This window comes from Allobrachymonas chironomi DSM 19884 (genome assembly GCF_000374625.1).
Lineage (GTDB): Bacteria > Pseudomonadota > Gammaproteobacteria > Burkholderiales > Burkholderiaceae_C > Brachymonas > Brachymonas chironomi.
Map to the genome: position 1 here is coordinate 1 of NZ_KB894772.1, position 108549 is coordinate 108549.

Annotated in this window: 111 protein-coding genes, 3 tRNA genes and 1 pseudogene; 31 read left to right on the forward strand and 84 right to left on the reverse strand. The window is 63.9% G+C overall.

Features of this window, described 5'->3' with window-relative positions:
* The 3 genes and pseudogenes from C513_RS0108885 to C513_RS0108895 form a co-directional block, all read right to left on the reverse strand.
* Window positions 1-233, reverse strand: a 233-nt coding sequence (locus tag C513_RS0108885; protein ID WP_018716275.1) for a transposase, incomplete at its 3' end; no start/stop codon positions are given.
* 51 nt (window positions 234-284) lie between these two features.
* A pseudogene (locus tag C513_RS13920) lies at window positions 285-422 on the reverse strand (IS3 family transposase); the annotation flags it as partial.
* 70 nt (window positions 423-492) lie between these two features.
* Window positions 493-1008, reverse strand: a complete 516-nt coding sequence (locus tag C513_RS0108895; RefSeq protein WP_156816086.1) for a hypothetical protein — start codon at window positions 1006-1008, stop codon at window positions 493-495.
* A gap of 434 nt (window positions 1009-1442) precedes the next feature.
* On the opposite strand from C513_RS0108895, the gene C513_RS0108900 reads away from it, so the two are divergent.
* The 8 genes from C513_RS0108900 to htpX all read left to right on the forward strand — a co-directional run bounded on the left by C513_RS0108900 (window position 1443) and on the right by htpX (window position 9565).
* Window positions 1443-3260, forward strand: a complete 1818-nt coding sequence (locus C513_RS0108900) for an ABCB family ABC transporter ATP-binding protein/permease (protein WP_026320707.1) — start codon at window positions 1443-1445, stop codon at window positions 3258-3260.
* Between the two features lie 101 nt (window positions 3261-3361).
* Complete coding sequence (locus C513_RS0108905; RefSeq protein ID WP_018715705.1) at window positions 3362-4321, forward strand: amino acid ABC transporter substrate-binding protein; 960 nt, start codon at window positions 3362-3364, stop codon at window positions 4319-4321.
* 190 nt (window positions 4322-4511) lie between these two features.
* Complete coding sequence (locus tag C513_RS0108910) at window positions 4512-5270, forward strand: amino acid ABC transporter permease (protein WP_018715706.1); 759 nt, start codon at window positions 4512-4514, stop codon at window positions 5268-5270.
* Between the two features lie 2 nt (window positions 5271-5272).
* On the forward strand, window positions 5273-5938 hold the full coding sequence (locus C513_RS0108915) for an amino acid ABC transporter permease (protein WP_018715707.1): 666 nt from the start codon (window positions 5273-5275) through the stop codon (window positions 5936-5938).
* Window positions 5939-5966: 28 nt separating this feature from the next.
* Window positions 5967-6704 (forward strand): amino acid ABC transporter ATP-binding protein, encoded by a 738-nt coding sequence (locus C513_RS0108920; protein WP_026320710.1) that lies wholly within the window; start codon window positions 5967-5969, stop codon window positions 6702-6704.
* A 46-nt stretch (window positions 6705-6750) separates the two neighbouring features.
* Complete coding sequence (pyrC, locus tag C513_RS0108925) at window positions 6751-7788, forward strand: dihydroorotase (RefSeq protein ID WP_026320711.1); 1038 nt, start codon at window positions 6751-6753, stop codon at window positions 7786-7788.
* 5 nt (window positions 7789-7793) lie between these two features.
* Entirely contained in the window at window positions 7794-8567 is a 774-nt protein-coding gene (locus C513_RS0108930) for a DUF3025 domain-containing protein (RefSeq protein ID WP_018715710.1), read from the forward strand.
* Between the two features lie 125 nt (window positions 8568-8692).
* Window positions 8693-9565 carry a protease HtpX gene (gene htpX / locus C513_RS0108935; RefSeq protein ID WP_018715711.1) on the forward strand — a complete coding sequence of 291 codons (873 nt, stop codon included), beginning with the start codon at window positions 8693-8695 and terminating at the stop codon, window positions 9563-9565.
* Window positions 9566-9669: 104 nt separating this feature from the next.
* On the opposite strand, the gene cysK is transcribed toward htpX, so the two are convergent.
* The gene (gene cysK, locus C513_RS0108940; protein WP_018715712.1) at window positions 9670-10587 is read right to left on the reverse strand and encodes a cysteine synthase A; all 918 of its coding nucleotides are present in this window, start codon (window positions 10585-10587) and stop codon (window positions 9670-9672) included.
* A 160-nt stretch (window positions 10588-10747) separates the two neighbouring features.
* Here cysK and C513_RS13140 point away from each other — a divergent pair, with 160 nt between their 5' ends.
* Window positions 10748-12094 (forward strand): DUF445 domain-containing protein, encoded by a 1347-nt coding sequence (locus C513_RS13140; RefSeq protein ID WP_083927388.1) that lies wholly within the window; start codon window positions 10748-10750, stop codon window positions 12092-12094.
* A 9-nt stretch (window positions 12095-12103) separates the two neighbouring features.
* Here C513_RS13140 and C513_RS0108950 read toward each other — a convergent pair whose 3' ends face one another.
* Genes C513_RS0108950 through apaG form a run of 4 tightly spaced genes read right to left on the reverse strand, consistent with a single transcriptional unit; the run spans window position 12104 to window position 16242 of the window.
* Window positions 12104-12664: a phosphatidylglycerophosphatase A family protein gene (locus C513_RS0108950; protein WP_018715714.1), complete on the reverse strand. Its 561-nt coding sequence runs from the start codon at window positions 12662-12664 to the stop codon at window positions 12104-12106.
* Between the two features lie 9 nt (window positions 12665-12673).
* Entirely contained in the window at window positions 12674-13684 is a 1011-nt protein-coding gene (thiL, locus tag C513_RS0108955; RefSeq protein ID WP_018715715.1) for a thiamine-phosphate kinase, read from the reverse strand.
* Window positions 13685-13692: 8 nt separating this feature from the next.
* Window positions 13693-15801: a site-specific recombinase gene (locus C513_RS0108960; protein ID WP_018715716.1), complete on the reverse strand. Its 2109-nt coding sequence runs from the start codon at window positions 15799-15801 to the stop codon at window positions 13693-13695.
* Window positions 15802-15813: 12 nt separating this feature from the next.
* Window positions 15814-16242 (reverse strand): Co2+/Mg2+ efflux protein ApaG, encoded by a 429-nt coding sequence (gene apaG / locus C513_RS0108965; RefSeq protein ID WP_018715717.1) that lies wholly within the window; start codon window positions 16240-16242, stop codon window positions 15814-15816.
* 64 nt (window positions 16243-16306) lie between these two features.
* Here apaG and rpe point away from each other — a divergent pair, with 64 nt between their 5' ends.
* From rpe to C513_RS0108985, 4 genes are all read left to right on the forward strand, one after another.
* Window positions 16307-16987: a ribulose-phosphate 3-epimerase gene (gene rpe / locus C513_RS0108970; RefSeq protein ID WP_018715718.1), complete on the forward strand. Its 681-nt coding sequence runs from the start codon at window positions 16307-16309 to the stop codon at window positions 16985-16987.
* Entirely contained in the window at window positions 16984-17700 is a 717-nt protein-coding gene (gene gph, locus C513_RS0108975; RefSeq protein ID WP_018715719.1) for a phosphoglycolate phosphatase, read from the forward strand. The genes rpe and gph overlap by 4 nt, the downstream gene beginning before the upstream one ends.
* A gap of 227 nt (window positions 17701-17927) precedes the next feature.
* The gene (gene trpE, locus C513_RS0108980; protein ID WP_018715720.1) at window positions 17928-19427 is read left to right on the forward strand and encodes an anthranilate synthase component I; all 1500 of its coding nucleotides are present in this window, start codon (window positions 17928-17930) and stop codon (window positions 19425-19427) included.
* A gap of 191 nt (window positions 19428-19618) precedes the next feature.
* Window positions 19619-20899 (forward strand): tyrosine-type recombinase/integrase, encoded by a 1281-nt coding sequence (locus tag C513_RS0108985; RefSeq protein WP_003060765.1) that lies wholly within the window; start codon window positions 19619-19621, stop codon window positions 20897-20899.
* Window positions 20900-20982: 83 nt separating this feature from the next.
* Here the strand turns inward: C513_RS0108985 and C513_RS0108990 are convergent, their stop codons facing one another.
* On the reverse strand, window positions 20983-21630 hold the full coding sequence (locus tag C513_RS0108990) for a substrate-binding domain-containing protein (RefSeq protein ID WP_020307796.1): 648 nt from the start codon (window positions 21628-21630) through the stop codon (window positions 20983-20985).
* 106 nt (window positions 21631-21736) lie between these two features.
* On the opposite strand from C513_RS0108990, the gene C513_RS0108995 reads away from it, so the two are divergent.
* Entirely contained in the window at window positions 21737-22030 is a 294-nt protein-coding gene (locus C513_RS0108995; protein ID WP_003050003.1) for a helix-turn-helix domain-containing protein, read from the forward strand.
* An 18-nt stretch (window positions 22031-22048) separates the two neighbouring features.
* Here C513_RS0108995 and C513_RS0109000 read toward each other — a convergent pair whose 3' ends face one another.
* The 19 genes from C513_RS0109000 to C513_RS0109090 form a co-directional block, all read right to left on the reverse strand.
* The gene (locus C513_RS0109000; protein ID WP_003050005.1) at window positions 22049-22939 is read right to left on the reverse strand and encodes a LysR family transcriptional regulator; all 891 of its coding nucleotides are present in this window, start codon (window positions 22937-22939) and stop codon (window positions 22049-22051) included.
* Between the two features lie 187 nt (window positions 22940-23126).
* Window positions 23127-24644, reverse strand: coding sequence for a thymidine phosphorylase family protein (locus C513_RS0109005; protein ID WP_020307800.1), 1518 nt, complete (start codon window positions 24642-24644; stop codon window positions 23127-23129).
* On the reverse strand, window positions 24641-25999 hold the full coding sequence (locus C513_RS0109010) for an MBL fold metallo-hydrolase RNA specificity domain-containing protein (RefSeq protein ID WP_026320714.1): 1359 nt from the start codon (window positions 25997-25999) through the stop codon (window positions 24641-24643). Before C513_RS0109010 ends, C513_RS0109005 begins: the two co-directional genes overlap by 4 nt.
* Window positions 26000-26034: 35 nt before the next feature.
* Window positions 26035-28413, reverse strand: a complete 2379-nt coding sequence (locus C513_RS0109015; protein ID WP_003296537.1) for a phosphoketolase family protein — start codon at window positions 28411-28413, stop codon at window positions 26035-26037.
* A 38-nt stretch (window positions 28414-28451) separates the two neighbouring features.
* Window positions 28452-29348: a ribose-phosphate pyrophosphokinase gene (locus C513_RS0109020; protein ID WP_003050021.1), complete on the reverse strand. Its 897-nt coding sequence runs from the start codon at window positions 29346-29348 to the stop codon at window positions 28452-28454.
* Between the two features lie 203 nt (window positions 29349-29551).
* Window positions 29552-30625: a lipid A deacylase LpxR family protein gene (locus C513_RS0109025; RefSeq protein ID WP_018715726.1), complete on the reverse strand. Its 1074-nt coding sequence runs from the start codon at window positions 30623-30625 to the stop codon at window positions 29552-29554.
* On the reverse strand, window positions 30622-31116 hold the full coding sequence (locus tag C513_RS0109030; protein ID WP_018715727.1) for a universal stress protein: 495 nt from the start codon (window positions 31114-31116) through the stop codon (window positions 30622-30624). Before C513_RS0109030 ends, C513_RS0109025 begins: the two co-directional genes overlap by 4 nt.
* Window positions 31117-31203: 87 nt before the next feature.
* A complete protein-coding gene (locus C513_RS0109035; RefSeq protein WP_020307805.1) occupies window positions 31204-32955 on the reverse strand; it encodes a PHA/PHB synthase family protein in 1752 nt (583 codons plus the stop codon).
* A gap of 143 nt (window positions 32956-33098) precedes the next feature.
* On the reverse strand, window positions 33099-34304 hold the full coding sequence (gene gltS, locus C513_RS0109040) for a sodium/glutamate symporter (protein ID WP_003050035.1): 1206 nt from the start codon (window positions 34302-34304) through the stop codon (window positions 33099-33101).
* The gene (locus tag C513_RS0109045) at window positions 34301-35539 is read right to left on the reverse strand and encodes an acetate/propionate family kinase (RefSeq protein ID WP_051084431.1); all 1239 of its coding nucleotides are present in this window, start codon (window positions 35537-35539) and stop codon (window positions 34301-34303) included. The genes gltS and C513_RS0109045 overlap by 4 nt, the downstream gene beginning before the upstream one ends.
* Window positions 35540-35618: 79 nt before the next feature.
* On the reverse strand, window positions 35619-36371 hold the full coding sequence (locus C513_RS0109050) for an SDR family NAD(P)-dependent oxidoreductase (RefSeq protein WP_018715730.1): 753 nt from the start codon (window positions 36369-36371) through the stop codon (window positions 35619-35621).
* Between the two features lie 43 nt (window positions 36372-36414).
* The gene (locus C513_RS0109055) at window positions 36415-37836 is read right to left on the reverse strand and encodes a bifunctional enoyl-CoA hydratase/phosphate acetyltransferase (RefSeq protein ID WP_018715731.1); all 1422 of its coding nucleotides are present in this window, start codon (window positions 37834-37836) and stop codon (window positions 36415-36417) included.
* Complete coding sequence (locus tag C513_RS0109060) at window positions 37833-40199, reverse strand: DUF3141 domain-containing protein (RefSeq protein WP_026320717.1); 2367 nt, start codon at window positions 40197-40199, stop codon at window positions 37833-37835. The genes C513_RS0109055 and C513_RS0109060 overlap by 4 nt, the downstream gene beginning before the upstream one ends.
* An 85-nt stretch (window positions 40200-40284) precedes the next feature.
* Window positions 40285-41031 (reverse strand): acetoacetyl-CoA reductase, encoded by a 747-nt coding sequence (gene phbB / locus C513_RS0109065; RefSeq protein ID WP_018715733.1) that lies wholly within the window; start codon window positions 41029-41031, stop codon window positions 40285-40287.
* A complete protein-coding gene (locus C513_RS0109070) occupies window positions 41021-41482 on the reverse strand; it encodes a phasin family protein (RefSeq protein ID WP_018715734.1) in 462 nt (153 codons plus the stop codon). Before C513_RS0109070 ends, phbB begins: the two co-directional genes overlap by 11 nt.
* A gap of 47 nt (window positions 41483-41529) precedes the next feature.
* Window positions 41530-42660 carry an ABC transporter permease gene (locus C513_RS0109075; protein WP_018715735.1) on the reverse strand — a complete coding sequence of 377 codons (1131 nt, stop codon included), beginning with the start codon at window positions 42658-42660 and terminating at the stop codon, window positions 41530-41532.
* 1 nt (window position 42661) lies between these two features.
* Window positions 42662-45424, reverse strand: a complete 2763-nt coding sequence (rbbA, locus tag C513_RS0109080) for a ribosome-associated ATPase/putative transporter RbbA (protein WP_018715736.1) — start codon at window positions 45422-45424, stop codon at window positions 42662-42664.
* A gap of 3 nt (window positions 45425-45427) precedes the next feature.
* Window positions 45428-46507, reverse strand: coding sequence for an HlyD family secretion protein (locus tag C513_RS0109085; RefSeq protein ID WP_018715737.1), 1080 nt, complete (start codon window positions 46505-46507; stop codon window positions 45428-45430).
* A 14-nt stretch (window positions 46508-46521) separates the two neighbouring features.
* On the reverse strand, window positions 46522-48009 hold the full coding sequence (locus C513_RS0109090) for an efflux transporter outer membrane subunit (protein ID WP_003050056.1): 1488 nt from the start codon (window positions 48007-48009) through the stop codon (window positions 46522-46524).
* A 451-nt stretch (window positions 48010-48460) separates the two neighbouring features.
* Between C513_RS0109090 and C513_RS0109095 the strand changes: the two genes are divergently transcribed.
* Genes C513_RS0109095 through C513_RS13570 form a run of 6 tightly spaced genes read left to right on the forward strand, consistent with a single transcriptional unit; the run spans window position 48461 to window position 53137 of the window.
* Entirely contained in the window at window positions 48461-49099 is a 639-nt protein-coding gene (locus C513_RS0109095; RefSeq protein WP_018715739.1) for a TetR/AcrR family transcriptional regulator, read from the forward strand.
* Window positions 49096-50142: an Lnb N-terminal periplasmic domain-containing protein gene (locus C513_RS0109100; RefSeq protein ID WP_033395007.1), complete on the forward strand. Its 1047-nt coding sequence runs from the start codon at window positions 49096-49098 to the stop codon at window positions 50140-50142. Before C513_RS0109095 ends, C513_RS0109100 begins: the two co-directional genes overlap by 4 nt.
* Complete coding sequence (locus C513_RS0109105; RefSeq protein WP_018715741.1) at window positions 50139-52079, forward strand: esterase/lipase family protein; 1941 nt, start codon at window positions 50139-50141, stop codon at window positions 52077-52079. The genes C513_RS0109100 and C513_RS0109105 overlap by 4 nt, the downstream gene beginning before the upstream one ends.
* A 46-nt stretch (window positions 52080-52125) precedes the next feature.
* Window positions 52126-52341 carry an IS66 family transposase gene (locus tag C513_RS14305; RefSeq protein ID WP_003050067.1) on the forward strand — a complete coding sequence of 72 codons (216 nt, stop codon included), beginning with the start codon at window positions 52126-52128 and terminating at the stop codon, window positions 52339-52341.
* Window positions 52342-52367: 26 nt separating this feature from the next.
* Window positions 52368-52607: a hypothetical protein gene (locus tag C513_RS0109115; RefSeq protein WP_202626418.1), complete on the forward strand. Its 240-nt coding sequence runs from the start codon at window positions 52368-52370 to the stop codon at window positions 52605-52607.
* Window positions 52608-52654: 47 nt separating this feature from the next.
* Entirely contained in the window at window positions 52655-53137 is a 483-nt protein-coding gene (locus C513_RS13570) for an AAA family ATPase (protein ID WP_051084430.1), read from the forward strand.
* A 50-nt stretch (window positions 53138-53187) separates the two neighbouring features.
* Here C513_RS13570 and mobH read toward each other — a convergent pair whose 3' ends face one another.
* Window positions 53188-55050, reverse strand: a complete 1863-nt coding sequence (gene mobH, locus C513_RS0109125; protein ID WP_026320719.1) for a MobH family relaxase — start codon at window positions 55048-55050, stop codon at window positions 53188-53190.
* A 315-nt stretch (window positions 55051-55365) separates the two neighbouring features.
* On the opposite strand from mobH, the gene C513_RS0109130 reads away from it, so the two are divergent.
* From C513_RS0109130 to C513_RS0109140, 3 genes are all read left to right on the forward strand, one after another.
* On the forward strand, window positions 55366-55992 hold the full coding sequence (locus tag C513_RS0109130) for a hypothetical protein (protein ID WP_003050085.1): 627 nt from the start codon (window positions 55366-55368) through the stop codon (window positions 55990-55992).
* Window positions 55993-56004: 12 nt separating this feature from the next.
* Window positions 56005-56637 carry an RES family NAD+ phosphorylase gene (locus C513_RS0109135; protein WP_003050087.1) on the forward strand — a complete coding sequence of 211 codons (633 nt, stop codon included), beginning with the start codon at window positions 56005-56007 and terminating at the stop codon, window positions 56635-56637.
* Between the two features lie 84 nt (window positions 56638-56721).
* Window positions 56722-57081, forward strand: a complete 360-nt coding sequence (locus C513_RS0109140) for a DUF3742 family protein (RefSeq protein WP_003050090.1) — start codon at window positions 56722-56724, stop codon at window positions 57079-57081.
* A 6-nt stretch (window positions 57082-57087) separates the two neighbouring features.
* On the opposite strand, the gene C513_RS0109145 is transcribed toward C513_RS0109140, so the two are convergent.
* The 55 genes from C513_RS0109145 to C513_RS14310 form a co-directional block, all read right to left on the reverse strand.
* Complete coding sequence (locus tag C513_RS0109145) at window positions 57088-58611, reverse strand: conjugal transfer protein TraG N-terminal domain-containing protein (RefSeq protein ID WP_003050092.1); 1524 nt, start codon at window positions 58609-58611, stop codon at window positions 57088-57090.
* 15 nt (window positions 58612-58626) lie between these two features.
* Entirely contained in the window at window positions 58627-58974 is a 348-nt protein-coding gene (locus tag C513_RS0109150; protein WP_003050094.1) for a hypothetical protein, read from the reverse strand.
* Window positions 58971-60365, reverse strand: a complete 1395-nt coding sequence (locus C513_RS0109155; protein ID WP_003050095.1) for an integrating conjugative element protein — start codon at window positions 60363-60365, stop codon at window positions 58971-58973. The genes C513_RS0109150 and C513_RS0109155 overlap by 4 nt, the downstream gene beginning before the upstream one ends.
* Window positions 60366-60375: 10 nt before the next feature.
* Window positions 60376-61323: a TIGR03756 family integrating conjugative element protein gene (locus tag C513_RS0109160; protein WP_018715746.1), complete on the reverse strand. Its 948-nt coding sequence runs from the start codon at window positions 61321-61323 to the stop codon at window positions 60376-60378.
* Complete coding sequence (locus tag C513_RS0109165; protein ID WP_013520787.1) at window positions 61320-61766, reverse strand: TIGR03757 family integrating conjugative element protein; 447 nt, start codon at window positions 61764-61766, stop codon at window positions 61320-61322. Before C513_RS0109165 ends, C513_RS0109160 begins: the two co-directional genes overlap by 4 nt.
* A gap of 163 nt (window positions 61767-61929) precedes the next feature.
* Entirely contained in the window at window positions 61930-62424 is a 495-nt protein-coding gene (locus C513_RS0109170; RefSeq protein ID WP_003050103.1) for a JAB domain-containing protein, read from the reverse strand.
* A 176-nt stretch (window positions 62425-62600) separates the two neighbouring features.
* The gene (locus tag C513_RS0109175) at window positions 62601-63365 is read right to left on the reverse strand and encodes a DsbA family protein (RefSeq protein ID WP_003050104.1); all 765 of its coding nucleotides are present in this window, start codon (window positions 63363-63365) and stop codon (window positions 62601-62603) included.
* Between the two features lie 24 nt (window positions 63366-63389).
* Window positions 63390-66272, reverse strand: coding sequence for a conjugative transfer ATPase (locus C513_RS0109180; protein WP_003050106.1), 2883 nt, complete (start codon window positions 66270-66272; stop codon window positions 63390-63392).
* Window positions 66272-66721: a TIGR03751 family conjugal transfer lipoprotein gene (locus C513_RS0109185; protein ID WP_003050109.1), complete on the reverse strand. Its 450-nt coding sequence runs from the start codon at window positions 66719-66721 to the stop codon at window positions 66272-66274. The genes C513_RS0109180 and C513_RS0109185 overlap by 1 nt, the downstream gene beginning before the upstream one ends.
* Window positions 66702-68120: a TIGR03752 family integrating conjugative element protein gene (locus tag C513_RS0109190; protein ID WP_018715750.1), complete on the reverse strand. Its 1419-nt coding sequence runs from the start codon at window positions 68118-68120 to the stop codon at window positions 66702-66704. The genes C513_RS0109185 and C513_RS0109190 overlap by 20 nt, the downstream gene beginning before the upstream one ends.
* The gene (locus C513_RS0109195; RefSeq protein ID WP_013520785.1) at window positions 68110-69024 is read right to left on the reverse strand and encodes a TIGR03749 family integrating conjugative element protein; all 915 of its coding nucleotides are present in this window, start codon (window positions 69022-69024) and stop codon (window positions 68110-68112) included. The genes C513_RS0109190 and C513_RS0109195 overlap by 11 nt, the downstream gene beginning before the upstream one ends.
* Window positions 69021-69713, reverse strand: a complete 693-nt coding sequence (locus C513_RS0109200; RefSeq protein ID WP_013520784.1) for a PFL_4703 family integrating conjugative element protein — start codon at window positions 69711-69713, stop codon at window positions 69021-69023. The genes C513_RS0109195 and C513_RS0109200 overlap by 4 nt, the downstream gene beginning before the upstream one ends.
* The gene (locus tag C513_RS0109205; RefSeq protein ID WP_013520783.1) at window positions 69710-70120 is read right to left on the reverse strand and encodes a TIGR03750 family conjugal transfer protein; all 411 of its coding nucleotides are present in this window, start codon (window positions 70118-70120) and stop codon (window positions 69710-69712) included. Before C513_RS0109205 ends, C513_RS0109200 begins: the two co-directional genes overlap by 4 nt.
* 11 nt (window positions 70121-70131) lie before the next feature.
* Window positions 70132-70491, reverse strand: a complete 360-nt coding sequence (locus tag C513_RS0109210) for a TIGR03745 family integrating conjugative element membrane protein (protein WP_013520782.1) — start codon at window positions 70489-70491, stop codon at window positions 70132-70134.
* A gap of 16 nt (window positions 70492-70507) precedes the next feature.
* Complete coding sequence (locus C513_RS0109215; protein ID WP_013520781.1) at window positions 70508-70741, reverse strand: TIGR03758 family integrating conjugative element protein; 234 nt, start codon at window positions 70739-70741, stop codon at window positions 70508-70510.
* The gene (locus tag C513_RS0109220) at window positions 70738-71121 is read right to left on the reverse strand and encodes an integrative conjugative element protein, RAQPRD family (RefSeq protein WP_018715752.1); all 384 of its coding nucleotides are present in this window, start codon (window positions 71119-71121) and stop codon (window positions 70738-70740) included. The genes C513_RS0109215 and C513_RS0109220 overlap by 4 nt, the downstream gene beginning before the upstream one ends.
* 98 nt (window positions 71122-71219) lie before the next feature.
* Window positions 71220-71981, reverse strand: coding sequence for a TIGR03747 family integrating conjugative element membrane protein (locus tag C513_RS0109225; protein ID WP_013520779.1), 762 nt, complete (start codon window positions 71979-71981; stop codon window positions 71220-71222).
* Window positions 71978-74170, reverse strand: coding sequence for a type IV conjugative transfer system coupling protein TraD (traD, locus tag C513_RS0109230; protein ID WP_013520778.1), 2193 nt, complete (start codon window positions 74168-74170; stop codon window positions 71978-71980). Before traD ends, C513_RS0109225 begins: the two co-directional genes overlap by 4 nt.
* A gap of 4 nt (window positions 74171-74174) precedes the next feature.
* Entirely contained in the window at window positions 74175-74723 is a 549-nt protein-coding gene (locus tag C513_RS0109235) for an integrating conjugative element protein (protein ID WP_013520777.1), read from the reverse strand.
* A complete protein-coding gene (locus C513_RS0109240) occupies window positions 74720-75322 on the reverse strand; it encodes a transglycosylase SLT domain-containing protein (protein WP_013520776.1) in 603 nt (200 codons plus the stop codon). The genes C513_RS0109235 and C513_RS0109240 overlap by 4 nt, the downstream gene beginning before the upstream one ends.
* Window positions 75304-76029 carry a TIGR03759 family integrating conjugative element protein gene (locus C513_RS0109245; protein WP_013520775.1) on the reverse strand — a complete coding sequence of 242 codons (726 nt, stop codon included), beginning with the start codon at window positions 76027-76029 and terminating at the stop codon, window positions 75304-75306. The genes C513_RS0109240 and C513_RS0109245 overlap by 19 nt, the downstream gene beginning before the upstream one ends.
* Window positions 76030-76043: 14 nt before the next feature.
* On the reverse strand, window positions 76044-76688 hold the full coding sequence (locus C513_RS0109250; protein WP_013520774.1) for a hypothetical protein: 645 nt from the start codon (window positions 76686-76688) through the stop codon (window positions 76044-76046).
* Window positions 76685-77284 carry a PFGI-1 class ICE element type IV pilus protein PilL2 gene (pilL2, locus tag C513_RS0109255; protein ID WP_013520773.1) on the reverse strand — a complete coding sequence of 200 codons (600 nt, stop codon included), beginning with the start codon at window positions 77282-77284 and terminating at the stop codon, window positions 76685-76687. The genes C513_RS0109250 and pilL2 overlap by 4 nt, the downstream gene beginning before the upstream one ends.
* 137 nt (window positions 77285-77421) lie before the next feature.
* Window positions 77422-79701, reverse strand: coding sequence for a helicase-related protein (locus C513_RS0109260; protein WP_013520772.1), 2280 nt, complete (start codon window positions 79699-79701; stop codon window positions 77422-77424).
* A 132-nt stretch (window positions 79702-79833) separates the two neighbouring features.
* A complete protein-coding gene (locus C513_RS0109265) occupies window positions 79834-80139 on the reverse strand; it encodes a hypothetical protein (RefSeq protein WP_013520771.1) in 306 nt (101 codons plus the stop codon).
* 89 nt (window positions 80140-80228) lie between these two features.
* Complete coding sequence (locus C513_RS0109270) at window positions 80229-80549, reverse strand: hypothetical protein (protein WP_003050315.1); 321 nt, start codon at window positions 80547-80549, stop codon at window positions 80229-80231.
* A 49-nt stretch (window positions 80550-80598) separates the two neighbouring features.
* The gene (locus C513_RS0109275) at window positions 80599-81747 is read right to left on the reverse strand and encodes a DUF6094 domain-containing protein (RefSeq protein ID WP_256959041.1); all 1149 of its coding nucleotides are present in this window, start codon (window positions 81745-81747) and stop codon (window positions 80599-80601) included.
* A 25-nt stretch (window positions 81748-81772) separates the two neighbouring features.
* Complete coding sequence (locus C513_RS0109280; RefSeq protein ID WP_018715754.1) at window positions 81773-82420, reverse strand: hypothetical protein; 648 nt, start codon at window positions 82418-82420, stop codon at window positions 81773-81775.
* A gap of 77 nt (window positions 82421-82497) precedes the next feature.
* Window positions 82498-82758, reverse strand: coding sequence for a hypothetical protein (locus tag C513_RS0109285; RefSeq protein ID WP_018715755.1), 261 nt, complete (start codon window positions 82756-82758; stop codon window positions 82498-82500).
* A gap of 16 nt (window positions 82759-82774) precedes the next feature.
* Entirely contained in the window at window positions 82775-83182 is a 408-nt protein-coding gene (locus C513_RS0109290) for a hypothetical protein (protein WP_018715756.1), read from the reverse strand.
* 103 nt (window positions 83183-83285) lie between these two features.
* Window positions 83286-83624: a hypothetical protein gene (locus C513_RS0109295; protein WP_018715757.1), complete on the reverse strand. Its 339-nt coding sequence runs from the start codon at window positions 83622-83624 to the stop codon at window positions 83286-83288.
* Between the two features lie 94 nt (window positions 83625-83718).
* A complete protein-coding gene (locus tag C513_RS0109300; protein ID WP_003050344.1) occupies window positions 83719-84408 on the reverse strand; it encodes a DUF3275 family protein in 690 nt (229 codons plus the stop codon).
* Between the two features lie 94 nt (window positions 84409-84502).
* Complete coding sequence (locus tag C513_RS0109305; protein WP_003050347.1) at window positions 84503-85330, reverse strand: DUF932 domain-containing protein; 828 nt, start codon at window positions 85328-85330, stop codon at window positions 84503-84505.
* Window positions 85331-85474: 144 nt separating this feature from the next.
* Entirely contained in the window at window positions 85475-86380 is a 906-nt protein-coding gene (locus C513_RS0109310) for a DUF3577 domain-containing protein (RefSeq protein ID WP_003050351.1), read from the reverse strand.
* A gap of 228 nt (window positions 86381-86608) precedes the next feature.
* Window positions 86609-87145 carry an XF1762 family protein gene (locus C513_RS0109315; RefSeq protein WP_026320720.1) on the reverse strand — a complete coding sequence of 179 codons (537 nt, stop codon included), beginning with the start codon at window positions 87143-87145 and terminating at the stop codon, window positions 86609-86611.
* A gap of 150 nt (window positions 87146-87295) precedes the next feature.
* Window positions 87296-87649 (reverse strand): DUF3085 domain-containing protein, encoded by a 354-nt coding sequence (locus C513_RS0109320; RefSeq protein WP_003050357.1) that lies wholly within the window; start codon window positions 87647-87649, stop codon window positions 87296-87298.
* 124 nt (window positions 87650-87773) lie between these two features.
* Window positions 87774-88598 carry a hypothetical protein gene (locus C513_RS0109325; protein WP_003050359.1) on the reverse strand — a complete coding sequence of 275 codons (825 nt, stop codon included), beginning with the start codon at window positions 88596-88598 and terminating at the stop codon, window positions 87774-87776.
* A 288-nt stretch (window positions 88599-88886) separates the two neighbouring features.
* A complete protein-coding gene (locus tag C513_RS0109330) occupies window positions 88887-89165 on the reverse strand; it encodes a hypothetical protein (RefSeq protein ID WP_003050361.1) in 279 nt (92 codons plus the stop codon).
* Between the two features lie 96 nt (window positions 89166-89261).
* Window positions 89262-89993: a DUF5983 family protein gene (locus tag C513_RS0109335; RefSeq protein ID WP_018715758.1), complete on the reverse strand. Its 732-nt coding sequence runs from the start codon at window positions 89991-89993 to the stop codon at window positions 89262-89264.
* An 83-nt stretch (window positions 89994-90076) separates the two neighbouring features.
* Complete coding sequence (locus tag C513_RS0109340) at window positions 90077-90763, reverse strand: hypothetical protein (RefSeq protein ID WP_003050366.1); 687 nt, start codon at window positions 90761-90763, stop codon at window positions 90077-90079.
* A 180-nt stretch (window positions 90764-90943) separates the two neighbouring features.
* Window positions 90944-91336: a hypothetical protein gene (locus C513_RS0109345; protein ID WP_003050375.1), complete on the reverse strand. Its 393-nt coding sequence runs from the start codon at window positions 91334-91336 to the stop codon at window positions 90944-90946.
* Between the two features lie 21 nt (window positions 91337-91357).
* Window positions 91358-91579: a hypothetical protein gene (locus C513_RS0109350; protein ID WP_003050378.1), complete on the reverse strand. Its 222-nt coding sequence runs from the start codon at window positions 91577-91579 to the stop codon at window positions 91358-91360.
* Between the two features lie 333 nt (window positions 91580-91912).
* Window positions 91913-92470 (reverse strand): hypothetical protein, encoded by a 558-nt coding sequence (locus C513_RS0109355; protein ID WP_003050381.1) that lies wholly within the window; start codon window positions 92468-92470, stop codon window positions 91913-91915.
* Between the two features lie 929 nt (window positions 92471-93399).
* The gene (locus tag C513_RS0109360) at window positions 93400-95433 is read right to left on the reverse strand and encodes a DNA topoisomerase III (protein WP_018715759.1); all 2034 of its coding nucleotides are present in this window, start codon (window positions 95431-95433) and stop codon (window positions 93400-93402) included.
* 276 nt (window positions 95434-95709) lie between these two features.
* Window positions 95710-96162, reverse strand: a complete 453-nt coding sequence (locus tag C513_RS0109365; protein WP_003050391.1) for a single-stranded DNA-binding protein — start codon at window positions 96160-96162, stop codon at window positions 95710-95712.
* A 73-nt stretch (window positions 96163-96235) separates the two neighbouring features.
* On the reverse strand, window positions 96236-96763 hold the full coding sequence (locus tag C513_RS0109370) for a DUF3158 family protein (protein WP_003050393.1): 528 nt from the start codon (window positions 96761-96763) through the stop codon (window positions 96236-96238).
* Window positions 96760-97554 carry a PFL_4669 family integrating conjugative element protein gene (locus C513_RS0109375; RefSeq protein WP_003050396.1) on the reverse strand — a complete coding sequence of 265 codons (795 nt, stop codon included), beginning with the start codon at window positions 97552-97554 and terminating at the stop codon, window positions 96760-96762. The genes C513_RS0109370 and C513_RS0109375 overlap by 4 nt, the downstream gene beginning before the upstream one ends.
* A gap of 419 nt (window positions 97555-97973) precedes the next feature.
* Window positions 97974-99206 carry an STY4528 family pathogenicity island replication protein gene (locus C513_RS0109380; RefSeq protein ID WP_003050398.1) on the reverse strand — a complete coding sequence of 411 codons (1233 nt, stop codon included), beginning with the start codon at window positions 99204-99206 and terminating at the stop codon, window positions 97974-97976.
* A 3-nt stretch (window positions 99207-99209) separates the two neighbouring features.
* A complete protein-coding gene (locus tag C513_RS0109385; RefSeq protein ID WP_003050401.1) occupies window positions 99210-99770 on the reverse strand; it encodes a DUF2857 domain-containing protein in 561 nt (186 codons plus the stop codon).
* A 14-nt stretch (window positions 99771-99784) separates the two neighbouring features.
* Entirely contained in the window at window positions 99785-101458 is a 1674-nt protein-coding gene (locus C513_RS0109390) for a ParB family protein (RefSeq protein WP_013520767.1), read from the reverse strand.
* A complete protein-coding gene (locus C513_RS0109395; protein ID WP_003050422.1) occupies window positions 101451-101720 on the reverse strand; it encodes a hypothetical protein in 270 nt (89 codons plus the stop codon). The genes C513_RS0109390 and C513_RS0109395 overlap by 8 nt, the downstream gene beginning before the upstream one ends.
* The gene (locus tag C513_RS0109400; protein ID WP_003050424.1) at window positions 101704-102579 is read right to left on the reverse strand and encodes a ParA family protein; all 876 of its coding nucleotides are present in this window, start codon (window positions 102577-102579) and stop codon (window positions 101704-101706) included. The genes C513_RS0109395 and C513_RS0109400 overlap by 17 nt, the downstream gene beginning before the upstream one ends.
* 42 nt (window positions 102580-102621) lie before the next feature.
* The gene (locus tag C513_RS0109405; RefSeq protein ID WP_003050427.1) at window positions 102622-102834 is read right to left on the reverse strand and encodes an AlpA family transcriptional regulator; all 213 of its coding nucleotides are present in this window, start codon (window positions 102832-102834) and stop codon (window positions 102622-102624) included.
* Between the two features lie 119 nt (window positions 102835-102953).
* Window positions 102954-103700 carry a hypothetical protein gene (locus C513_RS0109410; RefSeq protein ID WP_003050429.1) on the reverse strand — a complete coding sequence of 249 codons (747 nt, stop codon included), beginning with the start codon at window positions 103698-103700 and terminating at the stop codon, window positions 102954-102956.
* A gap of 228 nt (window positions 103701-103928) precedes the next feature.
* Window positions 103929-104282: a hypothetical protein gene (locus C513_RS14310; protein ID WP_128457255.1), complete on the reverse strand. Its 354-nt coding sequence runs from the start codon at window positions 104280-104282 to the stop codon at window positions 103929-103931.
* A gap of 540 nt (window positions 104283-104822) precedes the next feature.
* On the opposite strand from C513_RS14310, the gene C513_RS0109420 reads away from it, so the two are divergent.
* The 8 genes from C513_RS0109420 to C513_RS0109455 form a co-directional block, all read left to right on the forward strand.
* Window positions 104823-105401, forward strand: coding sequence for an anthranilate synthase component II (locus tag C513_RS0109420; RefSeq protein ID WP_026320721.1), 579 nt, complete (start codon window positions 104823-104825; stop codon window positions 105399-105401).
* Window positions 105402-105440: 39 nt separating this feature from the next.
* Complete coding sequence (gene trpD / locus C513_RS0109425) at window positions 105441-106478, forward strand: anthranilate phosphoribosyltransferase (protein WP_026320722.1); 1038 nt, start codon at window positions 105441-105443, stop codon at window positions 106476-106478.
* 2 nt (window positions 106479-106480) lie between these two features.
* Window positions 106481-106618 (forward strand): hypothetical protein, encoded by a 138-nt coding sequence (locus tag C513_RS14425; RefSeq protein WP_018715765.1) that lies wholly within the window; start codon window positions 106481-106483, stop codon window positions 106616-106618.
* Window positions 106615-107436 carry an indole-3-glycerol phosphate synthase TrpC gene (gene trpC, locus C513_RS0109435; RefSeq protein ID WP_018715766.1) on the forward strand — a complete coding sequence of 274 codons (822 nt, stop codon included), beginning with the start codon at window positions 106615-106617 and terminating at the stop codon, window positions 107434-107436. The genes C513_RS14425 and trpC overlap by 4 nt, the downstream gene beginning before the upstream one ends.
* Window positions 107437-107504: 68 nt before the next feature.
* Window positions 107505-107590: transfer RNA gene (locus C513_RS0109440), tRNA-Tyr, on the forward strand.
* Between the two features lie 67 nt (window positions 107591-107657).
* Window positions 107658-107731: transfer RNA gene (locus C513_RS0109445), tRNA-Gly, on the forward strand.
* A gap of 35 nt (window positions 107732-107766) precedes the next feature.
* Window positions 107767-107841: transfer RNA gene (locus C513_RS0109450), tRNA-Thr, on the forward strand.
* 69 nt (window positions 107842-107910) lie between these two features.
* Window positions 107911-108549: GTP-binding protein (locus tag C513_RS0109455; RefSeq protein WP_018714929.1), on the forward strand; the 639-nt coding region annotated here is incomplete at its 3' end.

Below are 108549 nucleotides of genomic sequence, written 5' to 3' on the forward strand. Positions count from 1 at the left end.
TCGCGCTCCAGTTCCTTGATGCGTCGCGCATCCGAGGTCGTGGTACCCGCACGCAGGCCAGCGTCGATCTCGGCTCTCTTGACCCAATCGTGCAGGGTTTGCGGCACACAGCCAATCTTCGGCGCAATCGATTCGATAGCTGCCCACAACGAAGGGTACTCGGCTCGATGCTCCTGCACCATGCGCACAGCGCGCTCGCGCACTTCCGGGGAAAACTTGTTGGACTTGTTCATGGCTCCATCTTCTCAAGAGTTGGGGCCTCCTCCAAACCCGGGGCGGTTCACTTCCTTGAGGATTTTATTCTCCAAGCTCGTTTTGCCCAGCACGCGCTGCAGTTTGGCAATTTCGGCGCGGGCTGTCGCCAGCTCCGAGGCGGGCACTACAGCTACGCCGGCAGACACCGCCATCAGTGCGCCTTGCTGGACGCATATGAAGAACGGCCTGCGAGGAGGATCCTCACAGGCCGTTAAAGGGGAAGAAAACTCTCCTTGCTTACCAGGAGAGGTAAGGATTCAACAGATCCCTGCTGATGCCTGGTTCATGCGGCAGGCATTCCTGTACTGCGTAGCGTGGTGCACTGCCATCGTCGCGGTAGCCGCCAGGAATGTCGCCGGGATGCAGCATGCGGAAGTAGGCTGTCGCGGGTTTTTCAAATTCCTCGTAGGACTGGTCTGCCTCCAGCAGGCACCATTGGCGGTAGCCATGGGCATGAATGAGGCGGCTGACCAGCGATTCCACGATGGTGCGCAACGTGGCCGGGCAGCGCCATCCACGCTGGCAGACCAGTTGCTGCGGAATGATGCTGACTTTCAAGAGCCCGTCTCCGCAGCATTCGAGGATGATGTGGGCATCCATGCGGTAGAAGGCATAGGCTTGCGGGCGCATGATGTCCTTGGTGTGCAGTTCTGCTCGGCCTCGTTCTACCAGACGAGCAAGAAGGCGTGGCAATGTGAGTTCGAGGGCGGCGGTGTGTGGCTCGCCTGCTGTGGTGTCAGTTGGAACTTTCAAGATATGTATTCGAGTTCGCGTTGAGGGCATGCTTCACCCATGGAAGCATGTACTGATCTTTAGTGCCAATATACTGCATGCCTAGTCCTAAAGAAATCGTAGTATACATCTATGAGACTATAAATTTCGTGCGTTTCATCTGATTGTCACAATCATGCAACATAGCTTTTGCACTGTCATAGTTTCACTTCGCGTAAGTTATCTGAAGATAAAGCGAGATGTTGCACGTACGCTGCTGCTATGCACAAATTGCCGTCAGTAGCTGATCCGGAGCGTGTGGGATGAGGCATGTGGCTAATTGCAATTTTTTTGATCTACATCAATAAAATGCCGGGTATCAGGGAAAGTCCCAGTAGCACCGGTTCAAATGCCAAAATTGTCTTGAATTTGCTTCGACATTCGGCTAACGTCATGATTTATTTGAGGAAAGTGCAATGAGAGGAATGAGCAGAAGTTCCCGGGAGGCAGAGGTTCCGGTACGGCCGGAGCAGCGCCGGGACTGGGTAACGCTAAAGCGTTTGCTGCCGTATTTGTGGCGCTATCGCTGGCGTGTGCTGTTTGCGCTGATGCTGATGGTGATGGCGAAGCTGGCCAATATTGGCGTGCCACTGCTGCTCAAGGAACTGGTGGATGCCATGCAGATCAAGCCAGGCAATCCGGCAGCCGTGCTGGTGGTGCCGATGGGTCTGATCGTGGCCTACGGCTTGTTGCGTTTCTGTACATCCCTGTTCACCGAGCTGCGGGAACTGGTGTTTGCCAAGGCCACCGAGGGCGCTGCGCGCAGTATTGCATTGGAGACTTTCGCGCATTTGCACAGCCTGAGCTTGCGCTTTCACCTGGAGCGGCAGACCGGCGGCATGACACGTGACATAGAGCGTGGTACACGTGCCGTGCACGCACTGATTTCGTTTTCGCTGTACAGCATCCTGCCAACGCTGATCGAGGTCAGCATCGTGCTGGGGATTCTGGCGTACAGGTTTGACATGGGTTTTGTCTGGATCACGCTGGTGGCATTGCTGGCGTATATCACGTTCAGCGTGAGCGTGACCGAGTGGCGTACACGCTTTCGCCGGGAAATGAACCGGCTGGATTCGGCGGCACACACCCAGGCGATCGATGCCCTGCTGAATTACGAGACGGTCAAGTACTTCAATAACGAGGCGCATGAAACACGTCGCTACGAACAGCAGCTGGAAGCCTACCGTCAGGCGGCACTGAAGAGCCAGCGATCACTCAGTCTGCTGAATGCCGGTCAGCAGCTGATTATTGCGTCTGCGCTGGTGGTGATGATGTGGCGCGCAACCCAGGGAGTGGTGGATGGACGCCTGACGCTGGGCGATCTGGTAATGGTGAATGCCTTCATGATTCAGCTCTACATTCCGCTGAATTTCCTGGGCGTGCTGTACCGCGAGATCAAGCAGAGCCTGACGGATCTGGACAAGATGTTCACGCTGATTGATACGCCGCGCGAGGTGCAGGACAGGCCGGGGGCCGCGGATCTGCAGCTGGGTGCGCGGCTGCCCGAGATCCGTTTCGAGCAGGTGGATTTCCACTATGATGCTGCCCGGCCGATTTTGCGGGAGCTGGATTTCGTGATTCCGGCTGGCAGAACGGTAGCCGTGGTGGGGGCATCGGGTGCCGGAAAATCGACATTGGCACGGCTGCTGTACCGTTTCTACGATGTGCAGGGAGGGCGTATTACGGTGGATGGTCACGATGTGCGCGATCTGACGCAGGACAGTGTACGGCGCGCGATCGGCATCGTGCCGCAGGATACCGTGCTGTTCAATGACACGGTGGCCTACAACATCGGCTATGGTCGACCGGATGCGACGCAGGATGATATCGTGGCGGCGGCCAAGGCCGCGAAAATCCATGATTTCATCGTTTCCACACCGCAGGGTTACCAGACCATGGTGGGGGAGCGTGGCCTGAAGCTGTCGGGTGGCGAGAAGCAGCGGGTGGCGATTGCCCGGGCGCTGCTGAAGAATCCGCCGATCATGGTGCTGGATGAAGCGACTTCGGCGCTGGACTCGGCTACCGAGCGCGCGATTCAGGCCGAGCTGCGTCAGGTGGCGGACAACAAGACGACGCTGGTGATTGCACATCGGCTGTCTACCGTGGTGGATGCCCACGAGATTTTGGTGATGGAACAGGGCCGCATCGTGGAGCGTGGCGACCATGCCAGCCTGTTGTTACAACGAGGGCGCTACGCGGAAATGTGGAATTTGCAACAGTCGCAGGCGGAATGAAAGTGCTTCTATATTCGATTGCAGGAAAACATCCCCCGGATTTTGCGTAGAATGAAATTGCGTCCGACCGTGCGGACTGAACGACTCAAGGAGATACATCAATGCGTAAAAGTCTGATTGCTGCTGCCTGTGCAGCTGCTGCACTGACCCTGGTGGCGTGCGGCCAGAAGGATGCCCCGTCCAATGCTGCCTCCGGTGCTGCCAGCGGCGCTGCTGCTTCTGCCCGCGCTGTCGATACCCTGAACAAGATCAAGACCTCCGGGGTGGTGAACCTGGGGGTGCGTGAATCTTCCGGTCTGGGCTACACCCTGGGCAACGGCAAGTATGTCGGCTTCCATACCGAAATGGCCGAGCGCATCGTGGATGACCTGAAGAAGGACCTGGGCGCTCCGGATCTGAAGATCAACTACCAGCCGATCACTTCGCAGAACCGCATTCCGCTGCTGCAGAACGGCACCATCGATTTCGAGTGCGGCTCCACCACCAACAACCTGGCGCGCCAGAAGGATGTGGACTTCGCCGTGACGACTTATGTGGAGGAAGTGCGCGTGGCGGTGAACGCCAAGTCGGGCCTGAAGTCGATTGCCGACCTGAAGGGCAAGACCATCGTGACCACCACCGGAACCACTTCGGTGCAAACGCTGCGCAAGCACAGCCGTGCCGATGGCCTGGACTTCAAGGAAGTGATGGGCAAGGACCACGCCGACAGTTTCCTGATCCTGGAATCCGGTCGCGCTGATGCCTTCGTGATGGATGGCTCCATCCTGGCCGCCAATATCGCCAAGTCGAAGAATCCGAAGGACTTCGTGTTCCTCGATGAAGTGCTGAACGTCGAGCCGATCGCCTGCATGCTGCCCAAGGGCGACAGCAAGTTCAAGGAAGCCGTGGACAACAGCATCAAGCGCCAGATTGCCGATGGCTCCCTGGCCAAGCTGTACGACAAGTGGTTCATGCAGCCGATTCCGCCGGCCAACGTGACGCTGAACCTGCCGCTGCCCGAAAGCACCAAGCAGGCTTGGGCCACCCCCAATGACAAGCCGATGGAAGACTACGCCAAGTAATGCCGATGCCATCCGTGCCAGTGGGCATGGATGGCCGGCTATCCTGGTCTGGGGCGACCATGGTATGCGGGTCAGACGATCTCGTGTAGCATGACGCCCCAGTCTGTTTGAAGCCGGCAGACAGGCCAGAGGGAGGTCTGGTACTGTCAGGCGCCGTGGCGGTACGAAAACAGCAACAAGGAGAGGGCGCATGAATAGTCTGGATTGGTCGGTGTTCTGCAAGGACATCGTGACCGGCGACGGCATCGTCGGATGTCTGGGGAGCGGGCGGGATGTCAGCTATCTGGACTGGATGATTTCTGCCTGGGGATGGACGGTATCGGTGGCGCTGGTGGCGCTGGTGATTGCCCTGGTGGTGGGCTCCATCATTGGCGTGATGCGTACCCTGCCGAACAGCCCCTGGCTGGTTCGCATTGGCAATGCCTGGGTGGAGCTGTTCCGCAACATCCCGCTGCTGGTGCAGATTTTCCTGTGGTACCACGTGGTGCCGGCGCTGATTCCGGTGGCCAAGGACGTGCCGCCGTTTGTGCTGGTCGTGCTGGCGCTGGGCCTGTTTACGTCGGCGCGTATTGCCGAGCAGGTGCGTTCCGGCATTCAGGCACTGCCCAAGGGGCAGCGGTATGCCGGCATGGCGCTGGGCTTTACCACGCCGCAGTACTACCGCTATGTGCTGCTGCCGATGGCCTACCGCATGATCATTCCGCCGCTGACCAGCGAGTCGATGAACATCTTCAAGAACTCCTCGGTGGCATTTGCCGTCTCGATTCCGGAGCTGACCCAGTTTGCCATGCAGGCCGGTGAAGAGACCGCGCACCTGATCGAGGTCTATCTGGCGGTGACGGCGTTGTACATTTTCTCGGCGCTGGTGATCAACCGCATCATGGCCTACATCGAGAAGAAGGCGCAACTGCCCGGCTTTGTTGCCAGCGGCACGGCGGGAGGGCACTGACCATGAACCTGAGCTTTTCCTTCCTGGACGCCGAGTTCTTCGGCAACTACATCCTCAAGGGCCTGCAGTTCAGCATCGTGCTGACGATTGTGGCCACGATTGGCGGCATCCTGTTTGGCACGGTGCTGGCGCTGATGCGCCTGTCCGGCAAGAAGTGGCTGGAGGTGCCGGCGGCGATTTATGTCAACGGCATGCGCTCCATTCCGCTGGTGATGGTGATCCTGTGGTTCTTTCTGCTGGTGCCGATGATCATCGGGCGTTCGATTGGCGCGGAGTATTCGGCCATCATCACCTTCGTGGCGTTTGAGGCCGCCTATTTCAGCGAGATCGTGCGTGCCGGTATCCAGTCGATTCCGCGCGGGCAGGTGTTTGCCGGTCAGGCGCTGGGCATGAGCTATGGCCAGAACATGCGCCTGGTGGTGCTGCCGCAGGCCTTTCGCAACATGCTGCCGGTGTTCCTGACGCAGACCATCATCCTGTTCCAGGATACCTCGCTGGTGTATGCGATTGGCGCCTATGACCTGTTGAAGGGTTTCGAGACCGCGGGCAAGAACTATGGCCGCACCACCGAAACCTATCTGATGGCCGCGCTGGCCTATTTCGTGCTGTGCTACAGCCTGTCGTGGATTGCCAAGCGCGTCCACAAGAAGATTGCCATCATCCGTTGACATGGAGATCCCCCAAATGTCTGAACACATGATTCAAATCAAGAATGTCTCCAAGTGGTACGGCCCGGTGCAAGTACTGCAGGATTGCTCCGTCAATATCAACAAGGGCGACGTGGTCGTGGTCTGCGGTCCGTCCGGCTCCGGCAAGTCCACGCTGATCAAGACTGTGAACGGCCTGGAGCCGATCCAGAAGGGCGAGATCATCGTGAACGGCACCTCGCTGACCGATCCCAAGACCAATCTGCCCAAGTTGCGCAGCCAGGTGGGCATGGTGTTCCAGCACTTCGAGCTGTTCCCGCACCTGTCGGTGACCGACAACCTGACGATCGCCCAGATCAAGGTGCTGGGCCGCAAGGCTGACGAAGCCAAGACGCGTGGCCTGAAGATGCTGGATCGCGTGGGCCTGATGGCGCACAAGGACAAGTTCCCCGGCCAGCTGTCCGGCGGCCAGCAGCAGCGCGTGGCGATTGCGCGGGCGCTGAGCATGGATCCGGTGGTGATGCTGTTTGACGAGCCAACCTCGGCGCTCGACCCGGAAATGGTGGGCGAGGTGCTGGACGTGATGGTCAAGCTGGCCAAGGAAGGCATGACCATGATGGTGGTGACGCACGAAATGGGCTTTGCCCGCAAGGTGGCCAACCGCGTGATCTTCATTGACGTGGGCGGCAAGATCCTGGAGGATTGTTCCAAGGAGGAATTCTTTGGCAATCCCGAGGCGCGCCAGCCACGCACCAAGGACTTCCTCAACAAGATCCTGCAACACTGACAACCAGACAGACAAGGGGCCGGCAAGGCCCCTTGTCACAACCGCCATGACGACTAGACTGACCATTACCCGCCCCGACGACTGGCACCTGCATGTGCGTGACGAAGACGCCATGCGCACCGTGGTGCCGCATACCGCTGCCCAGTTTGGCCGCGCCATCATCATGCCCAACCTGCGTCCGCCGGTGACCACCACGGAGCAGGCGCTGGCGTACCGGAGCCGCATCCTGCAGGCGGTGCCGCAGGGCGTGGAGTTCAAGCCGCTGATGACGCTGTACCTGACTGACAACACGCCGGCCGAGGAGATCGCGCGTGCGCGTGAAGCGGGCGTGGTGGCCTGCAAGCTGTATCCCGCTGGTGCCACGACCAACAGCGATGCCGGCGTGACCGATGTACGCAAGACCTACGCCACGCTGGAAGCCATGCAGCGCCATGGCATGCTGCTGCTGGTGCACGGTGAGGTGACCGATAGCGAGATCGACCTGTTTGACCGTGAGGCCGTCTTCATCGACCGCGTGATGCATCCGCTGCGCCAGGATTTCCCGGAGCTGAAGGTGGTGTTCGAACATATCACCACGCGCGATGCGGCGCAGTACGTGCAGGAGGCGGGCGCGTACACGGCGGCCACCATCACGGCACACCATTTGCTGTACAACCGCAATGCGATCTTTACCGGCGGGATTCGTCCGCACTACTACTGCCTGCCGGTGCTCAAGCGCGAGTTGCATCGCGTGGCGCTGGTGGAGGCTGCTACCAGCGGCTCCGGCAAGTTCTTCCTGGGCACCGACAGCGCGCCGCATGCCTCGCACCTGAAGGAGCACGCCAGCGGCTGTGCCGGCTGCTATACCGCCCATGCGGCGATGGAGCTCTATGCCGAGGCCTTCGAGCAGGCCGGTGCGCTGGACCAGCTGGAAGGCTTTGCCAGCCTGCATGGCCCGGCCTTTTATGGCCTGCCGGTCAACAGCACGACGCTGACGCTGGAAAAGCAGGCGTGGGACGTGCCTGCCCACTACAGCTATGGTGCCGGAGCCACGCTGACACCGTTGCGTGCTGGCGAGACACTGGGCTGGCGCGTGGCGGCCTGAGTGCCGTGACACCTGACTGGACTGCGCCCTGGCTGGCCGGTTGCCACCAGCCACTGGCGCAGGATCTGCATGCGGCCTGGCGGCAGCAGGGCGATTTGCCATCGGCCCTGAATGGATTTCCCCGGCAGGCCGGTGTGCGCTTTGTGCCGCAGGCGGCCTTGCCCGAGGGCGTGGCCTATGAGCAGTTCATCTTCGATACGCTGCAGGTGCCGACGCGCGAGAATCTGCATGATTTCTTCAATGGCCTGATGTGGCTGCAGTTTCGGCGTGCCAAGCGGCGGCTGAACCTGCTGCAGGCGGGCGAATTGGCGCGTCTGGGAGGCGTGGGCACGCGCGGACCGCTGCGTGATGCGCTGACCCTGTTTGATGAAAACGTGGCACTGTTCCGCGGACCGGATAGCTTGTGGCAGGCACTGGCGCACAAGCGCTGGCAGGAGTTGTTTGGGCGGCAGCGAACCCTGTGGGCGCAATGCGACATCCTGTTGTTTGGCCATGCGTTGCTGGAGCAGCTGGTGCAGCCTTTCAAGAGCATCACGGCGCACGTCTACCGGGTGCCAGAGGCGCTGCCGGCGATGGGCGCACCGGGCTGGCAAGCGGCCTGGGATGACTGGCTGGCGCAGGATCTGGGCGAGACCACGCTGGTGCCCAAGCCTTATGTGCACCTGCCGGTGCTGGGCGTACCGGGCTGGTGGCCGGAAAATGCCGATCCGCATTTCTATGATGACACTTCGGTATTCCGGCCGCTGCGGCGCCCGCCACCTGAAAAAATCACAATTTGATGGTATTTTCTGGCTGGCAGAGATGGGAATTGGCATGATGATCCCCATCTGCATAACGCGCGTTCGTGTGGGCGCGCCACAGCAACCCGTGCAGCGCGCTGCACCCGTGAAGAGAAAGCAAGACCATGAAACGAATTTTCCTGTTCCTGATGACCAACCTGGCCGTGGTGGCGGTGCTGGGGCTGGTGACCAGCCTGCTGGGCGTGAACCACTACCTGACGGCCCAGGGCATCAACTACACCAGCCTGCTGGTGTATGCCTTCGTGATCGGCTTTACCGGTGCCATCATCTCCTTGCTGATGAGCAAGCAGATGGCCAAGAGCAGCATGGGTCTGCACATGATCGACCAGCCGCGCAATGCCGATGAGGCCTGGATCGTGGATACCGTGCGTCGTCTGGCCACGGAAGCCAAAATCGGCATGCCGGAAGTCGGCATCTATGACGGTGAGCCCAACGCTTTTGCAACTGGTGCCTTCAAGAACTCGGCACTGGTGGCGGTGTCCACCGGCCTGCTGCAAAGCATGACCAGGGAAGAGGTGGAAGGCGTGTTGGGCCATGAGGTGGCGCACGTGGCCAATGGCGACATGGTGACCATGGCGCTGATGCAGGGCGTGATGAACACCTTCGTGGTGTTCCTGAGCCGCGTGATTGGCTATGCGGTAGACGGTTTCCTGCGCCGGGGCAGCGACAACGACTCCGGCCCGGGCATCGGTTACTGGATCACCACCATGGTGCTGGATGTGCTGCTGGGCTTCCTGGCGTCCATCATCGTCGCCTGGTACAGCCGTCAGCGCGAATTCCGTGCCGATGCCGATTCGGCGCGCCTGATGGGCAGCCGCCGTCCGATGGTCAATGCGCTCAAGCGTCTGCAAAGCCTGCAGCCGGGTGCGCTGCCGCAAGGCATGCAGGCCTTTGGCATCACCGGTGCGCTGGGCAAGCTGTTCTCCACCCACCCGCCGCTGGAAGAGCGCGTGGCGCGCCTGATGCAGCAGGGCTGATCCACGGCTGGTCTGCTGGTGCAGAGGCCGTCACCGAGACCATGACAAAGCGCCCCGCAGTGTCCTGCGGGGCGCTTTCCTGTTCGGCTCAGTGGCGGTGAGGATCAGGCCGGCAGAAAGCCTTCAATCGACAGGTAGCGCTCGCCGGTATCGTAGTTGAAGCCGAGTACGCGCGCGTTGGCCGGCAGTTCGGGCAGTTTGGCGGCAATGGCAGCCAGCGTGGCCCCGGTGCTGATGCCGACCAGCAGACCTTCACGCGTGGCGGCATCGCGGGCGAATTGCATGGCAGTGGGACCATCGACCTGCAGCGTACCGTCCAGCAGGCTGGTGTCCAGGTTGGTGGGGATGAAGCCGGCACCAATACCCTGGATCGGGTGCGGGCCGGGCTGGCCACCGCTGATCACGGGCGACAGCGTGGGTTCCACGGCATAGACCTTGAGTTGCGGCCACTCGGCCTTGAGCACGCGCGCCACACCGGTGATGTGGCCACCTGTGCCGACGCCGGTGATCAGCACATCCAGGCCTTCGGGGAAATCGGCCAGGATTTCCTGTGCCGTGGTGCGGGCGTGGACTTCCGGGTTGGCAGCATTGTCGAACTGTTGCGGAATCCAGGCGCCCGGGGTCTGGGCTGCCAGCTCCTCGGCGCGGGCGATGGCGCCTTTCATGCCTTTTTCGCGCGGGGTCAGATCGAAGCTGGCACCGTAGGCCAGCATCAGGCGGCGGCGCTCCACGCTCATGCTTTCCGGCATCACCAGAATCAGCTTGTAGCCCTTGACGGCAGCAACCATGGCCAGACCGACACCGGTATTGCCCGAGGTGGGCTCGATGATGGTGGCACCGGGCTGGAGTGCGCCGGATTTTTCTGCCGCCTCGATCATGGACAGGGCGATGCGGTCCTTGATGGAGCCGCCGGGATTGAAGCGCTCGGCCTTGACCCAGACCTGCTGTTCACCCGGGAACAGACGGCTGAATCGGATGGACGGGGTGTTGCCGATGGTGTCGAGAACGGATTGGGCTTTCATGCAGTCTCCTGGCTATTGTCAGTAGAAATGAGGGAATCGATCGGGCCATTGTGCAGGGAAAAAACATAGCTTTGGGTTATATCGATACCCATCAATCAAATCGCGGACTTGGCTGAATCCCTGTGCCGCATAGGGGTATTACCGGGTGCACAATGGCAGCATGAAGCCAAGCGATTCTTCTCCCGAGGTGTTGGATGTGCAATTGCGTGCTGCCGAGCAGGCGCGCGGCCTGCGCAACATGAAGCGTATTGCACTGGGTGCGCTGTTGCTGTCGGTGGCGCTGCTGGCACTGAGCGTGCATTTTGGCCGGACCGGCATCTGGGCCTGGGTGGCGGCGTTTGCCGAAGCGGCAACCGTAGGAGCGCTGGCGGACTGGTTTGCCGTCACGGCGCTGTTCCGCCATCCCATGGGCATTCCGATTCCGCACACGGCCATCATTCCGCGCAACCAGCAGCGCATTGCCAACAACCTGGCGCAGTTCGTGCGCGACAAGTTTCTCGACAAGGCGGTGCTGCTGCCGCGTATCCAGTCGCTCAATCCGGCGCGCCGGATTGGCGAGTACCTGAGTACGCCGGAGCGGGTGCGCTATCTGGCAACGCAGCTGCAGCAGTGGGCAGCGCAGTCGGTGGCAGCGCTGGACAGCCCGGCACTCGAGCGGGATCTGCTGGCCATTATCAAGCGTCAGTTGCATGACTGGAATGCGGCTCCCACGGCGGTGCAGCTGGTGAACATGCTGACGCAGGGCGGGCACCATGAGCGGGTGCTGCAAACGGCGCTGATCAAGGTGTCGGACTGGGTCGGTTCGCCGCAGATCCGCCTGCTGATTGCCGACAAGATGATCGAGATGGCGCGCCGCGAGTATCCGAAGATGACCTGGTTTGTCGACAAGCTGGACTACACCGAGGACATCGCCGACCGGTTGGCTGACCGGCTGGCGCAGGCCCTGATCGACGAGGTGCAGGTGGTGCTGCGCGATCCCGGGCATCCGGTACGCCAGCATTATGCGGAGGAGGTGCTGCGCCTGATGGAGCGGCTGGAGCATGATCTCGACATGCAGCAGCGCGTGCAGAAGCTGAAGACCGAGCTGCTGCTGCATCCGGCGCTGCAGGGCTATGCCAGCCAGCTCTGGCAGCGTCTGCGTGACTGGCTGCGCCAGGACCTGTCCGGCAGCGATTCCGTCATTGCGGCGCAGTTCGAGCGCTATGCCGCCCAGTTGGGGCAGAAGTTGCGCGATGATCCGGTCTGGCAGGATGCGGCCAACCAGCAGCTGGAGATTGCCGTCGAGCATCTGACCGAGCAGTTGCGCCAGATCGCACCCGAGCATATCCGGGCGACCGTGCAGGGCTGGGATACGCGCTACATGGTGCAGGAGATCGAGCGCAGCGTGGGCAAGGACTTGCAGTTCATTCGCCTGAACGGCACCCTGATTGGCGGCCTGGCGGGCCTGGTGCTGCACGCCCTGTTCAGCGGTAGCCTGATGACGATGATCACGGCAGCGGTGCGCTGATGTGGTGTCTTAACGCAGCAGCCAGAGCAGGCCGGACAGCACGATTGCACTGCACAGGGCAGCCACCAGGTCGTCGAACATGATGCCCCAGCCGCCGCGCCAGCCCCAGCCCTTGAAGGCCTGATCGGCCCAGCGTACCGGCTGCGGCTTGGCCGCATCGAAAAAGCGGAACAGCACGAAGGCCAGCAGCTGCCAGAGCAGGGCACTGCCGGACAGCAGGGGCAGTGGCAGTTGCAGCATCAGCACCTGCAGCAGCAGCCAGAAGGCCGCGACCTCATCCCAGACGATGCTGCCCGGGTCCTGTACGCCCATGTGGCGTGCCGTGACGGTGCAGGCCCACCAGCCGAGCGGAATCGCCAACAGCAGCAGCCACCACAGTGCCTGCGCTGGCAGCCAGCTGGCCAGCAGCAGCCAGCTGGCCCATGCAAACAGTGTGCCGGCGGTACCCGGTGCCTTGGGCGCGAGGCCCGATCCCATTCCCAGCGCGAGGGCATGGGCCGGGTGGCTGAAGGTGAAGGCCAGATCGGGGCGGCGGGGGGCTTGCGGGGCTGGGCGTGACATGGGCAGCATGATACGCGTTCAGCGGAAATGGTCGAAGGCAGTGGACGCAATCGGAGCGATGTGGCCATCGGCCTGCTGCAGGCGCAGGCCGTTGCCGGCCTCGATCCGGCCGATGCAGGTGGCCTGCAGGCCGCAGGATTGGGCCGCAGACAGCACCTGCTGGTGGTGTTCAGGTGCCGCGGTCCAGAGCAGTTCGTAGTCATCGCCGCCGGCCAGCGCATAGGGCAGGGCGAGTGTCGCATCCTGTTGGCGCAGCGCGGGACTGGCGGCCTGCAGCAGCGCAGGGGCCTGCAGCAGCGCGGCACAGCCGGAGGCATCGAGGATATGGCGGAGATCGCCCGACAGGCCATCGCTGAGGTCGCAGCAGGCGCTGGCCAGTCCGCGCAAGGCCAGGCCCAGTGCCACGCGCGGTTGCGGCTGTTCCAGGCGCGCGCGCGTGGCCTGCAGCAGCTGCGCGCGAACGGCTGCGGGCCAGCGGGCGAGGGCGGGATCTTCCTGCAACAGCAGCTGCAGCGCCAGCCGGGCATCGCCCAGCCCCTGATCTGCACCGTGACTGACGTAAATGCCATCGCCCGGACGGGCACCGCTGCGCAGCAGGGCCTGTGCGGGCGGCACGTCGCCAAACACCGTGATGCCGATGGTCAGCGGGCCGCGCGTGGTGTCGCCGCCGATCAGTTCGCAGCCATGGGCATCGGCCAGGGCAAACAGGCCGGCGGCAAAGGCTTGTAGCCAGTCGTCATCGATCTCGGGCAAGGCCAGCGCCAGTGTGCAGGCCAGCGGGCGGGCGCCACAGGCGGCCAGATCGCTCAGGTTCACGGCCAGCGACTTGTGGCCGAGCGTGAACGGGTCCACATCGGCCAGGAAATGGCGGCCGGCCACCAGCAGATCGGTGGAAATGGCCAGCTGTTGGCCGGCTGCCGGGGTCAGCAGGGCGCAGTCATCACCGATACCGAGGGTGGCCTGGCGCAGCGGCCGTTCGCGCCGGAAATGGCGGCGGATCAGGTCGAATTCACCGTAGGCGGCGGACATGGCGCGACTCAATCCGAAGGCTTGCCGTCACCGTTGCCGCTGGTGCCGGCAGGCGGGAAGAAGAAGGTGAATGGCGTGTAGAGCGCACGGTTGCGCAGGGCATCGTAGATGCGGTGGCGATCCACGCGCTGCACGTTTTGTGCGGCCAGGGCGGTACGGAAGGCCATGTAGAAGTTGACCATCACGTTGATCGGGCCGATCAGCGCAACGCCGAGTAGCGCCAGCCAGAACTGCTGCATCTGCAGCACTTCCAGCCCCAGTGTGTGGGCAGCGGCACCCAGCTGGCCGGCGGCCAGCGTGACGTGGCGCACTTCGAAGCCGATGCCGAAAAACTGGGCAAACGAGGGCACCAGGCCGAGCATCAGGCCGAGCGAGATATTCGCGCCCAGTCCGGAGATGTTTTCGCGCCACCACTGGCTCCAGCGTGCAGCGCGCTCGGTGCCGAACAGCTGGCGTGAGCGTGGGTGGTGGGCGATGATGGAATCGAGCCGGTTCAGCACAAAGCTGTTTTCCAGCCAGCCACCAATCAGGCTGGACAGGTAGAGCAGCACGCCGGTGATGGCGGCAAACAGTACGGTCGGGCCGATGATGTCCAGGCTGGCCATGGTGCGGAATGCCACGCCATCCGAAATCATCGGCGAGCCGGTGTAGTGCAGCAGCGCCATCGAGATCAGGATGGCCATCGGCACGACTGCCAGCAGGTTGCCGACAATTGCCGCCACCTGGGAGCGGAACAGGTGGGCGACCTCGTCGACAAAGGCGGGAATCGCGTCGGGGGCATCGATATTCTTGAGCTTGGCCGCCATGGCCGGTGCGGTCACGGCCGGCTGCTTGGTGGCCACTGTCCACTGCATCAGCTGGATCACGACAAAGGCCAGCGCATAGTTGATGCCGGCGCTCAGGCCGGTCCAGAAAATCGACAGCGCCAGCGCTGCCAGCACAAACTTGAACCAGACCGCCACGCCCATCACCAGACCACCGCCAAAGGCCTTGCCGAGCAGCGCACGCCAGTCATGGAAGTTGCGCGTGATATAGCTTTCGCCCGATAGCGCATGGCGCTCGGCTACCTTGGCCGCCGTCAGGTGGGTGTTTTCCTGCCACAGCTTGCGCAGGCTGCGCCGGTCGCGGCTGATGCGCACCAGGCGCGAAATCATGCGGGCCGCCGACAGCATCTGCTGTTCGCTCATCAGGCAATCGAGCAGCTGGTTCACACGCTGCACCCGGTCGCGCACCTGCTTGAGCATGAACACGATGCCGACCGAGATGCCATGCTGGTCCAGATGGTCGTAGACGGTGCTGATGGCCACCTTGCTGGCCTGCAGCTTGCCGCGCAGGATCTGCGCCGACAGCCGCGCCGCGTCGGACTGGGCGCCATGCAGGCGCAGCACGCGCACAAAGCTGAACATCGCGACCGGTAGTTCGTGGAAAACGCGCGCCGTGTCTTCGGTATTTGACATGCGGGTGCGGATTTCGCTGGCAAAGCCGATCGCGTTGATCTGGCTCAGGCTGTAGGAGATCGCATCGATCAGGATTTCCTGCCAGTAGCTCAGTTCTGCCGCGCCGGGCGTATCCATGCCCGCCATCTGGGTGAGGGCGGTTTCGCGTGCTTCCAGCGCCTGGCTCAGATCGCTGGTGACCGGATCCTGCTCTTCCTGTGCCATGGGCTGCAGCAGCACGGTTCCCAGCTGCTGCAGGGTTTTCTCGTCCAGCGCCTTGATCCACTGGGCATCGAACAGCGTCGGGAACAGCAGCACGAACAGCTCGCCCAGATCGGTGGTTTCCGGCGTGGCGGGGATGATCTTCTTGCGCAGGCGGTGTGCCATTTCGCTGACAAAGGCGTTGCGCGGTGCAAAGCCGGCATCGGCCAGCAGTGGCGTGACGTCGATATCGGTGACAAAGCGCAGCCACCATTCGCGCCAGCGCAGTCGCCATTCGGTCATCGGTTGCACGGTCGACAGCAGCTGGCGTACCCGGCCCACGGCTTTCTGGATGTCCTCGTCATCGCCACGAATCCAGGCCATGGCGCCATACAGCCAGAGGTGGCGCTGCGCCAGGCTGGCATCGGGATCCAGTGTATTGAGCAGGTACTGGAGCTTGTCGTCGATCTCTTGCGTCATCAGCAGGGCAGGTCAGTGCAGCACGCGGCCTGCGGGAGCAGACGGCTCGGGGCCCTGGTCGTGGGCCTGCAGCAGGAACGGAGTGATGGGGGCGTCAAAGCGCGTGCCGTCGACGGCAACGCAAAAAAAGCTGCCTTCCATGCGTCCTTCGGGCGTGCGCAGCGGCGTACCGCTGCTGTAGGTGAAACTGTCACCCGGTTCCAGCAGCGGCTGGTGACCGACCACGGCCAGGCCACGCACTTCTTCCACGTGCTTGTAGGCATCGGTGATGATCCAGTGACGCGCAATCACCTGCACCGGAATGCTGCCGGTATTGGTAATCGTCACATGATAGGCAAACAGGTACTGGCGCGGAGGATTCGATTCCTCCGGCAGGTATTCCGGACGTACCTCAATCTGCAACTGGTAATCACTGGAGGGGGCGGGGTTGAAATCTGGCATGGGCTCCGATCAGACACGACGAACATCCGCGCAGATGGCGGCAAGATGCACGACAATACCAGACATGAGCACCACTTACCGTATTGCCCCCTCCATTCTCTCGGCCGATTTTGCCCGCCTGGGCGACGAAGTGCGCAACGTGATTGCCGCCGGAGCCGACTGGATCCACTTTGATGTCATGGACAACCACTACGTCCCCAACCTCACCTTCGGCCCGATGATCTGCCAGGCCATCAAGCCGCACGCCGTCACGCCGGACGGCCAGCCGGTGCCGCTGGACGTGCACATGATGGTGCAGCCGGTGGATGCCCTGGCGCAGGCTTTTGCCCAGGCCGGTGCCGACCTGATCAGCTTCCATCCCGATGCCAGCACCCACGTCCACCGCAGCATCCAGGCGATCCGGGCCGCCGGCTGTCAGGCCGGCCTGGTGTTCAACCCGGCCGAGCCGCTCGATGTGCTCGACTGGGTGATCGACGACATCGACCTGGTCCTGATCATGAGCGTCAACCCCGGTTTCGGCGGCCAGGGTTTCATCGACAGCGCCCTGCGCAAGATCGAGGCCGTGCGCAAGCGCATCGATGCCTGCGGCAAGGACATCCGTCTCGAGGTCGATGGCGGCATCAAGGTCGACAACATCCGCCGTGTCGCTGATGCTGGAGCCGACACCTTTGTCGCCGGCAGCGCCATCTTCGGCAAGCCCGACTACGCCGCCGTCATCGGCGACATGCGCAAGGCACTGGCATGAGCCTGGTGTCCCTGCGCTGGCCTGATGCGCAACAGCCGTTGCCGGTGCAGGCCGTCATGATCGATCTCGATGGCACCCTGGTCGACACCATGGGCGATTTCGACCTGGCGCTCAACGCCATGCTGGCCGAACTCGGCCAGCCGGCCATTGCGCGCGCCAGCATCGGCCAGCTGGTCGGCAAGGGTTCCGAGCACCTGATCCGCAGCACGCTGCAACAGGTCGGTGCCGATGCCGCCCTGTTCGATAACGCCTTCGCCAGCTACCAGCGCCATTACGGCGAGATCAACGGCCAGCAAAGTCGCCTGTTCGATGGCGTGCAACAGGGGCTGGAACAGCTGCAGGCGCTCGGCCTGCCGCTGGCCTGTCTCACCAACAAGCCGCAGGTGCACGCCGAAGTGCTGCTGCAGCGGCTGGGCATTGCCGGCCATTTCCGCTGTGTCTTTGGCGGTGATGCCTTTGCGCGCAAGAAACCTGATCCGCTGCCGCTGCTCGAAACCGCACGCGCTCTCGGCACCGATCCCGCCGTGACCCTGATGCTCGGCGACTCCAGCAACGATGCCCAGGCGGCGCATGCGGCCGGCTGTCCCGTGCTGCTGGTCGATTACGGCTACAACCATGGCCAGCCGATCCGCGAGGTGGCAGCGCAGGGCTATCTGTCGAGCATGGCGCAGTTGCAGGGCGAGCCCTTGGCACGTTCCGCAGCGATTTGTTAAACTGGTTCGCATGTTCATCCATCGCAACATCACCCGAGGTCGTGCCGACCGGGGAGCCTGGCCCTGGCGTCCCTGTGCGGCCTGCTGCGCCTGCTGAGGCGCTGGTGGTGTGCACCCGCAGTCTGACGGGTGCTGCCTGATGTTGGTCGGGGCGGTTTATAGTGTGGGCGCAAGGCCCGCGGCGATGCTGCATGGCGCGCACCGTCCCTCATCCCGATGGATCTCCCATGACAGAACTTGAATTCAAGAGCCTGGTCGCCCAGGGCTACAACCGCATCCCGCTGATGCTGGAAGCCTTTGCCGACCTGGAAACCCCGCTTTCGCTCTATCTCAAGCTGGCCCATGCCGAATACGGCGGCCGCAACAGCTTCCTGCTCGAATCCGTGGTCGGTGGCGAACGCTTTGGCCGCTACAGTTTCATCGGCCTGCCGGCCCGCACGCTGCTGCGCGCCAGCGGCTTTGGTGCCGATGCGCGCACCGAGGTCGTCACGGATGGCCAGGTGGTGGAAACCGCCAGCGGCAACCCGCTCGATTTCATTGCGCAATACCAGCAGCGCTTCAAGGTGGCGGTACGCCCCGGCATGCCGCGTTTCTGCGGCGGTCTGGCCGGCTATTTCGGTTACGACGCGGTGCGCTACATCGAGAAAAAGCTCGAAGCCTCCTGCCCGCCCGATGACCTGCACACGCCCGATATCCTGCTGTTGCAGTGCGAGGAAGTTGCCGTCATCGACAACCTGTCCGGCAAGCTCTATCTGCTGGTCTATGTCGATCCGGCCCAGCCCGAGGCCTACAGCCGCGGCCATCAGCGCCTGCGCACACTGCGCCAGCGCCTCAACGAGCCGGCCGTGCCGCCGGTCACCAGCGTCTACCAGAGCGAGCCGGTCGAGCGCATCTTCGCCAAGGACGATTACCTGCAGGCGGTGCAGCGCGGCAAGGACCTGATCGCCGCCGGCGATTTCATGCAGGTGCAGGTCGGCCAGCGCCTGCAGAAGCGCTTTGCCGCGCATCCGCTCAACCTCTATCGTGCGCTGCGCTCGCTCAACCCGAGCCCGTACATGTACTACTACCACTTCGGGGATTTCCAGGTCATCGGCTCCTCGCCCGAAATCCTGGTGCGCCACGAGCACGAGGCCGATGGCTCGCAAAGCGTCACCATCCGCCCGCTGGCCGGCACCCGCCCGCGTGGTGCCACGCCCGAGGCCGACCTGGCGACAGAGCAGGAGCTGATCAACGACCCCAAAGAGCGTGCCGAACACGTGATGCTGATCGATCTGGCCCGCAACGACATCGGCCGCATCGCCAGGACCGGTTCGGTCAAGGTGACCGAAGCCTTTGCCATCGAGCGCTACAGCCACGTGATGCACATTGTCAGCAACGTGCAGGGCACGCTGCTGGACGGCATGTGCAACATGGATGTGCTGCGTGCCACCTTCCCGGCGGGCACGCTCACCGGCGCGCCCAAGATCCACGCCATGGAGTTGATCGACGAGCTGGAACCGGTCAAGCGCGGCATTTACGGCGGTGCCTGCGGCTACCTGAGCTATGCCGGCGATATGGATGTGGCGATTGCCATCCGCACCGGCATCGTCAAGGACGGCATGCTCTACGTGCAGTCGGCGGCCGGCGTGGTGGCCGACAGCGTGCCCGAAATGGAATGGCGTGAAACCGAACACAAGGCACGCGCGCTGCTGCGTGCCGCAGAACTGGTGGAGGAGGGCCTGCAATGAGCAAGATCCGCGTCCTGATGGTCGATAACTACGATTGAGGTCTACTGGCGTCTATCAACCTCCATGGAACAACTCTAAGTCTATGTTTTTAAAGGGTTGATCGTCCATCGAGCGATTCTGAAAGCTGGACAAATCCAGTGCTCATGTGTGTAATGGAGTGTGTAACGGGCCAAACTGGAGGCGTTATACACATGGCACTCACAGCACTCAATCTTCTCTCGGCGCGCAAAGTGGAAACGGCGCAGCCCAGGCCCAAGGTGTACCAACTCCGGGACGGAGGCAGCCTCTTTTTGCGCGTTCAGCCCAACGGCTCCAAGCTCTGGTGGTACCGCTACCGGCTGGGCGGCGCTGAACAGGTGTACTCAATCGGGGTGTACCCAAAGGTCACGCTGGAGGCAGCCCGTGCGGAACGGGACCGGGCAAAGGCGTTGGTCAAGAAGGGCCTCGACCCCATCGTGGAGAAAAAGGCGGCGATCGCCCTCCAGGCCGACACATACGAACGCACGTTCGAGACCGTTGCTCGGGAGTGGATCGTCAGCAATGCTCACTGGAGCGAGTACTACACCAACCAGGTCACCAGCTACCTTGAGAAGGATGTTTTCCCCCGGATTGGCAAGTTGCCGATCAGCAGCATCAGGGCTCCACATCTGCGCCCCATCATCAAGGATGTGGCGGCTCGTGGCGCGAAGACTGTGGCGATCCTCATCCGCCAGTGGTGTGGGCAAATCTTCAGTTATGCGGCTGCCCAAGGTCTCTGCGAATACGATCCTGCCGCCTTGCTCAAGGGACTGGTCAAGCGCCCTCAGGTCCGCCACAACCCTCCGTTGACATGGGCAGAGATCCCGGACTTTCTCAATCGTGTGGACAACGAAGGGGGTTACCAGACGACAGTCCTCGCCCTCAAGCTGATGGCTTTGACCTACGTGCGCACCGTAGAACTGCGCAAGGCCTCCTGGGAAGAGTTCGACCTGGACAACGCCATGTGGTCGATTCCGTCCGAGCGCATGAAGATGCGACGCCCCCATCTGGTTCCCCTGTCACGGCAGGCGGTGGCCGCTCTTAGGGAACTACATGCTCTAACTGGCGGCGGCAAAGTATTGTTCCCGAGCTACAGAAAGCCGGGACAAGTGATGTCGGCAACGACGCTCAATCAAGCACTCAAGCGCATGGGTTATGGCGGACGGTTTTCGTCCCATGGCTTCCGCTCGACCGCAACGACGATCCTTGGACTGTTGGGATATCCGGAGAAGCGGGTCGATCTTCAACTCGCTCATTCCAAAAAGAGCAAGGACTCATCGCGCGCGCCCTACGATCACACGAAGTTTGTGGAGTCCCGCAAGGTAATCATGCAGGACTGGGCTGACATCCTTGACTCATTGCAGGCAGGGAAACCCGTTGAAGGGGTCACGAAGGCGTTTGGCCCCATGTCGAAGCGTAGAACGGCGCTGCTCCGTGTCATAGAGCGCGAGTGATGTCTGCTGCTTGGCGAGTGGAATGCCTAATGCACGTGTAGCACCTTGAACTGAAGACGCAGAACGAGGACATTGGCACTCGACTAGGTTGGAGCATTCTTGGCGACCTGCAGTGCTCTGCGCTCGAACCGCTCTGAAACAACGTCGGCTTGTCCGCAGGGCCGCTGCAGGTGGGTCACGATCTCGTAGGGTCCGTCAGACAGCGGCCGTGTGTGAATGCCCCATCCCTGCGCATGCTCAATGCGCGATTGCGCGGATACCCCGACGCCGTAGCCGGCAGCGACCCATAGCGCGATCATCTCGAAGGAAGAGACACGCTGAATGTTCTGTTGACTCACCGCGGGAAGAGAAGGCAGCCGCTGATCCAGCAAAGGGCAATTCTCTGCAGGCCAGCGAAAGACGGAGTAGTCCAACAGTTCGGCGATCGTGAGCTTCGCCTGGTCAAGTAAGGGAAAGCGCAACGGCATGGCGACGGCCATGTTCTCGGTCCATAGAGGTTGGCTTTTCAGCGACGGATCGCTCGATCCTTCAAGCGTCATGCCCGCGTCGTAGCGGCCTTCCCGAAGTCCCGCAATCAAATCATCGGCTGTGACCTCATGAAACGAAATGGTGACTTCCGGCTCTTCCGCACGCTGCAACGCAAGCAATGCCGAAAGATGCGATGACGGTACGCCAGGCGCTATGGCAAGCCTGAAATTGGAAAAGGAAAACTGGCTGGTGGCGTCGTGCATGAGAGCCCCCACAAAGCGATCGGATCAAAAAGGCGAGCCACCATGATAGCCAAAAGAGATATCTTTAACGTGGTTAAATTCGGTCGATTGATCGACGCTTCTGGTGATGCAGAAGCGCAGCGTTCAACCGGGCCGCCCCCCTGGCACAACCACCTATGAAGCCGAGCCGGCACTGGCCTTCGGCCAAGCGGTGCGTGCTGCCCGCTTGGCGCAGGGAGTCGCTCAGGATGAATTCGCGTCCATGGCTGGTATAGCTCGCTCGCATATGGGCAAGATCGAGCGTGGGGAGCACATGCCCACGCTCGCATTGATACTGAAAATCTCCGCTGCCCTCAGCATAAGTGCGGCAGAGCTGATGAGTGCAACGGAACGCAATCTTCGTGCCGATGCCCAATCTTAAGTGGTGCGGTCCGTTGCGTCAGTCGCTCGAAGGGTCCCGGAGGCGGTCGATAAATCGCACCAGCGAAGCCGATGAGTTGCTGCTTTCGAGTCGAAGCAGGTAGGTGGTGATCACGGCTGTATCCAGCGCCAATGGACGGATCACCACGTCCGGTCGCTGGCTGACCGGAATCTTGGTCGCCGTCATGAAGCCCACGCCGTAGCCGGCACCGACCAAGGTGAGCATCATGTCCAGCGAGGAAACCTCCTCAACGACATTCAGTTTGTGTTCCTGGGTCTGCAGGAGGCGCGCCAACTCGCGGCAGTAGCCTTCGCACACCTGGGGATCGCACAGGACAAGAGGATGCCCCCGGAGTTCATGGAGTGGAACCTCCTTGTGGACGAGCAGTGCGTGCCGGGCTGGCAAGGCGACCACCAGCGGGTCCTGCCAGATAGGTTCGGCGACGATGCCATCACCGACGTCGGCGGTATGAGCGAATCCGATGCAGAAGTCGCCCGAGCGCAGGCCGCGCAACTGCTCGGCCAAAGGCACTTCGGACATCCGTATCTCGATCTCGGGTTCTTCGGCACGGCAACGGGCTAGAAACGCCGACAGCCGGGGATCGAGCGCGCCGTCGGATACGGCGATGCGCAGGCTGCCTCGCAAGCCCGCCGCGACAGCCTTGACGTTCTCGCGGGCCTGCTCCAGGACGGTGAATAGCCGGCGAGTGTCCTGCAGGAACACGGCACCCGCAGCGGTCAGTCGGGTGCCCCGGCGGTCCCGGTCGAAGAGCACAGCGCCTAACTCGTCCTCAAGCTCCTTGATGGCGCGGGACAGAGGAGGTTGCTCAATGTGAAGACGCTCAGCCGCCCGTGTGAAATGAAGTTCTTCGGCCAAAACGATAAAGCAACGCAGGTGCCGCAGTTCCATGAGCAATGTTCCTATTCAGGCGCTGACGACCTCCTTCTGTTTGCTCCACGCGATGCAGGTTGAAAACTTCTTTTAAGCGATGTTTTTTCATATGTTCTTGAGCATGAGATGTAGGCGTTCAACTTTTCCAAACGAGAGGCCGGGCTGTGTTTGACCGAGCATTCAAGAGCCCTGTTTATCCACGGCGCTAAGGTTCAATCTTTACAATGTCCCCAATGCCTTGTACGTATGCGAGTGCATAGGCCATCTCTCCAGAGGTTTGCGCATGCAAAAACATCAATGGTTGTCCGCGTGTTATCTCGTCACCTAAGCGCACCTGCAATTGAATCCCTGCGGCTGGACTCTCAGGCGCACCGGCCAATTTGGCTAAACGAGAAAGCTTACGGTTGTCGATGTGTACTGCTCGGCCTGAAGTGGTTGCCAAAAGCGGTTCGACATAGAGAGCTTGGGGCGGCTCACGAAATCCCCCCTGAGCCGCGCAGATTCTCTGAAATTTTTCCCACGCGCGGCCACTGCTGATCGTCTCATGAGCCAACCGAAGTCCCTCCCCTTCTTTGGCGACGCCGCCAAGCTCAAGCACCGCGCCCGCCACCAACGCCACGCGGTCACATAGGTCTTGCGGCGCATCCGCCTCGTTGCGCAATACGGCCAACACGTCGCGCGCCTCCAACGCCGGGCCGATACCTCTGCCGACAGGCTGATTCCCGTCTGTAAACAGGCAACGCAATACAAGGCCAAATGACGCGGCGACTTCCGAAAGGTGATGCGCAAGATGCTCGGCAGTTTCCCGGCTGCGGACTTTTGCGGTTGGCCCAACCGGAATATCGATCACGATGTGGGTCGCCCCTGCTGCAATCTTCTTGGATAACACCGAGGCAATCAGTTGTCCTTGCGTGTCGATATCCAGTTCACGCTCAATACGCACGAAGATGTCGTCCGCGGGGCTGAGGTGCATCGCGCCGCCCCACGCCACGCATCCACCCTCTTTCTCCACGACCTTTCTGAGCGTATCCAGGTCCAGGTCTACAGGAGCCAGCGTTTCCATGGTGTCCGCGGTGCCAGCGGGAGAGGTGATGGCGCGTGATGAGGTCTTGGGCATCACCAATCCATTGGCTGCGGCGATGGCAACCACCAACGGCGTGGTGCGATTTCCCGGTAATCCGCCCACGCAATGCTTGTCCACAACAATCGGAGCCTGCCATTGCAGGTGATCCCCGACATCGACCATCGCACGGGTGAGATGGATGGTCTCTTGCATATCCAGAGGCAGTACCGCCGTTGCGGTCAGGAAGGCCGAAAGTGCGACATCGGTATAGCGACCATCGACCACATCACGGACGATCGCCTGCAACTCCGTCGTTTGCAGTCGGTGGCCGTGAATTCGCGCACGCACGGCCGACAACGATTCGAGCAGCGGAGGATGCCGAACCTGCACAAGATCGCCCTCATGAATGTCCAGGGCATCCCAGGCGGCCTCGGACAGAGCGATCTGTCCGGTTTTGAGCAGATCGCTGTCGATTTGGTACAGTAGCGCTTGCACAGTGCGGTCGCCGGCAATGATCAGTACCTGTGACCGCGGTGCCAGCCCTTCGGCACGGCAGACATGGCAATCGGTACGCATCAAGACGACGGGTTGATGCTGGGCATGCAGTCGCATGCGCAATGCTTGCAAGGCGGGTGTCTGGGGAGTGATGCGGGCACTCACAGGGCGAACTCCTGGTTTTGCATGGGCACCGATGCGTGCCATTTGAGTTCGCGCTGGATACGTTCGCGCAGCGCCTCGGAGGCATCGGATTCACCGTGAACAATGAACACCCCTTCCGGCGCCCGGGTAAAGCCGCCCAGCCATCGCATCAGTTCATCGCTGTCGGCATGAGCCGACAACATCGGAAGCTCGGCGACCTCCGCATTGATCGGCATCCAGCGTCCATGAATCTTGACTTCGCGAGCGCCCTCAAGCAGTTTGCGTCCGCGCGTACCTGCGGCCTGAAATCCAGAGAACAGCAGCGTGTTCTGATGAATGCCGCCAAACGCTTCTATGTGATGCAACACGCGGCCACCGGTGGCCATGCCGCTGGCGGAAATAATCACCTTGGGGTAGCGATTCGCCGATAGTGCCTTGGACTCTTCAACGTCGCGCACGTATTTGACTTCCGAAAATGCGGCCTCGAAATCGTGTTGCGTGAGCTTGTGGTCGTCGGAGTGGCGGTGCAGCAGCACAGTTGCGTTGGTGGCCATCGGACTGTCCAGATAGACGGGCACGTTGCGGAGCCGACCGCGCTGTCGCAGCAGCCACAAGTCGTAGATCAACGACTGCGCTCGTCCCACGGCAAAAGCGGGAATTACCACCGTGCCTCCGCGGCGAGTCGTGCGCTCGATGATGTCGCCCAGCGCTTCGACGGCATCGGAACGGTCATGACGACGATTGCCATAGGTGGACTCGATGATGATGTAGTCCGCTTCCGTGACTGGTTCAGGATCAGGCATGACCATGTCGTCAAAGCGTCCCAAGTCGCCGGAGAACACCAAACGCTTGCCGCCAATGTCGATCTGAGCCGTCGCCGCCCCAAGAATGTGACCGGCGCTGCGCAGCAGTAGACGGGCATTGCCCGGCAATTCAGTCTCTTGATGCAGCGGCACCGGTTTGAACTGCAGGAGCGTACGTTCTGCATCCCGAACCCGATACAGCGGAAGGGCTGGCTTGTGTTTGGAAAATCCTTTTCGATTGGCGAAATCGGCGTCCTTCTCCTGCAACCAGGCGCTGTCGAGTAGGATGAGTTCGGCGACATCTCGCGTGGCTGAGGTCGAGAAAATCTTCCCGCGGAACCCGTCCAGCACCAATCGGGGCAGATACCCACAATGATCCAGGTGCGCATGCGTTAATACGACCGCATCGATGTCCTTGGGCTCAACTGCCAGGCGCTGCCAGTTAAGTTCGCGCAGGTTTTTCAATCCCTGGAACAGTCCGCAGTCGATCAAGATGCGGGTATTGCCATGGGTGATAAGGTGTTTGGAGCCGGTGACGGTGCCGGCACCGCCCAGGCTGGTCAATGAGAGCATGTATTTGTCTCCCCTCTTGTTTGTGGGTTGTGAAATCAGGAACCGGCGCGGTCGCCGCGGACCGCGTCAGAACCACTTGAAATTCGCTCGTCGGTCGCGGCCGCAGCAACCTGCGAACTGTTCCGGCCGGTCACTTGCGCAGCGGCATAGATGGCGTCCACCCAGGTGCAGCGGTTGGCGATCAACATTCCAGCCACATCGAGCGTGCCGCCGCGGTTGATGTAGCCCAAAGCCCGCGTCTTCGAGGTGCCGCTGTCAATGCGGCGCAGCACACCCAGCATCGGCTCTGGGCGGGTATGGCTTATTAACACGCGAGGCAAGTGAGGCGGGAAGAGTGCTTGCAGGGCTTCGTCACCGACCACGAAGGTGGCCTCAAGGTCATCTCGCGGAATGCGCAGGCGGCCGGGTTCGATCACTACAGTGACGCACGACGCAAGTCCATGGCGCTCCAGGCGGGCGTGGGCTTTGAACGCTTCCTCCAACTGGTAGGCGCCAATCACCACGAACTGCAGTTGTGCTGTAGCCGGATCGCCGGCTACATGGGCTGCTCCGTGCTCAACCAGCGATTGAGCGGCGGCGGCGTTGAAGTGATTCGGCGTGTCGCGCTTGGAGACCACCACACAGGCCACTTGGCCCCGGCTGGCGTAGACCGCTCGCAGCGCGGCGGACGCCGTGTTGGCATCCACCGGGAACAACACGCGTGCGGTGTCCGACATCTCCCCCAGCAATGCTTCGCCAATGGTCGGGTCCTGGTGTGACTGCTCGTTCTTGCTGTTCTCCCAGGTGTGGGATGTGACGATCAGCGGGACGGAGATCCAGCCTGGCGGCTGGCCCAGCTCCTTCTGCCGACGCGCGAAGATGATCTCCTGGCGCATCAATCCAAGCATCTTGACCGCGAATGCCTCGTAGCTGACGATCAGGTTCAGCCCCCCTTTGTTGGCGAGGGCGGCGGCCGCAACGGCTTCTTCATTGAGTGCTGTGACCACCGAGCCATCCGTCGATTCCGGGACGCCGGGTTCGGGCACGTTGACGCGGTGCTTGAGCAGCGCTAGCGTGGTCCCCATCTTGTTGCTGGCCAGTTCATCGGGATTGCCGATCCGGATGCGCAACTGTGGATTTGCCTGCACTAGCTCCACGAACCAACGGTCCAGTGCGGACATGGCGCTGCCCGATACCTCAGTTGGCGCCCAGGCCGGCATCGGCAGATGAGGGCTCGCTGGATGGCGTAGGGCCATGGGGTGCTCGCTTTCGCGCGAGCGCTGGCTCTGGCCGTGATTCGCAAGGACGGTGAGCGCGTTTTCCAGTTCGCTCTCGGGCACGAACAGCGCCGCAGCCCCTGCGTTGAAGGCCTCGCGTGCCTGCGCATCCTCGCGCGGATTGCCGTTCAGCGGCAGGTTGTGGGCGGCATTGGTCGCCGCGCCCGGGAAGCCAAAACCTTTCTCCGTCTCGGCGATCACGTAGGGCAGCTTGACCGGATAGCGCCGATCCGAGCGTGCGGCGAAGGCGCTCAGCGTGTCTTCGGCTTCAACAATGGCCCATGCGATCGCCATCGGATCACGTCCATCAACGATGACGGGATCGAAGCCGTTGTGGCGCAGATCTTCGGCCAGCCAGGTAGCGCCACCTTCCTGCACGATCTGGGTGCGCTGCTCGATGCGCCGTCCGTTGAGAATCATGACCGGGATGGCGAAGCCGCAGTCCTCGGCGCGCCACCAGCGCGGCGCCCAGTCCGAGCCACGTTGTTCCTCGAAAGCGCCATCACTGAGGAATGCCACCAGGCTTTCTCCCGGCAACGGCGTGTGCACATACTGCAGCCCGGCGAACCCCAGATAGCCGCCTTCGGAGATCGCGCCGGCCGTGTTCGGCCCGGCATGGCTACCCAGCGGTACCGCGGGCCGACCCTGCTTATCGATGGCATAGGAGTAGAAGTCCGCGATCAGGAGCGACAGGCCCGCCTCGCTGCGGTCGTAGCGTCCACGCTGGGCGGCGGATACATCGCCGGTCAGTGCGTTCACCGCCTCGATCGCGGCCACGCAGTGCCCCTGCCCCATGAGCCAGCCGCGTGTCGTCCCGGTCAGCGCGTTGGCCAACAGATAACCCACGAAGGCTGGCACCATGTTGAGCGAGCCGCCGGTGTGGCCTTCGGGCGTTTGTTTGAAATCATCGGAGCCCAGTGGGCAGCCGCTTCGGTCGATGCGCCGGGCATAGGTCATATGCGCCACTACGCTCATGGCCGTGCAGGCCACCCGGTCGGCTGCAGCCAGCAGCGCATGGGCCGAGGCTTCGTCTGCTATACGCCTTTGCGCGACCAGACGTTGCACTAGGGCCTGCATACGTTCGATGGTTTCAGACCTGTGCGCGATGGGCCCGTAACCAGCACGCCAATCGGTTGCGAGGTTAGCTTGAGAGGACATTTCAGGTCTCCTTGAAAATAGTTGGATCGATAAAAAGATCAGCCTCGCGGATCGGTTTTCCCGCTAGAGAGAGCGTCGGCAATCAGCGAAGCGAGACCAATCCGGTTGCTCGGATGCGGTACTGCGTCGGTGGACGTAATTCGGGCAAACAACGGTGTCAATTGGGCCCAGGCATCCTCGGCGAACAGGGCATGCACCACTACGCACTCCGGCTTGCGCATTCCTTGCTCGGCGAGCTTGCGCGCCGCGACGGCGAGCGTGCGGCCTGATGATGCGATGTCGTCCACAAGCACCGGCGTTCTGCCGCGCCAGATCGACAGGTCGGGAACATCGATGTCCACGCTGCGATCGCCATGGCGTGTCTTGCGAAGCACAGCGTGCGGTACGCCGATGCGGGACGCGATGGCGCCGGCCCACTGCTCGCTTTCCTCGTCGGGGCCCACGATCAAAGGTTCTTCGACATGATTCGCGATCCAGTCGGCCAGCAGTGGTGCGGCATGCAAGGTGATGGTGGGGATCGTGTAGACCGCTGATAGTGTCGGATAGCGGTGCAGATGCGGATCCACCGTGAGCAGCTTGTCGAAGGTCGATGAGACCAGACGTGCGAAGGACCGCGACGTCACGCTTTCTCCGTCATGGAATCGCTTGTCCTGGCGCATGTAGGCCAGATACGGTGCGATCAGGTTCACCTCTTGCGCGCCAAGTTCGCGCGCCGCGTCAGCGGCAAAAGCCAGAAGCAGGAACTGCGGATCAGGATGGGCCAGCGTGCAAATCACATCCACGATCCGATCGGCAGGTTCGCCATGCAACCGGACATAGCTCTCGCCATCGGGGAATCGGCGCGTTTCGATGCGGCCGGCTTCGCTGCCGCATGCCTGCGCGATGCCGCGGGCCAGATCTTCATTGCCGGGTAGGGCCAGGGTGAGTCGTTGCATCCATTTATCTCCTTATTTGTTGTCCTTGGTCTCTTATCGAGCGCGGGTGCCTTATCGTTCAGCTCGCTGTGTTCACCTTGCCAACTGGCTAATGACGACGGCATTGGCAGTACTGCGTCGACGTGGTAGCTCCACAAGCAACCAGGCTCTTGTCATGAACAGCAACAGAGTGGCTTGCATGGCGTTCAAGGAATCGATCTGCATCAGAATCGCCGTCCTACGGTGATCGTTCCGTAGACCGGGATTTCCTTTTGTCCACGAAATTCGCGGGTGCGGTGGTAGCGGGCTATCGCGATGCGCCAGTTGCCCTGAGTCATCGCGATGCCATAGCCCACATCGGCCACGAATGGCCGTTTATCAACACTATGACTGGACTTGAACGTATTGCCGTCCAACGTGATGTCGTGCAAAACCCAGCGACCGTCGAGTGCCACGAACAGGTGCCCGTTCCAGTTGCTGCCAGCGGTCTTACGCACGGGCGAGGTGTTTTCTCCAGCCGGGCGCAGCGGTGCGGTGCCTAAGTCGTCCGGCAGGCGTAGGCCATAGCGCAGTTCTCCGCCGACATTCGCGTAGGTGGCGAAATTGCCCAAGCTGCCGCCCCAGTGGCGGGTCAGATCCCAACCCCAACCGCTGACGTTTTCTTGCCTGATGACTCGTGTTCGGCGTTCGTGGAGCAACTGCAGCACGGGTTCGTCGCGCAGTTGATGTCTCCAGCCATTGAATCTGTCCACTCCGACGGTGTCATGCCACCAGTTCTGGACTTGCCTGGCCTGGGAGGAGGGCCCCACCACCCCCACGCGGAGTTGCGAAGTGCGCAGCGTATCGCCCCGCCTCGCGTTATAGCCAAGGCTCAACATCAAGGCGCCCGCGAAAGGACGATCATCCTTGATGAGATCGCTGCGCGTTTTGTCGTTCGGGGTGTACATCATCTGCCCGAAGCCGATGGTCATGTTCTGTTCGTCGAAGCCTTGGGGTTGGAGCATCGTGAGAAAGCGATTCAGCCCACGGACGAGACGCGGTAGACAAGGGTCATCGCTATAGTCCACGAGGTTGGGGGAAACCCAACTGGCGAGAAACCCGTTGGAGTACCCTTGGTCTTGTCCAATGCCGCCGAACATGTCGTTGTCGATCCGCAGATTGAGCGTTCCCGTTGAGCGCAGCGGGTTGTCCTGGTGGCAGGACTGGGCCTGTGCGGAGGCGCTCAGCAATAGCAGCAGCAAGGGGGCTGCGACTTTCAGCCTCCATTCAGTTTGGTCGGTGGACTGAACCTTCGTCACGCTGGCGTGCCACCCTGCCCAGGGGTTGCAGTCGCAATGACCGATTGGGGCTGGCGCACCAGCATCACCGGAACTGGTGCGATGCGAGCGAGCTGCTCTGCATCGCTTCCCATCAGCAGCCTGTCCACGCCCCGGCGTCCGTGAGTACCCAACACCACCAACTCGCATTGAGTGGTCAGTGCCTGCTGAGCGATGAGCACCGAGACGCGCTCGCCCTTGCTTTCCAGAAGGACGGTCTCAACCGCCAGGCCTTCCTGCCTCAGCCGCAGCGCCGCCTCGTCCAGCAGCTTCTGCCCGGCCGCCAGGAAGCCCGGCCTCACTTCTTCAATATAGATCCTCGGCCTCTCGAAGCCGTTGCTGTGCTTCATCTCCTCGATGACGTGCAGCAAGACGATGGTTGCGCCATTCAGGCGTGCCAGCACCGCAGCGTGGTGGAGCGCCAAATCGGCAGTAGGACTTCCGTCGAGCGGAACCAGGATTCTTGAGTACATGAATGTCTCCAGTTATCAGAGTAGAACGGGATGACGAACAGATATTGCGTATACCGTGTCGCAATAGCGGACGCGGGATACGCTTATTCAGTTGCGTACATATTCCCCTGGGGCGTCGCAAACAGTGGGGTATCCACTGGATTCAGCACCTATGAGCGGAGGCGCAACAACATCACCGGAACGCTCTCGCAGCCACGCCGACCATGCGGGCCACCAGGAATCCGGATGCGTCTGCATCGTCGCTTGCCACTCATCCGGCGCCATGTATCCATCACCGGCCGCGCGGGTATGGATTTGATATTGGCGGTTACCTCGGCCGGGCTCGCTCACGATGCCGCCGTTGTGTCCTCCAGTGGTCAGCACGAAAGTCAGCTCGGCCGAAGACAGGAGATGCAGCTTGTAAACCGAGCGCCAAGGCGCAATATGATCCGAGGCAGTGCCGACGCAAAACACCGGTACAGCGATGTCTCCCACTGAAACGGGGCGACCCGTGACGGGATAACGCCCCGCGCTGAGATCGTTATTCAGGTAAAGGCGTCGGAGATACTGCGAATGCATCTTCGCGGGGAGGCGAGTCCCATCGGCATTCCAAGCCATCAGGTCGGTCATTGCCCGGCGATCGCCCAATAGGTATTCGTCAATCATGCGAGACCATATGAGATCGTAGGAACGCAGTAGCTGAAAAGCTCCGCTCATCTGGTCGGAGGTCAAATAACCGGTTTGAGCCATGCTGGCTTCCAACAGCGCCACTTGACTCTCGTTGATGAAAAGACTCAGCTCGCCCGGTTCGCTGAAGTCCGTCTGTGCGGCAAGCAGGCTTACCGACACCAGCCGCGTATCGCCATCACGCGCCATGGCTGAAGCACCAATGGCCAGTAGCGTTCCGCCCAGGCAATAACCAGCCGCGTGGACTCCATGCCCGGGGACGACGGAAGTCACAGCGTCCAGCGCTGCATGCAGGCCGAACTCCAGGTACTCATCCATGCCCAAATCTCGATCCTCAGCATCCGGATTTCTCCAGGAGATGCAAAAAACCGTATGCCCTTGCGCAACCAGATACCGTATCAGCGAGTTATGCGGTGACAGATCCAGTACGTAGTACTTCATGATCCAGGCAGGAATGATCAGGATCGGTTCGGGATGGACTTTCTCGGTAGTGGGCGTGTACTGAATCAGTTCGATCAGTCGATTTCTCAGAACGACTTTTCCTTCCGTGACCGCTACGTCGCGCCCAACGACGAAGTTCTCCGTTCCCGCGGGAGGCTGGCCGGATAGTTGCCGACGCAAGTCGTCGAGAAAGTTGGACGTCCCCCGCGCTAGATTGGCGCCTTGCTCTGCGATGGTTCTTTTCAGGACAACGGGGTTGAAAACCGCAGCGTTGGCGGGCGAAAGCATTTCCAGCCACTGTTTGGCGCCAAACGCCAGCAGGCGTTGGTGTTTCGGATCCACTCCCCACACCCCCTGCGTGGCCTGCTCCCACCATTTGGTCTGATTGACGAATGAACTGCGGAAAAGGTCGTAGGGCCATTGATCCCATGCAGGATCGTTGAAGCGGCGGTCATTGACAGGTGACCGGTCAGGAGCGGTGGCTCCCCGGTCCGGGTTGGCCGGATTCTTCTTCAATACGGCCATCCATTGCTCGGACAGGGAGGCTGCAAACGCCAAAAGCTCGGCTTGCTTGCCAGGACTGTTTGCTAAATGGCTCGCCCAGTCCACCCACGCGAGCAACGATGTCTCCGGCGAAATAGACGACCAAGCCTGTGCCCAAGCGACATGGGCATCCCCATCCAACTTCGGATTGATGGCTGAGTCGATATTGCCGTTCTTTTTATTCGTCAAAGCGTATTACCTCTATTTCTGCACAAGTAGAAAGAGCCCCTTGCTTGAAAACGGGAGTCGATTGCGATTTCCTGGGCGACGACGCCTCGCCAGCGCGTCAGCGATGTATCCATCTGCCAGCTCGCTCCGCTGTTTCGCTTCGCCTAACCGGCCATCAGGCTGATTACCAGTGCGTTCGCAATATCGATGACGAACCCACATACCAAGGGCACCACAATGAACGCCTCGCGTGCCGCACCATGCTCCCGAGTCACCGCCGTCATGTTGGCGATGGCAGTGGCGGTAGATCCCAGCGCAATACCGCCGAAACCCGCGCACACCACGGCGGCTTGGTAATCCTTGCCCATTGCCCGAAAAACAATCAGCAAAACGAATGCGATGACCAAGGCAATCTGCACCAGCATCGCCGCCGTGATGAAGGCGAGCACGGGCTGCAGTTCCCAGAGCCTGAGTCCCATCAGCGCCATGGTCAGAAACAGGCCCAATGACATGTCGGAAACCAGGGCGATGCCTGGCTGCATGCTCGGCCAGTTCCATAAACGTCCGCGCCCACTTGGCCTCATCCAGTCGGCCGCCATGCGCAGGAGAATTCCGGCCAGCAGGCAGCCCACAAAGGCGGGCAGCGTGACGGCGGTACGCGCGACCAAGGCATTGATTCCGTATCCCAACATCAAGGCGAAGTTGAGCCAGAGCAATGCCAGCAGCAGGCCGTAGTAGTCCAGGCGGGCATGCTGCTCATCCCTGTGCAGCGTGCCAATTTCCAGGGCGCTGTCCCCAGAGGCTTGAAGCCGATGCCTACGCATGAGCAAGCTTGCGACTGGGCCCCCGATGGTGCAGGCCGCGATCAGGCCGATCATGTTCGCTGCCAATCCCAGTTCCTGCGCTTGCGCAATGCCGAGGTTGTGAACGAAGTGATCGGACCAGGCCAAGGTGGTGCCCACGCCTCCTGTCAGGGAAATCGATCCCACCATCAGCCCGGTGCGCGGATCCAGGCCGAAGGCGCGTGCCATCTCCATCCCGGCCAGGTTCTGCAGCACCATGAACCCGATGGCCAACCCCGACAGGATCAGCAAGGGCCGTCCACCATGGCGCAGCGTGCGGGCGTCGGTACCCAGGCCAATGGCCGCAAAGAAGTACAGCAGCAGCGCGTCACGCGCTTCGAGATCGAAACTGATGACGATCCCCGCACCGTAGTACAGGGCGAAGACAACCAGGGCGCAGGCCAAGCCGCCCACCAGGGATTCCGGGATGCTGTATCGACGCAAGATGCCCCAACGCGCAACCAAGCCCTTGCCCACGAACAACAGCAGGATGGCGAGCGTGAATCCATGGAAGGCATCGATCGTCATCGCGCCTTCTCCCTGTCCAGGCAGGACAGCGCATGGCTGGCGGCTATCCACTCTTCGTTGGTGGGCTCGACCGCCACGGTGACCTGACTGTGATCGCTGGAAATCGTCGCCGCGTGGCTGGCGTTGGCATCGGTATCCAAGGCAATGCCCAAAAAGCCCAGCGCCGCACAGATGCGCTCGCGAATGAACGCATTGTGTTCACCGACACCCGCCGTGAACACCAGCATGTCCAGGCCACCCAGCACGGCGACCAAGGCCCCGATCTCGCGTACGATGCGGCGCACGTAAAGGGCCAGTGCCAAGCGCGCTCGCTCCCCCGTTTCGCCTGCATCGTTCTCGTGTCCGACAATGACGCGCGGCTCGGCCGAGATTCCCGAAACGCCGAGCAGGCCGGACTCGTGATAGAGGACGCGCCCCACTTGCTCCAGTGAGAGCTTCTCGATTTCCATCAGGTAGAGCACCGCACCCGGATCGAGCGCGCCGGTGCGGGTGCCCATCATCAGGCCGTCAAGCGCGGAGAAGCCCATGGTGGTGGCCGCGCTTTTGAGTCCACGCATGGCGCACAGACTGGCGCCACTGCCCAGATGGGCAACGACGGTGCGACCGCGCGCGGCGTCGCCATGGCGTTCGGGCAAGGCCACTGCCATGTACTCATACGACAGGCCGTGAAACCCGTACCGACGCAGACCGCGCTCCCATGCGGCATAGGGCAACGGCAGGACCTTCTCGACCTGGGGCAAAGTGTGGTGGAAGGCCGTGTCGAAGCAGGCCATCTGTGGCAGATCGGGCTGCTCCCGCAGCAGGATCTCCACGGCTTCGAGCGCGAATGGCTGGTGCAGCGGGGCCAGAGGAATGTAGCCCTTGAGGTCGGCCAGGACATTCGCGTCCACGCGCACGGGCATGAAGTATTTACTGCCGCCGTGGACGATACGATGGGCGACCGCACCGATCCGGCGGCCGTCGAGCCGCTGGCTGACACGATCGCGGATGAGGCGCAGTGCGGCGCGATACGGATGTGCCGTTTCCAGTTCGATCGGGAACGGCGCAACCCCCGTCTCTCCGAAATCCGGGTTGGCGCCACCGATTCCCTGCACCTTGCCATTCCACAATGCCTGGCGCGGCAGTGGCGCGGCCGAGGAATCGAACACCGCGAACTTGATACTGGATGAGCCGCAGTTCAGCACAAGGATCAGTCTGTGTTCGTGGCGCCTAGAGCGGGCCATGGTGACGTCCATCAGGTCGTCCTCTCTGCGCGCCGTCCGTGCGACCTCGCCAAGGTGTGCGCGGTTGTCTGCGGTCTCATCGTCTTCAGACTTAGCGCGCTGTGTAGCCGCCATCGGCGATGAGCTGGGTGCCAGCAAGGAAGCTGCTTCCTTCCGATAGCAAAAACGCCACGGCATGGGCGATTTCGTCCGGTGTACCCAGGCGACCGATCGGATGCAGGCCAACGGCCTCTTGGAGGGCCGATTCATCCAGGAAATCCAGGATGGGCGTACGTACGTAACCGGGATGGATCGAATTGATCCGGATTCCCTTGGGGGCATAGGCCAGCGCTGCCGACCGGGTCAGCCCGGTAACAGCATGCTTGGCTGCGACGTACGCGGGGTTCGCTGCGTCGCCCACCACTCCGAGGATGGAGGAGACGTTGACGATGGCGCCGCCTCCAGAGCGCAGGATGGCGGGAATCTGATGGCGCAGGCCATAGAACACGCCGTTCAGGTTGACATCGATCACCCGGCTCCAGGCGGCAGGGTCCAGTTCCCCCACAGGACTCTGGTCGCCACTGATACCGGCGTTATTGACGGCAAAATGAAGGTCGCCAAACGCATCGACCGCGCAGGCCACGGCAGCCTGGACCTCATCGATGCGTGCCACGTCGGCCACATTGGCCACGGCGTGGCCGCCCTCGGCGTTGATGAGACTGGTGACGCGCTGCGCATTGTCGGCGCTGACGTCCGAGACCACGACATTCAGACCGTTGCTCGCAAGAAGCCGGGCGATGCTCTCGCCAATGCCGGATCCTGCACCGGTGACCAGGGCTACGCGGCCAGAGAATGAATACTGCATGGTGTTTTCTCCAAAGGGGTGGTTAAGTTGCTAACAAGTCCGCTCAAGGGGGCGACAGCCGATAGTGATGGGCCAGCATCAGTGCAATCGCGCATGAGGCGATGCGCGTATCGCGCGAGTCGGCACGGCTGGTCAGAATGACCGGCACCTTGGCTCCAAGGACGATCCCGGCGCTGGCTGCTCCGCCCAGGAAGATCAACTGCTTGGCAAGCATGTTGCCGCTCTCCAGGTCAGGCACGGCGAGGATGTCAGCCTGCCCGGCAACCTCGGAGACGATCCCCTTGGTACGCGCAGCGGCGATGGAGACCGCGTTGTCGAAGGCGAGCGGCCCGTCGAGCAGGCCGCCAGTGATCTGGCCGCGATCAGCCATCTTGCACAGCGCCGCCGCGTCCAGCGTGGCCGTCATCGTCGGGCTCACCGTCTCGACCGCGGCCAGGATCGCGACCTTGGGTTCGCGCACGCCGATTACCTGCGCCAGCTCGATGGCGTTGCGGATGATGTCCGCCTTCTGTTCCAGAGTCGGGGCGATATTGATCGCCGCATCGGTGACGATGAACGGGCGCGGATAGGCCGGTGTCTGTAGCAAAAAGCAATGGCTGACCCGACGCTTGGTGCGCAACCCTGCCGCAGTCGAAACCAGCGCGGACATCAGCTCGTCGGTATGCAGGCTCCCTTTCATCAGGGCTTCGACTTCACCTGTGGCCGCCAGGGCGACGGCTTGCTGCGCGGCGGCGTGGCTGTGGGGTGCGTCCACAATGGCGACGTCGGCCAGATCCAGCCCGGCCTCCGCGGCGACTGCCTCCAGCCGCGCCTGTGGCCCGACCAGCACCGGTTCGATCAGTCCCGCATGGCGTGCTTCGAGCGCAGCGGACAGGCTGGGAGAATCGCAGGGGTGGACGACAGCCACACGAATCGGTTGCAAGTGCGCGACATGCGCCAGCAGGCTTTGCAGGCCTGTGCGGCCCTGCGCATTCGGGTGGATTTCCGGCAACACGGTGCGCGTTCGTTCCAAGCGTTCGGTGGGCGCCACGACCTCTACCTGGCCTTGGAAAACCGCTACCCCCTCCTGGTTGGTGCAGGTGCAGGCCAGCGTGACATGGTGGTTGGCCGTGTCCTTGCTGGTCACCTGCATCCGCACGGTCAGCCTGTCGCCGGGTCGAACGGCCCCGAGGAAGCACAGATTCTGGTTGACATAGCGGGTTCCAGGCCCCGGCAGGCGTGTGCTCAGCACAGCCGAGATCAGGGCGTTTGCACAAATGGCCTCCGTGGTGCCCCGAGCGCTTGAGGACACAGCAGGTTCTGGATCCACATCGCCCGATTGCAGCGCGAACATGTGGATGTCTTGCGACGAAAACGCGCGTTCGAGGCTGGCGCTGTCGCCGATGGCGATCTCGTCGAAGGTTCGGTTGCGCAGGACATGCCATGCATCGGCAGTGGCATCGACCGGTTTGGGCGAAGTCGTCATTTGCTTTTTCCTCGCCGTGTTTGTCTTATCTGCGGCGCGACGGGTGTCTTGGATACCGTTGTCTTTTGAGGCGCCTTCGGCTTTGGCGAGGCAGTCTTTGGTCTCGTGTCCGCCACCGTAGAGCGTGGGTCATTGGCAGAGGGCATAGCGGGCGCCGAAGCCGCCTGCACCTGACGGATCGCCTGCTCGAACAGGGTAGACACCTGCTTCAACCTGGCTTGCTCTGGTGCGGACAGCGCATCGCCGCTACCGATCACTTGCGTGATCATCCCCGCGACCTGTCGGATGTCATCTGGCGCTATGTTGCTCAGCAGCCCGGGAATGGCGGACATCACGGCGTCCTCGTCGAACCTCATGAGCAAAGCCTGGCGACGCACGAGGTGGCGGAAGGCCTGCATGTCGAAGTCGTCGCCCAGTTGGGGGCGCACCAGCTCTTCTGCGTGGCGAAAATGCCGCGCGTCGGCCTCGCCACGCGCGGCCAGGACGAAGAACAGTGCCCGGATGGCTGCTTCCACCAGCCCACCGCTGTGAACGTCTCCTTCGAGGTGGGTCAATTCTTGCACCAGATACTGGCGGTGCTCGGGCGTCTCGCTGGGATGGGCCCGCGGCGGTGCCTCATCGTGCAGGCTCTGCCCTGTCATGGCCTGCACCAGCGGCAGGCTGTACAGCGTGTCAAAGGCTTGCGCATAGGTCCGGTCGCGGCAATCGCGGAATTGATCCAGCATCTGTTCGACGGCGGTGGAAAACTGTGTCTGCAGTTGCAGGAAAGGATTGGCCTCGGTGACGGGTTGGCGGTGCGCGCGCACATGATGCGCAGCCTTCTGCACGGCGGCTGCCAGCGGCTGGCGGTCGGACCACAGTTCGTAGCCGATGCGCAGGGGATGCAGGGGCTCCAGCGACCGTGCGCCCTCGGTCGTGACCCAGGCGCGTACCCACGGCTGCACGAAGCTGCGGTAGCAGGCCAAGTTGATCTCGGAGATCCGCGCAGCGGCGGCAAAACGGCGATCGCTCTCGGGATCGGGGCGAACGATCTCACGGATTTCATCGATGTTGCTGCGGCGAATCCGGGTCAGGTAGGCGTCACTGGCTGGTTCGCCTTCCTGGGCGTCGTCGTGATGCTCGTCGATCTGCATGTGGTGGATGCCGGCTGGCAGCACGTCGATGATGTCGATGTTGGCTGCGAACTCCCGGTGCTCTTTGCGCCCGACGCTCCCGGAGACGAAGATGCCCAGATGCCCGATGCTGTCATGGGTGGCGTAGACGATGGTCTGGTCATGTCCCACCACATCCAGGTCGTTGCGGTACAGGTCGGTGATCCAGCCCAGGGCCTGGGGCGGTGGAGTGATGTTGTCCCCATAGGAGCAGAACACCACGATCGGCGAGCGAATATTGCGCAGGTCAATGCGCACGCCATCGGATGTCATCAGTTGGGCGGTGCTCAGCTTGTTGCCGATGAACAGGTTATCGACGATGTACTGCATCTCCACGTCGTTCAGGAAGACGTGGCCGCCCCAGTACTTCTCGAACTGCAGGTGGCGCGGGCCTTCCGTGTCGACCTTGGCGTACAGGTTGTACTGTTTGGTCCAAAGCGTATTGGCCGGGTCCAGGTTTTCGAAGTTCTGAACCAGCCAGGCACCATCGAACCGACCAGCTCCTAGGTCGCTGGTCAATGCCGTCAACCAGCTACCGCCGGTCAGACCGCCCGCGTAGCGCATCGGCATGTCGCCCGCCCAGTACGACAGCGGCGCACCGGCCACGATGATCGGTCCGAACAGTTCGGGCCAGACGGCGGCTGCCATCAGGATCTGCCAGCCTGCCTGGCAATTGCCGATGACCGCAGGCTTGCCGCGGCTGTCGGGGTGCAGCTCGCCGACCTTGCGCACGAAGGCCGCTTCGGCGCGCATGACGTCTTCGACGGTCTGGCCGGGAACGGGATCGGGCAGAAAGCCTACGAAGTAGCAGGGATGGCCAGCCTTGAGGGCCGCGCCGACCTCGCTATCGGGTTTGAAGCCGCCGATGCCTGGGCCGTGGCCCGCTCGTGGATCGACCACCACGAACGGTCGCTTGTGGGGATCGCTCGGCGTGTCGGCTGGCGGCAGGATACGTACGAGGCCATAGTTGACCGGCTGCGGAAGGTCCAGCCCGGACATGATGACCTCAGAGGCGAAGTCGAGTACGTTCGGCGTCTGCTCCTGCAAATGCTCCTGGTACTGGTTGCCGCGTTGGCGGCGAACGTCGGCATACAGAATGGACCGCTGCCAGGCATCCACTGCATACTCGTTTGCCATCGCCGATAGTCGCAACGGGTCCCACAGCAACTGCCCCCAATCGGCCGCTGGTGATGTCGTGGTGTCTCGATTCATGGCGATGGGCACTCCTTCTATGATGAAACTGAAAAATTGAATGAAAAGGGGCCGCAGGCACATCGTCTTGCCGGCCCTTCCTCACTCAGTACATGTGCTGGCCACCATTCATCGACACGTTGCTGCCGGTCATGAACCCCGCAGACTCACTGGCGATGAATGCAACCAGTGCGGCGATTTCCCGAGGTTGTCCCAGGCGGCCCACGGGGATACCGGCAACCACCTGCTGGACCACGTCTTCGGGCATGCTCGTCACCATCTTCGTATCCAGATACCCCGGCGAGACGGTGTTGACCGTCACGCCCTTGCGCGCCACCTCCTGCGCGAGGGCTTTGGTGAAGCCGTGCATGCCGGCTTTTGCGGCGGAATAGTTGGTCTGGCCGAACTGCCCTTTCGAGCCGTTGATGGAAGAGATGTTGATGATCCTGCCCCAGCCTCTTTCGAGCATGCCGTCGATGAATGGCCGGGTTACGTTGAAAACGGAGTCGAGATTGACTCGCAGGACGGCATCCCAATCGGCGTAGCTCAGCTTGCGGAACGTGGCATCACGCGTGATGCCGGCGTTATTGACCAGGATGTCGACGCGGTGACCGTCTGCCTGGATGCGGTCGGCCAGCTCCAGGCAGGAGCCATGGTCGGCGACATCCGCGCCGTAGGCGGCGAAGGTGTAACCTTCGCCGGCCTGGGTTTTCAGCCACGCGCCAATGCTGGCATTGCCCGGCGAATGGACGATGAGCACGGTATGGCCCGCATCGTGCAAGGCCCGGGCGATGGCTTCGCCCAGGCCGCCGCTGCCGCCGGTGACCAGTGCAGTGCGTTGCTCAGCCGGCATTGCGACCACCTGTCTTGGCTGGTGCGTCCTTGTCCTGTGCCTTGGCCCACACCGCTCCCCATTGCTTGAAAATATCCTGGAACGGCAATATCGCATCTGCCTGGCCTACGGCCTGCGTGACCGATTTCTGCCAGTCCTGAATGGCTTGCTGCAGGCCTTGAGTGAAGGTGGTCTGATTCTTGATGGCGACTTGCGTTAGTGCCTGCGCGCCACCCATCTGGTGCTGAAACTGACGCCAGAAGGCTTGTGCGGGCAGCGTGGCCAGTTCCTGCCAATTCTGGGCCTTGAGCAGGCTTTCGATTTCGGCGCCGGACTCGGCAATGCTCTCGCTGCCCGCGCGCGTGGCGTTCTCCAGCCATTGCTGGCCGTTTTCCTGCATCAGGCGCTGCAGGCGCAGTTGCAGTTCCACGTTCGCCTTGAACAGGTTCAGGGGGATAGTTTCGTTGCTCATGGTCAAGCTCCTTACTGGTTGAAATGCCCAAGTGGGCGGTGAACCGATCAGGCCATCTGGCCGATGGTTTTGCGAAAACGCGCCAACGACAGGGAAAACAGCACCGTGCCGATCAAGGCCAGCGCCAGAAAGGGCTGCCACACCGTCTCCAGCCCCGCACCCCGGTAGAGAATGGCCTGGCTCAATTCCACGAAATGGGTGGTGGGCGCGATCAGCATGATGTTCTGCACGATCTCGGGCATGCTTTCGCGCGGCGTGGTGCCACCCGAGAGCATCTGCAGCGGCATGATGGTGAGCATCATCAACATGCCAAACTGCGGCATGTTGCGCGCCAGCGTGGCGATGAAGATGCCCATCGACGTAGTGGCGAACAGACTGAGCGCTGCACCGGCGAAGAACAGCGCGATGGAGCCCTCGATGGGCACGCCCAGGACGCCGCGCACCATGAGGGTGAGCGACAGGAAGGAGGCGATCAGCACGACCAGGGCCATCGACCAGACCTTGGAGAGCATGATCTGGGCGGGAGTCACGGGCATCACCAGCAGGTGTTCGATGGTGCCGTGCTCGCGCTCGCGGATCAGTGCTGCGCCGGTCAGGATGATGGACAGCAGCGTGATGTGGTTGATGATCTGCACCACCGAGCCGAACCAAGCCTTGTCGAGGGCGGGGTTGAAGCGTGCGCGCAAGGCCAGATCCACAGGTGGCACGGTGGCGCCGCGATAACGTTTGACGAACTCGTTGACTTCACCGGTGAAGATCTGCTGGATATAGCCACTGCCGGTGAAGGCCTGGCTCATGCGGGTGGCGTCGACATTGAGCTGCACGGCAGGCGATCGCCCCGCCAGCACGTCGCGCTGGAAGTTGGGCGGAATGACCAGAGCGAAGGTGTACAGCCCCGCGTCCATGCCCGGGTCCACGTCCCCATAGTCGATCATGGCCGGTGGCGTGAACTGCGGGGGGTAGAAGGCCGAGGCAACCCGCTGGGACAGCGCCGAATTATCCTCGTCGACGATGGCGATGGGCGCGTTGTGCAGCGTCTCCGGCATGGACGTGGCCTTGGTGTAGACCGACGCGGTGAACACGTAGACGATGAGCACAAGCATCATCGGATCACGCCAAAGGCTCCACAGCTCCTTGACACCAAGGTCGTAGATGTTGGCCAGGTTTCTTCTGCGCATCTCAACGCTCCTGCTTCTTGAGTAGCAAAACGGCCGCGCCGAGAATCACCGGAACCGACAAAAGCATCGACCACAGCGGCCCCGTCAGGTCGGCCAGGCCGAGTGATTTGTTGAACACGCCACGGCTGATGGAGATCATGTGCGTGGCGGGGTAGATCTCGCCGATGAACTTGCTGGAGCCTTCAAGCGAGGACACGGGATCGATCAGGCCGGCGAACTGGGTGGCCGGAATCAGGGTGCCGATCATGGCGAAGAACATGGCCGCGATCTGGCTGCGCGTGACGGCCGAGGCGAGCAGCCCCATGCCTGTCGCGGCGAAGGAGAAGATCAGCGCGGCCAGCGACAGGGTGAAGAAGCTGCCCTTGACCGGCACACCGAAGATGGTCACTGCGAGCAGGCTCATCAGCAGGAAGTTCACCATGGCCAGGCCGACATAGGGCAACTGCTTGCCAAGCAGGAACTCGATGCGCGTGACCGGCGTCACGTAGAGATTGGTGATCGATCCCGTCTCTTTCTCGCGCACCACCGCCAGCGCAGTCAGCATGGCCGGCAGCATGAGCAGCAGCAGAGGGATCACCGCCGGCACCATGGCTGGCAGACTCTTGACATCGGGGTTGTAGCGAAAGCGCGTCTCGACGCTCGCATTGCCTGCTGCGCTGGCGCCGCCGCGCTCGCTGGCCTGTACCAGCAGCCAGTGCTGGTGCATGCCCTGAACGTAGCCCTGCACGGTTTCGGCGCGCTGCGGCATGGCGCCGTCGAGCCACGCACCGATCTGCACGTTCTGGCCCCGCAACACATCGCGGGCAAAGCCAGCGGGGATTTCGATGGCCAATGACAGTTCGCCGCTGCGCATGCGCCGGTCGAGATCCTCGTAATCGACGATAGGCGGGTGCTCTGTGAAGTAGCGCGAGCCGGCCAGGTTCAGCGTGTAGCTTTGGCTGAGCGTGGTTTGGTCGCGATCGAGCACCGCATAGCTCAGGTCCTCGACGTCCAAGGTGATGCCGAAGCCGATCGCGAACATCAGGAGCAGCGAACCGCCCAGCGCCAGGGTGGCGCGCACCGGATCGCGCTGCAGTTCCAGTGCTTCGCGCCACAGATAGCTGAGCATGCGGCGCAGGCTGAAGCCTTCAGCGTTGTGCCCGATGTGCTCAGTGTGTGTCGCTGGCGTCTGAATCGCCGTATTGGCGGCCTCGGTGGGGCCGGCGGGAGCGACCGTGCCGCCCTCCGCCTCGATGAGGTAGCCGATGAAGGCCTCTTCGAGGGTTTTAGCGCCGCGCTTCTCGACCAGCTTGGCGGGCACGTCGCTGTCGAGCACCTTGCCCGCATGCATCATTGACATGCGGTCGCAGCGTTCGGCCTCGTTCATGAAGTGGGTGGAAATGAAGACCGTCACCCGGTCGCGACGTGACAGCTCGATGAGCAGCCGCCAGAATGCATCGCGCGCTACTGGATCGACCCCGGAGGTCGGCTCGTCCAGAATCAACAGTTCGGGCTTGTGCACCATGGCGACTGCCAGCGACAGGCGCTGGCGTATGCCCAGAGGCAGGCTGGCCGGCAAGCTGTCGATGACGTCCACCAGGCCGAAGCGCTCCACCATCTCTTCGACGCGGCCCGGAATGTCCTTCGGGGGCACGCTGAAGAGCTTGGCGTGCAACTCCAGGTTCTGGCGTACCGTGATTTCGCTGTAGAGCGAGAATGCCTGCGACATGTAGCCGACGCGGCGGCGGGTGTCCAGATCATGCGGGTTCACTTCATGGCCGAACAGCCAGGCCCGACCCTCGCTCGCCGGCAACAGGCCGGTAAGCATCTTCATCGTCGTGGACTTGCCGCAGCCGTTGGAGCCGAGGAAGCCGAAGATTTCACCGCGCCGGATGCGGAAGGACACGCTGTCGACGGCGACGAAGTCGCCAAAGCGCATGGTCAGCCCCTCGGCTTCGATGGCGATATCGTCCGCGCCGTCCTCAGGCAGAGGCGGAATGACAACCGCTTGGTGTCCGCGCTTTTTCTCTTCCGGGAGCAGGCGGATGAATGCCTCTTCCAGGTTCGGGCTGTTTGTTGTCTCCAGCAATTCCTTCGGCGTACCGGTGGCGAGGACCTTGCCGTCGTCGATGGCGGCGAGCCAGTCGAAGCGCTGTGCCTCATCCATGTAGGCGGTAGCCACGATCACGCTCATGCCGGGGCGGTCGGCGCGGATGCGTTCGATCAGATCCCAGAACTGTGCGCGCGCCAGCGGATCCACGCCGGTCGTCGGTTCATCGAGAATCAGGAAATCCGGGTCGTGAATCAGCGCGCAGCACAAGCCCAGCTTCTGCTTCATGCCCCCGGAGAGCTTGCCTGCCGGACGTGCTAGGAATTTGAACAGGCCCGTGGCCTGGGTCAGCTCATCGATGCGCTGGCGGCGCTCGGGCGCGTCATGGCCGAACAGCCGCGCGAAGAATTGCAGATTCTCCTCGACCGAGAGCGTCGGATACAGGTTCTTGCCCAACCCCTGCGGCATGTAGGCGATGCGCGGGCACACCAGCTTGCGGTGGGCCTTGCTGGCCATGTCGCCACCGAGCACCTCGACCGTGCCTTCCTGGATGATGCGCACACCGGCCAGCAACGAGAGCAGGCTGGACTTACCCACGCCGTCGGGGCCGATCAGACCGACCATCCGTCCAGCGGGGATGTCCAGGTCAATGCCATCCAAGGCAATGACGTCGCGGTAGCGCAGTCTTACCTGGCGGACACTTGCAACGGTCGCGAGCTGCGCGCTGTGGCTCATACCTTACTCCGGCACACGAACGGAGAGGTTCTGAGGCCACTCGGCCTTGGCGTCGAGCTTGACCCAGGCTACGCCGGGCAGACCGGTCTTGACCTGGTTCAGGTGCTTACGCAGCAGCTCCTGCGAGATCTGTGCGCGCACGCGAAACATCAGCTTTTGTCGCTCACTGGCGGTTTCCACCGTCTTGGGGGTGAACTGCGCTGCGCTGGCGACGAAGGAAACGGTGGCTGGAATCACATACTCGGGCGCGGCATCCAGAATGATGCGAACCTCCGAACCCAGCGCAACGCGGCCGGCCACGGTTTCGGGCAGGAAGAAGGTGATGTACACGTCCGACAGATCAAGGAGGTTCAAGACACGTCCGCCCGCTCCAAGCACCTCGCCGGGTTGCGCGACACGCACCTGAACCCGTCCGTCGCGCGGAGACCGCAGTTCGCTGTCGCGGATGTCGGCTTCGATGCGGCTGATACTGGCCGTAGCGGCGGACACGCTGGACTGCGCGCCGACAAGCTGCGCCCTGGCGGCTTCGACCGCGGCGCGGGCAGCGGCGGCCTGTGCCTTGCTGGCCGCGAGGGTCGCCTGGGCGCCCCGTACGCGCGCCCGGTCATCGTCCAGTTCCTGGATCGAGGCGGCTCCCTCACTCGACAGCGTGCTGGAGCGTGTCAGGCGCCGTTGCGCGGCGTCCAGTTCCGACTCGCGCTGACCAACCAGAGCCAAGGCGGCAGTCACGTCGGCTTCACGCAGCGCCACCTGTGCCTGCGCCGCGGTCACCGAATGCTCAGCCTGCTGACGCATGGCCAGGGCCTCGTCGCGCTGCGCTTCCAGCGTTTCCAGCCGCATCTTGGCCAGTGGCTGGCCGGCTGTGACGAAATCGCCTTCACGCACCAGGATGTCTTCGATGCGGCCGGGAAGTTTGGTGGCCACGTCGATCTCGGTGGCTTCGATGCGGCCATTGCCGTTGACGAATCCTTCGCCCGGGCCGCTGTCGGTAAACCTCGTCCAGCTCCACCAGGCCAGCGCGGCAACAACCGCTGCAGCGAAAGCGACCAGGAGTTTTTTCTTGAGAGAGGGGGAGACAGTCATGGGTTCGGCGTGCCTTAACGGGTTGATGGGGTGGAAGCGGGAGTCGAGGCCGCACCCTGTGCCTCGCCGGCTGCGGCGAGGGTGCCGCCGCCGAGCGCGGCATACAGCGCCACCTGGCTGGACAGCAGCGCGCGGCGCGCCTGTACCAGTTGTTGCTGGGCTCCCAGCAGATCGCGTTGGGCATCCAGCACTTCCAAGAAGGCGGCCGAGCCGTTGTCGTAGCGCAACTTGGCCAGGCGTGCGCGTTCGCTTTGCGCTTCCAGGTTGGCTCTCTGGATCGTCAACTGCTCAGCCAGCCAGTGCTTTGCGCTCAGCGCATCGGCCACCTCGCGGAAGGCCGTTTGAATGGTTTTTTCGTATCCGGCGACGGCGATGTCGCGGCGCACTTCGCTCAGCTCCAGATTGGCGCGGCGGCGCCCGCCATCGAAGATGGGCAGCGACAGGGTGGGCATGAAGGTCCAGGCACGACTGCCGGAATCGAACAAGCCATTCAAGTCGGAGCTGGCCGTGCCGAAGCTGCCGGTCAGCGCAATGCGCGGCAAAAACGCCGCGCGGGCCGCGCCGATGTGGGCATTGCTGGCACGCAATTGGTGTTCGGCGGAAATGATGTCCGGGCGACTGACCAGCAGCTCCGAAGGCAGACCGGCCCGCAGCTCAGCCAGAACCGTCGTTTCATCGAAGGGTGCCTTGGCGGGCAGCGGGCCGGGATCAGCGCCTACCAGCAGTGCCAGGGCGTGCAGTTGCGTGGTGCGAGCCTGCTCAAGCTGCGTCAGCAGCGCCTGAGCTTGGTTCAGCAGGGTCTGGACCTGTGTGAGATCCAGCTTCGAGGTCGAGCCGACTTCGACGCGGCGCCGGAAAATGCGATAGGACTCCTCGCGGGTGGTCACGGTTTGCCGTGCGATCGCCACGCGTTCGTCGATCTCGCGCAGGCCAAGATAGCCGTCTGCCACCTGGGCGATCAGCGCCAAATGGACGGCCTGGCGAGCCGCGTCGGAAGCCAGCCAAGTTTGCAGGGCGGCGTCTTCCAGGTTGCGGATCCGACCCCACAGATCCAGTTCCCAGGTGGTCAAACCCACCTCGGCCCGGTACTCGCCGCCCACCTGCGATCGGCCCGACATGTTCAGGTCGCCAGGGACCCGCGCGCGTCCACCTTGGGCGCCCACGCCCATGGCAGGAAAACGATCCGAGCGCTGAATGCGGAATGTGGCGCTGGCTTCCTCGACGCGCAGCGCGGCCACGCGCAGGTCGCGGTTGTTTTCCAGCGCAGTCTCGATGAGGCGTTGCAGCAGGGGGTCGGTGAAGTACGCCTGCCAGGCAAGCTCTCCCGCGTGGGCGCCGTCGGTGCCTGATCCAAGATGCGCGGGCCAGGCTTCGGGCACGGGCAATGGCGGGGTGTCTGGCGCCGGAGCGAGCGACATGCAGCCGGTCAAGACGACGGCGCTCAGGGCCAACGAGGCAGCGCGCAATCTGAACGCAGGAAACAACGGGGAAGTTGGGAGCATGGTCACGTTCCGTACAGGTATCGGGCTGAAGAGGGTCTGGTCGCAGAGGAGGGAATGGCTGCCACCCGCGCAATGCGGGGTTCGTGGCTGGTGTCCGCAAGCCCTACTTTCTTGCTTGCAAGTGCTGTCAAGCCCACTTCATCTCCTTGTTGATATGTGCATCCCCGTGTTCCCCGGCTGGTTGATAGGGCGCTCTTCCTGTGTCGTAACCCGATGTGCCGGGTTCACTCGCGCCCTGTGTTGATCTGCATTGTGAAATCTGAAAACAAACGACTGGACGGTTGTTTTCAATTATACGTTGCAATCCAAGAACCGCAATCAGCGGGCTCGTCGGTCATTGACGCAGGTCAATTCGAGCTGCCGGCTTGGGTTCAAGGAAGGCCCTGATTCTTGGTAGAGCCGGTGACAGGCCCATGGGAACACCCCTCAGATCTTTGAACAGAGCCTTTGAATGCCACCCAATAAAGATGACGCGCCAGACAACAAGCGCCGCTACCTGTCCTCTGCCGCCAGGAAAGAGGAAATACTCGACGCGGCCCTGGTCGAATTCGCGGATCGGACATACAACGCAGTGTCGATGGAGCGCCTGGCGGAATGCGCGGGCTTGTCCAAGGCTGGCATCTATGCCCACTTCAAAAGCAAGGAAGAAATTTTTCACGCCTTGCTCGAACGTACGACGAAGCAGATTTGTGATTTCCAGGGCTGGCTCCCGGATGAGGATCTGACGTTGCCAGAGCTGGTAGATGTCTACCTGGATCGCCTGTACGCGACCTTCAGCTCCCCTGCCACGATGTCGATCTACCGGCTGCTTCTGGCCGAAAGCGCCCGAACTCCAGAGCTGGTGCAGCGTTGGCACAACGAAGTTGCGCTCGGGCTGAAAGAGCGGGCGCAGACCATCATCCACCGCAACATACGCCGAGGCGTCATTCGCCCAGGCGTCTTGACCGAACACTTCTTCCCGTTGGCGCTCGCGCCCGCAGTGCTGTGGCTGAGTTCCTCGATGCTGTCCAAGGGGAATCCTTCCATCTCGCTGGTGCAGTTACGGGATGCGCACCGGCAACTGTTGCTTGAGCTTTTGCAGCCTCAATGAGCGGAGTGATGCACAGAGTCCTGCGCGCCCTTGCAGGCTTGGCGATCGGCTTTGTGGTACTGCTGCTGACTGTGTGGGGTGCGCTGGCTCTGTGGCATCAGATGCCGGGACCTTCGGTGGTGCGATGGTTTGTCATTGCCATGTGGTCCACATTGGGTGTGACCGTTGTCTTGTCGCGGGCGGGCTTGCTTGGGCGGCGCAATCGCAACATCGCCGGATTCGCATTTGTGATCGCAGCCGCCTCCCTGCTCATGTGGTGGGGGACGCTGCAGCCGTCACACCAGCGTGTATGGGCTGACGATGTCGCTCAGTTGCTGGAGGCCAGGATCGACGGCAACCATGTTCACCTGAATAATGTGCGCAACTTCCAGTGGCGCAGCGAAACCGACTACACCCCGCAGTGGGAGAGCCGCACATACGACCTGGATCGTCTGCGCAGCGCCGACTTGGTGCTTTCCTACTGGATGGGGCCGCACATCGCCCACACCCTGGTGTCGTTCGGCTTCGATGGCGGTGAACGCGTGGTGTTCTCGCTGGAAATTCGCAAGGAACGCCATGAGTCCTTCTCGGCGGTAGGAGGATTCTTCCGTCAGTTCGAGCAGATCCTGGTAGCCGCCGATGAGCGAGACATTGTGCGTACGCGCAGCAACGCGCGAGGCGAAGATGTTTATCTCTATCGCTTGCAGATGAATCAGGCGAGTGCCCGCGCGTTGTTTCTGGAGTATCTGAACGCGGCCAATGAACTGCGGCAGAAACCGCGCTTTTACAACACGTTAACCAGTAACTGCACGACCATCGTATTCGAGCTGGCCCGGGTCATTGCGCCCGCATTGCCAATGGACTATCGCCTGCTGCTGTCTGGATATTTTGCGCGGTACGTCTACGACCTGCATGGATTGACGCCTGGCTATCGTTACGATGAATTGCAGGCACTGGGGCATATCAACGAACGTGCCCTTGCTTCCGATGTGTCAGAGGATGACTTCTCGATGTCGATTCGACAAGGCGTGCCAGGCATCCCTGCCAACGAGGTGAATCCATGAGGTTCCCGCAGGCCTGCCTTCTCATTGCATGCGCCGCTCTTGCTCCGCTGCTGCTGGGGGGCTGCTCGATCCTGCGCGAGTTCGGCCCAGTGGTTGAAGTTCATACGCTACCTGCCAGGGAGGCCATCGAACTCAAGCGCGGCGACATCCTGACACGTGGCAAGCTCAGCGATGCGACTGTCCAGACCATCAGGGTGGCGGCATTGGATGAGCAGGCATGCGCAAAGCCGATCTCCTCGGAGTGCGCGGAGGCCTTGGCTACCGTGACGGGGGTCGCCACGGATAGACGCCTGGCTGCACTGTCCGAACTATGGCTGGCGCAGGCTCAGGCCATGAAGCCCGGCTCAGCGCAGCAAGCCGCCTGGCTTGAGACGATTCGCTATGCCTATGCTTATCTGTTCCTTGGTGACCATACTCCGGGAGAGCGGGCCTTCGAGGATCGCCAGACCCAAGTGCGGGATTGGTATAACTATGCCGTCGAGCATGCGGCCACCGGCATGTTCGAAGTTCGGCAACAAATGCCGACGCAGTTGCCCGACCAGACCAGTTGGAACATTGCAGGCTGGGAACTGAAGCTGGATATGCGCGGCGCGCGCTTACCGGGCAGTACGGCGGTGCCAGCCGAACTCCTGCCAGCCTCGTCCCTGTCTTTCCGTGGATTGCGTAGCCTCTACCGGCGCGACGGCTTTGGCGCCGAGCTTGTGGCGGTCATTCCGGACGAGTCCCTGAGCGCCGCCCCAACTCGGGGTGGTCGCCCAGCGGCAAAACATGATCAGCAACCGCTGCCCTGGAGCGAGATGCCCGCGCCGTCCATGACGGTTCTGCTGCATCCCGACGGAGACAACTTGGACAGCGTGCTGCATGCTCGTACAGCCCGTCTGACGGTGCATGACCCCTATGTGGAATCGGCCATTATGCTGCGCGGCCAACGTGTGCCGCTGGCGGCCAATTTCACGGCCGGCTATGGCGTATGGCTGGCCCGTGCCAATTTCAACCGCCAGTCGCTGCGCAGCCTGCTCGGGCGCGAGGGTGGCATCGACCGCCCGCACGTCTACTTGATGCAGCCCTACGATCCGAACAGGCGGATCATCGTCATGCTGCACGGACTGGCCAGCAGCCCTGAAGCCTGGGTGGAACTCGCCAACGAAATCCTGGGCGATGAGGCCCTGCGCCAGCATTACCAGATCTGGCAGGTCTACTACCCGACCAACATGCCAGTCGCGTTGAACCACGCCATGATTCGCAGGGCGCTCGGGGATACGCTGACGCATTTCGACCCATCCGGCCAAGCGCCGGCGTCGTCCGACCTCGTGCTGGTGGGGCATAGCATGGGCGGGGTCATCGCGCGGTTGATGGTGTCGTCAACCGATCAATCGCTGGTGCAATTGGCTGCGGATCACAGTCGGTTGACGCCGCAGCAGATCAGGCGCATTGATCCCATGTTGCGCTTCGAGCCCTTCCCGAATGTCAGCAGTGCCATCTTCATCGCGGCGCCTCATCGGGGCACATCGGTCGCGGGTGGACGCCTGGGGCGCTGGATGGCGGGATTTATCCGCTTTCCCATTACGGTGCTCGAAGAACTCGCCCATACACTGGCACCCAATGCGGCCGCCAGCAGCCGTGAAAGCCTGGCAACCATTCCCAATAGCGTGAACAATCTCGACGAAAACGATCCGTTCGTGCGTACGGCGGCGGGCTTTCCCATCTCATCCCAGGTGCGCTATCACTCGATCGTGGCCCAAGCCAATTCCGAAGTGGCCCTCGATGATTCCGATGACGGTCTTGTGCCTTATCGCAGCGCACATCTTCCCGGCGCACAGTCCGAGAAAGTCATTATTTCGGGGCACAGCGTGCAACAGAGCGCGGCCGCGATACTGGAGATCCAGCGTATTCTGAGAGAGGACATGGCTCTGCGGGAAGCGCATTTACAGCCATAGACAACTGCCATCTGCTGTGCGCGGCCGAGCTGATTTCGGATTTCGTATGGGCGTAATGCATTCATCTGAATGCGCAAAGAGCATCAGACTTACTGTTGCCCGCTCGACGCTGGCACAGTGGGTCGGTGCGTGCGGCGCGCAACTGCAGCCGATGGTAAAGGCGCTGGATGACGAACTGCGTCGCCACGTGGTGCTGCACGCCCACGAGACGCCGATGCTCAAGCCCAAGCATCTTGGCGACGGCAAGGCGTACCCAACGTGATCCGCCGTCTGGCGGCGACCCAGCCCATGCTCGACAAGATCGTCGGCCACCAACGCCACATCGCTCAGGCCTACGGCATATCGATGGAGCATGCGCGCTGGCTGTTGACCACCGTGGCGTTCCACTGCCTTGCCGTGGCCGACACGGTGTACTCGGTCGCCGAACGGGAACCCGTCGTGGATGCAGACCGTGCGACGGAGGAAGCCGAGATGGAGGCCGAACTCAACAGGGCATGCACGCACTCATTGTTGGCATGCTGGCCTTGATGGATGCTGATGGCCTTTCAGGAGATAGTTGATCGTCGTTCTCGTTTGTGGGGGTTGAATGGAAATCCAGGGATGCCGTAATTGAGGAGCCTGGACGGCGTATCGTTCAGGAACAAACACGCACGGGCGGCCAGGCCCTGCCGTGGCTCGACATGACGGCCTTCCTGCGCGGGGCCATCGACCTTGCGCTAGACAACCATGCCAATGCGCCACGCAGCAATACGCAATGGGTGTTCTTCGACCGTGGCCTGATCGACGCGGCGGCAGCACCCCAGGCACTGGACGGCACTACTATTCTGGACACGATTGCCCAGTCGCATCGCTACCACTCGCGCATCTTTCTGGCCACGCCGTGGCCTGAAATCTATGTGCAGGACGAAGAACGCCGTCACAGCATGGATGAAGCGCGGGCTGAATTCGAGCGGCTTCAGCGCACCTATCCAGCGCTGGGCTATGCGGTATCGCGGTTGCCCAAGATCAGAGTGGCGCAACGCGCTGACTTTGTGCTGGACACCTTGGCTAGCCGCTAACCTACCAAGGCGAACTCTACCGTATCTCACCGCCACGTAGGACTCCATGCTCAAATCTCTTGCGTAACTCTGAGATAAGGATTGTTGGGTGGTACTGCATCGAACAACCAATTCGCATCGATCAGCAAATACCCATGCAGCTTCCGGGACTTGCGCGGCCCGGTGACTTCACAGATCCAGATGTTCAAGCCGCTGTCGTGCTTTCGATGCAACCCCAGTTTCTCAAAGCGCTTCTGCACCCACTGCCAATCCGGCATCTTGTCCTGCCGTGCCAGCGTGCCGACATGAGGGTGCTCCTGGACGTAGCGCTGGAACACACCTGGGCTGACCAAGTAGGCCGTGTCATTCACGGAATGCACGAGCGCTTTTGCGTCGTTGATGATGAGCCGGCGCGAAGCAATTCCCTGTTTCAGCCACATCATGAAATGTTCGCCTGACGGGGGCGCTGCTGTTAGGGGTGGTTTAGCAGTAGATGGTGGTGGCGAAGGAAGCACTGCGGCAGTCGCTGGCATAGGAGTGCTGGGGTCTGCGGGGTAGCTTCTCTGTGCAACCGGCTCCACATCCTGCTCGGCACCAGGCGAGCCGCTCGTGCTCACCATTGCCAGCATGTCCTCCATGACATCGGACACGGGCTGGGCCTTAGGCGGTGAGGCGGTGACGGTACTACTGCCTTCCCAAGATGGAAGTTTCTGACCGTTCGGGGCTGCCTTCGCCATGGCCGCAGGCGGCATTTTCGGCGCCTCGGCGTCGTTTTCGGCGACTGCCGCGTGGATCGCTACCGTGCCTGCAAAAGGCGTCGGTCGCTCGCCAGATTCCCAGATCAGCGCAGGAGCGAGGCGCAACAGGGTGAACGAGTGGGACCAGCCGGTGGAACTGGTTATGGTCGCGCGCCAAATAGCCTTGCCGTCGGGCGCCGGCTGCAACATGCCGTGATCCTGGAGGACGTTGAACACCGCGGTGTTGTTCGCAGGGATGCCATCGACGCCTTGGGACAGCAGGTGCGCACGCAGTTTGTCCGAGACCGTTTTGCTCACCAGCCACAGGGCATCGTCGGTGAGCCAGCCATCGGAGGCTTCCGGCTGGTTCAGTTTCAACTGTTCCTTGAGCAGGTAGCGCAACCCGTCGAGCAGCTTGCGCTGCAGCGCGTGCTTGGGCGCAGCCATGGCGCGGGCCGGATCGCCGCCCAGCTCCTGGGCCACCGAGGCCCGGTCTGCCTGCACGACAAGTTCGCCCAGTACGCCGGCGTGCTCGTACTGCCCGGCCAGGACGTAGAGCAGTGGTGCCCACAGGGACGGATAGCCGCTGAGCCAGTCCAGGGCCTCACGGTCGAGCAGTTGGTGGTAGAGCAAACCTGTCGCGGCGCTGTGCAGGCGGTACTCGCGATCGTCGCGGTAGCGGAATCGGTATGGCTGGCGCAGCGGGCCGTGCCAAGGGTGCCAGATGCTGCCGTCGGCCAGCTCGACGTGCAGATCGACGGCGATCTTGCCGATGTCGTGCAGCAGCGCGGCGTAGGCGACGGCGGCGGTCCAGGCTTCGGACTGTGCCGCTTGGTCTTCGGGGCTGGCGCCGATGGGCAGCAGATGGGACTGCCGCAGTTTCAGACTGTAGGCGACGATTTCGAGGCCGTGGTCGAGCATGCCGCCCAGATAGGCATGGTGATGCGCCTCGGAGGCCGGGAAGGCCTGGACCAGCTCGGCGTAGCGTTCCAGGGGCGCTCGGTACAGCGTGGCGAATTGCCTGCGCGACAGCGAGGTGCGCTGCCAAATGTGCTCCAGCAGCTTCTGCCGGCGCGGGGTGGCCAGCAGCGATGCGGCCGACTCGGGCCGCATCAACCCTTTCGGGAGGACGGTGGCGGGTGCTGGCGGTGGCGCGCCGGCGACCGGGGGCCGTTTTCGCTGGAACAGGGAGAGCATGCGGGTGTCCTGTGGCGGGCCGACCGGGAGGCCTTTTTGCCTTTTCGAGGTAGGGCCTTTCCCCTTGCACCCCATTCCCTTGCCGTTTCGGCCCTTTGGCCTTTAACCGTTTCGGTATAGCGGGGCCTGGGTTGCGGTTCCAGCGTCAATGTGGAACCCGCACGAATGGATTGCGCGGCGACCAGCCGCTGGCCTCGGCCTATGCTGCGGAGACGCTGTTTTCGCCAGGTAGGTTGCTCTCTAGGCGTCAAAGTTGACAAATGCGACAAAGGCGACTAGAGTAAGTCCTGTCTCAAACCTACCTGGGAGATGACCATGCCCACCGCCATTGAATTCATTGCCGACCGTCTGCCGCGTGTCACCGTGGAGGATGTGCGCCGCTTCGCGGATACCGTCGAAATCCGGGATGCGCCGGCTTTCGCGGCCGAGTTGCAGGCGTTCATTCACGAGCGCGTGGAGGCGGTAAAGCTGCCAGCCAACCTCGAAGGTGAAACGGTGGAGCACGCCTTGAAGCGTAAGACGGCTGCGCTGCGCGCTGAGACGCGCTGGGCGCCGACTGAAACCGACGTCCAGCGAGGCCGCGCCGTGCTGCTGGAAACCTTCAACCAGCCGCACAACCTGCCGCCCGCGGAGTACGCCAAGCTGGCGGACAAGTCGCGCCAGCAGATCTACAAGGACATCCTCGCCCGTCGGCTGCTGGCGCTGAACGTGGGGCCGCGAGGCCAGAAACTGCCCGACTGGCAGCTCGACCCGGTGAAGCAGCAGTTGACCCAAACCGTGCTTCAGGAGGTCGAGGGCATCGACCCTTGGACGATCTACCGCGCACTGTCCGAACCGCTCGAAGGCTTGGGCGGCCGCTCGCCAGTGGATGCGGTGACGCATGGCACGATCGACGACGTGGCCGAGGCCGTGTTCAACGTGCTGGGCGTTCAGGTGCATTGAAGCGAGATCGCCATGAGCCACGAGCTGCCTTCGTTCCTGATCGATGCCGGTGAGCTGCTCCAGCATGTGAGCCGCGTCGTCTATCGGGGCAGCCCGCTGTACTATGGCCGCAGCAGCACCAATCGCTACGATGACCCGGCCCAGGCCTACGGGGTGCTCTACCTGGGGCGCGACCTGCCCACGGCGCTGATGGAGTCGGTGTTTCATAAGCACCAGTGGCTTGCGGACACGAAGCGCTCGATCGCGCTGAAAGAAGTCCAGAGCCGGATGGTGCGCGCAGTGGGCGTGATGGACGACGTGCTTCTGGCCGACCTCACGGCGCCGGGCGTCATGGCGGGCTACTTCGGCCTGAACCTGGAGCAGTTGGCCAGCCGCGACTACACGCACACGCAGCAGGTGTCGGCCCAGGTGCATGCGATGCTTGGAGATGACGGCCAGGTGCTGTTCGACGGGGTGCTCTATCCGTCGCGCAACAACTATCCCGCCAAGAGCATCGCGCTGTTCGAGCGTGCCAGCGCGAAGGTCAGTGTCATCGAGGACATCGATCTCGTTGACCATGTGGACTGGCCGCGTTTCGTTGCTACATACCGCATCGGCGTGGAGCCCGACCCTGGCCCGTTGGAACCGGATGACGAAGCGTCCTGAAGCAGCAAGAGAACACATTGAAGCCCTAAACAGAATGAAATGGACCAAACTGAAATAGGCATCCCTCAGCAGTAGGAGACGACCATGAACACCACGACTCGCACCAGCACCGCAGAACGCCTCGGCCGCGCCTTTGGCCGCGGATGGCGTGCCTACGCGCGCTGTGAACGGCGGGCGTCGAACTGGTTGGTTTCCAAGGGCATGCCGACGGCTGGAGCCACCGCGCTCGTGTGGATGGTTAAGCTGGCTGCGCTCGGGGTGCTGCTGTACACCACCTTCTGGCTGGCCCTGGTGATGGTGTGCGTCATGGTGGTTGCCTGGATGGCCCGCAACACCGACTTGGGCGAGGAGTTGCCCGAGCCAGAGTGGCGAAACGGACCAGCAGGATTCGGCCTATACACCTACGACGGTTTCCGCATTGATCCTCATGTCGAGGACGACTAGCAGCGATCACTTCTTCGACACTGCATTGATCGCAATGCTTCCTCCCCTTCCGCCAGCAGCCTTGGCATCTCCGGTGGCTCCTGCGAGGCCTTGCAACACGTTGCCGGCACGAACGCCCGCCCAAGCCAAGGCCATGATCCAGAACGTAGGCAGTACGATGAACATCGTGCCCGTGACAAACATCAGGAGCATGTCTCCGAAGGCGTTGTTCAGCCCCACCAGCGGGTCGAAGTTAGTGTGCGGCCGATTCCAGCCGAACCCCCAGCCATAGAGCGCATCCAGGATCGTCGAATCGATCCAGCGCGCAAGCTGAAACCAGAAGTCCGTGAAGAAGAGCGCGAACTGCACGACGCTGACGGTAACGACCGTCTTCAGATCGTAGGTGCCTACGACCAGCACAAGCGGGATGCAGATGACCAGCGCCATCTTGAGCAAGGCGAGGACCATGGGCAGAGACTGTCTCACGACGTCCATGGCGGGAAACGCGGCAATCGCGCCGACGGCCATCCCAACGTCTCCCGTGGCCCGCGTCACGATGTTCGGCAAGGTCTTGTCGATCTGGCCGCCATAGTCCGTATAGACGCTACCCTGGTTCAATTTCTGTTGCCGCGGTGACGCGATGGCGCGGATCACCGAGTCGTCCACCTCGGCCCTGCTCAGGAACCCGGCCCAGCCTGCCAGGCGATTCAACAGGTTCGGGTCCACCTGTCCCAGCAGGCGTGCCCGCAGGCCATTGCCGCCATCGGCCCACCACTGCCTGCAGGTCGGGTAGCCGCCACCGCTGCCCACCTGTGCAAGCCCCGCATCGCGGGTGCTGTCGTAGGGCCAGTCGTCGCGCGGCGTGCTTGAGCGGTAGGTGTCGTAGTAGCCGCCCGTGTCCGTGAAAAACCTCGACCCTATCCAGGTCACGTCGTGCATCTGCTGCTCATCAAGCTGAGGGCGCTGCATGAACAATTTGGCCCGCGCAGGCCCATAGCAATCCCGCGAGAAATCCGCTACTTCCTGAGCCAGTACCGGGTCGTCAATGCGGGTCGCGTCGATCTCCATGCGCATCTGCCGCAGGTCCGTGCCGCATGGGATCGCCGCCACCGAGGCGCTCGTGACGGCGCGCGAGAGCGCGTGCATGAAAGCCCACCAGACCGGCACCTTCGCCGACTGGTTGTTGATGGTGCTGAAGGACTGCGACCAGCCGGTATCCGTGGGCTGCGGCACGCTGACCTGGCACTGGGCCGAGCGCGAGCTGTCGTACTGGATGGTGTTGAGGTCCACGTCGATGAACGGGATGCCAGCGAACATCACCACCACGATGGCGACGAAGACCCGGTTCTCGATGCGCGCAGCCGAGAGCACGCCCTTGTTGCCTTCGTCGGCACCTTCCGCACGGGCCTTCAACCACTCCTGCACGATGATGGCGACGAACGGCAGCGCGAATACTCCGCTCGACACCAGCACCGCCCAGATGCCGTTGTTGACGATCCAGGACACCAGCGTCAGGTAGTACTCCAGGTAGTCGGTCGTAAAAAGCGTCATGGCGCGGCTCCCTCTTCAGCTCTGCATCAGCAGGCTGGCTTCCAGCGCCACGATGGCGACGACGCCGGCGATCTCGCTGCGCACCAGGCGTCGCCGCGCTTGCGCGTCTTCCTCGCGGGCCAGCAGCCGGCGGCGCATCCAGACCCAGCCATAGACCGTCGCGCCGTACAGGCACAGCCGCCACACCAGGAAGTAGCCCGCGCTGGCAGCCAGCCACCGCTCCCAGCCGGCAACGCTGCCGACGAGGTAGATGCCGACGAGATTGGCGCCCACGGCCGCGGCGATGATGACCACCGCCAGGAGCAGCGCCTTTGCCGCGCGCCGGCTGAAAAGCCAGCGCGGGCGCAGCCAGGCCGCGTTCATGGCGTGCCTCCCGGGTTGCCCCGCTGCAACCGATCGAGGCGGTCGGGCACCGGGTCGCCTTCGTAGATGCCGCGCGAGCCGGCCGCGCGCGTCCCGTGGCGCTGGATGATGGCCATGGGCGAGTTGTTCGCCAGTTCGCGCCGCAGTTCAAGTTCGGTCTTGAGGTTGCGGATCTCCTGATCGAGCGTGTCGCTCTCGTGGTTCACGGCCTCGACCGCCAACTGGTTGGCCGCCACGTTGGGTTCCTTCTTGCCGGTCAGCAGGGTCCGCTGGAGCAGCAATGCCTTCTCCAGCACGGACGACAACGCGACCTCGGACGCGAGACGTCGCGCCAGCAGGTCTTGGTCTGGCTCGTCGCGCAGCGCCTCGATGACGCCGCGTGTAATGGGCAGCGAGGTGCTGCCGGCTGCATGCAGGTTCTCGAACGTCGTGTTGCGCGTCCCAGAGACCAGTTCCTGCAAGGCCTCCAGCTTGGTCTCGTACTCCTCCTGGATCAGCGGCGTCAGCCCGACGCCAGGCACGGTCTCGGTCTTGGTGCAGGAATCACACGTGCGCTGTACCTGTTCCCCGAGAACCCGCGTCGCCCATTCGGTCGCCTGCTGCGGCGACGTCCAGGTCTGGCAGGACAGGCTCGCGCAACTGGCGGGCGCGATGGAGGACGTGTCAGTCACGCTGCGCCCGTTGACCAGGTTGTAGCCCGCCCGCGTCACGTCACCGACCACCCGGATGGCCGACTGGCCCGCGCCGCCGGCATTGCTGCCGCCCACCCAGGGCACGCCGTCGTTGCCGCGGCGCGTCTCGGCCTGCTCGATCGCCGATACGGCATCCGTGCTCGACACCGCATCGCGCAGCGCCATGCCTTCCGCCATCTGGCTCCATCCGAGCTGGCCGCCCGCCGTCTCGGCCATCTTCTCGGCCATCGCGCGACACGTCAGCTTGGAGCGGTCGAAATCCAGCCTCGCCTGCAGCACACCATTGGTCAGCAGGTTGTACAGCCCCGGATCGGCACGCTGGATGATCAGCGCCGGCAGCGATGCCACGGCACTGGTCGCGCTCTGGATCACGTTGCTCATGATCTGCTGGAACCCATTCGTGATCCCATTGAGCTGATTGCGCAGCGTGGTCTGGATGCTCATGTCGCCGCAGATGAGGTTGCTGTTCCAACCCAGGCCGACCCCGATCGAACGCATGCCAGCGGCGCGGCCCATGGACACCGCACTGCCACCGCCGATCGAGTACATGACCTCATCGCCGATGACGGGGCCGCTGGTCTGGAAGCCGGCCTGCGCCCACGCGAGGCCACAGACCAGGGCGAGCGCGCCGGCTAGCGCCGTGGGGCGCAGCGGGCGGCGAACCTTGGCGGATGGGTTCATCAGTTCAGGACGCTTCATCGCCGTACCCTCAATAGAAATCGACGCTGCCGAGGAACACCTGGCCCCGGCGTTCGCAGCACGCATAGGGCCGCCACAACGCCCAGGCGTAGTCGCCTTGTTGGGCCTGTGTCAGGAAGCCGTTGCGCGGGAAGACCGTGCAGGACGAGGACAGGACGGGCGTGAGTTCCTGCCACTTGCCGGTCGAGGCATCGCCCTCCATCAGCGCGCCGGCCGGCCAGTAGCCATCGCGGGAGTTGGCGAGCAGCGGCTGATAGACGTGGATCTGCCCGCGGCGCGTGACCACATCGCCGGCCCGTTGGGCCACCACGGCACCGGCCTTGTGGTCGTCCGTCTGGTGCAGGAAGCCGCCGCGCGGATAGACGTTGCCCCAGAGGTTCAGGGTCGAGCGCGCGCCGACCTCGCGCATGCCCGGGATCAATGCCTCCGGGTACACCATCTCCGGTACGTTGTAGCGCCAGGCCGGCGTGTCCAGCGTACTGAGCAGGTACGGCATGAAGGCCGTGCCTGCGCCCTCGCAGAAATAGCCCGAGGACGAGACGAACTGGTTGAACACCTCGACGCCGGGGTGGCCGATGACGTCCGCGTTCTTGAACTTCGCGAGATTGTTTTCGTCATCTTCATTGGTGGTGCCGTCCCCGCCGGCCTGGGCCGAAGGGTTGGGCGTGCTCATGGCGCGCACTTCGACCCAGGGGTTCTCGCCGGTGTTCGAGTAGGACGAAACCACCGCATCGGGGATGTAGTGCCTGACCTTGACGGACGTGCGCACCGTGCAGCCGGTCCAGGTGCAGTAGAGCCAGTAGCAGATACCCACCACCCGGTACTCCAGGCAATCGGGCGAAGCCACTGAACCCACGATGGTCGCCGTGTTCAGGGCGTAGCTGCCCGTGGCGCTGAGCAGCAGCACGGAGGTGACGGCAGCCCGCATGCGGCGCAGAAGGTCGAATGAGCGGATCACGGTTCGGCCCTCCGGTGCTGTTCGATGCGCGCGATGGCGCGGGCCACGTCAGGCTCGCCATAGACCACGTAGCGCTGATCCACCACGACAGCCGGAATGGTGGTGATGCCCAGGCTCCATGCGTCGGCAACGCCCTGGTATGCGGTGGCGATGCGACGCTGGAGGTCAGCGCCCCCCTGGCTCAGCCGGCGCTTCACGATGGCTGTTGCCTGTCCGGGATCGGCGGGCAGCGCCGCAGAAAGCTCCGCTTCGATCCGGGGCGCTTCATCCAGCTCGATCAGCTGCTCGCCACCCATGGTCCTGACCGGGTGACGGCTGTCGGTGATGATCACCACATCGGCGGCGAAGCTGGCCGGGCTGAACACGGCCAGGGAAGCCGGCAGCGCAACGGCCAGGCCAAGGGTTCGCCAGCCCGATGCGAACCTGGATGAAGATGCTGGCATGTCGAGCGCCCCCAAGAGTTGTCAAGGGCCATAGTCAAACGCCGAACGCCATGCGGCCCCAACAAACAATGCGCATCGCGGACTGCCCGCATACCTGCTTGTCTTGCGCCAATGAAAAGCGGAGGCCGAAGCCTCCGCGTGGATCAAGGAGCCGGTGCCATTGCTACAGCAGGCCGGATTCCGCAAAGGAGAACGGGGCACCCTGGCCGACGATGATGTGGTCCAGTACCCGCACATCGATGAGCGCCAGCGCGGCTTGCAGTTGCTGGGTCAGCATGCGATCCGCGCTGGACGGCTCGGAGACGCCCGAAGGATGCTGGTGGGCGAAGACCACCGCGGCGGCATTCAACTCCAGCACACGCTGCACGACGACACGCGGATAGACCGAAGTCGCGTTGATCGTGCCCCTGAACAGCGGCTCGTAGGCCAGCACCTGGTGCAGGCTGTCCAGGAACACAGCGGCGAATATCTCATTGGGCTCAGCGACCAGTTTCAGACGCAGGTAGTCCCGTACAGCGGCCGGTTGGCTGAGGCACGGTCCAGCTTTGAAGACCCGTCTCTCCAGCAGCACGATGGCTTGCTGGATGATCCAGTCCTCGTGTTGGGCAGCGATGGCGGAAAGCGACTCCAGGCAGGAGTCATTGACGGCGAAAGACATGGCGAACCTCCAGACGGTGAGATCGGAGGGCACTCGCCCTGGGAGGGCAAGCCCTCCTGGGGAACGAACAAGGTGCATCCATCACCGCGGCAGCGGTGATCGTTCGCGGCCAGGATGCGAGGCGAACGGGGTTGTGGTCAGCGCAGCGGACTGCGCCGTAGCCTTGAAGACCGGGGCTACCTGGGCATGTCGCCGACGACGTCGGCAGGCATTTCCGATGTGGGTGTGGCGGCGGGATCGCCGGCCGCGAGCATGTCCATGGCCGACAGCAAGGCATCGCCCTCGATCGGGCCCTGCAGCAGGATCGCCTTGCCGGTTTCGCGATCGTGCAGCCGCAGCGACGGCGTGGCGGTCACGCCGCTGTTCGTGGCTTCCGCAGTTTGGGTACGAATCGCCGCGTCGGGCCGCTCGCTCGCAATGCACTGTTCGATGGCTGGCGTCAGGGCGGGGTGGCGCAGGTCTTCGGGCAAGCCCTGGCCGTCGCTGTGTGTGTGGACATAGACCCACTCGACAGCCTGCCAGAAGGCGGGATGGCCGCCGGCTTCGCCCGCGCATTCCACCAAGCGCGCTTCGGCGGACGCGGCCGGCTCATGCGCGGCCAACGGCAGGTGGTGCCATTGCAAGGCCACGTCCGCATTGCCGGCTACCCAACGCTTGAGGACAGGGAAATAGGACCGGCAGAACGGGCATTCGAGGTCCGCGTAGAGCGTCAGCGTGAAACGACCTGCCGGGTTGCCCATCTGCCAAGGAGGCCCGGCCACCTGCGTCTCGCTGACAGGCGCCGAGGTTTGGGGCGTGGACTCGCCTGGCGAACGGGACACGAGCCAGATCAGCAGCAGCGCAACCAGCACTGCGCCTAACGCCCATGGCCAGCGGGCCCGCCAGCGCCGACGGCGGAACGCCTGGACCTGCATCGGAATGGATGAGCGTTTCTGTTCCATGGCGTTCTCCGGTGCACGGCAGATTCAGGGCAGGGCCAGGGCCGGCGACTCGATGCCGCGTGCCCGGTCGATCTTCTCGGCCACCTTGAAGGCGGCATCCAACTCGCTGACGCCGTGCTGCTGCATGAGCTGGTAGCGCTCGGCCTTCTCTTCGGGTTCGGTCTGCGCGAGCGCGAGATACAGGCTCGGCGGCACGGCGCGGAAGAGCACCTCCATGCTCTTGGAGAGGATGACGCCCTCGGTGAACTTGCCCGCTTCCTTGCGTGCCGAAAGCATCAGCGCCTTCTGCGCCGGCGAGAGTTCGCGGAATCGTGCGATCTTCTCCACCTCGTCCGGCGGCATCGACAGGCAGATCCACCACTCGATCATGTTGAGCATGGGCTCTGCGGCGCGCGGCAGATCGTCGATGTTTTGCGTCGCCAGCCAGAACCAGGCGCCCAACTTGCGCCACATTTTTGTAATTTTCACGACATACGGCGCGAGCAGCGGGTTCTTCGTGATGATGTGGCCTTCGTCGGTCACGTTGATGATCGGGCGGCCGAGATACTGGTCACGCTCCGCGATGTTGTTCACCGTGCTGATGAGGCTGATGTACGCGATCGAGAGCTGCGCGTTGTAGCCCTCACGGGCATAGGTCGCGAGATCCACCAGCGTGATGTCGGCCTCGGGCCACGGCGTGCCGTCGCGGTCGAACATCTCGCCGTCCGTGCCTTGGCAGAACATGTCCATCGCGTCCGCCATCTCCAGCAGCCGCACGCGCCGCATCTCGGGCAACGTCGGGTCCTGGCCGCGGGTGCGCAGCGCATTGCGCACGTCGCGCGTGAGCACCGTGCGCTTCTCGGCCACGCAGTGCTCGGCGGCGTCGAGGATGCACTGGCGGATCAGCGAGCGGTCGGCGCGCGTCATCCTGGCTTCCTCCTTGTCCTCGCCGCCAGTGATCATCAGCCGCGCCGTGATCTCCAGTTCGCCCAGCACGTCGCGCTGTTCGTCCGCCTCCATGGCTGAGGCATCGGGTGGCAGGTCTTCGTCCAGCGCATCGGCATCGAGCGTTTGCACATCGCTGGGCGTTTCGATCAGCCGGCGCGCGTCGGCGAACGGCGCTAGGCTGATGCCCGATCCGGGGGCCAGCTTGACCCGATTCACGGTCAGGCCCAGGCGCCTGGCGAAGTCGCTGAACAAGCCGAAGCTATTGCCGGCTTCCACGATGAAGAGGCGCGGCCGATAAATGGCCGTGACCTGGTTCAGCAGATTGTTGAGCGTGGCCGATTTGCCGGAACCCGTCGGGCCGAACAGGAACAGGTGGGCGTTCATCTGCCGGTCCAGGCGATTGAGCGGATCGAAGGTGATCGGCCCGCCGCCGCGGTTGAACATCGTGATGCCTGGATGCCCCGTACCCTGGGCACGGCCCCACACCGGCGACAGGTTTGCCGCGTGCTGGGCGAACATCAGTTGCGTGTACCACCGGCGCCGATCCTTGCCGGGGTTGTAGCAGCACGGCAGCCAGCGCAGGTAGCTGTTGAGCGGCGCCACCTCATCATCCTCTCGCACCGGCTGCAAACCAGCGTTGAGCATCACGTTCGCCAGGTCCAGGCCGCGCCGATCCAGTTCCGCCTCGTCGCGCCCGCGCAGGTAGAACGCCAGCGTGCCCCGGTAGAGCTTGTGCGCGCTGCCGATCAGCGAGCGGGCTTCATGCACGTCCTTGAGCGTCTGCTCCGACGCCAGCGTCTCGCCCACGGCCTTCTTCGCCAGGTGGTTCAGATCCGATTCCAGGACATCCTGGGGCGTGGCAACCATCGTGAGACAAAGCAAGGTGTCTTCCGGCATCTGGTCGAACAGCGTGTTGATCGCATCGCCCTTGCGGGTCTCGCCGGTTAGATGTCCCGTGCCGGGCGGCATGCGCAGCCGGTCGGTGATCAGCACACGGTGCGGCATGCCGTCGAAGTACCAGGTGCCGTGCTCCACGTCGGAGCGTGGCTGGCCGAAGAACAGCCGCTGGCTGAAATCCCGCCCGCTCGCCAGTTCGATCTCGCCGGCCTCAGTCTCGTCCGGGTAGCGCGCCAGTGCGTAGAAGCGCTCCCGGTCCTCTGTACTGGGCCCGAGCATCGCGGGGCGCGGATTGAGCCACCGCAGCAGCCAGTCGTGGACGTCGGCTGCGACCATGCGCCGTGCCTGGATGCCGGCGTTCGCCAGCCCGCCACACAGGCGGTCGCAGACGATGTTCAGCATCTGCTCGGGCGTCTGGCCGCGGCGGCTTGCCTGCCCGGTGGCACGTCGATAGACCACCATGCGCACGCGCCGCGTCTGCCCGCGCCAGCGCAGCCGCGTGACCACCGTGTCCTCGAACAGGCCGCCGGGCTTGGCCACCGCACGCAGATGGTGGCCGAAGAAGCGCAGGTAGAACTCGGTGAACGCTGTCCCGCGGGCACGTGGCTGCACGTAGTCACGCAGGGTCTGCATGTACTGGTCGAAACTCGGCTCGTCCTGGGCATAGAGCTGGAGCACCCAGGGGTTCTCGTCCAGCTCATCGAAGCTGTCCTGCAGCGCGTTCTCCAAGGCGTCGCGGGCGTGGGCAAGCCAGCCCGGTTCCCGGCCCTCGGTCCCCAGCGGCACCAGCTCGAAGAAGGCCGCCACCGATTGGCCGTCCTCCAGCAACATGGACCTTGACTCGGGCAAGAACTCGACCCAGGGCAGCAGTTCCACGAAGGACGGTGCGACCTCGTACAGCGCCTGCTCGTCGGCCTCCGTCGCCGGTTTGCGGCCCCGGACTGCCGAGCCGGGTTCGGGGATGCCGGCTTGGCGCAAGGCCTCAATGTGGCGCTGCCAGCCGTCCGGCTGCTCGTCATCACCAGCGCCGGATGCGGCCAGCTTCAGCGCGGCCGGCTTAGGCCAGGGAAGTTTCCAGCGCATCAGTAGTCCTCCACGCGCTCACCCGGCATCGCGTACTGAATGCGCTGGTACAGCGGGAAGACGGTCGTGTAGCCGGGCACCGGCACGGGATCGGTGCCGGCCAGGTGCGGGTACACGTACATCACGAGATCGGGATTGGGCAGGCGCTGGAACTGGCGATGGACCTCGTTGCGCGCGGTGCGCGTGTAGCGCATCTGCTCGGCAGGTGCGGCCTGCATATCGGCGTCGGTCAGCGGCCGACGCAGGCTCTGGCGCGCATCGAGCAGTTGGCCGCCGGCGTTCCGTCCGGCTGCGCCACCGCCGTCCCCGGCCTCCTGCTGCCAGATGTCCATCATCGTGCGGTCACCGTGGGTCAGCAGCTTTTCCTTGCTGGTGGCGCAGCCGGCGAGCGCCGCGACGGCGAGGACCAGCGCCAGGCCACGGGCCAAGCTATTCAAGTTCGAGAGCATGGCTTTCTCCTGTGCGGTGATCGACCTTGCGGCCTTCGGGATCGAAGTCGATGGCGAGCGGCTTTTCGAGGTGGACGGCGACCTTCGCGCCGGGCTGGACATAGACGGCGGCGAACGCTTGGCCGTAGAGCTTGTTGACCCAGGCCGACATGTCCCGCACGCCGCCCGCCAGAATCTGGCCGACCGCCTCCTGGCCGCTGATGCCCACGGTGCCGATGGAGCCGTCCGAGCCGACATAGGACATGCGGCCGCTGTCGCTCTCGATGAGCGAGGCCACGCCGGCACCGGCCGCGGTGATCAGGGCCTGCGAGCCGAGGTACTGCTGGGCGTTGCTGCGCCGCTCGCCGCTGACGCAAGGAATGCCGTGGGGATCGCTGATCCAGCCCAAGCCATCGCGCTGCTGGTTGTTCTGCTGGTTTCCTTCGCGGTCTTCGGGGATCGTGCGAATCGTGCCGTCGTTGAAGACGAACGTGATGCTGCGCACCTGGCCGCGCACGCAAGAAAGCGTCCAGTCGCCCGAGGCGGTGCCGCTGAACACGGCGCCGGCCACATCGGGAATGTCGATGCCGTTCGCCGTGAGGTTGTCCGGCCCCACCAGCACCTTGAAGGGGTACGGGTCGTTGACGGTGCCGTCGATCGGCACACGCCCGATCAGCGCTGTCATCGCCACCGAGCCCATGAGCGTGGAGTTCGTGGGGACGGTATAGACGGGCTTTGCGGTCTTGACGCCCGCGGCGCGTGCCCCGGCGTTCGCCACGGTTTCCGCCGTGGTTTGCAACGTGCTCTGCTCGGGGCCGAAGCTCGTCGGGAAGCTCATGCCGCCAGCCGTGCCGCGCCCCCTGTTGCGTCCCTCGGCAGGCTTCGCGTCATCCGGTTCAACCCAGCGCATGCCGCCTTCCATCCCGGCCTCGTCGCCCCCCTGCAGCCCCAGGCCCACGGGCAGATCGGCATGGCTGCCACCGCGCTCACCAATGCTGTCCAGGCGCCGCTGTAGGTCGGCGAGTAGCCCTTCGGTCTGCTGGCGCGTGCTGGCCGCCTGCTCCTGGTCGCGCCGCAGGTTGGAGCGCTCGGACTCCAGCGCAGAGTTGATGCGCTGGTCGATCGAGTTCTCGCGCTGACGCAGGCGCTGGTTCTCTTCGCGCTGGGACTTGTTGTCCGAGAGCGCCGTCTGAAGCTCGGTGCGCAACTGCTTCACTTGGGCGACGAGCGTGGCCACGGTGTCGCGCGGGGTATCGCCTTCGATGCCCAACGCCTTCATTTCTTCTGGCGTGAGCTGGGCGCCGGCATCGCTAGCGGGCGGCGCCGACGTGCTTCCACCCGAGAACAGGCGGATGCCGACGAACAGCACCAGGATGGCGACGGGGATCATCAGCCACTTCAGGAGTCCGTTACTGCGCATGATCGGCCTCCTTGCGTTCGGTGGCTTCGGCTTCTGGCTGCGGCAGATGCACGGCTGGGTCGAAGCGGTGAATGGCCGGCAGCAGCGACTGCGCCAAGCCGTGCCCGCGCGTCACCAGGTACAGGACGGTCGTGTCCTCGGGCACGCCGTGCGGCCCGAGCGCCTCATGCTGGAAGGTCGCCGTCAGGAAATCGCCCTGCAGCACACGCGGATCAAGCGTGACCCAGCCGGCGCTGGTATTGGTCAGGCGCACGGCCGTCACCCATTGGTCTTCCAGACGCCACGACGCGAGCGCGAGTGCGCGCACGGGCAATGTCGGCATCAGCGTGCCGAGGTCCATGTCGCGGCGCAGGTTGATGCGCATGACGCCCGGCAGTGGCTCCACGGTGCGCAGCGGCGCGTAAAGGCTCTGCGCGGCGAAGCGGGTCAGCACCACGGGGATGGGGGTTTCGCGCCGCGCCGGCCGCGCACCCGACTGGTCCTGGGCGCGCGCCGGGGCCTCGGCACCGTTGGACTGATCGCCATAGCGAGCCGGAGTGCTGCTGTCCTCGACGATGCGCACCGGCTCCAGTTCGGCTTCGCCGTCCTTGGGCGCCTCGGCCGCAATGTCCAGCAGGATCAGCGCGCCGGTGTCGGCGTCCTGCAATTGCAGCCGCGTGGGCTCGATTGGCTCGCTGGCGCGCAGGTACACCGCGCCGCCTGCGCTCTGTACGCGCAGGCGTTCGCCCACGCCCGCAGGCACTCCGACGCGGACGTTGCGGTCGATGAACACGATCCGCTCCTGGCCGACCTTCAGCGGCACCGCCAACGGCATGCGTTCCCAGCGCAGGATCTCCACCGCCTGAGCGGCGGGGAACGCAGCCACGGCCAGCAGCCCCAGCAGCATGAGTACAGGGTGCTTCATGGGGTATTTCCTCCTTGAGGCGCGTGCGGAGACAGACCGCCGGATGCCGGGCGCGTCGGTTCCGGGGTGCTGATGCGCTGGGGCGTGCCGTCGTAGCAGTCGAGCGCCAGGCCGAAGGGGTTGCGTGCGGGGTCGATGTCCACCTTGGTGACTTTCACCGGGTAGCGCACCAGGGCGCGCTTTACCTGCTCCGCGCCGTAGTACTCGTCCGCCGTGATGTCCAGCGTCACCACCCAGTCGCGATCGGAGACCGTGCGCACGCGCGCCGTAGGGTCGTCGCCGTAGCCGCGGCCGGGGATTTCGTAGATGCCGCGCACGCGCTGGCGCAGCTCGCCCGTGCTGCGGCGGTAGTCGTAGTCCGCGCGCAGGAAGGCCTGGCAGGACGGCGTGAGGTACGGCGAGAGCGTGTGGAGGTTGCGGGCATAGTCCTCCTCGCCATTCGTGGGCCAACGGTTGAGGGTCTGGAACACGTAGAACGTGAACGCATAGACCGATTCGGGCGGCACCTCCCACCATTTCCGGGTGCTGCCGGAGCGCAGGTCGGGCGGGACATGGATGGTCAGATCGCGTGGCGCGCTCCACCAGCCGCCGCCCATCACGAGGGCGACGATGACCAGCGCGCCGGCACCCAGGCGAAGCGTCTTGATGTGCGCCTGCAGGTGAGCGATCTCGTTCTTGAAGCGGCTCATCGCGCACCCCTTGAAGCAGACCTGCGGGTGGTCCAGAAGCCGGAGCGCGAGATCAGCACATGGCCGCCCACCCAGCCCGCCATCAGCGGATGGCGCGTGGCGATGCGCCATTGCAGTTGCCGGTACAGCCAGGTGTCGGGGCGCCCGCGCTTCAGGCGCCGCAGGATGCCGCCGCCGATGAACACGCCCAGCGCCACGCCCAGCACAACGAACGTCGGCGCCAGCGCGATCGTGCGGAACATCCAGGACAACGGCGCGCCGACCAGCAGGCCGGCGGCGCCGGACAAGCCGCAGCAGATCCACAGCTCGTCGGCGGTGAGGCCGCGCACGACAACGGGGTGGCGGTTGAGCCGATGCGGAAGGAACGTCACGGTCCCGTCCGCACGGACGTGCTGCTGCTCGGACATACCGACCTCACTTACAGGATGCCGGTGGCTTCGGTGAGCAGCCAGATGCCGATCACGAGCAGCACGGCGCCGATGGCGACCGTGAGGCCGAACTGGCCCCACGTCTTGCGGCCGGTGTGGATCTCCGCGTAGGTGCCGTAGGCGTGGTAGCAGACGCCGATAAACATCGACGCCACCACCAGCAGGGCCACAAGCATGATGATGTCGTAGCCGTAGTTGCGGATCGTCTCCATGATGCCGTTGCCGGTGCCGCGCGTCGGGTTCTCCAACTGCGGCAGACCTTGCGCGAACGACAGCGCCGGCAGCGCGGTGGCGCCCAGGGCCACGGCGGCCCGCTGGGCGAGACGGGAAGTGAGGATGCGGTTTGGCATGGTCAGGCCTTTCAGGTCAGGAGAGGAGGAAGAAGGTCAGGACGAGGTACATCGCGACGAAGCGGATGCAGACACCGAGGAACTGGCGCTGGTTGAGGCGGCTCTCGGACCACCCCACGTAGGCCGTTCGGATGGCCCAGACGCCCCACACGAGCAGGACCGCGAACACGACGCCGACCAGGACGGTCGCCATCGCGGAAGGCGCGATGCCGCTGTTGGCTTGAAATGCCGAGACCTGTGCGCCGTTCATGGCTTGCCCTCCGCAGTCGTCGCCGGCAGCGGCTCGGACGCCCGCTCGGTGCGGTAGTCGCCGGCCAGTTCGGAGGGGTCGCGCGGCTGGGCGCGCGACGGTGTGAGAGGGGCTCGGATGCCAGCGCGCACGCGCGCCAGGTCAGCCAACAGCCTCGGGTAGTCGAAGTGGTAGCGCTCGCCCGGCGTGATGGGGGTATGCGCGGCGCTGTCCGCGACGGTGCGCTCCAGCGCGTCGAGCTGGCGCAGCGCGGCGATCAGTTCCTGGCGCTGCGCCGGGGACTCGGCCAACGCCATCGGGGACTGCCCCAGCACGAGGGCCGTCACGAGAAAATTGGGCACGCCGCGATGCGCGGCGCGCAGCCAGATCGAAGCCACCATCGCGCCATTCCTGTGTGATCAGCAATGGGTTGATCGTGGAGATCAGGGCTGTTTTAGGCCGCAAACAATAGGAACCTGCGGATGACCGGATTGATGGCTTAGAGGTACTTTTTGAAGCTGCCCGCGGTCAGGCTCACCGCGAGTCCCAGCAAGGCCGCGCTGGGCAGCAGAATCACCAGCGGATGCACCGAAATCGGCAGCGCGAGGTAGGTGACCCACGGCAGCACGGCTAGCGGCATCAACGAGGCTTTCGCACGGTGGTAGATGAAGCCCGATTCGCGGCCCGCGCCGAACCGGCGCACGTCGCGCCGCACCAGCCCGTCGATCAAGCCGACGAAGGCCGCGGTAAGGATCAGCGGTAGCGTGAGCACCAGGACCAGCAGGCGCACCAGGAACGTGAGCGTCGTGAAGGCTGCGGCGATCAGGTAGCTCTCGGCCCAGACATAGACCTGGCTGATGTAGTAGCGGAAGTTGCGCACGCCGTCCTGGCTCTTGCCCTGGCTGGGCGCACGGGCGCGCTCTGCGGTCTGGCTCGTGCGCTCCAGCAAGCCTGAGCGCACGAACACCCATTCGTAGCCGGTATCCACCAGTTGGTGTGCTGTACGCCCTGGCTCCTGCACGACCACGCTGCGCGTGAAGTGGTTCGACAGGTGCCCCAGCTCGTACTGCAGCATCTGCTGGGAATGCCGCCAGCCTTGATCCTTCCAGAACAAGTGCATGCCGACGCACTCCACCACGATCGAGAACAGCAGCGAGCCGATCAGCACCCCGAGCAGCCGGAACGGCAAGGTGATGGTGCCGACGATCAGGCCCTGGCGCTGGTTCTGCTCCCGTTGCGCGGTTGAGGCGGCATCCTTCATGGCGATGCCTCGTTGCCTGCGCTGTCCTCGGCGCCGGTGACCACCGCGCCAGGCTCGGCCGGAGCGGCGTCATCCAGCAGATCGTCGGGCAAGGACGCATCCTGCAAGGCCGGGGAACTGGTGAACTCCCACCACTGCGTGGCCTCGCTGTAGCTCCGGCGCATGTACCCCGCGAGTTGCTGCAAGTCCGCCGGCATCACTTCGTCCGGGTCCGGCGCCGGCAGCGGCATGCGCACCTTCCAAAGCTGGCCGCCCTGCAGCAGCGCGAAGCATTGGCCTTTGGGCAGGCCGACGACATGCGACGGCTCGATCATCGGTACGCTGGTGCTGCTGATCCGGTCCTGCGTGTTCGACGTGAAATCCGTCGCCCCACGGATGTCCGAGCTGTCGGTGGCGCCCGAGACGATGGTGGTCGTATAGACCTCGACCTTCGGCAACTGCCGGGTCAGCAGTTCGGCCGTGGCGGTCTCCCTGACCCTGAGCATGAACAGGTTGTTGAAATTTCCGATCACCTGGCCGGCCTTGGCCCGGTTGCCGATGCGGGCCTCGATGTCCGAGAGGGTCTGCGTGTACGCGGTAACCTGTAGCCCGGCACCACCGCCCTTGTTGATCAGCGGCACGAATTCGTCACCCATGAGTTCATTGAATTCGTCCGCATGGACATTGATCGGCACGCGCGCGCCGGCCGATGCACCCGGCAGGCCGTCGTCGATCCCGTGCTTGTAGATGTGGCCGGCGACCGACACGAGATCGCTGAACATCGAGTTGCCGACTGCGGCGGCGACCTCGGCGTCGGAGAGCGCATCCAGGCCCACATAGACGATGGCGCGCTTTCGGATGACCTGCATCCAATCGAAGATCGGACGTGGGTCGGCCAGGTCGGAGTAGTTCGGTGCCAGAAGCTGGGCGATCTTGCCGCTCGTGAGCTTCTCCAGCAGCGGCAGCAGCGATGCGACGATCTTGTCGAAATAGGTCTTGTCGTAGCGGACGGCACTGCGCAAGCCGTCGAGCACCGGGTCGTAGTTGCGCGCCTGGGAGAGGTACTGCTCCAGCGCCACGACGCGCTTCTCGCGCCCGATCATGTTCCTGGGGATGTTCTTCTCGTTGAGCTTGGCCTCGATCTGGACGATCACCTCCCAGGCCTTGGGCTCCGTCTTGGCGAAATAGTGCTGGGCGTACTCGATGAACAGCGCGTCGATGTTGATGACGTGGCGCTGGATCAGCATGTAGTCCGGGCGCTGCCCCAGTTCCACCAAGGCGCGCGCGATGATGTTGACGAACCGCCACGCGAACTCCCTGAAAGCGGCACTGTTGCCTTCGCCGGAGAGCTGCCCCGCGATGCGCGTCGCCACTTCCGAGATCCGGCCGAAGCGGCCCACGGCGTTGTAGCGGGCGCTGATTTCCGGCCAGCCCAGGTGGAAGATGTAGAACTCGCCTTCGCGGCCCGCGCGCTGGGCCTCGACGTACATCCGCTTCAAGAGATCGGCATCCCCCTTGGGGTCGATGACGATCACGACCTCGTGCTCGCCCGCGGCGTTCTTGCGGCGGATGTCCTGGGTGACGAACAACTCGGCGAGCCGCGTCTTGCCCACGCGCGTGGTGCCCAGCACCAGCGAATGCCCGACGCGCTCGCCCAGCGGCAGGCTGACATCCACCTCGTCGGGTTCGATGCCATGCAGCCGCGGCAGGCCGCCGACCGGCGGCAGCGGGCGCACCGGATTCATGGGCACGTCCCAGCCCGTGAGCGCGGGCAGCCGGGACAGCGGGAACGGCGCGAACTCCAGCCGTTCCTCCAGGCGCCTCGCCAGCCGGTAGGCCGGCGTCGGCTCCACGTACCGGCGAAACTCCGGCCGGTACGTCTGCATCAGCCTATGGGTGTGCTTCTGCTCCCAGAGGAACCCGCGCCCCACGAACAGCCGCTGCTGGCTGACCGGCACGTCCTTGCTCGTCATCACGTACCGCGGCAGGCGGCGGATGTTGCGCCGGTAGCGCAGGATGACGCGGGCATCGCGATAGCGGATTGCGCCGTAGGCGCCGAACGCCAGCGCGCTGCCGACGCCCATCGCTGGGCTCAGCGCGAGCGACCATGGGGCCACCAGGCACAGAAACGCGGCGCCTGCACACGCCGCGACGGTGTATAGCTCCACCGCTGGACGTAGCAGAACCTCGACCGGCTGTTTCCCCGACATGGCTTCATTGCTCGATGCCGGTGGCCGTGATCAGCGCCGGGTAGTGCCGCAGGCCCAGGCGATCGGCCAGGTCGTCTCCGGCCACGGGCGCGAGGGGCACGCCCGGCGCCAGGGTACGCAGCCGTGCCAGGCCCTGCACGGTCTCGACGTTGACCACCAGGCCGACCGCGCCGCGTTCGCGCAAAGCCGCGCCGCGCCGCTGCAACCAGGCCCGGGAAGCCTCGTCGTCGCCGATGACCGCGAACGGCCGCAGGCCGGGCGCTTCGATCACGCGCCGCGCGACGGTGCCGGGCGTGAGCTTGGTGCTGCGCACCGGCAGCATCGCGGCTTCGTCCGCTGGCGTGGCGGGAACCCGGGGCGTCGGGATGGGTGGCCGGGCCGGCGCGTTGGCGCGCGGCTGGAGGTTCAGGGCCTCGTAGTACGGCAGCGCCGACGTGCCGCCATGGTCCTCGACCACGATCAGCGGCTCGCCGGCACGCGAGGCCAGCGGCAGGCCTGCCAGCAGCACGAGCAGGACCGTGAATGCGAGATGGGCCGGATGGGGTTTCGTCATGGGGAGGTCTCCTGGCGCGCGGCGAGGACCGCGGCGGTTGGGCGTGCGCCCTGCACGCGGGCAAGGTGGCGGGACACGCTGCGCCGATAGCGGGCGGCGGGCTCGCCACCCGCAGGACGGTGGTAGCGGCCGATCGCCAGCAGCCAGTCCTCGCCGGAGGTGTGCTGCTCCTTCAGGATCTCGGCGGCGATGGCGAGGTTGCGGTACGGGTCCAGCAGGTCGCACGCGCTGGTGAAGCGGTGCTTGTGGTAGCCGAGGTTGATCTGGCCCAGGCCCGCGTCGATGCGCGTGTGCGGCGTGGCGCGCATCGCCTGCTGCAGGCCGGCGCAGGCATCGGCCCGCGTGGCGAAGCGGCGGGACTGGCCGGCGACGTTGAGGGACCACGGCCATGGGACGATGCGCCCGTTGCGCCGGAGGCCGCTCTCCTGCAAGGCCACGGCGTAGAGCACCGTCGAGGGGATGCCTGCGCGCTGGGCGGCAAGCTGGTAGGCCGGTGGCGGAACCTCCTGGGCATGGCCCGTGCAGGTGTACAGGCCAGCGGCGAGCACCAGTGCGCGCAAGAACTGCGATACGCGGGCGGCTACGGCTGGCGCTGCCATTGGCCGTTCACCTCGCGCACGGCGGCGGGCAAGTCACCGGACAGGCCGAGCGCCAACCAACGGCCACTGTCGTGGTTGAGCGTGATGCTGCCGGCCCGCACGCGCGCCGGGTCGATCTGCGCGCGCTTGGCCCAGTCCCGAATGCGCGCGTCGTCCTGGCGGCTGCCCACCATGTACAGGTCGAACTCCGCGCCCGAGGATTGCAGGCGCTGCACGAGCTGCCCGCAGGCGGCGCAGCCGTCCTTGACGAACACCGCCATGCGGCCGCTGCCGCGCGTGGCGACAGCGCCCGGCTTGTCATCAGGCAGGTTCACGCGCTGCATGCCCGGATTCAGACGCTGCCAGGCTTCGTCGTAGGCGCGCTGGTAGGCGAGCAGCTTCTCGACGCGGCGCGCTTCGACCTGCACCTGCAGTTCTGCGTAGCGCCGCCGCTCTTCGTCGGTGCGTGCCTCGATGCCCAGGGCGGAAAGCGGGTCCAGGTTGGGCGAGTAGATACCCAGCGGCCCGTCCATCAGCTCGCGGTAGCGTTCCCATTCCTGCCGTTGCAGACCCCATTCGCTGGCCGTCCGGTCGTCCAGCACGCGGGCGGCCAGCGGGCGCTCCTGGCTCTGTGCATTGCGCGCGGGTGCCGTGGCGGGTTGCTGCGCCCAGGCGGGCCACTGCACCGACGCCAGCACGAGTACGGAAAGGAGGATCGACGGCTTCATGGGGTGTGCTCCGGTCAGGGGATCGCCACGCGGCGCGTCTGGTCGCCGGCCTGGAACACCGCGGTGTTGCCCTCGACCGCCTGCAAACGCCATGGGCCGACCGCATCACCGGGCAGCAGCACCTGAAGCTGGTCGGGTGTGAGGTCCCCGGCTGTCGGCGCGACCGACACGCTGCGCTGGCCGGCGCGCAGTTCGGCGCCGACGACGCGGAACGGCAGTGGCGGCGGTTCGGCCTTGGAGGCGGCGGGCTTGCTTGGTGCGCGTGCTTGGACGGGCGCTGCGGCACGCGCGGCGGTCTGGCGTGTCTTGATCTGCTCGATCTCCGCGCGCAGTGCCTGAAGATCGTCGGCGGCGGCATAGCCGTTCAGCGACTTCTCCACCTGGGCGGCGCGCGCTTCCAGGATTTGGCGGGTATCTTTGAGGTCAGCGGCCGTTGCGACGGCAGGACGCTGCTGGATAGCCTCGATCGTCTCGGCCAGGCCAGTCGCCTGCGCTTCCAGGCGTTGCAGGCGTGAATCCAGCCGGTCCTGGTCGGTTTGGTCGCGCATCGCCAGGTAGCCGAGCGCCACGATGACGCTGAGGCCGATCAGCCAGAGCCAGAGCAGGCTTTGCACCACCACGGCGGCGGTCGGGCGCCGCGAAGGTTGCGGAGCATTCATGGCTGGCCTCCTGGAATGGAAGGCATCAGCGGGAAGGTCTGCACTGCATCGGCGGCGCTCGGCTCGGGCGTGGGTTCGACGGCCACGCGGTCGCCGGGCCGGTCGAAGCAAATCTGTCGGGCGCGGTCATCCGCGTGCAGTTCCCAGGCCGGCCCAGCCAGGGTGAGCAGTGCATCGCGCAAGGTCATGGGACCGAGATGCAGGTGCGCCGCCGGCAGCGGCAGCGCGTACAGTTCGATCACGGCATGCGCGGTCTGGCACAGGCCGTAGCCGCTGCGTTTGAGTACGTGCCGCAGCCCATCCCCGACCGTGGCGCGTGCATCCTCGGGCATGGACACGTCGATGGTCTGCAACAGCAGGTCGCGCTGCGCTGCCATGGGTGCCAGTTCGACCAGTGTGTAGCGGGCGTAGCGCACGACCGGGATGTACTCGGGCGCTTCGGGTTCGGGCGCGGCCGAGACTTCCTCGATGGTGTCGAGCGCGACCGGCGCAGTCGTCGTCGCGCAGCCACCGGCCAGCACCGACCACAGCAGGCCGAGAAATCCCGCCAGCAGGCGGCGTTCGGGATGGTGAAACCAGGGTGGAGAGGGGCACATAGCTCGGCGTCCTGAAACATCGAGCCCTCACCATCGCCGCTCTGGCCACGAACGGCAGCAAACAATGCGAACCACGCAGCGCCCGATTTACCGGGAGCGGAAAAAAAACGGCCCCGAAGGGCCGTAAGTGGAACGTGTCATGCGGCGACAAGCTGCCGGGCCAGTGCGACCTCGACGGAATCGCCGTCCTGGTTCAGGACATCGAGCCCCGATTCGGGCACGTCGCCCGAGGTGGACTGCGAAACCATGATCTTCTTGGCCATCAGCTCCAGGCAGGTCATCTGCGAAGTGGCAGCGTAGCCGAGGTAGATCACGCGCACGTGCTGTTTCTGCCCGATGCGCCAGGAGCGGCGTGCCGCCTGTTGAAGGCTATAGACGTTGTAGCCAGACTGCATGAACACAATCGTCGGGAAGTCCAACAGGTCCAATCCCGTCTTGACCAATTCGGGATTGGTGATGAGCACGTCGATGCCACGGTCCAGTTGCTCGGCGATCCAGTCCTCGCGACGACTGGCATCCACGCTTGCGCGCAGCACTGCCACCCGAAAACCTTCCTGCTCCAGCAGCACCTTCAGGCGCGACGTGGTGTCGCGCGTGCCGGTATAGACCGTGTAGGCGAGGACCTTGCGCCCCTGCGCCTTCTCCTCTTTGCAGATGTCGATCAGCTCACGCTCCTTGGGGCTGATCTCGAACTCGTTGAACTGAGCCGGGACGAACGCCAGGGTGTTGCGCGTGCGCGGATGCACCACGGTCTCCGACCGGAAGCAGCAATCCGGCCAGGCCAGCAGCACGTTGAGGACCACACCCAGCAAGGTCGTATCGCGTCGCGCCAGAGCCTGTTTCAGCTCCGCGGTCAGCCGACCCGCCAGATCGCGGTAGGCCGCGGCTTGCGCCGTGTCCATCGCGACTTCGCGGAACTCCTCGTCATACGGCGGCAGGACGTTGCCGCCGATGTCCTTGAGCTTGAGGAAGATCGTGAACGGCAGGATGCAACGAAGTACGCCCTTGGGGCCGAAGCCCGGGGCCTTGACCGTGCGCACCGATACCTTGGTGCCCTTGGCCGTCTTGTGCGCCGTGCCGGTGCTCTCGGAATAGATGTCCTTCAAGACCCCGTGATCGCGCATGAACGCCATCGCGGCCGAGGTCATGCTGCCGCTCGTGGTCGGGCGGTAGCCGTCTTCGATCATCCGCCCCGGAAGGGCTCGGAACAGCAGGTGAAAGAGATCATCACCATAGCCGCCCATCAGCGTGCCGGTCAGCAGCAAGGTCTTGCGAGCCTTCGCCGCCAGCACGCCCATGGCCTGGCCTTGGGCACTGCCACCGTTCTTGTACTCATGGGCCTCGTCGGCGACGAGCAGGTCGAACGTGCCTTGCGGAAGGTATCTCTTGATAAACTCGGACGGTTGGTAGCCGCCCTCACCGAAGCCAAACTCCATGCTGGCCATCGCACGTTCCATGCGCGTGGCCTGACGGTCGGAAAACACCAGCTCGCCGTTGCCGTCCATGAGGTTGATGAACTCATGCACGTTGTCCCCCAACATCGAGGCAAGGAAACCATCACCGAAGCGCTTCATGAGCTTCTGCGCGGTGATTTCCCCGATGGTCGGGATGCGCTTCAAGGCTTTGAGGACGGCCGAGGATTGGTCGCTGCCGGACAGGCTTCTCGGGCGGATCAGCGTCCACAGGGGCGCAGCGCAATGGCCACACTTCCTGCGGTACTCCTCGGCTTCGAGCGCGACCGGGTTGACCGGCTCGCCGTCGAGGTCGGTGATGACCGTGCCGCAGTCCGGGCACGCTGCCACGTCGCCGTGGCGGGTGCGCCGCGTGGTGAAGACGGGCTTCCAGTGGAAGCCCATCCGCATCCTCACGCGGCCCAGGACGAAGAACTCCTGACCCGTGGGCTGCACACCCAACTGCTCACGCAGCTTGATGAGCTTGACGAGCGTATCCGGCCCGTTGAGCACCCACACTTTGGCGCCCGCTACCGTCTCCTGGATCTCGCGCCGCCACTTGTAAACAAGGTGCGGTGGCGAAAGCACCAGGGTGCGGCGGTAGCCTTCGGCGTTGAGGACGGCGGCCGTGGCGATGCCGACGGTCGTCTTGCCGCAGCCCATCTCGCCGTTGACGATCGCGGCGCGTTCGCCACGGTCGATCAGCAGTTCGGCAGCAGCGTGGACGACTTCGGCCTGGGCCGGGAACAGCTTGCGCTTGAGGCTGGCGACGATGACTTGCCGGTGCGCCTGCGGTTGGCCGGTATAGACCGGCGGATTGGCGCTGTTGAGGGCGTCGAGCAGTTCGTCGCCGAACTCGCCGACGAAATCCTGAAGGCTCAGGGTCAGAGGGTTGGATTCCGCGTCGAGCAGTTCGCCCTGCACGGGCGTGGCTTCAGCGGTAGTGGTTTCGAGATCGAGGGACATGGTGATGCTCCAAAGAAAATGGGGCATGCACCACCCCCAACGGGGCAATGGCATGCCCCGGAGTGGGAAGAGAATCGGCGCGTGGCCGAAGGTTGAAGGTGCGGGCCTGGGTGGCCTGCGGGTGAACCGTGCTCAGTCCTCGGACGGTAACACGATGACGGTGGCGCTGCGCTGCGCGTCGGTAACGATGCGAATGGCCAGCCCTGGGTGGATCACGTAGTGCGACTCCAGCGAAGCACCTGATTGAAGCGCGGTGCTGTTGGCCTGCCATTGCTGGACGTTGACGTCTCCCCAGTCGCCACGGGTGTGGCGCCTGAAGTACGGGATCGGGTCGAGCCGACCTGCGCGGACCAGGTGGTCAACGGCTCTGCTGAAGATAAGCGCCCCGATGGGGAACGCCAGCCTCTGGCAGTAGGTTTCGATGCGATGTGATGCCATGGGCTCCTCCTTGAAAGGTTATTGAGCCACGACACCCCTGGCGGAGTGAAGTGGCTCCGTCAGGTGGATGGGATGACGAGGCGGTGCCTTCAGATCAGGTCGCGCTCTTCGGGAAGCTGGACCACCGTGGTCTGGTGGTCTTCGCTGGTCTTCACGATCAACACCAGTTCCGGCGTGATCCGGTACTGGGAGATCATCAGGTTGTCCTGATCGAGTGCGACATCGTTGGCCTGGCGGGTGGCCTCGTCGATCTCGCCCCAGTCGCCGCGCACGTGGCGCTGCACATAGGACAAGGGGTCGATGAGACCTCGGCGGGCCAGCCAATGCACCTTCTCGCTCAACTGCAACGAGGCCGGTGCGAACAAGGGTTGCTTGTGCGGCGCGGGCCGCTTGAACGGATTGGGGAACATGGTGTTTCTCCTTCGATGAAGTGCAGCGGGACGTCGGGCGTCCGGTGGATCAGCGGATGGTCAGCACCTCGCCCCGTGTCGGGGAGCCAGGCGTCATGTCCCATGCGCGGATGACGGGCACGAACTTGTCGGTGAGGATGCGGGTCTCGGCGATGGAGCCGTCTTCCCGTTCGGTGAATTCCCGCTGGAGCGTCTTGTCCTTGTGGGTGTCACCTTTGACGACGAGCACGCGCCCGGTCTTGGAGCGCACAACCCCCGAGATCGCGCCCGCGGCCAGAGCCAGGGCGAGATGCCAGTGGGACAAGGCCCGCGCCGGTGGACGCAGCGACTGCTGCGCGGCCCCCAGGTGCGTGTCCAGCGACGGCCAGAGGCCTTGCAGCCTGCCGACTTCATCGGCGAACTGCTCGGGCTCCATCGTCACGCGGAAGAAATACTCCGGCTCGGCCGGACTGGCGGGGACGATGTACGGCAGGAACGGCCAATCGCTCGGCAGTTCCTCGGGTTCGACTTCGCCAAGCCCAATCTGCAGCAGCAGATTGCGCACGGCCTTGCCCGAATCCGACGCCAGCTCGCGCTGGCGCACCCGGCGTCCGAAGATCACCACCTGCTTGAACTGCGTCTCCACCGCTCGGTAGATGCGCAGGTCCGTGTAGTGGCGTGTCAGCCAGCCGACCAGTTCCGCGTCGAGCACGTAGCCGGGGACGATGAAGACCAGAACGCCGCCGTATTGCAGCAACGACAGACTGCGCTGATAGAACAGCTTTTCGAGGCGGGCACGTCCCTGACCTTGGTAGCCGATGTTGCCGTTGACGTCCTTGGACAGGTCGCCATACGGCGGGTTGAGCCAGAGCAGCCCGAACGACTGCTTGGAGACCATCGTGTCCATCAGGTCCGCGTGCAGGCAGTGATCGACCAGGCCGCGGGCATGGCGTGCCCGCTCCGCGTCGAACTCGACGGCGAACGCCTTGGCCTGCTCGCGCCCGAGGGCATGGGCGGCTTCGGCGATCGCCACGCCTTCGCCGGCGCAGGGATCGAGGATGCACATCGGCCCGTCGCTGGGCATCAGTGCGTTGAGGGCTCTTTCGAGCGTGGGTTCGTCGGTCGGGTAGTAACCGTTCTTGGCGAAATTGCGGGCGAGCCGCGGGAACATGAGGGCCATGGAAGTCTCCTGGTTGGCGGGAAGGAATGGCGGAAGCACGCCAAGGCGTGCCTCCGAGGGTGGGTCAAGCCGCTACCGCTTCCGGCGTCCAGATCTTGGCCGGATAGGGATAGGCGGTGAGCACGTCACTGCGGATCAGGGAACCCAGCGCCAGGGTCAGCGCCGGCACGTCGATGGCGAGCCGATGGCCTTCCAGTGGCCCGTGGGCGAACGGAAGGCGGGCCAGCATCTCGCGGGTTTGCAGCAGTTCCAGCACGGTCTCGCGCCAGTGGTCGAGCAGCGGCAACGGGCAGGTGTCCCGCACCAGCATCCACAGGCGGTCAAGCCGGTGGGCGCTATCGCGTGGCAGCAATGCCAGCGCGCTGGCGTTGGCCTTGTCGGGCTTGACGCAGCGCCGGTCGAACAGCCACACGTTGGAGAGCGATCCGAACAGCGTTCGCCGGTAGGCGCGCGTGATGCGCTTTTCCAGTCGATCGACGTTGCCGATGAACACCGGGACGCTGCCGCCCTGGTTGGTGATGACGTGGAACTGGTCCAGTCCTTGCTCGTCGCGCCCGAGGGTCAGGCGAGCGAGGAACTGCTGGACGGCGGTGTCGCGTGCCCAGATGGACAGGAAGATCAGGTTGCCCTGGTCATCGCCGACGCAGGCGTCGGCCATCACGTCCGGGCATTCGTCGATGCGGTACAGCGTGGAAGAAGTGTTTGCGGGCATGGTGGTGTCCTCGGATGAACGGGAACAGCACCGCCCCCCTGGGGCAAGTACTGCCCCAGGGGGTGGGAGAAAGTCGCTCAGTCCGGCTCGAACTGCCGGGTGTGCGGATTGAAGTGAAGCGCCTCGTCCACCGCGGTGATCGGCGTGAAGCCGTCCAGGTAGATGTTGTTGAGGTACTGGTCGCGGTAGGTCAGTGCCTGCCGTGCCTGCTCCTCGGTGAGGCCGTTGTCGATGAAGTACCCCAGCATTTCCTCGTCGGAGGAAACTTCGTCGTTGGACAAACTGCCTTCAACGAGTTTCAACAGCGAGGCGGGGAGCGCAGCCAGGATCGGGTCCATGTCGGTTCCTCCTGGCTCAGGCCAACAGCGCCGCGGCGGGTGCCGTGGATGCCGTGGGGGTGCGCCGCCGCGCGTGGTAGGCGCGAACGCCTGCACGCCAGTCGGCGGACTGCTCCGGCGCCATGTCGAGGTAGCTCAACGGGCACGAGTAGTAGTACGGGTGCATGGACTCGTCCAGCGGCTTGTAGCCCCACTGGTTGCCGCTGCGTTCCAGCAGATCGCAACGGATGTAGCGCAGGGACTGGCCCGGTGCGAGATCACGATGCACGCCTTCGGCCCTGGCCGTCACTTCCGCGACGGACCAGAGGACGTTGCCGCGCAGCGCGTGGGCGATGACCTTGACGCTGGCGCGCTCGGTCACTTGCGGTGCGATCAGTTCCGCGATCAATTCAGACCGCGATTGGGGGGAGAAATACCAGCCCATGAGAGGCCTCCTGAAGAATGGAGCCGGAAGCCTCCCCGTGGGGGAGAACCCCCAGCGGGTGATGGAATGCCGCGTGTGCGACGAAGGAACCTATGCTTTGCCCTCAGTCCCAGTCGTCATCGTCGCGATCACAACCGGCCGGGCAGTAGCCGAACTCGATCCCATGCGAGCAGTAGCCATGCTCCGCATTCCAGTCCTGGGTTTCCTGCCGTTCGGCCGGTGTTGCGTAGTCCCATTCCTGTGCGATCTTCAGCGCCTGTGCGCGCTGTTCTTCCGGCAATCGACCGAGTTGCGCGTCGATCGCCGAACTGAAGCGTTCGACGTAGTAGTCGTGAGACAGTCCGCAACCCTTGGTGGCTTGTGCGGCTGCCGTCTCGCAGAGAGCCCGCCACGCGGGTTCATCCAGCGCGGAGCGGGGGATATCGCAAGCGATGGTGGACATGATGAAGACCTCCAGAAGATGGCCAGGGCCTCCCCCGCATGGGGAAGGAACCCCGGCGGGTGGATGAAGAACACCGCGCATGCGGCGTCTACGATCACGCAGGTTGCAGTTCGGCCTGGCGGCTCCACTCCTGCGTCTTGAAGTCCAGCGCGTAGCCCAGCTCGCCCAGGCGGGCGATCTGTGCACGCAAAGCGCGGCGGTCGATGGTCGAATCCAGTTTCACGGACTCGCCCAGCGGCCACAGCAGGCCGAAGAGCGCGGGGTCACCGTCTTGGGTGCTGCCGGGGGCAGCAGCCTCAGCAGGTGGCGGCGCATCCACGCCAAAGGGCGTGGTATCGACCATCGGGTCCGCGGACGCCTGCACGGGTGCGGGCTTGGCGGGCCTGGACGCTTTGGTCGGCTTGGCCGGCGTTGTCGCAGGCTGCGCCCCTTGCTCTTCATCGAGCGGATCGACGTCCTGGGTGGCGAAGCTGCGGGCTTCGTCGCGGCTGAGTTTGTCGATGCCGTTGAGCGTCATGCCGTCGAGGCTGGCACGGATCTCGAACCGCATGCCGCCGCCGACCGGATAGGACTTCGGGAAGATGTACCTGATGATGAATTCCCCGTCGTACTTGCCTTCGGGGTACTGCTCCAGCTCCGGGTCTTTGACCTCGAAAGTACCGAGGTGCGTGGCGAGGCGGCCAACCGTGAACGGGCCGTTCTTGCCGCGGATGGTACGCAGCGTGAGCTGGCCGGGGACGACGATGGGCGCAACCGATTTCTCGGAAGCCGATGGGGTTGCCATGATGGTTCTCCTGATGATGAATGACGGGCCGCCGACGGCACCCGGTGGATGAGAGGAAATGGCCTCGCCCGAGGTGGGCGAGGTCCGCGTGGCATCACGCCTTGAGCTGGCGCATGCCTTCGGCCAGCAGCCACAACGCCCGGTTCAGGCGCAGGTTCTGGTCGATGCCTTGCACCGGACGGGTGCGCTGATTGCGGCCGTTGGCCGTGCGTCCGTTCAGGCCCCCTTTGACGAGGTTCTCCTGGACGCGGTTGAAGACGGCCCACAAGTCGTTCTTGCGGTCGTCCCATCGCCGGGGTGCCAGCAGTTGGCTCTCCGTGACAGGCGTGGACTTGGCTGGATCGTCGTACTTGAGTGCGAGCGCGGAGTTTGCAAAGACCTCCGCTTCGCCCTCATCGAGGGTGATGGTGCGCATCGCATCGCGCGCGTTCTGCACGCGCTCGAAGCCTTCGAGGACTCCGTAGGCACCTTCGATCACCTGGCTGGCCACGTCGCCCTTGTGGGGAACGCGGATGTCGGCGGTGGTGTCACCGCAAACCAGGCCGTTGTGGCAGACGAACCGGAACATGCCGGCGAGCATCTGATAGCTGCTCGTGCCGTCGTGGCTGTTGAGCAGGATGATCTCGTTCGCCTCGTCGCCGTTGATCTGGCTCGCATGGCGAAGTCGGATGAGGTGCTTCGTGTACTCGCGCCGGTCTTCGTTGCGCACGCGTGTCTGGCACACCATGAAGGGCTCGAAGCCCTCCTGGCGCAGCTTGGTCAGCACGGTCGAGGTCGGTATGTAGGCATACCGATCGGACCGGCTCCCATGCGGAGCGTCGGCGAAGATCGACGGAACGACGGCACGAATGCGGTCGTCCGAGAGTGGACGATCGGAGCGCAGGATCGGGGATTGCGGAGCAAAACGGGATGCCAGAGACATGGCTGATCTCCTTTGAGAAATGCGGTAACCGCGCGGCGGTGAGACCACGCGGAACTCGGGGGATGAAATGCGCAAGCGCGCGTCATGGGGACGCGGCGGATGCGGGAAGAGAAGCGACAAGGCCCCGTGAGGGGCCATGCCGTATCAGAACGAAGCAGCCAATGCCGGCTCCTGCTCCTCGACTTGCGCCTCGGGCTCGCGCTCGGCGGGCTCGGTGGCCGTGTCGATGGCGTCGTCGGCTTCGGACGCGGATGCGTCTTCGGCCGGCGGCGCCTCGGGTTGCGCCTGGCTCGTCGGATAGACCTGGGTGCCGTCGATCTTGATCAGACCGATGTGGACCAGCGTCGATTCCAGGCTTGCGGCCGGTTCCCCGGCGTGCTCGCCCTTGGTGCGGATGTACGGATCGATCTTCATGTCGTTCAGACGGAAGGCGATCAGCACCTTGCGGTCACCCTCGATGGCCTGAACGCACCGGCGAACCAGATGCTCGGCTTCCGGGGTGGCGACGATGGTGTCGAAGTACCGATACTCCGGTTCATCGACAGGCCCGGCCAGTGCTGCGACGGTGCAAGAGAGGAACGAGTCGCCAGCCTTTGGGGTGACGTCCTTCACACGATTGAGATAGCCGATGCCGCGGGTGATCAGCTCGTGCTGCTCGATCGAAGCCAGTTCGGCCCGGTCGATCAGTTCGGCCTTGAGCAGTCGCGCCTTGAGGGACGCGGCGGCCTGACCCTTCTGCTCACCCTTGTCGCGGATGTACGCATCGCCCCACAGGTCACCGAGGCGAAATCGCACCAGCGGGCGCTGCTTGGGATCGTCAACGCCGATGTAGCGCTGAACGAGCTTCTTGGCCTCGGCACCCGAGACCTTGACGTCGAAGTAGCGGTAGCTGGGGTCCCGGGCGGGGCCGACCAGCGCGGCGATGGTGCAAGCAAGGAAAGGCTGCGCACGGCGGCCGCCCCGGACGGGCACTTCACGGACACGCTGGACGTAGCCGATGCCCGAGGTGTGGAGGTCGAAATACGATTTCTCGTTGGACGTGGTGTTCATGGTGAATCTCCATTGGGATGAAGCGGAGACACACCGGCCCACGCATGCGGGGAAGGTGCGTAACCCCGCGGTGGGTTGATAAGGCGAAAGCATCCGCCACCAGAGGCTGGTGGCCGCTCGCGGATGGATGCGGTGCGAGCTGGCTCGGTCACGCAGTGGGAACTGCGCCGCAACCTCGAAGACCGATGGTTGCCTGGCATGTCGCTGACAACGTCAGCAGGCATGGGGTCAGCATGGCCGGGCCTCGCGCGCGCGGCAGCAATCAATCGGCATCCGGGTGCTTCCCTTTGTCCGCGCCGCCCGGCGCCTGCCACAGGCATTTGGGGCGGCGCAGGTGCTCGGGGTATCGGCGAGGGGGAGGCTGGGACGGCTCCAGGCGCCGCCGCCGCGCGCGCCAATCAGCCGCCAGCCGGCGGCGCGCGGGCTGGCGCCGCCTTCGTCGGGTAAGGTGTAGGTGATCAGGCGGATGTAGCCCAGCGACTTTGCCGCCTGCCAGGCCGCGCCGTATAGCTTGCTGCAGGCGTTGGGTGTGCTGTCGGTGCACAGCCGTGTGACTTCCCGCGTCCAGCCATCGTCCAGGTGCCGCGCGACCGGCCGGCCGACGATGGCCACGCCGCGGATCAGGTCGCTGTCGACCAGCGTGACGGCCAGGGCGAACTTCGCAGCCTGGACCGGACGGTGATGGTGTGCCAGCACGAAGACGTTGGCCGTGCGCAGCGACACCGGCAGCAGGTGCAGCCTCGGCGAGGTCGATGATGTGTTCATGCGGTCGTCTCCGGTGGCATGCCGGCGCTGTGGCCCGCGGGGCGTGCCTTGGCGGCTGGAGACGAACGCGCATGCGCGGCGATGGCCGCGGTGCGAACAAAAGAAAGCCCCCGGTGCGGGGGCTGCGAGGGCTGCGCGGCGGTTGCCGCTTCAGGCGGGAGGCACCACGGCCAAGGACAGGTGCGTGGCGGTGGCGGACAGCACGAGATCGTCCGCCGAGTGCAGGAGGCGCGTGAACAGGCCGTCCTTCGGGTCGAAATACTCCGCAAAATCGTCGCCACCCAGCTCGCGGCCGGCGAGGTGCCACCAGTCATCGAACGGGTCGGTGTCCGGGTTGCAGCCGACGGCGTAGGCGAGCAGTTGCTGGCGTCCATCCGGGCGACGCTCCCCACGCTCGGCGAGGAAGTACACGCCCTGGTCCTTGACCAGGACGATGCGGCACTGATTGGCGATGGCTTCGGTCAGCACGGGGCGCAGGTCGGCGCCTTTGAATCGCAGTGACATGGATGAAATCTCCTGTGTTAAAAAAAGAGAAAGGCCCTCCACCCGATGGGATGAAGGGCCTGTAGGTCACGCGGCCGGAATGGCTGGAACGCCGTGGCGGGTGCCTCGGGTCAGCCGAGGGGCGTCATGCCGGGACGGCTTGGCGCTTACGGGCCGCCTTCGCGTCGAGGATGCTCACGTCGATCTGGCGCCAGCGCCCGTCGTCGATGAGCCGCTCCAGCACTTCGCCGAGCATGTCGAAATACACCTCGTCGTGCCGATCGACCAGTTCGACCGATTCACCGTTCTGACGGTGCAGTTCCACCACGTAGGTGTCTCCGCCGCGGTCGTAGAGGATCGTCACCCGGCCCTCGAACTTCGCGGTCGAGACCGTGAAGCTGATCGCCGGCGGGGTCTCGATGATCTTGGAGGGCGTGGGATCGACCCAGGTGAAGTCGCGGGCACCGGCATCCACCAGCATGTGGGTGATGCGCCGGAAGCGATCGGGGGCCGGCATCTCTTCCAACTGCTCGATGAGCTGGCCCAACTCCATGCACTGCGGCGTGGGAATGGGCAGCTTGGCCGGCGCCGAGCCGAGGATGTGCCTCGTGATGGTGTACGGCGTGCCGTCCGAAGTCTTCTCGGTGATGACCTCCGGCGTGTCCGCGCGCAGTCCGTCGAAGCGACGACGGGCATAGGGTTGGACATGCACCTTGGCGCCTTCGGCAGGAACCGTGGTCACCAGGCTGGGATCGAGCACCGCGAACTCGGAAGGCTTGAGCTTGACGACGATGGCATCGTCGGTCGCAGCGACCACCTTGCCGTCGAAGGGTTGGGGGTCGATGGCAAAGCCCAGCGTTGAGGACAGCGGCTGATCATCGAACACGCGGTACTTGAACGATCGCACGTTACGGGGCACATGGCCTGCGACCAGCGAAGGCATCATGGATTTGATGAGGGAACGGTCCATGGGGAAACTCCTTGAGAAATAACAAGGGATTCCCCGCCCGCAAGGGAGAGGTCCCTTGTGGGTGGCGTGGATGGACGCGGTAGGTCCGTAGGAAGAAACGACCAGCACGGTTTCCCGTGCTTGCAGCCTCGAAGGTCTCGACTGCCTGGGCATGTGTCGGCAGCGCCGACGGACATGGGGTAAGCATGGCCCCGGGGTGGTCGGCCTGCCCGCAGGAAACGGCACCGCAACATGCTCGCATTCCTGTGCTGCGTACAAGAAAAAGCCCCTCGAAAGGGGCCGGAGGGGTCAGGCTTGGTACACGAAGTAGTGCTCGCGCTGACGCGGAAAGAACACGTGCTTCCACGTGTCCCCGCTTGTGTTGCCACCGTCGAAGATGACCATTTCGTAGTCGTCCACGTCGGTGTCCATCAGGTCGGCGCTGGCGATATGGCGCATGTGCAGCATGCCGCTCATGCGCTCGACTACCAGGATCTGGCCGATGGCATCGTCCTGGCTCATGGCATTGAAGCAGGCTCCAAGCTGGTGCTCGAAGTCCGATACGGGCGAGATGAGATCGGGGAACATGGGATCGCTCCTATGAAAGTGAACCGGCCCGGCTCCCTGGCGGGAGACGGGCCGGCATGCGGTGAGGAAAAGGTAGGCTGGGGATGTGTCTGGCAGTTATTCGCCGGCCAACGGCAGGCCCGGCAACACGGGTGCGTCGGCATCGAGAATGAGGATGCGCACATCGGCCTGGCCGGCCAGTGCAAGGATCTGTGCCAGGTCGTCCGGCATGCCCTTGCTGCAGTGCTCCTGCCGAAGCTGCTCGGCGGAGATCTCCTCGACGTCCTGCAGGTGCTGGCCCGTCCAGGGCGTGGAAATCAGCTTGACGCCGATCGCCGGGCTGTAGGGAACCCGGAACGCAATGAACAAAAAGGCTTCCGGCGTCGCGAGGTCAGCCAGGTTGGCCAGGTACTGGCCGGTTTCGTGGCTGATGTGCGCGCTGCTGATTTCCCAGCACCGGCTGTAGTAGCCGGTCTCGAAGCTCAACCGCTGCACGACTTCCCGTGCGGCCTCGGCCGAATAAGTGTCGCCAATGTGGACGGGGCGGCCGTCGAAGTCGTCGCCGTGGATCGCGTACACCACGGCACCCACCACGCCGTAGGCGCCTTCACCGGCATCGCGTTCGGCCAGCACCTCGGCACTCACGGAGTCTGGGCCATTGCTGACTACGGCGAAATCGCTGGTGACGATGCAGGATGCTGAAACCAGCTCCTCATCGGAGAGGTGTTCTTGGCTCTGGTGGATGTTTCGCCAGACATGCGGGCTTCCGTCCTCGTGGCTGATGGACAGCGTGCGGACGATTTTCAGATTCCAGTAGCCGCGTAGAAAGGGATTGGGATTCTGGGACATGGGATTTCTCCAACAGAATAATGATGGAGCCAATCCCCGCCACCGGGAATTGACCCCGGTGGGTGGAAAGAAAGGAAACAGCGTCAGGTGACGCTGATCGTTGGCGTTTGGGCCAATCGCTCGGCGACGCGTCGGCGCAAATTCATGCGGAATGGCTCGTCGCTGACGCCCGCCAGCAGATTGATGGTCTCCAGCGCAATCAGGGCCGAGGCCTCTTCGATGTCGGCGGCCACAATGGCCTTGCGCAGTTGGTCGCCGAGCTGGAGGGCCTGCGAGGAGGAACTGATGACGCGGACCTCGCGGCTCAGGTAGCAGCCGTTGCCGCCGAACTCGAACAGCCGCGGCTTGCTGCAATACCAGCATCCCTCGAACTGGATGGCGGTCAGGTGGTGGCCGTCATCGAATCGGGTGGCGATCAGAAACAATGCGTCGAGATCGGCGGTGTCCTCGAACGAATGACGCTCGATCAAGTTCCCCAGCTCTTCGTCCTCATCGGCACCGAAGTGCACGGCGAGCAGTTCGAGCAGCGGCGGGATCGAAAGCCCTTCGTCGTCCGGCATCGGAATGCCGAGTTGCGTGGCCAGGTCTTCCAGGCCATCGAGCACGTCCGGCCATTGCGGATTGGTGGTCTCGGCGATCTGGGCGATGTAGGCCTGCCCGTTGCCGGGATGGCTCTCGTCCAGCGCGAAGGCGCCGAACAGCGCCTGGATGACGGGCGTCACACGGTCGAGCACGAGAACGCCGGTGGCTTCGTAGTAATTGTTGGCCATGAAGGCTCCTTTCGATGAATGAACGGAGCCAGCCCTTGCGGACGATGGCATCCGCAGGGGAACCGCCTGATGCCGGATGGCACTGGGCGGGGAGAAACGCGAGGGACATGGCCTCGGGCGAGGCGCATGTCCCTCATGGGGTCGCGTGAACGCAGTGATGAAGGTGTGCCGGGGACCGGCTCACCAACCGCTGTAGTTCAGCAGCAGGTCGGCGATCACCTGGCGACGAGGCAGATCGAGGCCGTCGAAGTCCGACAACCCGTTGAAGTGGCAGCGCTTGAGCATGGCACCGCCCTCGCGCGCGTTGTAGAAGCTGACCATCGCGGACAGGAACATGCGTTCCCCGCTGCTCAGGACGCCGAGGGCGTCGTTGAGGCGCAGCATGTCGGGGCGCAGATCCCACTTGCTCTTGGCCTGGTTCAGACCTTCACGGGTGCCATCGCCAAACCATTGCGGGCCGGCGATCTCGACACCACGCTTCCATGCCTCGAAAAAGGCTTGGGGCGCGGCGCTGAAATGCCGTTCTTCCCGAACGATCTGATCGACGACTTCCTGCGGCAGTAGCTGGTTCATGACGTGATTCCTCCAGTTGGATCAGGGAACGGCGAGCTGGGACCAGCCGCCTCTTTCGAGGGCACGTTGAGCCGCGGCATGGCTGCGGAAGTACTCACGAGATTCCCGCGAAACGGGACCTTCGGTATCGCGCGTGCCGATGTAGTGGCCGGCGGCGCTGTGCAGGACTTCGAGCGGCAGGAACTTGCCGCAGTAGGTCAAGGCCAATTGACCGAATCGGCCGAAAGAGGCTTGCTGGGACATGGATGGGCTCCTTGGAAAAGCGGGGCCCTGTCCCTCACGGGATGGCAGCTCCCGCACGCGGTTGAAAAAAAGCATCAGCGTCTTGGCGACGTGCGTCCGCGCAATGGATGCGATGCGGACTGGTGGGTTGCGCGGGGAGAACCCCGCGGCAGCCTGAAACCCTGGCTGCTGGCATGTGCTGACGAATCAGCGAGCATGCGGGCAGCTTCGTGGGGGGGGCGCGCCACGTCAGTTGGAAATCGGCATCTGGTCCAGCCCCGATTGATGTACGCAGAGACAAAGAAAAGCCCCGCAGCAAGTGCGGGGCGGTCATGACGGTGCGGTGAGGCTGGATCAGCGGGGCTTGTCGCCCAGGACATGCTGCTTCCAGATGGCGAATGCCTCGTCCGCTGGCAGCTCGGCCAGGATGACGATGGGCTGGTCCTGTCGGCTGCGCAGCTTTGCGAAATACGCTGCGCGGTCGGCAATGGCCTTGAGCTTGATGCCCTTGAGGAACAGCAGCCTGCCGTCCTTGATGAACAGCACCTTGTTGCCGATGTCGCGGTTGAACGCGGTGCGCAGCTTGCGCTCCGCGTGCATGGCATCGGCCAATTGGTCCACTAGGAAGTCGAGCGTCATGTCGATGAGAAGCGGCTCGTCGTCTTCGCGTTCGACGTCGAGCGATGCCGGCGGCAGGCTCTTGGCGAATTCCTCGGCCTGGGCCAGCAGCGCGGCCTGGCCTTGCAACGCGCGCACGAACGTCGAGCCGCCGTGTCCGTCGTTGCGGGCTTCGGCGATGGGCCTGCCGTCGAACATGACGGTGGCGGTGAAGCACAGCGTTTCCTCGCTCGCGAAATCCGCGACCTTGAGGTTCTTGAGGGTGATGCGGTCTTGTCGGGTGATGGTGTCCATGGGAAGTCCTGATATCGACCGGGTTGACGACACGCCCCTGACGGGACGCGGCATACATCCCGTGGGTTGGAGGAAGGTGGCATCGATGCCCGGTGGGCAGCGTTCGCCGGAGAGATGCCGGGGCGAACTGGCGGGTGGCGTGGGCGGAACCCACGGCAGTCTGGACACCCTGGCTGCTGGCTGTTGCCGATGCGTCGGCAATGCAGGAGGGAGGATCGCGCGACCCGCCGGCCGCGTCTTGCATCAATCCGAAGCGATCGATCCCGTCTTGTGCAGGTACTGCACCAGCCGGCGTCCCCAGCCACGCGACGCACAGCACGGCCATGGAATTGCCGATCGCCTTGCAGTTCGGTGCATCGGCGGTGCGTAGTGAGGCGGATTGCAATGTTGGCGGTCATGTGGGTCTCCCGTTCGTGTGGCGCAGGGCCATCGCCCTGGCCGGGGCGTTGAAAGGCAGGAGAAAGGCGCCGAAGGCCCCAGGGGCCTTCGGCTCGGGAGGAAAGAAGAACCACCCGTGGGCTGATTGGCAGGCCCGGTCGTCGCTAGAACCGTCTGCTCATCCAGCAATCACACCCGGCCCATGTCGTGGCTGGGGCCGGCATCGTCTGGCGCACATCCGCGCACAAAGGGAGCCCGTTTTTGCGCCGGCGGGCACCGGCACCGAATACCGCTGACCGCGAAGGGTCTCCGGATGGCTCGCACAGGCAAGCCATCGGGGGACCCTTCGCAGCGGCGGAAGGAATGCAGACGAGGAGAACGCGCGGGGTGCGGTTCGCGGAGAAGCCACCTTCAGGTCCCGCGGCCGGGGCCGGCCGGACGGGACGCGCACACGGAGCAAGAAGGCGTTGCGCGCTGGGGCGTCCCGCAGGGCATGCGGGACACGGGCCACGCCGCCGATGGCGGGCATGGCTCACGGGGAACGGGGGCGGTCAGGCGCCTTTGCGGCCACCGCCACTGGTACGGCGTGGACGCGAGGCACCACGCCTGGACGTGCCGGTTGCCACCGGCAGCGTGCCTTTGCAGTCGGGGTAGCGACTGCACGACCAGAACGGGCCGCTCTTGCCGGTTCGCTGGCGCGTGGGTGCGCCGCACTGCGGACAAGCCGGTCCTTGGGGAACCTTGATGGACAGGGACGTGCTGCCGTATTGCGCGATCAACTGCGAAATCCAGGCGGCCTGCTTGCCGATGAACACATCCAGGGTGAGTTGTCCGCCCTCGATCATGTCCAGCGCCTGTTCCCAGACGGCGGTGGTGCCGGGGTCGGCAATCGCCGCGGGCACGGCGTCGATCAGCGTGAACGCCGCATCCGATGCGCGGATGGAGCGCCCCTTCTTCACGATATAGCCGCGGGCGATCAGCCCGCTGATGATGTTGGCCCGCGTCGCCTCGGTGCCGATGCCCGTCGTGTCCTTGAGCTTCTGCTTCAGGCGCGGGTCGGTCACGAAACGCGCAACGCCCTTCATCGCCTTGACCAGTTCGCCCTGGGTATAGGGCTTGGGCGGCATCGTCTTGAGGGCCTTGATGTCGGCCCCGGCGACCTGGCATGCCATCCCGTCACGCAGCGCAGGCAGCACCTGGGTGCGCACGGGGGCGTCGCCATCCTCATCGGCGCTGCCTTCACGTTCGGACTCGGCCAGCACCAGGCGCCAGCCGCGGGCGACGACCTGCTTGCCCGTAGCCACCAGCTTCTGCTGGCCGCAGGAGAGATCCGCCACGGTGCGGTCGAACTCGTGGTGCGGGAGGAACTGGGCCAGGTAATGTGCCCGGATCAGCCGGTACAACGCCCGTTCCTTCTCGCTCATGGCGGAGAGATTCGCGGGTTCGAGCGTCGGGATGATGCCGTGGTGCGCCGTCACCTTGCCGTCGTTCCAGGCGCGCGAGCGCTGGGTGCGGTCGAGCTGGCCCATGATCTGGGCCAGCGTGGGATCGGTCTTGAGCAGGCTGTCCAGGACCGTGGGCACTTCGGCGAACATGCTTTCGGGCAGGTAGCCCGAATCCGAGCGCGGGTACGTCGTGGCCTTGTGCGTCTCGTACAGGGCCTGGGCGATCTCCAAGGTTTCCTGCACGTCCAGCCCAAGCTGCTTGGAACAGACTTCCTGCAAGGTGCCCAGGTCGAACAGCAGCGGCGGGCCTTCGCGCACGCGCTCGGTCTCGACCGACACCACCTGGGCACTGCCCGCGGCGCGGATCTGCTGCGCGGCCTGCTGTGCGACGGGCTGCCGCAGGCAGCGGCCGGCGTCGTCGGTGCTGGCATCGGGTGCCACCCACTGCGCGGTGAACGTCTGACCGCCTGCGGACAGCGACACGTCGATGGCCCAGTACGGCACGGACACGAAGGCCGCGATCTCTCGGTCGCGGTCCACCACGAGTTTGAGCGTCGGGGTCTGTACACGCCCGACCGACAGCACGCCATCGTAGCCGGCCTGCCGCCCGAGCACGGTGAACAGCCGGCTGAGGTTCATGCCCACGAGCCAGTCGGCGCGCGAGCGCGCCAGCGCCGAGTAATACATCGGCAGCGTCTCGGCCGAGGGCCGCAGCTTGGCGAGCGCGGTGCGGATGGACGCATCGTTGAGCGCCGACAGCCACAGGCGTTCGATGGGACCGCGGTAGCCGCACAGGTCGATGATCTCGCGTGCGATCAGTTCGCCTTCGCGGTCGGCGTCAGTGGCGATGACAAGCTGGGTCGCCTTCGCCAGAAGCGCTTTGACGACCTTGAATTGCGTGGCGGTCTTCGGCTTGACCTCGACCCGCCACTGCTGGGGAATGATGGGCAGCTGTTCCAGCGACCAGCGCTTGAGCGCCGCGTCATAGACCTCGGGTGCTGCCGCTTCGACGAGATGGCCGATGCACCAGGTGACCGTGACACCGGAGCCGTTGAGGCAGCCTTCACCGCGCTGCGTGGCGCCGAGAATCCGGCCGATGTCTTTGCCCTGGGAGGGCTTCTCGCACAGAAACAGCCGCATGTCCGTCCATCCGCTTCCCGTTGTTCATGGAGTTGCTGGGATCGAGGATGCCGAGCGCCTGTTGGGGCAGCAGCAAACAAGCTGCATGCGGCAGCGACCGCTTTCACGCCGATGGAACGGCTTGGGCGGGATGGCGTGCGGCCGGCGGTGTGCGAGCCGGGAGCCGCGATGTTCGGGAGCGCGCGGAAGCCGGTGGACGCTGATGGAGCTATCCCCTGGGGATAGCTCGCGAGGACATGGGGGGCGGCAACGTACTGCGGCCGCCCCCACGCCGGATCACTTCCTGCGCTTGGGCTCCTTCGACGCTGCCGGTTCCTGGGCGGCCTGGGGCTTGGGCTGCGCGTCCTGTGCGGTCTCCTGCGATTTGGGGCTCAGAACGACGGACTCGATGCGGAACGGCAGGATGCCGACGCTGCGCGCGTTGATCTGCCAGGTCTCGCGCGGCTGATCCTCGTTGTCGGTCCAGGGTTCGCGCTCCATGCGGCCGACGACCAGCACGCGCATGCCCTTCTGGTAAAGGTCCTTCCAGTGTGCGGCGTCGCGGTGCCAGATTTCCACCGGCGCCCAGAAGCCGCCGCGGTCCTCGAAGTCACCGCCCTTGGTGGGAACGGGGTTGTCGAAATACACGTTCAGCCGCAACAAGCGCCGCGGTTCGTCGTTGCCGTTGGGGAACTCCCGGTACTCGGGGGGCGAGCCGATGTTGCCTTCGCCCGAAAAATGCGTGCTCATGGTGCAATCTCCTTGGTGGTTGAAATACCCGTGCCATGTCGGCGTCGGGCGCGTGCTGGGGTGCCCGACGCGATCACCGATCGCGCACTCCGGGGGGTATGGACGCGAGCCGGCGCAGGTAGGCGTCTTCCGCCTCGGCGGCCTTGCTGGCGCACTCCTGGGCCTGCCTACCCAGGGTGTGCAACAGGCTGATCTGCATGTTCAGCGTGATGCGCTGCAGCTCGATCGCGTGCAGGTCGGCCAGCAGGTTGACCGGCGTGCTGGTGCTCGCCATCAGCTCCTGCCACAGGGCCACGCCCATGGCCGAGCGGTCGTTCCTGCGCCAGCGCAGGAACGTCGTTCCCGCGCCAGTGGTCTGCTGGGCCAGTTCCACGGGCAGCAGATGGAAGGGATGCCCACCGGCCTGTTGCAGCACTTGTCGCTGCGCCAGGCCGATCAACTCGTCGCGCATGGCGAAGCACTGGCTGGCCCAGGCCTCCAAGTCCCCTTTACCTTTAAAAGGCTTTAAAAGGCCTTTTAGAGAGGCCGCGTGTTCCAGGCGCATGAAGGCTCCCTGTTGCAGGCCCCGGAAGTAGCGGGTCGGCTGGTTCAGATCGCTCATGCGGATTCGTCCTCGCCGGCAGTGGCTGCGCCTTCGGACGGGTCGGCAGCAGCGGCCGCATCACCATCGACGCTGGTAGCGGCTGCGGCAGGATTCTCACCGCGCTGTTGCAGACCACGGCGCACCATGGGTGGCGCAAACGTCGAGCGGCGCGTGCCTTCGAGGACGTCCTGCGGCAACTCGCCGAACTTCTCCAGCGCGACCCGCGCTGCGGCATTCTTCGCCGCGAAATCGTCGCGGGTGCAGCCCGAGTAGCGGTACTGCTGGGCCAGCGAGAACAGGCTGCGCAGCGCGTGCGCGCCCTCGTTGAGCCAGCGCTCCAAAGTGCTGCGGTCGATCAGCGCGGTGTGGTGGGCGAGGATCAGCTTGCGCGCGATGTCGTCGTAGTCGGCCAGGAGATAGACGGCGGCAAAGCCCAACTGCGCATTGACGAACAGCGGCAGCTTGACGGGCTGCACGTTGAGGTTCTCGCCCAGGCTCAATGCCGCAGGCACGCCCGCCAGTGCCTGGTCCACTTGTTTGCGCAAGGTCTGCAGCGTGGTCCTGGTCTGGTCGAGCTTGTCCTCGATGCGCAGCATCCACCAGTCGCTGTAGGGGTCGTCCTGCTCCGAGCCGCGCTTCATCTTATTCATCACCGCGATGTAGCCGTTCAGGCCGACGATGCCGGGTCGCCCTTCGGCGGCGGCGCGGCCGTGCCAGATGCGGGAAGCGTGATGCGTGTGCAGCGTCAGCGACATCGCGCTGCGCAGGGAGCCGAGGTTGAGTTGCAATGGTTCGTTGCTGGTTGCCATGGTGAGCGCTCGCAGTTGGACAGGGAGCCGCCAGCATCCGCATGCAGCGGAAGGCAGTCAGTCAACAAACCGAAATGAGCCGGCCCCCGGTTCTATGCGCGCTGGCGGCGCAGCGCGCAACGGTCCCTTGGAGGCCGGAGCATTCACGTTGGCGCTCCGTGCCTCGGTCGTTGACGGTATGCGTACTGCACCGCACGTCGCGCTGCCGTTCGACACGATCCTTCGCCGCGCAGCCGTCCCCAGGGGACCGTTCCGTTGAGCGCCATGGAGGTCTGCTTCATGGTCTTGCAGGCGCTCTACTCAGGTTTTGCGCAGCATGTCGCGCCGTCGTCCGGCGTTTCACCACACAGCCGTCCCCTGGGGACCGTTTCTGCCGACCGCCAAGGAGGTCTGCTTCATGGCCTTGCCAGGCCCTGCGCTCAGGATTTGCGCAGCAGATCGCGCAGGCGCTCGATGTGCTGCCGGGCCACCGCGGGCGGCACGACGTTGCGCGGCGGCTCGGGCGGTGGCGCTCGCGCCGCCGATGGTGTTGGCGCTGCCGGGCTGGTCTGCTTGGCCCACGCATTGAACTCGCCGCGCATGGCGCGCTGGATGATGCCGAACAGGTACCCGGCGGGGTTGCGGATGCCATGCTTGCCGCACCGTGCGGCCCACTCGTCCAGCACAGCCTGCCGCAGGGCAGCGTCCACTTGCTGCAACGCCATCCTGGCGCCGGCTTGCTGTTCCGCCTTCAGTTCCGCGAAACGCTTGGGCCATTGCAGGTCGCCCAGCGCGCGCGCCTGCGCGGTAGTACGTACTTCATCAATACGACTACTACGTACTGTACGGTCCTGCTTCGGATTCCGAAGAGCGCCGTCTGGCGCGGGTTTCGGCCCTGCTTCGGATTCCGAAGAAGGGCGTTCGCCATTCCGAAGAAGGCTGGCGGGCCCTTCTTCGGAATCGTGGATCGCATCCTCCTGTGGATAACTTGCGGTGGCGGTGATGCCCTGGTCGGCCAGGCGCTCGGCGAGCACTTGCAGCCGCGACGGCAAGGTGCGTCCGGACAACATCGGGTCGTCCGCGATCTCCTGGAGGGTGTTGAGTCCCACCACCTGGACGGCCTTGGCGGAATGCCCCAGCGACTGGCTGACCAGGGCCAGGTAGTCGGCGTCGAGCTGCATGGCCTCGAACAGTGTCAGGGGTTCGTCGTGCAGGACGTAGAGGTTTCCGAGGATGCGGCCGGTCTTGGGGTCGCGCCGTCGTCGCACGAGGCTCAGCCAGCGCGTCAGGCGCAGCAGCGTCAGCGCCCGCGCGACGGTCTCGTGGGAGGCTTGTCCCGCGCAGGGCATGGACGCCAGCCATGGGCGCAACTGCTCATAGGTCGGGAACGTCGTGACGCCGTCGTCGTTGAGCATCAGCCGGAACACCTGCCAGGCGTTGCGCTCCAGCGGTGTCAGGCGGCGGTCGACGAACAGCCGCCGCGGCACGCTCTCGTGCCGATTGCCACTGAATAGGAAGGCGTCGCCGGACGCCGCAGGCGTGGGCACTGCCATGGGCGCTGGCGCGCGGGGATTTGGATTGGGCGTGAGGTCCTTCAGCGCAGCGTCGAACAGGTCGGCGAGTGCGATGGGGCCTTGACGCGGGGCTCGTGGGGCGGTGTCGTCCACGGCCATGGCCTAGTCCAATCCCTGATCGACCCAGTTCCTGATCGCGGCCCAGACCACCGAGAGCGGCAGTGACATGCCCTCGGCCAGGTCCATGGCCGCATCGAGAATCGAGGTCTCATCCTCCAGATCGACGTTCCTGCTGCTGGTCACGGCTTTCCATTGCCGCCAAAGTTCGGTGTCCTGGGTCTCGTCCAGGACGGGGTGGCGCCCCTTGCGCTTGGGCAGGCCGAGGATCTCCCGCCGCAGGGCGACTTCCTGATGGGTCAGGCCATAGAAGCGGCTGACCATCTCCGTGCTGGCCCCCAGCCGCAGCATGCGATCGACCGTGGCGATTTCCTTCTCCACGTCCTGTGCCTGGTTGAGCAGGCGCTGCAGCACTTCGCGGTTGACCGTGACCGAGCACCACGAGACGCTGGCGTTGGCCAGCACGCTGATCAGCGCGGGGTGCTTGAGCGCATCCAGCTCGGCCTCGCCGAAGCCCATGGCCTTGCAGCGGCGCAGTTGGCCGTTGCGAAGGTCATACAGCGCCTGGGCAATCACGGCCTGGTTGAGCGGATGCGATGTGGACATGCGGCCTCCCTCGCTCACGTCCCGGGCGCCGTGGTGCCGGCTTCCAGGTCCAGCAGACGCCGGGCCAGGCGGAGCAGCCGAAATAGCTTGACCAACGCCGTGTCGCTCAAGCGCCTTGTGCAGTCGCCGTGGTGTTGACCCTGGCCGTGCAGCAGTGCTGGCAAGTCGGCGGCGAGCTGCGCGCCATCCACGCCCGCTTCAGCAGTGGGCTGACCCGTCAGAGTGATGAGCAGCGCCAGCACCGCCCGGCCGAGCGGCGATGGTGCATGGGCGGGCGCGCAGCAAACGAAGCCGATGCCATCGGAGCGATCCTCGATGCACTCGTCCAGGGCTGCCTCCCCGGCGATCTCGCGCGCGAACTGCGCGATGTGGATGCGCAGCCGATCGGGCGTGTCCAGGCCGGCGTCGATGTACCAGACGTCGGAGATCGGATAGAGCCCGCCGGCTTGCACCGGGATGGACTGCAGCACGCTCGCCGAGAAGTCGGGCGGCAGCGCATCGCCCAACTGGTCGGCAACCATGCGCTGGATCGACTGCAGCCGTTCGGTCGTCGGTGCCGGCGAGACGATGTGCTCGAGAAGCAGATCGCCTGGTGCGGCCGCGGGGCTTTCCGTTGTCGTCTCTCGGGCCGTATCCTCGCGCAAGGTGGGCTCGGACGCCGGAGGGCTGGCGGGTGGAGGACTGGCCGCCGCTGCAGGCTTGGCGATGGACGATGCTACGCCCGGGGGAGGCGGCGTGCCGGCGGTGGGCGAAGGCAACGCCGGCGGCGCCGCAGGTGGCGTCGGGTCACTGACCAGCGCCCGGTGGCGGCTTTCCGATTCGGTCAGGTCCAGCGCCAACACGTCGTAGCCGATGCCCAGCAGCTCGGACATCTGGCCGATCAGCTCGTCCTGCACGCGCTGCGTCGCGAACTCGTCGCCCTGCGTGTCGAACTGCGCCAGCACCTCCTGAAAGAAGCTGTCGAAGTCCAGCGGCAGCGTGCGGTCCTTGGCATAGTGCTCCCAGGTGCGCTTGCAGGCCGTCCGCATGACCGACAGCCGCTCGACCTGGTGGCGCCCCAGGCCGCCATAGAGCACAGTGGGAATGGCGGGCAGCAGGTAGCGCACCGCGTCGGCCATGCGGGTGATGTGCGACCGCTGGACGGGGAACCCATCGGCCGCCAGGCGGCGGGCCAGTTCCGACTGGCTCAGGGCGGCGCTACTCTCCTGCTCGTAGAACTCGCGTGCTTTCTCGACGCCGAGCGCGCGCTCGATGAACGTGAGGCCACCGCGCAGTTCGTTCTCGGCAAGATGCCCGGTCAGCGCGACGATTTCACCGCGCTCCGGCCATGGCCGAAACAGGCACGATATGCGGAAGAAGCGTTCGTCCTTGGTCTCCGACCAGAGTTCGCGCAGGATCGCCAGCCGCGTGTTGCCGCCGTTGCGGATGATGTAGTGGTCCTCGCCGGGCCGGCGGGTGATGGCTGGCGCCGCGTCCAGGCCGCGCTCGCGGATGGACGCCTTGATTTCCTCGTAGGCGGGGTTGCGCTTCATGCGCGGGTCATGGTCGTAGGGCCGCAGCTGGTCCAGCGTCACGACCATGGGCGTGTCCGCGATCGGGTCGCTCAAGGCCGTAGCCGCTGGGCCGCTGCGCTCGAAGCCGGCCGCGAGCAGCTTGCCGGCCATGTCCTGCGAGGTCATGTCAGCCATGGCCGCACCCCTCGCAGTCCCCACGACCGCCGGCCGGCGCCATGCGGGCCTCTCGCTCGGCGCGGCGGATCTGCGCACGGGCGTTCAATTCGGCCCGGTGGTCGCTCGCGGTCGAACTGGTGTAGATCGCCGCGCAGCCGGCCTTGGTGAACTTGAGGTGCCCGCCCGGCGTGCGCTTGACGTGCCAGCCTTCACCGACCGCGAACTCGATCAGCGCGCGCAGCCGCTTGTGGCCGCGGGCCAGTTCATGTGCGTTCGCCATGGGACCTCCCGGCATCAAGAGGACGTGGCGGGCGACCGGACATTGCGGCAAATCTGTCCTGCCATTGCGGGAACAGCTCGCTCGCGAGCGCGCGCATCGTGTCGAGCGAGGCCGGCGCGACCCTGCCGGGCGGCTGGCGGTGCTCGACCCGATGCACCGGCAGGCCGCGCGTCGCGGCGCGCGGATAGGCTTCGATGGCTGGCACGTCGGTGGCGAGCACGCGGATGCCGGCATGGTCTTGGAACAGGTCGCGCAGGGCCTGCTGGATCAGTCGGGCGTTCGCCGACACCGGGTGGACGCGGTTGATGAGCAGGTGCAGCGGCGGCGGTTCGATGCCCAGGTGCCGGTACGGCGCGATGTCTTCGAGCAACTGCATGGTGCCGCGTCGAAGCTCCCGGGCCGCGAGGATTTCCGGCGTGACGGGCGACAGCGCAAGGTCGGAGGCGAGCACCGCCATCTCCAGCAGCACGGAACGCGCGCCCTGGGTGTCGATCAGCACCAGGTCGTAGAGGGGAGCAAGTGCTGGCAGCAGATGCCGCAGCCGCAGGCGGCCATCCGGCGCATGCAGCAATAAGGTGTTCAGCTCGCCCCGGTGGTCGTTGGACAGCACCAGGTCCAGGCCCGCGATGATCGTGCGGGACACGAGCTGGCCAAGGTCGCGCTCGTTGAAGGCCAACAGCTCATAGATGCCGCCCGGCGCGCGCTGGGTCAGTTCGTAGTAGGAGGACAAGGTGGGCTGCACGTCGAGATCGAGCAGCAGCACGCGCAGGCCCGCGTCCGCGGCGAGCCCGCCCAGGTTGGCGGCCGTCGTGGTCTTGCCGACGCCGCCCTTCGTTGAAATGATGGATACGACCTGCATGGCGCTCTCCGGCTGGGAATGGGAAGTCCGCGGGAGAACGGGTCAGGTCCGGTGGTTGAGGCGCTCGGCGATCCACTGGTCGATTTCGATCGAATCCCAGCCGACGGCGCGCACGCCCAGGCGCAGCGCCTGGGGAAACTGGCGCTTCTTCATCAGGTTGTAAATGTGGGCGCGTTTGAAGCCGGACTTGGCTTCGACTTCATCGAGCCGCAGGATGCGGCGCTCGTTCGGCGGGAGTACAGGGGGCTGCGACATGGCGGTCACTCCTGAACGCTCGGTGGCGTTTGTTGGCGTGACCTCTATTCAATAGACCTGGCTGCGGAAAGACATTGCAAATGCAATCTCCGCGGTTGCACATACAAGCTGGAAAAACCTCATGCGCTTGCGCTACGGACGTACTTCCTGGCGTTGGCGAACTTGCCGTTCAAGGTTCGCTCCGTGATGCCCATGGTGCCGCCGAAGTGGGCGACCAATGCCGAGACGAGTGCCTCCTGTGTTTTGAAGCTGGAATAGGGCACACCCGAAGGGGACTGGCCCAGCATCAGCGTCAGCATCCCGCCGATGATGTTGAGATACGTCGTCTCCGCTCGCTCGCTGATCTCGCATTGCTTGGAAGCCAGCAGCGCGGTGGACTGCTTGAGCAAGGTGTCGCGCTGCTCCTGCAATTCCTGCATCTGGCGACGCGCATGCTCCAGGGCCGCCTGAAGGGCCAGTCGCTCGATCAGGATCGCCTGTCCTGTTTCCAAGGTGATAAAAGGATGCGCCATGCGTTCGCCACGGCTGAACAGGAATCCTGGCCGGTGCTCGGGATAGTGGTTGCGCATCCAGCGCTTCAGATCGACATGGCGAACGGTCAGATCCGGCGACTGCAGCAGCTTCGGATCATTGAGCGTGATGCCGTTCTGGCCGTAGGGCAGCTCCCCGTTGAGGATGCCGTCATAGATACGCTCCGAGTACAGCCGGCACTCATTCCATCGCGGGCAATTCAACGATGGAGGCAGGAAGCGCGGTGACGCGATCGCAGCCAGGATCATCGGCAGGTACCGCAGCAACCCGGCCCACCGTATGGCAGCCTCGATGGGACGATAGAACACCTTCGATGTTGGAATGTCCTTGTGCATGTCTTCGTCTCCTTTCGGAAGCGCTACATCACCGGCTCCTTTCTTGCCCTGCCAAGGGCTGCTGTGTCGTTATGACCTTCCGCGGGTGCCTGGGAAGATGCCCTGAACGTAGACGGGCGAGGTGATTGGTTTGGCGTCCGCTGTAGGTGGCCTCGTCTTGCTCGTTGTGCAAGAATCGATCGGTTGCCGGCCCATCGAGCGATGAGGACGAAAGCTCGATATTGGCGCTCACGGTACCAGCGTCATGCGCTGCGCTGTTCCCCGCAAAACCGATTTGGTATGGTCTGATACGGCGATGGTTTCAGAAGCTGCGATCAACGGCTTCTGTTCTCCGGGACCTAGGGTCGGCAGAGAAAATCCGGCGGTGTCATATCTGCCCCGGATGCTGATATAGCGATATAGCATCACCCGCGCAGGTCCAGATGACTGCCAACCTGAGATTCGATGCTCACAAGTCCGTAGCAGTTGGTCTACTTGCTCTCTGGTTTCGAGACTGGAAGTGTTGTCGTCCGGTCCGAGGTAGATGGGCGGGGTGATGAATGCCCTGGCATTCCAGGAAGTGGCTTTGCCTAACATGCTCATGGTAAAATTCCCCAGGCTTACTTTGGAATTCCGTTCGGGTGTACTCGGGCCGAGTTCTGGCTTTTAAATTCAACACTTTGGTCTGTCCATGACCCGTACCGCTTCGACCAACATCGCTCTGTGGTGGCGCTTCCAATAGGAAGCGGCATGTCGTTGCGGTCTTGACCGCACCTTGCCGCCGTACCGGCAGGCAAGGTTTCAAGAAGGCTCCCCGGCACGGCGGCTCCAAGATTTGAGGAGATTGCCCGATGCCCTTGGCACCCCAGCCCCGTCGTAGAACTGATGCCCCGCGCGCTGTGTCGCCGCGAGGGGTAGGTCTGTCCGCCCAGTCTCAGCACTTGGCCCTGGCATGCGGGCGCCGTCGCTGCGTCAGTACACCGCACTGGCGCACGCCAAGACATCTCTCAGGAGCCCTTGCTACCTTGAGCCAGCACATGCTCGCGCTTCGTCCATCGCAATCAACTGTCGATGTGTGTAATAAAGTGGGTAATGGAGGTTGTGTGTAATGGAAAACATTAATGAAATCAAGGACTTAGAATCATGAGACTCCTGATGGTCGACAACTACGACAGCTTCACCTACAACATCGTGCAGTACTTCGGCGAACTCGGTGCCGAGGTCATCACCCATCGCAACGACGAAATCACGCTGGACCAGCTGGACCAGCTGTTCCGTGACGGCGGTTTTGACCGTCTCTGCATTTCACCCGGCCCCTGTTCGCCCAACGAGGCGGGTGTGTCGGTAGATGCCATCCGGCACTTTGCCGGCCAGCTACCGATCCTCGGCGTCTGCCTGGGGCATCAGGCCATCGGACAGGCTTTTGGCGGCCATATCGTGCGTGCCCAGGTGCAGATGCACGGCAAGACCAGCGTCATCACCACCACGCAGGAGGGCGTGTTCCGCCAGCTGCCGCGCCAGTTCACCGTCAACCGCTACCACTCGCTGGCAATCGAGCGTGCCACGCTGCCGCAGGAGCTGGCCATCACGGCCTGGACCGATGATGGCGAAATCATGGGCGTGCGGCACAAGACACTCGATATCGAAGGCGTGCAATTCCACCCGGAAAGCATCCTGACCGAGCACGGCCACGCCATGCTGCGCAACTTCCTCGATCGCTGAGCTGCCGCGGCCCGTACCCTCTCCAAGGACAAGAACATGATGAAAATTACCCCCAAGGAAGCGCTGCAGCGCACCATCGAGCACCGGGAAATCTTCTACGACGAGATGAAGGACCTGATGCGCCAGATCATGACCGGCGAGGTCTCGCCCGTGATGATGGCGGCGCTGATCACCGGTCTGCGCGTGAAGAAGGAAACCGTGGACGAAATCACCGCCGCCGCCCAGGTGATGCGCGACTTTGCCACCAAGGTCGAGATTGCCGACAAGACGCATCTGGTCGATATCGTCGGTACCGGTGGTGACGGCTCCAACACCTTCAACATTTCCACCTGCGCCATGTTCGTGATTGCCGCAGCCGGCGGCCGCGTCAGCAAGCATGGTGGCCGTGGTGTCAGCAGCAAGTCCGGCAGTGCCGATGCGGTCGAGCAGCTCGGTGCCTGCATCGACCTGTCGCCGGCCGCCGTGGCCAGCTGCGTGGAGCAGTGCGGCATCGGCTTCATGTACGCTCCCAACTACCATCCTGCGATGAAAAACGTGGCTCCGGTGCGCCGGGAGCTGGGCGTGAAAAGCATCTTCAACATCCTGGGCCCGCTGACCAACCCGGCTGGTGCTCCCAACATCCTGCTGGGCGTTTTCCACCAGGATCTGGTCGGCATTCTGGTGCGCGTGCTCAAGGACATGGGCGCCGAGCACGCCATGGTGGTCTACGGCCAGGACAGTCTCGACGAGTGCAGCCTGGGTGCTGCCACCCTGGTTGGCGAACTCAAGAATGGCCAGGTGCTGGAATATGAGCTGCACCCGGAGGACTACGGCCTGACCATGCGCAGCAAGCGCGCGCTGGCCGTCAACGACCCGGTCGAATCGCGTGAAGTGCTGCTGTCCGTGCTGGACGGCCGCGAGCAGGGCGCACCGCGTGACATCGTGCTGCTCAACGCCGGCGTGGCACTCTATACCGCGAATGTGGTCGAGTCGATCCAGGCCGGTGTCGATCTGGCACGCCAGACACTGGACTCCGGTGCCGCCCGCGCCAAGCTGGACGAGTTCGTCCGCGTATCGCAACAACTCAAGGCGGCGTAAGCATGTTCCAGGATGAAGGCGCCTGGATCGCCATCGGCATTTCGCTGCTGTTCGTGGTGGTGGGGCTGGTGATGCACCGCGTCATCGTCAAGGTGCTCAAGCAGGCCGCGCCCGAACCGGATCAGAAGGACAGGACATGACAGACATTCTCGAAAAAATCAACGCCGTCAAGCGCGAGGAAGTGGCTGCAGCGCAGCGCAGGACGCCGCTGGCAGCGATGCGCGCCGATGCCGAAAGCCGCATCCTGACACGCGATTTTGCCGGTGCCATGCGCGCCAGGATGGCGGCCGGCCAGCCGGCCGTCATTGCCGAAATCAAGAAGGCCAGCCCGTCCAAGGGCATCATCCGGGAGGACTTCATCCCGGCGGATATTGCCCAGAGCTATGCCGAAGGCAATGGCAAGCTGTCTGCCGCCTGCCTGTCGGTGCTGACCGATCGCCAGTTCTTCCAGGGCAGCCCGGACTACCTGAAGCAGGCGCGTGCCAGCTGCGACCTGCCGGTGCTGCGCAAGGACTTCATGATCGATCCCTACCAGATCTACGAGTCGCGCAGCATGGGGGCGGACTGCGTCCTGCTGATTGTCGCCAGCCTGGATGATGCCCAGCTGCAGGACATGGCTGCCATCGCCCGCAATCTGGACATGTCGGTGCTGGTCGAAGTCCACGACCGTGGCGAAATGGAGCGTGCGCTCAAGCTGCTGGCCAGCGTCCGTCAACCCGAGTCCCTGCTGCTGGGCATCAACAACCGCAACCTGCGCACCTTCGAGGTCAGCCTGAAGACGACCCTCGACATGCTGCCCGATTTGCCCGAGGGACAGCTGGTGGTGACGGAAAGCGGCATCCTGACACGCGAAGATGTGGTTACAATGCGGGACTCCGGTGTGCACGCCTTCCTGATCGGGGAAGCGTTCATGCGACAGCCGGAGCCAGGTCTGGCCCTGGCCGAGCTGTTCTCCTGATTTTTCGCAAAAAATTTCGGGGGTCTGGAAAAAAGCCAAAAAGCATGGCATAATTCAAAACTTGCTGTGGAGAGGTGGCCGAGTGGTTAATGGCAGCAGACTGTAAATCTGCCCTCTTGCGAGTACGCTGGTTCGAATCCAGCCCTCTCCACCACAAGCTTCAAATACTGAGTGGCGGCTCTGCCGTAACTTGAGGGTTGGCTCCTGACGCCATCAAGTGTGCGGGAGTAGTTCAATGGTAGAACCTTAGCCTTCCAAGCTAATGATGCGGGTTCGATTCCCGTCTCCCGCTCCAGTGTTGCGTGTGCTTGTCTCTCGTGTGAAATAATTGCCCATGTGGCTCAGTGGTAGAGCACTCCCTTGGTAAGGGAGAGGTCGGCAGTTCGATCCTGCCCATGGGCACCATTCATTCCCCGGCGTCTGCCGGGTGGTGTCTTTTTCAATCAATCATTCATTGTTTTTCGGAGTCGAAAAATGGCAAAAGAAAAGTTTGAACGGAGCAAGCCGCACGTCAACGTAGGCACCATCGGTCACGTGGACCACGGCAAGACCACCCTGACGGCAGCGATTGCTACCGTGCTGGCCAGGAAGTTCGGCGGCGATGCCCGCGACTACAGCCAGATCGATAACGCGCCCGAAGAAAAGGCCCGCGGCATCACCATCAACACCTCCCACGTCGAGTACGAGACGGCCAACCGTCACTACGCCCACGTGGACTGCCCTGGTCACGCCGACTATGTGAAGAACATGATTACCGGTGCTGCCCAAATGGACGGCGCCATCCTGGTCTGTTCCGCTGCTGACGGCCCGATGCCCCAGACCCGCGAGCACATCCTGCTGTCCCGTCAGGTTGGCGTGCCCTACATCATCGTGTTCCTGAACAAGTGCGACATGGTGGACGACGAGGAGCTGCTGGAGCTGGTCGAAATGGAAGTGCGCGAGCTGCTGAGCAAGTACGACTTCCCGGGTGACGACACCCCGATCGTGAAGGGTTCTGCCAAGATGGCGCTGGAAGGCGACACCGGCGACCTGGGCGAAGGCGCCATCATGAAGCTGGCTGAAGCCCTGGATAGCTACATCCCGACGCCCGAGCGCGCCGTGGACGGCACTTTC

Coding starts and splice junctions, on each gene's coding strand:
- C513_RS0109335 (WP_018715758.1), bottom strand. CDS start 89,993: ATGTCCCAGAATCCCAATCCCTTTCTACGCGGCTACTGGAATCTGAAA.
- pilL2 (WP_013520773.1), bottom strand. CDS start 77,284: ATGTGCCCCTCTCCACCCTGGTTTCACCATCCCGAACGCCGCCTGCTG.
- C513_RS13140 (WP_083927388.1), top strand. CDS start 10,748: ATGAAGCCAAGCGATTCTTCTCCCGAGGTGTTGGATGTGCAATTGCGT.
- C513_RS0109320 (WP_003050357.1), bottom strand. CDS start 87,649: ATGTCACTGCGATTCAAAGGCGCCGACCTGCGCCCCGTGCTGACCGAA.
- C513_RS0109340 (WP_003050366.1), bottom strand. CDS start 90,763: ATGGCCAACAATTACTACGAAGCCACCGGCGTTCTCGTGCTCGACCGT.
- C513_RS0109315 (WP_026320720.1), bottom strand. CDS start 87,145: ATGAACACATCATCGACCTCGCCGAGGCTGCACCTGCTGCCGGTGTCG.
- C513_RS0109225 (WP_013520779.1), bottom strand. CDS start 71,981: ATGAAGGATGCCGCCTCAACCGCGCAACGGGAGCAGAACCAGCGCCAG.
- rbbA (WP_018715736.1), bottom strand. CDS start 45,424: ATGAGCCACAGCGCGCAGCTCGCGACCGTTGCAAGTGTCCGCCAGGTA.
- C513_RS0109070 (WP_018715734.1), bottom strand. CDS start 41,482: ATGAGCAACGAAACTATCCCCCTGAACCTGTTCAAGGCGAACGTGGAA.
- C513_RS0109420 (WP_026320721.1), top strand. CDS start 104,823: ATGAGACTCCTGATGGTCGACAACTACGACAGCTTCACCTACAACATC.
- C513_RS0109210 (WP_013520782.1), bottom strand. CDS start 70,491: ATGCCAAACCGCATCCTCACTTCCCGTCTCGCCCAGCGGGCCGCCGTG.
- C513_RS0109205 (WP_013520783.1), bottom strand. CDS start 70,120: ATGTCCGAGCAGCAGCACGTCCGTGCGGACGGGACCGTGACGTTCCTT.
- C513_RS0108915 (WP_018715707.1), top strand. CDS start 5,273: ATGAACCTGAGCTTTTCCTTCCTGGACGCCGAGTTCTTCGGCAACTAC.
- C513_RS0109200 (WP_013520784.1), bottom strand. CDS start 69,713: ATGAGCCGCTTCAAGAACGAGATCGCTCACCTGCAGGCGCACATCAAG.
- C513_RS0109075 (WP_018715735.1), bottom strand. CDS start 42,660: ATGCGCAGAAGAAACCTGGCCAACATCTACGACCTTGGTGTCAAGGAG.
- C513_RS0109095 (WP_018715739.1), top strand. CDS start 48,461: ATGCCACCCAATAAAGATGACGCGCCAGACAACAAGCGCCGCTACCTG.
- C513_RS0108910 (WP_018715706.1), top strand. CDS start 4,512: ATGAATAGTCTGGATTGGTCGGTGTTCTGCAAGGACATCGTGACCGGC.
- C513_RS0109350 (WP_003050378.1), bottom strand. CDS start 91,579: ATGTCCCAGCAAGCCTCTTTCGGCCGATTCGGTCAATTGGCCTTGACC.
- C513_RS0109330 (WP_003050361.1), bottom strand. CDS start 89,165: ATGTTCCCCGATCTCATCTCGCCCGTATCGGACTTCGAGCACCAGCTT.
- C513_RS0109220 (WP_018715752.1), bottom strand. CDS start 71,121: ATGGTGGCTTCGATCTGGCTGCGCGCCGCGCATCGCGGCGTGCCCAAT.
- C513_RS0109145 (WP_003050092.1), bottom strand. CDS start 58,611: ATGACGCTTTTTACGACCGACTACCTGGAGTACTACCTGACGCTGGTG.
- C513_RS0109345 (WP_003050375.1), bottom strand. CDS start 91,336: ATGAACCAGCTACTGCCGCAGGAAGTCGTCGATCAGATCGTTCGGGAA.
- C513_RS0109380 (WP_003050398.1), bottom strand. CDS start 99,206: ATGGCCGTGGACGACACCGCCCCACGAGCCCCGCGTCAAGGCCCCATC.
- C513_RS0109235 (WP_013520777.1), bottom strand. CDS start 74,723: ATGACGAAACCCCATCCGGCCCATCTCGCATTCACGGTCCTGCTCGTG.
- C513_RS0109100 (WP_033395007.1), top strand. CDS start 49,096: ATGAGCGGAGTGATGCACAGAGTCCTGCGCGCCCTTGCAGGCTTGGCG.
- traD (WP_013520778.1), bottom strand. CDS start 74,170: ATGTCGGGGAAACAGCCGGTCGAGGTTCTGCTACGTCCAGCGGTGGAG.
- C513_RS0109130 (WP_003050085.1), top strand. CDS start 55,366: ATGCCCACCGCCATTGAATTCATTGCCGACCGTCTGCCGCGTGTCACC.
- C513_RS0109135 (WP_003050087.1), top strand. CDS start 56,005: ATGAGCCACGAGCTGCCTTCGTTCCTGATCGATGCCGGTGAGCTGCTC.
- C513_RS0109355 (WP_003050381.1), bottom strand. CDS start 92,470: ATGGACACCATCACCCGACAAGACCGCATCACCCTCAAGAACCTCAAG.
- C513_RS0109395 (WP_003050422.1), bottom strand. CDS start 101,720: ATGGCGAACGCACATGAACTGGCCCGCGGCCACAAGCGGCTGCGCGCG.
- trpE (WP_018715720.1), top strand. CDS start 17,928: ATGACAGAACTTGAATTCAAGAGCCTGGTCGCCCAGGGCTACAACCGC.
- C513_RS0109015 (WP_003296537.1), bottom strand. CDS start 28,413: ATGTCCTCTCAAGCTAACCTCGCAACCGATTGGCGTGCTGGTTACGGG.
- C513_RS0109410 (WP_003050429.1), bottom strand. CDS start 103,700: ATGCACAAGGACATTCCAACATCGAAGGTGTTCTATCGTCCCATCGAG.
- C513_RS0109000 (WP_003050005.1), bottom strand. CDS start 22,939: ATGGAACTGCGGCACCTGCGTTGCTTTATCGTTTTGGCCGAAGAACTT.
- C513_RS0109085 (WP_018715737.1), bottom strand. CDS start 46,507: ATGACTGTCTCCCCCTCTCTCAAGAAAAAACTCCTGGTCGCTTTCGCT.
- C513_RS14305 (WP_003050067.1), top strand. CDS start 52,126: ATGGGCGTAATGCATTCATCTGAATGCGCAAAGAGCATCAGACTTACT.
- C513_RS0108990 (WP_020307796.1), bottom strand. CDS start 21,630: ATGCACGACGCCACCAGCCAGTTTTCCTTTTCCAATTTCAGGCTTGCC.
- C513_RS0109170 (WP_003050103.1), bottom strand. CDS start 62,424: ATGTCTTTCGCCGTCAATGACTCCTGCCTGGAGTCGCTTTCCGCCATC.
- C513_RS0109265 (WP_013520771.1), bottom strand. CDS start 80,139: ATGGCATCACATCGCATCGAAACCTACTGCCAGAGGCTGGCGTTCCCC.
- C513_RS0108950 (WP_018715714.1), bottom strand. CDS start 12,664: ATGCTGCCCATGTCACGCCCAGCCCCGCAAGCCCCCCGCCGCCCCGAT.
- C513_RS0109240 (WP_013520776.1), bottom strand. CDS start 75,322: ATGGCAGCGCCAGCCGTAGCCGCCCGCGTATCGCAGTTCTTGCGCGCA.
- C513_RS14425 (WP_018715765.1), top strand. CDS start 106,481: ATGTTCCAGGATGAAGGCGCCTGGATCGCCATCGGCATTTCGCTGCTG.
- apaG (WP_018715717.1), bottom strand. CDS start 16,242: ATGCCAGATTTCAACCCCGCCCCCTCCAGTGATTACCAGTTGCAGATT.
- C513_RS0109180 (WP_003050106.1), bottom strand. CDS start 66,272: ATGCGCTGGAAACTTCCCTGGCCTAAGCCGGCCGCGCTGAAGCTGGCC.
- C513_RS0109030 (WP_018715727.1), bottom strand. CDS start 31,116: ATGTACTCAAGAATCCTGGTTCCGCTCGACGGAAGTCCTACTGCCGAT.
- C513_RS0109215 (WP_013520781.1), bottom strand. CDS start 70,741: ATGAACGGCGCACAGGTCTCGGCATTTCAAGCCAACAGCGGCATCGCG.
- C513_RS0109295 (WP_018715757.1), bottom strand. CDS start 83,624: ATGTCCACCATCGCTTGCGATATCCCCCGCTCCGCGCTGGATGAACCC.
- trpD (WP_026320722.1), top strand. CDS start 105,441: ATGAAAATTACCCCCAAGGAAGCGCTGCAGCGCACCATCGAGCACCGG.
- C513_RS0109310 (WP_003050351.1), bottom strand. CDS start 86,380: ATGAACACCACGTCCAACGAGAAATCGTATTTCGACCTCCACACCTCG.
- C513_RS14310 (WP_128457255.1), bottom strand. CDS start 104,282: ATGAGCATGTTAGGCAAAGCCACTTCCTGGAATGCCAGGGCATTCATC.
- gph (WP_018715719.1), top strand. CDS start 16,984: ATGAGCCTGGTGTCCCTGCGCTGGCCTGATGCGCAACAGCCGTTGCCG.
- C513_RS0109050 (WP_018715730.1), bottom strand. CDS start 36,371: ATGCAGTATTCATTCTCTGGCCGCGTAGCCCTGGTCACCGGTGCAGGA.
- C513_RS0109300 (WP_003050344.1), bottom strand. CDS start 84,408: ATGGCAACCCCATCGGCTTCCGAGAAATCGGTTGCGCCCATCGTCGTC.
- C513_RS0109045 (WP_051084431.1), bottom strand. CDS start 35,539: ATGGACGTCACCATGGCCCGCTCTAGGCGCCACGAACACAGACTGATC.
- C513_RS0109190 (WP_018715750.1), bottom strand. CDS start 68,120: ATGCGCAGTAACGGACTCCTGAAGTGGCTGATGATCCCCGTCGCCATC.
- C513_RS0108920 (WP_026320710.1), top strand. CDS start 5,967: ATGATTCAAATCAAGAATGTCTCCAAGTGGTACGGCCCGGTGCAAGTA.
- C513_RS0109020 (WP_003050021.1), bottom strand. CDS start 29,348: ATGCAACGACTCACCCTGGCCCTACCCGGCAATGAAGATCTGGCCCGC.
- rpe (WP_018715718.1), top strand. CDS start 16,307: ATGAGCACCACTTACCGTATTGCCCCCTCCATTCTCTCGGCCGATTTT.
- C513_RS0109140 (WP_003050090.1), top strand. CDS start 56,722: ATGAACACCACGACTCGCACCAGCACCGCAGAACGCCTCGGCCGCGCC.
- C513_RS0109245 (WP_013520775.1), bottom strand. CDS start 76,029: ATGAAGCCGTCGATCCTCCTTTCCGTACTCGTGCTGGCGTCGGTGCAG.
- C513_RS0109055 (WP_018715731.1), bottom strand. CDS start 37,836: ATGACGACTTCGCCCAAACCGGTCGATGCCACTGCCGATGCATGGCAT.
- C513_RS0109365 (WP_003050391.1), bottom strand. CDS start 96,162: ATGAGCACGCATTTTTCGGGCGAAGGCAACATCGGCTCGCCCCCCGAG.
- thiL (WP_018715715.1), bottom strand. CDS start 13,684: ATGTCCGCCGCCTACGGTGAATTCGACCTGATCCGCCGCCATTTCCGG.
- C513_RS0109105 (WP_018715741.1), top strand. CDS start 50,139: ATGAGGTTCCCGCAGGCCTGCCTTCTCATTGCATGCGCCGCTCTTGCT.
- C513_RS0109385 (WP_003050401.1), bottom strand. CDS start 99,770: ATGTCCACATCGCATCCGCTCAACCAGGCCGTGATTGCCCAGGCGCTG.
- C513_RS0109150 (WP_003050094.1), bottom strand. CDS start 58,974: ATGAACGCGGCCTGGCTGCGCCCGCGCTGGCTTTTCAGCCGGCGCGCG.
- C513_RS0109270 (WP_003050315.1), bottom strand. CDS start 80,549: ATGTTCCCCAATCCGTTCAAGCGGCCCGCGCCGCACAAGCAACCCTTG.
- C513_RS0108900 (WP_026320707.1), top strand. CDS start 1,443: ATGAGAGGAATGAGCAGAAGTTCCCGGGAGGCAGAGGTTCCGGTACGG.
- C513_RS0109115 (WP_202626418.1), top strand. CDS start 52,368: ATGCTCGACAAGATCGTCGGCCACCAACGCCACATCGCTCAGGCCTAC.
- cysK (WP_018715712.1), bottom strand. CDS start 10,587: ATGAAAGCCCAATCCGTTCTCGACACCATCGGCAACACCCCGTCCATC.
- C513_RS0109280 (WP_018715754.1), bottom strand. CDS start 82,420: ATGCCCGCAAACACTTCTTCCACGCTGTACCGCATCGACGAATGCCCG.
- C513_RS0109285 (WP_018715755.1), bottom strand. CDS start 82,758: ATGGACCCGATCCTGGCTGCGCTCCCCGCCTCGCTGTTGAAACTCGTT.
- C513_RS0109185 (WP_003050109.1), bottom strand. CDS start 66,721: ATGCTCTCGAACTTGAATAGCTTGGCCCGTGGCCTGGCGCTGGTCCTC.
- C513_RS0109290 (WP_018715756.1), bottom strand. CDS start 83,182: ATGGGCTGGTATTTCTCCCCCCAATCGCGGTCTGAATTGATCGCGGAA.
- C513_RS0109090 (WP_003050056.1), bottom strand. CDS start 48,009: ATGCTCCCAACTTCCCCGTTGTTTCCTGCGTTCAGATTGCGCGCTGCC.
- C513_RS0109390 (WP_013520767.1), bottom strand. CDS start 101,458: ATGGCTGACATGACCTCGCAGGACATGGCCGGCAAGCTGCTCGCGGCC.
- C513_RS0109375 (WP_003050396.1), bottom strand. CDS start 97,554: ATGGCAACCAGCAACGAACCATTGCAACTCAACCTCGGCTCCCTGCGC.
- gltS (WP_003050035.1), bottom strand. CDS start 34,304: ATGACGATCGATGCCTTCCATGGATTCACGCTCGCCATCCTGCTGTTG.
- htpX (WP_018715711.1), top strand. CDS start 8,693: ATGAAACGAATTTTCCTGTTCCTGATGACCAACCTGGCCGTGGTGGCG.
- C513_RS0109400 (WP_003050424.1), bottom strand. CDS start 102,579: ATGCAGGTCGTATCCATCATTTCAACGAAGGGCGGCGTCGGCAAGACC.
- C513_RS0109010 (WP_026320714.1), bottom strand. CDS start 25,999: ATGCTCTCATTGACCAGCCTGGGCGGTGCCGGCACCGTCACCGGCTCC.
- C513_RS0109360 (WP_018715759.1), bottom strand. CDS start 95,433: ATGCGGCTGTTTCTGTGCGAGAAGCCCTCCCAGGGCAAAGACATCGGC.
- C513_RS0108995 (WP_003050003.1), top strand. CDS start 21,737: ATGCAGAAGCGCAGCGTTCAACCGGGCCGCCCCCCTGGCACAACCACC.
- C513_RS0109175 (WP_003050104.1), bottom strand. CDS start 63,365: ATGGAACAGAAACGCTCATCCATTCCGATGCAGGTCCAGGCGTTCCGC.
- C513_RS0109250 (WP_013520774.1), bottom strand. CDS start 76,688: ATGAATGCTCCGCAACCTTCGCGGCGCCCGACCGCCGCCGTGGTGGTG.
- trpC (WP_018715766.1), top strand. CDS start 106,615: ATGACAGACATTCTCGAAAAAATCAACGCCGTCAAGCGCGAGGAAGTG.
- C513_RS0109405 (WP_003050427.1), bottom strand. CDS start 102,834: ATGTCGCAGCCCCCTGTACTCCCGCCGAACGAGCGCCGCATCCTGCGG.
- C513_RS0108985 (WP_003060765.1), top strand. CDS start 19,619: ATGGCACTCACAGCACTCAATCTTCTCTCGGCGCGCAAAGTGGAAACG.
- C513_RS0109260 (WP_013520772.1), bottom strand. CDS start 79,701: ATGTCCCTCGATCTCGAAACCACTACCGCTGAAGCCACGCCCGTGCAG.
- C513_RS0109305 (WP_003050347.1), bottom strand. CDS start 85,330: ATGTCTCTGGCATCCCGTTTTGCTCCGCAATCCCCGATCCTGCGCTCC.
- C513_RS0109325 (WP_003050359.1), bottom strand. CDS start 88,598: ATGGACCGTTCCCTCATCAAATCCATGATGCCTTCGCTGGTCGCAGGC.
- C513_RS0109060 (WP_026320717.1), bottom strand. CDS start 40,199: ATGAATCGAGACACCACGACATCACCAGCGGCCGATTGGGGGCAGTTG.
- C513_RS0109155 (WP_003050095.1), bottom strand. CDS start 60,365: ATGAAGCGTCCTGAACTGATGAACCCATCCGCCAAGGTTCGCCGCCCG.
- C513_RS0108905 (WP_018715705.1), top strand. CDS start 3,362: ATGCGTAAAAGTCTGATTGCTGCTGCCTGTGCAGCTGCTGCACTGACC.
- C513_RS0109165 (WP_013520787.1), bottom strand. CDS start 61,766: ATGCCAGCATCTTCATCCAGGTTCGCATCGGGCTGGCGAACCCTTGGC.
- phbB (WP_018715733.1), bottom strand. CDS start 41,031: ATGCCGGCTGAGCAACGCACTGCACTGGTCACCGGCGGCAGCGGCGGC.
- C513_RS0109195 (WP_013520785.1), bottom strand. CDS start 69,024: ATGAAGCACCCTGTACTCATGCTGCTGGGGCTGCTGGCCGTGGCTGCG.
- C513_RS0109370 (WP_003050393.1), bottom strand. CDS start 96,763: ATGAGCGATCTGAACCAGCCGACCCGCTACTTCCGGGGCCTGCAACAG.
- pyrC (WP_026320711.1), top strand. CDS start 6,751: ATGACGACTAGACTGACCATTACCCGCCCCGACGACTGGCACCTGCAT.
- mobH (WP_026320719.1), bottom strand. CDS start 55,050: ATGCTCTCCCTGTTCCAGCGAAAACGGCCCCCGGTCGCCGGCGCGCCA.
- C513_RS0108960 (WP_018715716.1), bottom strand. CDS start 15,801: ATGACGCAAGAGATCGACGACAAGCTCCAGTACCTGCTCAATACACTG.